We start from the raw sequence: 95,405 nt of genomic DNA, 5'->3' as shown, positions 1-95,405 counted from the left end.
AAGCAGCCGGCGCGGCGGCCGGAGCCGGAGCGGCAGCAGCCTTCGGAGCGGCCGCAGCGGCAGCGCCCGAAGCCGAGATGGTAGCGATGACCTGACCCGGGGTGACGGCAGCGCCGGATTCCACGTTGATGGTCAGCACGCCCGCTTCCGGAGCCGACACTTCGACAGCGACCTTGTCGGTTTCGATCTCGACCAGCAGCTCGTCCTTGGCGACGGTGTCGCCCGACTTCTTCAGCCAGTTGCCGACCGAACCCTCGGCGACGCTTTCGCCCATGGTCGGGACAGCGACATCAACCGAAGCGCCACCGGCAGCAGCAGCCGGAGCAGCCGCTGCGGCAGGGGCTTCAGCGGCCGGAGCCGACGCAGCCGCTGCGCCACCTTCAGAGACCTGCCCCAGAACGGTGCCCGGAACCACGGTGTCACCTTCACCGGCATTGATGGCGGCCAAGGTGCCGTCAGCCGGGGCCACAACTTCCAGAGAAACCTTGTCGGTTTCCAGTTCGACGAGGACTTCGTCCTTCTTCACCGCGTCGCCGACCTTTTTGGTCCACTTGGCGATGGTGGCTTCGGATACGGATTCACCGAGGGCGGGGGTCAGAATATCAGCCATTGCAGGGGCTCTTTTTCGTAACGGGTCTTTGAATACGTTCTAGTGCGACGACGGCGGTTAGGCCATGGCCTCGGCGAGGAAGGTCTCGAGTTCCTTCAGGTGGCGGCTCATCAGGCCCGCGGCGGTCGAGGCCGAAGCCGGACGACCGACGTAACGGGCGCGCTTGGCCTTCACGTCAAGTTTCTCGAGGGTCAGTTCGAGCCACGGATCCACGAAGGTCCAGCCGCCCATGTTCTTCGGCTCTTCCTGACACCATACCAGATCAGCGTTCGGGAAGCGGGCCAGTTCCGCCGAGATCGACTTGATCGGCCACGGATAGAACTGTTCCAGACGCAGGATGTAGATGTCGTTGATGCCAGCCTTTTCGCGGGCGTCGAGCAGGTCATAGTAAACCTTGCCCGAGCAGACGATGACCTTGCGGATGTCCTTGTCGGACTTCAGCGAGACACCGGCGACGGTCGGACGCAGCTCGGCATCGTCACGCAGCACGCGGTGGAAGGACGAACCCTCGGCCATGTCGGCCAGGGTCGAGACGGCCTTCTTGTGACGCAGCAGCGACTTCGGCGTCATCAGGATCAGCGGCTTGCGGAACTCGCGGTGCAGCTGGCGACGCAGGATGTGGAAGTAGTTGGCCGGCGTGGTGCAGTTGGCGACCTGCATATTGTTCTCGGCGCACTGCTGCAGGAAGCGCTCAAGGCGTGCCGAGGAGTGCTCGGGGCCCTGCCCTTCATAGCCATGCGGCAGCAGCATGGTCAGGCCCGACATACGCAGCCACTTGCGCTCACCCGAAGAGATGAACTGGTCGATCACGACCTGTGCACCGTTCACGAAGTCGCCGAACTGGCCTTCCCACAGGGTCAGGGTATTCGGATCGGCCAGCGAGTAGCCGTATTCGAACCCGAGCACGGCTTCTTCCGACAGGGCCGAGTCGATGACTTCGAAATGGCCCTGGCCTTCGCGCAGATTGTTCAGCGGGAAGTAGCGCTCTTCGGTGGTCTGGTCGGTGATGCCCGAGTGACGTTGCGAGAAAGTGCCGCGCACCGAGTCCTGACCGGACAGACGCACGTTGAAACCTTCATCGACCAGCGACGCGAAAGCGAGGCTTTCAGCCGTGGCCCAGTCGATGCCTTCGCCGGTGGCGACAGCTTCGCGGCGGGCGTCGATGACGCGCTTCAGGGTCTTGTGAACGTCGACGCTGTTCGGGATCGAGGTCAGGCGAGCGCCGTAGTCTTGCAGCTTTGCAGCCGGAACCGCGGTCGAGCCACGCCATGCGGCGTCCTCGGTCTTTTCAGCGCCCAGGCCCTTCCAGTTGCCGTCCAGCCAGTCAGCCTTTTCGGCCTTGAACGACTTGCCGGCTTCGAACTCGGCGTCGAGGAAGGCCTCGAACTTGGCGATCTGGGCGTCGACTTCGGCCTGGGAGATCACACCTTCGGCCACCAGACGCTGCGAATACAGTTCGCGCGTCGAGGGCTGGTTCTTGATCTTGGCGTACATCAGCGGCTGGGTGAACGTCGGGTCGTCGCCTTCGTTGTGGCCGAAGCGACGGTAGCAGAACATGTCCACCACCACGTCCTTGTGGAATTTCTGGCGGTACTCAGCAGCCACCTTGGCCGCGAACACCACAGCTTCCGGATCGTCACCGTTCACGTGGAAGATCGGGGCCTGCACCATCAGGGCCACATCCGACGGATACGGCGTCGAGCGCGAGTTGCGCGGGGCCGTCGTAAAGCCGATCTGGTTGTTGATGACGAAGTGCATGGTACCGCCGGTGCGGTAGCCCTTGAGACCCATCAGCGCGAAGCATTCAGCCACAACGCCCTGACCTGCGAAGGCGGCGTCACCGTGGATGAGCACCGGCATAACCTTGGAACGGTCCAGCGACCATTCGGTATCGGGCTTGCCCTTGTTCTCTTCGGCCTCACGGATGTCGAAGGCCTGCTTGGCGCGAGCCTTACCCAGCACGACCGGGTTGACGATCTCGAGGTGCGACGGGTTGGCGGTCAGCGACAGGTGGACCTTGTTGCCGTCGAACTCGCGGTCCGACGAAGCGCCCATGTGATATTTCACATCGCCCGAGCCTTCGATGTCCGAAGGCACGGTCGAACCACCCTGGAACTCGTGGAAGATGGCCTTGTACGGCTTGCCCATGACGGCAGCCAGCATGTTCAGGCGGCCACGGTGGGCCATGCCGAACACCATCTCGTCGACGCCCAGCGAGCCGCCGCGCTTGATGATCTGCTCCATGGCCGGAACCATGGCTTCACCACCATCAAGGCCGAAACGCTTGGTGCCCGGGAAACGCTTGTGCAGGAAGCGTTCGAAGCCCTCGGCCTCGATCAGCTTGTTAAGGATGGCCAGCTTGCCTTCCTTGGTGAAGGCGTTCTTCTCGAACTTGTCGGCACCTTCGATGCGCTCTTGCAGCCAGGCTTTTTCTTCCGGCTCGGAGATGTGCATGTACTGCACGCCGATGGTACCGGCGTAGGTGCGCTTCAGGATCTCCATCACTTCCTTGAGGGAAGCGGTTTGCAGACCCAGCACGCCGTCGAGGAAGATCTTGCGATCCATGTCGGCGGCGGTGAAGCCGTAGAATTCAGGGGTCAGTTCCGGATTGTTGACCGGCTTCTCGATGCCCAGCGGGTCGAGGTTCGCGGCCAGATGGCCGTTCACGCGGAAGGCGCGGATCAGCATCAGGGCGCGGATGGAGTCGTGAGCAGCGGCGCGGACGTGATCTTCGGTCAGCGAGCCATTGGCAGCTGCCGCCGGCTGTGCAGGGCGGGCACCCGGCTTGCCACCCTTGGGGTCAGCCCTGGGCGCGGGCCAGCGGCCGTCAAACACGGCGGTCTCTTCGGTCGGATCGTCGCCGCCATTGCGGCCCCACGAACCGGCACCGGCCGACTGCTTGACCAGATCAGCATTGTCTTTCAGCTGATCAAAGAAGCTGCGCCATTCCGCCGACACCGAGGACGGGTCATTGGCCCATTTCTCGTGCAGGTCTTCAATGAAGGCCGCGTTGGCACCGTAAAGGAAAGAGGTCTCGGCAAAGACCTGGTTCAGCCGACCCGCATCGTCCGCCATTTTATCTCACACATCCTTTTCAACCGCCCTCTCAATCGGAGATGGGCGGGCGAGGCTCATATAGGCCCACTTTCCTTACTGGTCATGACCGAAGAGAGGCCAAACGGGTGTAATTTCGTCGAATCCGGAAGAAAAAACGCCTTCCAGTGACGGGTGAGGCTTTCGAAACACTCACCTCGCGCGAAATTTCTCCCGTTCACCCTGCGTCAACGCTCACTCACACGTCGTAGGCGAGTTTCATTTCATTATTCCTTAACGCGAAAAAGGCGGCAGGGTCTCCCCTGCCGCCTTCTGCTTTGGTCTTAGAAACCGAAGTCGGGACTTAGCCCTTGAGCACTTCGACCAGGGTCTTGCCCAGACGTGCCGGCGACGGCGAGACACGGATGCCAGCGGCTTCCATGGCAGCGATCTTGGATTCTGCATCGCCCTTGCCGCCCGAGACCACAGCACCGGCGTGGCCCATGGTGCGGCCCTTCGGCGCGGTACGGCCCGCGATGAAGCCAGCCATCGGCTTCTTACGGCCCTTCTTGGCTTCGTCGATCAGGAACTGGGCGGCGTCTTCTTCGGCCGAGCCGCCGATTTCGCCGATCATGATGATCGATTGGGTTTCTTCGTCGGCCAGGAACATTTCCAGCACGTCGATGAACTCGGTGCCCTTGACCGGGTCACCACCGATGCCGACAGCCGTGGTCTGGCCCAGACCTTCGTTGGTGGTCTGGAACACGGCTTCATAGGTCAGGGTGCCCGAACGCGAGACGATACCCACGTTGCCCTTCTTGAAGATCGAGCCCGGCATGATGCCGATCTTGCACTCGTCCGGGGTCATGATACCCGGGCAGTTCGGACCCAGCAGGCGCGAGTTCGAACGGTCCAGGCGAGCCTTGACGCGCACCATGTCCTGCACCGGAATACCTTCGGTGATGCAGGTGATGAACGGGATCTCGGCGTCGATGGCTTCGATGATGGCGTCGGCAGCACCTGCCGGCGGAACGTAGATCACCGAGGCGTCAGCGCCGGTGGCGTCACGGGCTTCGGCAACCGAAGCGTAGATCGGCAGGGTTTCACCGTGCGAACCGGTCCAGTTGGTGCCGCCCTTGGTCGGGTGCACGCCGGCAACCATCTGGGTGCCGTGGTAGGCCAGAGCCTGTTCGGTGTGGAAGCCGCCGGTCTTGCCGGTCAGGCCCTGCACGATGATCTTGGTGTCTTTATTGACGAGGATGGACATGTGTCTGTTCTCTGAATTCTGGTGTGCAGGGCTTAGGCGACAGCGGCGACGATCTTCTGGGCGGCGTCGTCCAGATCGTCAGCAGCGGTGATGGCCAGACCCGACTCGTTCAGGATCTTCTTGCCCAGTTCGACATTGGTGCCTTCCAGACGCACCACCAGCGGAACCTTCAGGCCGACTTCCTGCACAGCAGCGACAACGCCTTCGGCGATGACGTCGCACTTCATGATGCCGCCGAAGATGTTGACGAGGATGCCCTCGACCTTCGGGTCAGCGGTGATGATCTTGAAGGCTGCAGCGACCTTTTCCTTACCGGCACCGCCGCCGACGTCACAGAAGTTGGCCGGCTCTTTGCCGTACAGCTTGATGATGTCCATGGTGGCCATGGCCAGGCCAGCGCCGTTCACCATGCAGCCGATGTTGCCGTCGAGGGCCACGTAAGCGAGATCCCACTTCGAGGCTTCGATTTCCTTGGCGTCTTCTTCGGTTTCATCGCGCAGGGCGCGGATGTCTTCGTGGCGGTACAGGGCGTTGCCGTCGAACGAGACCTTGGCGTCCAGAACGCGCAGGTGACCGTTTTCCATGACGATCAGCGGGTTGATCTCGAGCATGTCCATGTCCTTCTCGACGAAGGCCTTGTACAGGATCGGGAACAGCGACTTGCCGTCTTCGGCAGCCTGACCGGTCAGTTCCAGAGCGGCGTTGATGGCAGCGACGTTCTCGTCGGTGACGCCGGCTTCCGGATTGATGGCGATGGTGTGGATTCTTTCCGGAGTGGCGTGAGCCACTTCTTCGATATCCATGCCGCCTTCGGTCGAGACGACGAATGCGGTTTGGCCGACCGAACGGTCAACCAGCAGCGAGCAGTACAGTTCGCGGGCGATGTCGGCCCCGTCTTCGATGTACAGACGGTTCACTTGCTTGCCAGCTTCGCCGGTTTGGGCGGTGACGAGCGTGTTGCCCAGCATTTCCTTGGCGTGGGCGACGGCTTCTTCGATCGAGAAGGCCAGACGGACGCCGCCCTTGGCATCAGCGCCCAGTTCCTTGAACTTGCCCTTGCCGCGGCCACCAGCGTGGATCTGCGACTTCACGACGTAAAGCGGGCCAGGCAGTTGCTTGGCGGCAGCTTCAGCCTGATCAGCCGAGGTGATAGCGACGCCTTCGGCGACCGGTGCGCCGTAGGCCTTGAGGACCTGTTTGGCCTGATATTCGTGAATGTTCATATTAGATCCGCGCCATTGGAGAGGTTTGGGGAAACTTTGGTCGGGCTTATAGGCGTTGCGGCTTCCGCAGTGCAACAGTCTGTCGCTAACTGAGGCACAAGAAGAGTTACAATGCACAAAGGCCGTCCGCGTCTGCGAACGGCCTTTGGCAGTTAAATGGCTGAGGTTTAAAGCCTTACTCGGTCCAGTCCTTGGTCAGGGTGCGCGATGCACTGAACAGCAGAACCGACGCCAGCAAATAAAAGCCCATGCCGGTATAGATGGCCCAGCGCAAACTCTCGTCGCCGAATGTCGGACGAAGAAGATCGCTCATCCACCCAAAGTAGAAGAAGCCAACCGCCAACCCGAGCAGGTTGTTGATCAGCAAGAAGATGGCCGAGGCGGTCGAGCGCATCGGAGCCGGTGCCAGATGCTGGACGGCTGCCGTGACTGGACCCAGCCAGGCCAGATTAAGCCCCGTCGGGATCAAAAAGATCAGGAAGGCCAGCAGCAGCGCCATGCCATGGCTACCGCCGCCCGGCAGCATGCCGATCAGCCACGGCGAGTTCATCGCCAGAATGAAGCACGGGGCCGAAATCAGGAAGCAAATCGCCGGAACCAGCGGGTAGGCCGCCTTGGAGCGCTTGGCCATTTTGTCGGCAACGGCCCCCCCCATCCAGATGCCCAGCAGACCGCCGATCAGGGCGATGCCAGCATAGTACCAGCTGACCTGCGACAAGGTCAGGTCGAAGCTGCGCATGAAGAACAGAGGCAACCAGCCCGCGACGCCATAACCACAAACCGAGGACGAAGCCGCCCCCAGCGACAGAAGCCAGAAGCTCTTTTTGCGCATGATCACATCGCCCGTGGACTTTGCGATCCACAAAGAGATGCCGATGACGGTGAACAGACCTGCGCCAAAGAAGGGGATGACAGGATTTTGCACGCCCACGCCCATCAGGCTAAGCGCACCCAGACCCGCAAACACGCCGGCAATGCCGAAAGAAGCCAGTGCGACCTTGCGTCCCAGACCGGTAGAGACCGCCGGCGACGGGGTCTGAGGTACAGGCGCAACCGCCGGTGCTGCCTGCGCGGCAGCCGCATCCGTGCCGCCGCGCTTGGGATCACGGACCGTCAGGCGAAGCACAGGCGCGACCAGCACACCCAGCACGCCCACCACGATGAAGGCGGTTCGCCAGCCGTACTCTGCCGCCAGCAGCCCCCCGACCAATGTGCCGCCTGCAGTGCCCAGCGGAATACCGAAAGCAAAAGCCGCCAGAGCGCGGGCGCGCTGGTTCGGCGGGAAATAGTCCGCGATCAGCGAATAGGCCGGAGCCACGCCCCCAGCCTCGCCGACACCCACGCCCATGCGGAACAGGAACAACTGACCGAACGAGCCCGCTACGCCGCACAGCGCCGTAAAGCCTGACCAGACAGTCAGGGCACCGGTCATGATCCACACGCGGCTGGACCGGTCGGCCAGCCACGCCAGAGGGATGGCCAGCGTCGAATAGACAGAGGCAAAGGCGATGCCGCCCAACAGACCAAACTGGCTGTCCGACAGATCAAACTCTTGCTTCAGAGGAGCCGCCAGAATCCCGATGATCTGCCGATCCACGAAATTCAGCATGTAAACAAAGACCAGGATGGCCAGCACATAGTAGCGATACGCCGGAGAAAACTCTTTCTCCCCGGGCACAGCAGCCTCGTTGGCGGACATCAGCACCTCCCCTTAGTTCTTTCCCGTTACGCTAGAACGAGAGAACAGAGTTTGGAAACAAAAAGGGGCAGCGGCTCAGCGCCGCCGCCCCGTACTCTTGGCTCAAACCACCATTAATATTTGGCGGTGAGTTTGATCATCCACGTACGCGGCGCACCGAAATAGGCCGTGCGGATGTTACCGATCGAGGAGAACTCCTGAGCGTCGGTCTTGTAGACTTCGTCAGAAAGGTTCTGGCCGTACACACCGATGCTGTAGCGATCCGACGCGTCCGACCACACGACGCGGGCGTCGTACAGCCAGTAGGCATCCTGATACATGCCCGGAATCTCGGCATCGCTGTTTTCATAGGTATTGTCGACAGCCAGAGCCATGCGCGAACGGTATTTGGCTGCGCCGCCGACCGTCAGGGCCGATCCGTTGGCCAGCGACCATTCATACTGGCCCCCGAAGCGCAGCGTCCACTTGGGCGAGAAGGCCGGATCCTGGAACGCGCGCGAACCATTGAAGCCGACGTAACGCTCGTCGTTGAACTCCTTGTAGTCCGCTTCGAGGAAGCCGACCTGGGCGTCCAGCGTCAGGCCCGACACCGGCACCAGAACGCCTTCCAGCTCAAAGCCGAAAATGTCCAGTTGACCCGCGTTCAGCACCGAAAGCACCGGCGAAGGCAAGCCGGTAGCCGGATCGGTGTCCAGACCGGCAACGCGGGCCTGGAAGTCTTCATACTGGGTCATGAAGGCCGCAGCATTCAGACGGAAACGGCGGTCCCAGAAAGTGGTCTTGGCACCGACTTCGAAGGTGTCAGCGGTTTCCGGTTGGTACTCGGTCGCCTCGGTCGCCGAGTTCGCGCGACCGTTGAAGCCGCCCGACTTGAAGCCCTGCGCATAGCGGGCATAGACCATGGCGTCGTCAGACAGCTGGTAGTCGGCCGACACCATGATCGAGGTGTCGTCATATTCACCGGTATCCGGCGCAAAAGTATAGGCGGAGTTGAACGCCGGCAGCAGGTTGTACTCGGCCGTGGTGTGGCGCCAGTAGTCCTTCTCTTCTTCGGTATAACGCACGCCGGCCGACAGGCGCAGCTTGTCCGTCACGTCATACGAAAGGTTGCCGTAAACCGCCTTGGAGGTGGTCTCCAGCGTATCGTCGATCAGGCGCAGGAAGCCCGAGTTGCCGAATGCCGGCCCCAGCAGGGCGTCGTTGTAGCTCTCTTGGTGAGAAGCGACTTCTTCCTTGAGATAGTAGAGGCCCGCGACCGCATTCAGGCGGTTGCCCGAATAGGTCAGTTGCAGCTCTTGGCTGACCTGGCTCTGGTCAACGGCCACGAGCGAGTCAGCGATTTCAAGCTCGGTCGCGTCGAAATCGATGTAGTCGTCGGTTGCCAGTTCACGATAGCTGGTGATCGACTTCAGGCTCAGGGTGTCCGAAACATCCCAGGTAGCACGCAGCGCGGTACCCCAGGTTTCCAGACGGGTCTCATTCGGCAGGCCCGGCGTGGTGCGGGTCTTGAAATCGTACTCGGCAGTCGGCGTGGCGACCGGATACAGAACCACCGACTTCAGCAGATCGGTCAGATCGTTCTGGGCCTGACCAACCGTGAGACCGGCATCGTCCTTCGAGTAATCGGCGCTGAGATCGATACGGAAATTTGCTGCAGGGTCCCAGGCCAGGCTACCGCGGATCGCTTGGGTGTGTTTGTCGTTATATTCCGCGCCGGTGACCGGATCGGTGACGTAACCCCCGCGCTCGGAGTGCAGGACCGACAGGCCCAGAGCCAGGTTTTCGGTCACCGGACCAGACACCGCACCTTGGGCTTCGATCAGGTCATAATCGCCGTAGGCGACCGAACCGCGCGCACGGAATTCCTGGTCCGGACGACGCGAGACCAGCTTCATGGCACCGCCGATGGTGTTCTTGCCGTAAAGCGTGCCTTGCGGGCCGCGCAGGATTTCGATCCGCTCCAGATCGAGCAGGTCGAACTGGGTGCCACGGATGCGCGAGTAATAGACGTCATCCACATAGACACCGACAGCCGGGTCGAAGGTCTGAAGGCTATCGGGCTGACCCACGCCACGGATGTAGATATTGGTGGAGTTCGACGAACCGCGGCCTTGAACAAGGTTCAGGTTCGGAACGGCACCTTGCAGATCGGTGACCTGCTGGGCACCGGCACGTTCCAGCGACTGTCCCGAAAATGCGGTCAGCGCCAGAGGCGTCTTTTGCGCGGACTCTTCGGTACGGCGGGCGGTGACGATGATGTCTTCCACGGCGGTGGTGTCTTGCGCCGACTGGGCGTGAGCTGCCGTGCCGATCGCGCTCAGGGCTGCGCCTGCCAACAAGGCGCACTTCACCATACGATTCATTTGAGTCCCTCTGTTTCCAACCTGATCGACGCTTTTATTCAGCGTTCAATGATTTTTCTTAGCTGTGACGGTTAAAGCCCGACCTGTCAAACGCCAAGATTGCCGTTAGGCTAAGTTGCACCGCACCGTGTGGCGCCGTTGCACACCGGGGCCAGACACGGGTAGCTTGACCAGATGAGTGCCAAATCTTTGCCCCCGATGGCCGACAATCACGCCGTTCCCCCTACACCCTCGGCCACGACGGTGCGCAAGCCACGCGCGGCCAGCGGAACGGCGGCCAAGCGCGGCCGCCCGCGCAAGTCTACGGCGGAAGCCAACGGCGACACACGCGAAGCCATTCTGAATGCCGCCGAGGACCTGTTCTCCAAACACGGCTTCTATGGCGTGACCATCCGCGAGGTGGCCTCGGAGGCAGGCGTCGATACGGCCCTGATCCACTATTATTTCGGGGCCAAGAAGGAGCTGTTCGACGCGGTGTTCAACCGCCGCGCCGAGGTCTGGAACAACGAGCGCGTCGCCGCCATCAACCGCTATGCCGAGGCGGCGGGCAACGACATGACGCTGGAGGGGCTGTTCGAAGCCTTCCTGCGTCCGCCCTTCCAATGGTCTCTGAAAGGCGGTCCCGGCTGGAAACACTATGCGGCGCTGGTGGCCCAGACCAATGCCAATCCGGCCTTTGGCGGTGAAACCATGGCCCGCTATTTCGACCCCGCCATCAAACGCCTGCTGGAACTGGTGAAACAGATTTTGCCGGATGCACAGGACGAACAGGTGTTCTGGGCCTGGCACAACCTGTCCGGCTCGCTGACCCTGACCCTAGGCGAGACCGGTCGTCTTGACCGACTGTCGGGCGGTCTGTGCAAGTCCGGCGATCTGGATACGGCCTGCGATCACATGGTGAAGTTCGCCGCTGCCGGTTTCCGCGCTGTCTGCGCCTAGGGCTTATGGCCACATCAGGGGGCGGACATTGACCCATGACCTTGCCCCGTGGCGCGCAGGCACGTAAGTCGTCCTTTCATGACCCAGCGCACCGCTCCCCTGATCTGCCCGTCCATCCTCGCCAGCGACTTTTCCAAACTGGGCGAGGAAATCCGCGCTCTGGAAACGGCGGGGGCGGACTGGATCCACGTCGATGTCATGGACGGCCATTTCGTGCCCAATCTGACCATTGGTCCGGATGTGGTGAAGGCACTGCGCCCCCACACCAGCCTGCCGTTCGACGTGCACCTGATGGTCGCCCCGGTCGATAACTGGCTGGAAGCCTACCGCGTCGCCGGTGCCGACATCCTGAGCGTGCATCCTGAAAGCGGCCCGCATGTCCATCGGACTCTGGGCCAAATCCGCCATCTGGGGGCCAAGGCCGGTCTGGCGTTCAACCCCGGGACGCCGCTGTCGATCCTCGAAGAATGCGTCGATCTGGTCGATCTGGTGCTGATCATGTCGGTCAATCCGGGCTTTGGCGGCCAGAAATTCATCGACAGCTCGCTGCGCAAGATCGAGCGCGCCCGCGCCATTCTGGACGCTGCAGGCTCGCCTGCACACCTTCAGGTTGATGGCGGCGTGGTCGCCACAAATGCAGGGGCCTGTGTGGCTGCGGGTGCCGATGCCCTTGTCGCCGGTTCATTTGTGTTCAAGGGTGGTCCGGACGCTTACGCCCCTAATATCGAGGCCCTAAAAGCCGCATGAAGTCTCTCGGACCCTTCGCCCCCCGCGATAGCGAAACCGCGCTGTCGGAAGGTCACATCCCCGGACTTCGCGGCGCACCGGTGCGCACACCGCTGGCAGCACGCACCACCCAAAGAACAAGCCCCGCCCTGTTCGGCTCCATCGCAAAGGCGCTGACGGCCCGCCAGCTCTGGATCGAACTGTATGGTCTGCCCGGTTATGCCCTGACGCTGGGCAAGGCCAAGGATGCGGCCTTCACGATTTCGCCGCGCGATTTCCGCCCCTTGCCCAGCGAGGCCCCGCGCCCGCTGCTGGGGGGCAAGCTGACGCTGGCCGGTCTGTCGCTGGAAGCCGACAATCCGCAGGACCTGTGGACCCAGCCGACGCCCAGCCGCACCTATGCGGTCGAACTACACAGCTTCAACTGGCTGCCGCTGATGATGGCGCAAGGCAAGCGCGGCGTGCGCGATGCGCTGGAGATGGTGCTGGCGTGGCACGATGTGTTTGCCGACTGGTCGCCGTTTTCGTGGTCGCCCGCCATCCTGTCGCGGCGCGTCTATAATCTATCGGTGGCCGCACGGCGTCTGGCGCAGACGGCACCGGCCGCCAGCCAGCAAAAACTGGCCGACAGCCTGCTGCGACAAGCACGCCAGCTGCTGCGTCCGCCCAGCACTATTGTCGGACGTGCCGATCGCCTGATCGCCGCCGCCATTGCGGGTATGACCCTGTCCGGCCCCGCCGCCGACAAAATCCGTGACAAGGCACTGGCCCGCCTGCCGCGCGCGCTTGAAGAAACCGTGCGCGAAGACGGCTCGCACGCCTCGCGCGCACCAGAACAGGCGATGGAGCTGTTGCTCGATCTGCTGACGCTGGACGACGCCCTGTCCCAGACTTCGCAGGCGACGCCACCCGCAGTGGCAGAAGCCATCTCGCGCCTGACCATCGGACTGCGCAGCATGGTGCAGCCCGATGGCCGTCTGGCTGTGTTTCAAGGTGGTGGCCCCTCGACCAAGGCCCGCGTGGCTGCCGCCCGCGCCCACGACGACCAGCCTGCCGCGCCCACAGCCAGCATGGTTGGCGGCATTGTGCGCGTCAGCAGTCCGCAGATCACCATCATGCTGGACGTCGATGGCCCCGCCATGGGTCCGTGGTCCGTCAGCGCCTGCGGCCAGCCCGCCGCTTTGGAAATCTCGTGCGGTAAAGACCGCCTTTTCACCTCCGCCGGTTGGACGCCCAAGGCCGCCGAGCGCCACGCGCTGCGCCTGACGACCGGTGCCTCGACCCTGACACTGGGCGAGCGCCCGATGGGAGAGCCTCTGTTCGGCTGGCAGGCCGACCTGTTGGGTCCACGCCTGATCTCCGATCCCATCCACCTGACCCGCGACCACCAGCAGAACGACGAAGCCGTCTGGCTGGAAGTTCAGCATGATGGCTGGATCGGCATGTACGGCCTGCTGCATCAGCGCCGCATCTATCTAGATCAGATCCACGACGAACTGCGCGCCGAAGAGCGCCTTTATCCGCCGTCAAATCGCGAGGCACCCGGCCGCATCGCCGCGCCCTACGCCCTGCGCTTCCATCTGGAACCGGGCGTGCAGGCGTCTCTGGCACGCGACCGCCGCAGCATCCTGTTGCGCGGCCCGTCCGGCAAGGGCTGGTGGTTCCGTAGCGACGGCCCCGATGTGGCCATCGAACCGGCGGTCCACATAGAGGAAGGCCTGACCCGTCGTACCTTGCAGATCGTGGTGCGCGGCTCGGCCCGCACGGACGCTGAAACCAAGGTGCGCTGGAAACTGTCGCCCGCCAGCGAGGACTGAGCGCAGTTTCTTCACCGGCAAGGCCGTAAAGCGCCTCGCGAGGGGTGACGCCGCCGCATACCGGTGCTAGAGCGCGCGCCATCTCCTGCTCCCAGCTGTAACGGACGTCGCCATGCCCGCCGCTCCCGATTTTCCCCCCGCCCCTAACGCGGTTGCGCCTGCGCGCGCCCTGATCTCCCTGTCCGACAAGACCGGACTGGAAGAGGTGGCCCGCACCCTGCACGACCTCGGCGTCGAACTGGTTTCGACCGGCGGCACCAAGGCGGCCATCGCGGGCTTTGGCCTGCCGGTGAAGGATGTGGCGGACCTGACCGGTTTCCCGGAAATGATGGACGGCCGCGTCAAGACCCTGCACCCGATCGTGCACGGTGGCCTGTTGGGCGTGCGTAACGCCCCGACCCACGCTGCGGCCATGACCGAGCACAATATCGGTGCCATCGATATCGTCTGGATCGACCTCTATCCGTTCGAAAAAACCGTCGAGAGCAGCGGTGGCTTTGAAGCCGCCATCGAGAACATCGACATCGGCGGCCCCGCCATGATCCGTTCGGGCTCCAAGAACCACGGCCACGTCGCGGTCGCAGTTGACGCCGAGAGCATCAACATGATCGTCGAGGCCCTGAAGGCCGACGGCTCGACCTCGCTGGACCTGCGCAAGAAACTGGCCGCCCGCGCCTTCGCCCGCACCGCCGCCTATGACGCCGCCGTGTCGTCGTGGTTCGCTGGTCAGCTTGAAGATGCCGCTCCGGCCCGCAAGTCGATTGCTGGCGAACTGGCCCAGACCCTGCGTTACGGCGAGAACCCGCACCAGACCGGCAGCTTCTACCGCACCGGCGAAAAGCGTCCGGGTGTCGCCTATGCCGAACAGATCCAGGGCAAGGAACTGGGCTATAACAACATCGCCGATGCCGACGCCGCCTATGAGCTGGTCGCCGAGTTTTCGGAACCGGCCTGCGTCATCGTCAAGCACGCCAACCCGTGCGGCGTGGCCGTCGGCAAGGACCTTGCCGAAGCCTATGCCCGCGCTCTGGAATGCGACGCCGTCTCAGCTTTCGGTGGCGTTATCGCCGTCAACCGTCCGCTGACCGAAGACGCCGCCAAGGCCATCACCGAAATCTTCACCGAAGTGGTCATCGCACCGGGTGCTGACGATGCGGCCAAGGCCGTGTTTGCGGCCAAGAAGAACCTGCGTCTGCTGATCACCGACGGCCTGCCTGATCCGCACGCCGAAGGTAACGTCTTCCGCTCGGTCGCCGGTGGCTTCCTCGTGCAGTCACGCGACCAGTCGAACCTGACGGCTGCCGACCTGAAGGTCGTGACCAAGCGCCAGCCGACCGAGAAGGAAATCGAGGACATGCTCTTCGCCTTCACCGTCGCCAAGCACGTGAAGTCGAACGCCATCGTCTATGCCAAGGACGGCCAGACCGCCGGCATCGGCGCAGGCCAGATGAACCGCCGCGACAGCGCCCGTATCGCCGCCATCCGCGCCAAGGAAGCCGGCGAAGCCAAGGGCCTCGACGTCTCGCTGGCCGAAGGCTCGGCCTGCGCTTCGGAAGCCTTCTTCCCGTTCGCCGACGGCCTGCTGGAAGCGGTTGCCGCCGGTGCCACCTGCGTCATCCAACCGGGTGGCTCGATGCGCGACGAGGAAGTCATCAAGGCTGCCGACGAAAAGGGCATCGCCATGGTCTTCACGGGAACTCGTGTCTTTAGACACTAACACCCGATTTCTGAGTGGGCCGCGGACGTTGGCCCTTCGGGACCTCCCGACCCGACGCGGCCTAGTCTGTGGCCGGGGTTAGAAGGCTTCGCCTTCTCGACCCGTCGGGGATTAGTTCGTTGCTCAAGTAGCGAGCCCCCGCGGGGCGAGCGATAGCAACAAAAAGAAAGGCGCGGTGCGTTAGATGCCGTGCCTTTTTCTTTGGGTGGTCTCTGCTTATGTCAGCGTCATGGATACGCTAGCCAGCCGTTGGGCCGCTCTTGAGCCGCATGTGATCGTTGTCGGACCGGACGACGACCTGCCCCGTCCGGCAGTGCTGCTGTTCCACGGTTGCGGCGGTTTGCGCAGCCATCTGCCGCGCTATGCGGAGGTGGCCAAGGCGGCGGGGTGGCGCGCCTTTATCATCGACAGCTATGGTCCGCGCGGCTGGGGGCGGATGCGTACCCTGATGACCGTGTGCACCAATCTGATGTTTCGCGGTATCGACCGTGCGGGCGACCTTCTGGCTGCGTGGCACGGGGTTGCGGCGCGGCCTGACGTGCGGCCTGACAAGGTGGTTCTGGGGGGCTGGTCGCACGGCGGATGGTCCATCATGGAGCTGATGGTGGCCACGCTGGAAGACGGCGCACTGGGTCTAAAGGATGCCGGTCGGCACGGCCTTTCGCCTCCCGTGGGCGTCTGGTTGGCTTATGCCTATGTCGGGCCGCTGGCCCCGCACCGGATGCAGCGCTGGAACTTTAAATCAGACGTCTATGCCGTGACGTGTAGCCGCGATCACCTGACCACGGTGCGCAATGCCGAAAAGGTCAATGACGCCATTCGCGCCAATGGCTCGACCGTGGAAAGCTGGGTCGCCGAGGGCACCCATGCCTTTGACGAGCCGACCAGCAACGGGCCGATGAAACACAACCCCGAACGCACCGAAGACATGCTGGAGCGTTTTAGCCGCTTCCTGCGCAAACTGGCCTAGATCGTTACCAAGGTGCGCATATTCATGGGTGCCCGCACGCTGAACCCCAGCCCCTCGTACAGGCTGATGGCACGCGTATTGTAGTCGTAGGAATGCAGGAAGGCCGTCTCGCCGCGCGCCAGAATGTCCTCGATCACATGTCGCATCAAAGCCGCCGCATAACCACGCCCTTGGGCGTCGGGACGGACACAAACGCCCGACACCTCGGTAAAACCATCCGGCTTCATCCGCTCACCGGCCATCGCCAACAGCCGCCCGCCTTCCTTGACCCCGTAGAAGGCACCCAACAGGTGGGTCTTGTCGAAGAAGGGGCCCGGTTCCGTCAGCCGCGCCAGTTCCAACATCTGCGGCGCATCGGCGTCCGTCAGACGCTCCATAGGCACCTCGCGCGTCTTTCCAGCCCTGAGCGCGGTCAGCGTCATTTGCAAGAGAGTGGCCTGCTTCTCCAACCCAAAACCGGCGGGCAAGTCCTGAGGCTCAGCCTCCACCGTGACCAGCTTGCCTTCGGATATCGGCAGTCGGGCCATGTCGCCAAGCTGTGAGGGGTGAAGCGCGGCCGCAAACACCCCGTAGCCCGGGGCCATCCGCACGGCACCGCCCTCCTGTACGGCCAGATGCGACTGGCGCGACGAGGTCAGGGCGCTTAGCACCACACGATCGAGCGGGTGAAAGGACATATTGGAGACTAACCTTCGACCCTCACCGTCGCACGCAGGGAGTTGGCGATGTAGCAGGCTTCATGGGCGCGGTGATGCAGATCGGCCAGTTGCGCCTCATCGGGAACCTGCCCGTCCCATTGAATGCGCGGGCGCAGGACAATATCGATCAGGCTGATCTTGCCGCGCTCGTCCTTGCCCATGGTGCCGACGGCCTGATCTTCGTAGCAGCCAACGCCAAAGCCAGCCTTGGCGGCAAAACTGAGGAAGAACAGCATGTGGCAACTGCTGGTTGCCGCCACCACAGCCTCTTCGGGATCGACGGCCGACGCGTCGGAATAGGGCAAGGGTACGGAGGACGGAGCCGACGAGGCCACCACTTCGGCCCCGCCGTCGAAACGCCACAGATGGCGTCGGCTGTAGCGGTTATCGGTGAAGGTCGGGCCCTCACGTTCCCACACTACGGTCGCGACATACTGTGACATCGGTCGTCCTCCGGTTCAGATCATCCCTGCCAGAAGCCGACGATCTTCTTGACCTCTTCGACCACGGGCTGGGCCACTTCGCGGGCCTGAGCCGCACCCTTGGCCAGAACGCGGTCGATCTCGGCCGGTTCGTTCAGAAGGTGACGCATGCGCTCGGTGACCGGAGCCATGGATTCCACGGCCAGTTCCGACAGCTTGGGTTTAAAGGCCCCGAAACCCTGACCGCCGAACTCGGCCAGAACGGCCTCGCGCGAGGTCCCCGCCAGAGCCGCATAGATGGCCACAAGGTTCTTGGCTTCCGGGCGACCTTCCAGACCATCGACCTCGGACGGCAGCACATCCATGTCGGACTTGGCCTTCTTGATCTTGTTGGCGATGGTGTCGGCATCATCGGTCAGGTTGATGCGCGACAGGTCCGACGGGTCGGACTTGGACATCTTGGCCGAACCGTCTCGAAGGCTCATGACGCGCGTGGCCGGCCCCTGAATGAGCGGTTCCGGCTGCGGGAAGAAGTTCGGTACGCCAAAGTCGTTGTTGAACTTGGCGGCGATGTCGCGGGTCAGTTCGAGGTGCTGTTTCTGGTCTTCGCCGACCGGCACGCCGGTCGCCTTGTAGAGCAGGATGTCCGCCGCCTGCAGCACCGGATAGGTGTAGAGACCGACCGAGGAGCGCTCTTTGTGCTTGCCGGACTTTTCCTTGAACTGGGTCATGCGGTCGAGCCAGCCAAGGCGGGCGACGCAGTTGAAAATCCACGCCAGTTCGGCATGTGCCGGCACAGCCGATTGCGGGAAGATGACCGACTTTTCCGGATCAAGGCCCGCCGCCAGATAGGCCGCGGCAATCTCGCGCGTCTGGGCGGTCAGCTTGGCCGGATCCTGCCACACGGTGATGGCGTGCATGTCGGCTACGAACAGGTAGCAGGGCTCGCCCTGATCCTGCATTTCGACAAAGCGTTTCAGGGCACCCAGATAGTTGCCAAGGTGCAGGGCACCGGAAGCCTGGATACCGGACAGAATACGGCGCGGGCCGGTGTAGGGAGCCGGGGTCTGGTCAGTCATAAAATGAACTCTGGAAGAGTGGTCGTCTGGGACATCGCGTCGCAAAGAGGCGAACGCACAGGTGTAAGGGCCGCTGAAACATCAGCTGCGCCATCGTCCTGTCTGTGTGCGCAATCCCAAGATCATGGCGAAGGCTTATCGCGTCCTCGGCACAAGGGCAACCGCCCGACAGATGAGGGCCGGTTGTCAAAAATTGACGGTTCCTCAAACATCTGTCTGGAAAACCTTGGCTGTTATTTGCGAACTGTGTTACGTGAAGTACCTTATTCGCCGTACCCCCACGGTCACTGATGGATGATTTCGAAGTCGCCCCTCTGGAAAACTTTGCACCTCGCGAGGCGCTGGAGCGGATGCTTGTCCTTTTGTTGGCGCTGTTCGACGACATATCCGATCATAAACGGTCGCTGTTGGTGAACGCGGATCTGGACGCGATTTACTACCATCTTGAAGAGGCCTATCCCCCTGCGCTGGCATTGGCGCGGGAGGATATTCGCGCACTGATCAACACGCTTCAGACCGTCGACTTTTCTCTGGAAGAGAAAGAACACCTGCGGATGAACGGGCCGATGCTGCGGCTGAATATGATGGCGATCAAAGCCGCCTTTGCCGAAGCGCGCGGCGTCCATCCTGTGAGCGGCTATTCCGACAGGCGCGGTTGGGCTCTTTATAACCGCGCCCTGACCAACCTGTTCGACCTGATGGACGAGCCCTTGCGCACCCTGACCCATACGACCGATGGGCCGCACGGGGCACTGATGTTCAAAGCGACGCTAAGGGCCTTGCTCAACCAGAAATCAGTTGCGCCTTAAGAGCCGTTTCAAGTCGCGCACCGTGACGGCGCGCGTGGCAAAGGCCAGCGCCAGATAAGCCAGACCGCCAAGGCCTACGACCAGCAACATGGCCAGCTCCTTGCCGCCACGGTCGGTGCCGATCTGTGCCAGGACCTGGGCGATAGGGTCTTGGATATAGTCCCGCCCCCACGAACACAGGGCTACAAACACGCCCATACCGGCGCTGGCCATCAGGATGCGCGCCAGACGGCTGAGGGTGGTCTGGCTGGGGCGGTAATGGCCGCGACGCCACAAGGTGAGGCCCAGCAACAGGGCGTTACTCCATGCCGCCGCACTAACCGCAGCGGCAATGCCCGGCACGCCCATTCCCCCGAAGAAAAGGGCCACCGCGACGGCGGCGTTCACCGCCACTGAAATCAACGCAAACCGCATCGGCGTGCGCGTGTCTCCGCGTGCATAAAAGCCGGGGGCCAGAATGCGGATCAGCACAAAGGCCGGCACGCCCCAGCCGAACTGCAACAGGGCCTTGGCCGTGTTCATGGCGTCAATCGTCAGGAACTCGCCGCGGGTGAACAGCCCATCGATCAACAGGAAAGGCATGCCCATCAATGCTGCGGCTGCCGGAAGGGTCAGGGCCATGGAGATGATCATGGCCTCATCCATCGAGGACTGCTGCATCTGTCGGTCGCCACTCGCCACTGCCGAGGAAAGGCGCGGCAACAGGGCAATACCGATCGCCACACCGACCAGCCCCAGAGGCAGCTGATACAGGCGGTCAGCCGTCGCCAGCCAGGTACGGCCACCGTTCACGAAACTGGACAGGTTGCCGGACAGGAAGACGTTGATCTGGGTGGCGCTGTTGCCGATGGCCGCCGGAATGGCGGTGATGATGATGGCTTTGACCTCGGGACTCAGGCGCGGCAGGCGAATGCGCACATTGGCTCCGGCCTTGCGCACGCCCCACCAGCACAGGCCCGCCTGCGCCACGCCAGAAACCAGCACAGACCAGCTGGCGGCCGTGGCGGCGGCAATAGGGCCGTCATCCTTCGTCGTGTAAACGGCCACCAACATGATGACGTTCATCAGGATCGGATAGGCCCCCGAGACGATGAAGCGGTTACGCGCATTCAGCACGCCGCTGAGCAGGGCCGCGATCGCCATACACGGCAGATAGGGCATGGTGATCTGCGTCAGGACCACAGCCAGTTTGAAGCGGGCCGGATCGTCCAGAAAGCCGATGTTGATGACCGTCATCAGCCACGGCATGGCCAGTTGGGCGATCAGGGTCAGAGCTAGCGTCACCACCGCGATGACGGCCAGAGCGTCGGTCGCCACCTGATCGGCGGCGGCTTCGCCATCCGTTTTCAGCTTACGGGCATAGGCAGGCACAAAGGCGGCGGCAAAGGCCCCCTCGGCAAAGATGCGGCGGAACAGATTGGGGAAGTTCAGGGCCGTATAATAGGCATCGGCGGCGGGGCCAGCCGAGGCCCCCAGCGCTGCCGTCACCACCAGATCGCGCGCAAAGCCGGCCAGACGGCTGAGCAGGGTCATGCCCCCGAAAATAGCCGATGACTTGGCCACGCCGCTGCTTTTCTGGGCTGGCGCGTCCGGCTCGACCTGACCCGTCAGGGACTTTTCGGCCTCGGTTTCGGCGACAGATTTCAGGGCTTGATCGGTTTTATCGTTCACGGACGGCTCCTCGTCGCCAAGCGCTTAGCGCGCCTGATCGCTCTTGGATACGGGTGAGGTGGCCGCCGGTGCCGTGCCGATCACCGACACGTCGCGCGTACTGGCCCGAACGGGCGTGATACGGCGGCCTTCAGGTCCCTTTGGCCGCTTGTCCAAGACCACCAACAAACTGGCGTGAAGGGCTTCAAGCCGCGCCTTGTCGACAGGTTTAGAGCCATCCAGTTCGGTCAGATAAAAGGCATCCACCGCCCGCTCGCCAAACGAGGCGATGTGGGCCGAGCGTACGGAATAGTCGTGCTGTGAGAAGGTACGCGCCAGATCGACCAACAAACCCGGACGGTCGATGCCTGACACCTCCACGACCACGGCGCTGCGGCCCGTCTGGGTGTCGATCCGCACCACGGGACGCACGTCGAACACGGCATGGCGGGCACTGACCCGCTCGCTGCCCAGCGCCGAGCTGCGCGCGCCTTTTAGTGCGGCCCGCTCCAAAGACTTGGCCAGAATGTTCAGACGGCGCGGCTCGCGGCGGCCATAGGGCTCGCCCGCCCCGTCCTGAATCTCGAACACCTCCAGCGCCATGCTGTCATCGCCTGTGGCCAGACGCGCACCCACAACATCAGCCCCCGCAAAGGAGAGCGTGGCGGTCATATCGGCAAACAGGCCACGGCGGTCAGGCGTCGCGACGACCACGCGGGAGGTGGATTCCAGCGGCCCGTCAGGGAGTTGCGTCTCGACCGCCACGCCCGCAAAGCGCGCTTTCTCGACCAGAGCCGAAAACTCGTCCTGAACGTCCTCGCGTTCAATCTCCCCGCCCCTGAACAGAGCTTCGGTAGCGTCAAACAGGGCCCGCATCAGCTGCCCCTTCCAGCCGTTCCATACCCCCGGCCCCACGGCGCGAATATCCGCCACCGTCAGCACCATCAGCATGCGCAGGCGTTCCAGATCGCCCACGACCTCGGCAAAGGCGCGCACGGTCGACGGGTCGGACACATCGCGCTTTTGCGCATAGTCGCTCATCAGCAGGTGACTGCGCACCAGCCAGACCACCAGTTCGATCCGGCGCGGATCAAGACCCAGCCGCTCGCAGGCACGTCGTGCAGCGATGGCCCCGTCTTCCAACTGTCCACGGTCCCCGCCCTTGCCGACATCGTGCAACAGCATGGCCAGCATCAGACATTCAGGATCGACGATGTTGTGTATGATACGCGAGGCCGCAGGGTGGTCGGCTTCCAGCTTGCCCTTCTTGATATCATCAATGATACCAATGGCTTGCAATGTATGCTCGTCCACGGTGAAGGCGTGGTACATATTGAACTGGGTCTGGCCGACGATCCGCCCCCATTCGGGCAGGAACCGCCCCAACAGCCCCGTCTCGTTCATCATCGACAGGATGCGATAGGGCCGCCGACCGCGCGCCAGTATCCTCAACAAGGCCTGTGCCGCGCGCGGATCACGGCGCAACTGCGGGCTGATCAGCGACAGCGACCGAATGACGGCAGCAAAGGCGTCGGGGTGCAAGTCCACGTCCAGCCGGTCGGCCTCAACGAACAGCAGCAACAGCCGCACAGGGTCTTTGGCAAAGATATTCGGATGGGTGACCGTCAGGCGCCCGCCCTCAAGCTCTAACCCGTCAAAAGCCAGCTTTACACGACGGCGGCTCAGCAGCCGCGACAGGCCGCGATGCAGGCCCTCGGCGCGTTTTTGCTGTCTGGCTTCCAGCTGGGCCGAGACGGCGCGGGTCAGGGCTCCCACCTGGGCCGCCACCTGAAAATAGCGGCGCATAAACCGCTCGACCGCCAATTCGTCACCGCGCCCGCGCCACCCCATGCGGCGGGCGATCTCGGGCTGGAAATCGAAGGTCAGCTTTTCCTCGGCACGGCCTGCGATCAGATGCAGATGGATGCGCACCTGCCATAAAAAGCCGATGGATTCGCGAAAGCGGCGCATTTCCTGAGCGGACAACAAGCCCTGCAACGCGGCCTTGCCCCGTTCGCTGTCGGGGGCCAGAGACAGGGCGATCCAGAACAGGGTGTTCAGGTCGCGCAAGCCGCCCTTGCCGTCCTTGATGTGGGGCTCGACCCGATAGCGGACAGCACCCGATTTTTGCAAGCGGGCATCGCGTTCGGTCATCTTGGCGGCGATGAAGGGGCGCGGGTCGGCCTGTATGACCATGGCCCGAAAGCGTTTGATCAGGCCCTCGCCCAACTCGGCATCGCCCGCCAATACGCGCGCTTCCAGCAAAGTGGTGCGCACGGTCATGTCACTGTCGGCCAGCTCCAGCGCCTCGCCCAGCGACCGGAAGGCCGAGCCGACCTTCAGCCCCAAGTCCCACAGCACATAGTGGACGAACTCGACCACCTGTTCGGAGCGTTTGGACGCCGCGCGCGGGCGACGCAGGAACAGCAGATCAAGGTCTGAATAGGGTGCCAACACGCCGCGGCCGTAACCCCCGACAGCCACAAGCGTCAGCTTGTCCGACGGCTGCGGGTACAGCACCTGGGTGGTGAAATCCCACAGATTGACCAGCATCCGGTCAGCGGCCTTGGCATATAGCCGCGCCACATCGGCCCCGTCTCCACCCGCTTCCAGACGACGCCGCGCGCGGTCGCGGTCGGCATCCAGATCTTCGCGCAATATCCGGGCGACAGCCCCGCGCACATCGTCGGCCTTGGCGGCGTCGATCAGGCGCGGGTCGATCATCAGGCTTTGTCCGTGGCCAGCGCCTTGAGGCGGTACAATGCCTCCAACGCCTCGCGCGGCGAAAGGTCATCGGGCGAGATGTCCGCCAGTGCCAGATCGACCGGCGACGGCCCCGCCGGTTCTGGCTCGGGCTGGGCGGCAGCAAACAAAGGCAGGTCGTTCAGGCTGGCCGAAGAGGTCTTTTCCTTCTCCAGCTTTTCCAGCACCGACTTGGCGCGGGCCACCACCTTGGGCGGCACACCCGCCAGACGCGCGACCTGAACACCGTAAGAGCGGTCCGCCGCCCCCACCACCGCCTCGTGCAGGAAGACGAGGTCGCCGTTCCATTCCTTGGCCGCCATGGACAGGTTTGAGACGTAGTCCAGACGCTCCTCCAGCTGCGCCAGCTCGTGATAGTGGGTGGCGAACAAGGTGCGCGCGCGGTTGGTTTCGTGCAGGGCCTCGGCGGTGGCCCATGCGATGGCCAGACCATCATAGGTGGCCGTGCCGCGTCCGATCTCGTCCAGCACAACAAAGCTGCGTGGCGTGGCTTGCGACAGGATAGCAGCGGTCTCCACCATCTCCATCATGAAGGTGGAGCGCCCACGCGCCAGATCGTCGCCCGCGCCCACGCGGCTGAACAGGCGATCGACCACGCCCAGATGCATGGTGCGCGCGGGCACGAAGGCACCGGCTTGAGCCAGTATCACCAGCAAGGCGTTCTGGCGCAGGAAGGTCGACTTACCGGCCATGTTCGGGCCGGTCACAATCGACAGGCGCGAGCCGCCCTGACCATCGCCCGACAGGCGGCAGTCATTGGGGGTATAGGGATTGCCCTGCGCCTTCACAGCGGCCTCGACGACCGGATGGCGACCACCCTCGACGAAGAAGCACAGGCCGTCATCAACCACCGGACGGGTAGCCCCGACCTCCTCGGCCCATTCGGCCAAACCGGCATGGGCATCCAGTTCGGCAATGGCTTCGGCCACGCGCTGAAGACGAGGAGCCAAAGCCGCCACCTCGCGGCGCCAGCTTTCGAAAGTCTCGGTTTCGATAGCGAGGGCGCGGTGCCCCGCCTGACTGATCTTGGCGTCCAGTTCCGACAGTTCGACCGTGGTGAAACGCACCTGATTGGCCAAAGTCTGACGGTGGATGAAAGGGCTGTCCGGCCCCGCGCGCATCAAAGGTTCTGCGGCCTTGGCGGTGGCTTCGAGGAAATAGCCCAGCACGGCATTGTGGCGCACCTTGAAGGCGACACCGCTTTCCTCGATAGCGCGCGCTTCCAGTTCGGCGATCACGCGGCGGCTGTCGTCCCGCAGGGCACGGGCCGCGTCGAGTTCGGGGCGATGGCCCGGCTGAACAAAGCCGCCGTCGCGCACCAGATGGCTCGGCTCATCGGCCAAGCCTTCGCGCAGATCGGCCAGCAGGTTCGCTAGATCGGCATCCAGCGTCAGATCGGCCAGCGCGGATTGCAGACGAGCGGGCGGTCCGGTCAGCGGATCATTGCGGCTGGCGGCAAACAGCGCGCCGATCGCTTCGGCGGACAGAAGACCCGAGCGGATAGCCGCCAGATCGCGCGGCCCGCCACGGCCCAGCGCCAGACGCGAGGTCGCCCGCGCCACATCCGACGAAGCCTTTAGAATATCGCGCAGATCACGGCGCAGCGGACGGTTCTCGACCATCCAGCCCACGGCATCCAGATTGGCATTGATCAGGGCCGGATCGCACAGCGGACGGGCGATCCGCTCGGCTAAAGCCCGCGCCCCGCCCGAGGTGACAGTGCGGTCGATACAGTGCAGCAGCGATCCATCGCGCTCGCCGCGCTGGGTGCGGTCGATTTCAAGACTGTGGCGGGTGGACGGATCAATGGCCAGATGGCCGACCTCGCCCGTGCGGCGCGGCGGGGCCAAAGCCGGAATCTTGCCCGCCTGTGTGGTCTCCAGATAGGCCGCGATCAGGCCGAGCGCCGAAACCTCGGCCTCTTCAAAATGGCCAAAGCCATCGAGGGCCGAGACGCCATAAAGGCGTTGGACCCGATCCCGCGCTCCGGTCGGCTCACCCAAGGCCGAGGGGATGGCCTGAACCACACCGCCCGAGCCATCCAGCGCCGCCTTCAACGTCTCATCCCCGAACAGACGGTCCGGCACCAGCACTTCCGAGGGACGGAAGGCCGCCAGCACAGAGGCCAGATCGCCCAGATCACAGGCCACGGAATCCACCGCCCCTGCCGACAGTTCGACCACTGCCACAGCGGCCTTGCCCTTGCGTACCGACACGGCAGCCAGACGGTTGGCCCCGCGCGCATCCAGCAGGCTGTCTTCTGTCAGGGTGCCGGGGGTGACGACGCGCACCACATCACGGCGCACCACCGCCTTGGAGCCACGCTTTTTCGCTTCCGACGGGTCTTCCATCTGTTCGCAGACGGCGACCTTGAAGCCCTGACGGATCAGACGGGCCAGATAGCCGTCCATGGCGTGCACCGGCACGCCCGCCATCGGAATATCCTCGCCCTTGTGCTTGCCACGCTTGGTCAGGGCGATGCCCAGAGCCGCCGCCGCCTTTTCGGCATCATCAAAGAACAGCTCGTAAAAGTCGCCCATGCGGAAAAACAGCATGGCATCGGGGTGGCTGGCCTTGGCCGTCAGGAATTGCGCCATGACCGGGGTGGTTCCGGCATCAGGCGTCAGGTCAACTTTGGGCGGATGGGCAATCGGGGCGTTCATATGAGCCCCAAGGTGGCGGATCAGAGCAGGTGTCTCAAGGGACAGCGTTCAACTGATCCCCAAAATCGCCAAACGTATGGGGAGGAAATGCCCGCCGGTCAGGCAGCGACCACGCCAAACCGGCTGGAGACGGCATTGGCTTCCAGCGACAGCGCCTTCCAGTCCATATCGGGGCATGGCGCGTGCGAGGCCGCGATGATGGCACGCAGTTGGGCCGCCGAATGCACCTTGGCAATCACGCACTCAACGCCCTCTTGGCGCAGGGTATAGGACAGGGCGGCCTGCATAGGATCCACTCGCGCCTCGGCCAGTCGGCGACGGATGCGCGACAGTTGCGGCACCATCCGGCCCATTTCCGGCGGCAGGGTTTCCATGGCGCTGAACAAAAGCCCCTTGGCGAAGACCGACGACAGATGAACCGCCACATCCTGCTCTGCCAACTGGTCCAGAATGCCGGTGCTGACCGCGCGCTGGTCCAGCACATTGCACGGCAGTTGCACCACGTCGGGGCGGAAGCGGCGGGCCAGAACGGCAGGACTGTCTTCGATGGAGGCGATGAAGCCTATACGGCGGAACAGGCCACGATCCTTTAAGCCCTGAAGGCGCGCCCACAGGGCACGGCCATCCTCGCCGACCAGATCGGTCGCCGCCTGCACCAGCACAGTATCGCCGCGCGGCAGGCCCATGTGTTCCAGAGAGCGACGGGCGCGAGCCTCGGCGCGATCGACGCCGTCATTGACAGGCACAGTCCGCACCGAAACGCGGAACGGCGAGGGAAACGGCCAGCCCAGTCCCAAAAGACGCTCGCCATCGCCTTCCGGCTTGGTGGCCACGCGCGACACGCCCGCATCCGCCGCAGTTTGCAGGATTTGGCGCACGGCCTCCTCCCTCTGCAACTGCGGCATAGGGCGTTGGCGGTCTGCCTCCACGCCCACAGCTAGGGCCAGGCGCTCCACTGGATTTTGGGCGTCAAAGAATCTCACAACACCGATTTTTACCGATGAAGGTTTACGCGAGATTGATCAGCGATCCCTAAAGAGGGTGAAGCGTAAATTTACCCTGAAATCGCTCCGTCCACCCGCCCTTAATCGGCGTCGGGCTGCTGGTCCGGATGAGCGACCTGAAACGCCGGATGGGCCTGCGCCTTTTCCTCTATCGCCAGCAAATGCGGATAGGGCGTCAGATCGGCATTGAACCGTTTGGCGGAATAGATCTGCGGGACCAGATAACAGTCCGCCAAGGTCGGTTGATCGCCATAGCACCAGCCCCGACCATGACGCGCCACCAGAGCCTCCAAGGCCGCAAAGCCTTCGGCAATCCATTGACGGGCCCATTGGTCGCTGGCGTCCTGATCGGCACCCAGGGCCTTAATCGCCTTAAGCACACGCAGATTATTGAGCGGATGCACATCACAGCCGATCAGCGCTGACATGGCCCGCACCACAGCGCGGCCCGCCGCATCCTTGGGCAGCAGGGCCGGTTCGGGATGGGTTTCCTCCAGCCATTCCAAAATGGCAGGCGATTGGGTCAGCACCTGCCCGTCCACCTCTAAAGCCGGCACCAGACCTTGTGGATTCAGCGCCAGATAGGAATCCGACTTTTGCGCGCCGGTGCGCAGGTCAATCGGGGCCTGCCGATAGTCGAGGCCCTTGAGGTTCAGGGCGATCCGCGTGCGATAGCTGGTGCCCGAGCGCCAATAGCCGTGCAGGATCATGCGCGAACCACGAACGACAGCGGCGGCAGGCCGTCGATGACAGCCTCGACCCGATCACCGGGGCTCAGAGGGCCAACGCCTTCGGGAGTACCGGTAAAGATGATATCGCCCGCCGACAGCTTCCACAGAGTGCCAGCCTTGGCGACAATACCATCCACGTCCCAGATCATGTCGGACAGGCGGCTGGACTGGCGGACCTCGCCATTGACGCTGAGGCGGATAGCGGCATCCGGCGCAGGCGGTTTCAGGCTCAGCGCGCCGCACGGGGCCGATTGGTCGAAGCCCTTGGCCGCATCCCATGGACGCCCCTTGGTCTTGGCGGCGCTTTGCAGGTCGCGGCGGGTCAGATCGACGCCGACCGCCCAGCCGACCGGTTGACCGGTCTCGCCGATAGCCACCACCAGTTCGACCTCATAGTGCAGATTGGACGTAGACGGCGGATAGGTCGGATCGGCACCGTCAACCACCAGAGCATCGGCGGGTTTGGTGAAGAAGAAGGGATCGGGCTTGTCTGCATCCGCGCCCATTTCACGGGCATGCGCCGCATAGTTCTGGCCCACACAATAGATGCGGCGAACGGCGAAACGACGGGCATCGTCGGCAATGGCCAAAGACGCAGCGGGCGGTGGAGCGATCAACCAGTCTGTCATGAGCCAATATCTAAGCCTGAACGCTCGGACCGACCAGCACTATTCGACAAGCTTTACCTTTGAAGACCGAGGCTTATTCGCGTATCTATGTCACCTGACGTTGTGTCGCACGGGGAACTTCGACCATTCTGTGACGTTCGGTTCCTGAGCTCATATTTTACAGCTAAGCTATTTACGGAGACGACGCACCATGGCTACGTCGCAAACCCGCGAGACTCTCAAGAACGATCTCAAGACCCTCAAGGAAGACACTGTGACCCTGACGGACGATGCAAAGACCGCTGCCCGCGCCGAAGCGGCTGCTCTGAAAGAAAAGGCCGCCCAGAAGGCCGCCAAGGCTGAAGCCCTTGTGCGCGAAAAGGCCGAGCAAGCCACCGAGAAGGCCAAGGAAGTCTACGGTCAGGCACGTGAAAAGGGTCGCGAATACTACGACGACGCTCAGGAACGTCTGGACGAAGCTCAACGCTATGTGACCGAGCGCGTGCAAGAGCGCCCGCTGCAATCGACCGCCATCGCCCTCGGCGTCGGTGTGGTCATCGGTCTGCTGCTCGCCGGTCGTCGCAACTGATGATCCGCGGCCTGATCAATCGCGTCGTTGCCGGCGCCGTCGCTGCGGCCGCCGCCTTTGTGGCCATCATCGCTCTGGGCGCAACCGTTTTTTACGGCCTGTGCCTGGTTCTGGTTCCACTGGGCGCAGCGGCAGCCACGGCGGGCATTTTCGCCGTGATCGCCGGTATCGCCTATATGACCTTCTCCAAGAAGGCCGACGGTGACGACGACAGCGACGTTGAAGATGAAGACGAGCCGGATTCCATGGTCGGCCGCGTGCTGCACATGGTGCAACAACGCCCGGTGATCGCCATCGTGGCGGCTTTGGGTGCAGGCGCTGTGCTTCTGAGAAAGCCCGGTCTGGCGGCGCTGGCTCTGACGGCCTTCAATGAATCAGGCCACAAAGACAGCCGCTCCGGCAAGCGTCGTCACGGCAGCAGCCGCAGACGTCGCCGCTAAGACATCAAGCGTTATACGCATACAAAACGGCACCCTTTCGGGTGCCGTTTTTCATTTGGTACCAACATTTAACACTAGGCGGAACAGCAACCCCACCGGCACGTTAGTTTTGCGACGCCACTCACTTGGCCTCTACTTTCAAAAATAATCCCCCGGAGGAACCTATGCTGCGTTGGGCCATCATCTTTTTCATTATCGCTCTAGTCGCGTCGCTTCTCGGCTTTGGCGGTATCGCCGGCACCTCGATGGAAATCGCGAAATTCGTGGCCATCATTGCCGTTATTCTGTTTGTCGTGTCGCTGGTTGTAGGCGGGATACGTGGACGCGGTCCTCGCGTCTAACGTGTCCTTCAGACGATAGTACGTCTCGCGTGCGGGGCCGCCTTCGAGCGGCCCCGTTTGCGTTTCGGGGCACAGGCTGGCAGGGTCCGGCCAATGTCCGAAGCTCCGCTTTTTGCCCCGACCGCTCCGCCGCCCCGCCCTGTTTCGGGTGGATTCTATCTGGTGGCCACACCGATCGGAAACCTGCGCGACATCACGCTCAGGGCGCTGGATGTTCTGGCGGCAGCTGATCTGGTGCTGGCCGAAGACACCCGCGTGACAGCCAAATTACTGACCGCCTACGGTTTGAAGGCCAAGCTTGAACGCTGCGACGATCATACGTCCCAGCGCGCGGCAGAAGTGGCCATGCAGTATCTGCGCGAAGACAAGGTCGTCGCCCTTGTTTCGGATGCGGGTACCCCCATGGTGTCGGACCCCGGTTTTGTCGTCGCCCGCGCCGCTATTGCCGAAGACATCAAGGTTCACCCGATCCCCGGCCCGTCCAGCGCTCTGGCCGCCCTGTGCGTCGCCGGCCTGCCCGCCGACCGGTTCACCTTCGCTGGGTTTCTGCCCCCCAAATCCGCCGCCCGTAAAACAGCACTCGAGGCCCTGCGCACCAGTCTGCACACCTTGATCTTTTTCGAGAGCGGCCCGCGCCTTCAGGACAGCCTGAAAGACATGGCCGAAGTGCTCGGCGATCGCCCTGCCGCTGTGGCGCGCGAGCTGACCAAACTCTATGAGGAATGCGTCCGTGGCAGCCTTTCGGAACTGGCCAATGACCCGCGCTGCGACGCCCCCAAGGGCGAAATCGTGGTCGTAGTCGGCCCCGGTGCGGAGACTGCCGCATCGGAAACCGATATCGACGCCGCCTTGGCCGAAGCCCTGACCCGCCTGCCGCCGGGCGAAGCTGCCTCCGAGGTGTCCAAGGCGCTGAACCTGCCACGCAAGATGCTCTACAAACGCGCATTGGACCTAAAAGGCCACTGATCGCATGCGCTGCCCGCCTGACCACCTGCCGGAACCCCGCGCCGCACAACGCGCCGCGCGCTCTCGCAACGGTTTGAACGCCCGCAAGCAGGGCCACCAAGGCGAATGGCTGGCGGCGCTCTATCTGATGGCCAAGGGCTATCAAATCCTGGGCTTCCGGTTGAAGACCCCGCAAGCAGAAATCGATTTGCTTGCGCGCAAAGGCAGTATACTGGCGGTTGTAGAGGTCAAACGCCGACAGTCGCCCGAGTTGGCCCTGATGGCGCTGAGTTCCGATCAGCAGGAGCGGCTACTTAACGCCGGAAATCGAATTGTTCGGACCCGTCCTTCGTTACAGAAACTTGAGCCGCGGCTGGACCTGATTGCTCTGTCACCGGGACGATTGCCGCGCCATCTCAAAGGACTGACGACTACGCAAGGAACCGCGTTTTGACCGCGCAAGAGGCCATTAACACTCTTGAGGACGCCGGAAAGGCCGATGACGCCTGCTTTCCCTTGTTGGAGGCGGCCATCGCCTGCGCACTTCACGATCAGCCGCGCCGCGATGCGTCGGTCGTGCGTCGTCTGGTGGAAGACGCGGCCAAGCGTCTGCGAGAGCGGGTCGAGGAAGAAACACCGGACGATGCGCTGACCGAGACACTGGCGGGCGATTTTCGTCTGAACGGGGATTTGCTCGACGCCGCCTCCGAGCATGCAGCCGACATCATAACCATCTCCGAGACGCGACGGGGATGGTCGGCTGCCTTGGTCATCCTCTATCTGGAAGCTGCCCGCCGCGCCGGTCTCGAAGCCGCCGCCGTGGATTTTCCCGGTCACGTGCTGCTGAGAGTGGAAACGCCCGATGGTCCTGTGGCCCTTGATCCGTTCAGTCAGGGCCGTCTGGTTCTGCCCAGTGAACTGACCCGCCGAGCTCTGCACGCGGGCCTGACCCCCCATGTGGCCGATCGCCTGGACCTGCTGATGGCACCGATCAGCGAGCGGCAAGCCCTGCTGCGTTTGCAGAACCTGATTTTCGCCTATGCCATCCAGCGCGGAGATTATGCTCAGGCCGAGCGCTCGGCGCTGCGCCGTGCCCTTCTGGACCCGACCGACCACCGTCCATGGCTGGACGTGGCAACGGCGCGTGAAAAGCAGGGCGCTCTTCAAGGGGCCATGGCAGCCCTTAGCCAAGCGCGCGATATGAACGCCGAAACCGAGCTGGCCTCGGCGTTCAACCTGCATAAGCTGCGGCTGCGCCTCAACTAAATCGGTCTTTTTAGGCCGCCCGTCCTTGCACACGGGCGGTGGCGTCGCCAAACATTCAGATGGCCGCTTTTGGCCATCCCATGCGCCCAGCCGAGGAAGAGTATGCTCAAGGTCGCCATCCAGATGGACCCGCTCGAGAACGTCAACGTCGAGTCGGACACCACCTTCCTCATGGCGCTGACCGCGCAGGTCCGTGGTCACAAGTTGTGGGTCTATGACTTCCGCACCCTGTCGCTGGACGAAGGCCGCCTGTACTGCCGCGCCCGTCCGGTCACCGTGCAAAAGGTTCAGGGTCGGCACGCCGATTTCGGCCCCGAACAAAAGCTCGACCTCGAGAATGACATCGACGTCATCCTGATGCGTCAGGACCCGCCGTTCGACATGGCCTATGTGACGGCCACCTATCTGTTGGAGCGCATCCATCCCAAGACCCTGGTGGTGAATGATCCGGCGGAAGTGCGCTCGGCGCCTGAGAAACTGGTGGCGACCCTGTGGCCGCAACTGCAACCGCCGACCCTGATCTCGTCGGATCCGGTCGCTTTGGTCGACTTCCACAAGCGCCACGGCGATGTGGTGCTGAAGCCGCTGCACGGGGCCGCTGGATCGGGCGTGGTTCGCCTCAAGGCCGATGATCCAAACCTCGAAGCCCTGATCGAAATCCATGCCAGCGCCTCGCGCGATCCGCTGGTCATCCAGAAATTCATTCCGGCTGTCTCAGCCGGTGATAAGCGCATCCTTCTGGTGGATGGCGAGCCAGTCGGGGCTATCAACCGCATTCCGGCCAAGGACCAGGTGCGCTCGAACCTGCGCGTCGGCGGCACGGCCGCTCCGGTTGAACTGACCGAACGCGACAAGGAAATCTGCGCTACGATCGGCGGCTATCTCAAAGAGCGCGGCCTGATCTTCGTTGGCATCGATGTGATCGGTGACTATCTGACCGAGATCAACGTCACCTCCCCTACCGGTGCCCAGCAGCTGCTGAACTTTGCCGGTATCGATGCCACCGCCGCCATGTGGGACGTGATCGAACGCAAACGCGTCGCGGCATAACATCGGTATTGCAAAGCCTATAAGTTCGTGATTTGTTCACGCCCGTAACAGGGCGGGGAACAGGTGATGGTCGCGCGGGTGGTGACGGTGGCGTTCGACGGTGTCGAAGCCAGACGGGTGGATGTCGAAGTCCAGCAGGTCGCCACGCCGCAAGGGGCTTTTGCTATTGTCGGCCTGCCGGACAAGGCCGTCGCCGAAAGCCGCGAGCGCGTGCGCGGGGCCTTTGCCGGTATCGGTCTGGCCCTGCCACCCAAAAAGGTCATCGCCAATCTGGCTCCGGCAGACCTGCCCAAGGAAGGCAGCCATTTCGACCTGCCTATCGCCTTGGCGCTGCTAGCCTCGATGGGCGTGATCGGTCAGGACGCACTGGATGGTTGGGCCGCCATCGGCGAGTTGGGGCTGGACGGCCAGATCGCGCGCGTGGGCGGAGCCCTGCCTGCCGCCGTCGCCGCAAATGCTATGGGTTTGGGCCTGATCTGCCCCGAAGCCAATGGGCCTGAAGCCGCATGGGCGGGTGAGGCGCGTATTTTGGCCCCGCGCTCACTCATTGGTCTGATCAACCATTTTCGCGGCCAGCAAACCCTGTCTGCGCCCGTGCCCGGAGCCTTGCGAGAAGAAGCGCTCGGGCCAGATTTGCGTGACGTCAAAGGGCAAGAAGGGGCCAAGCGCGCCCTGGAGATTGCCGCGGCCGGTGGTCACAACATCCTGTTTATCGGTCAGCCGGGGTCGGGAAAATCCATGCTGGCCCAGCGGCTACCGGGTCTGTTGCCGCCGTTGATGCCGGAAGAACTGCTGGAAACCTCCATGGTCTGGTCGGTGGCGGGCCTCATCGAACGCGGAGCCCTGACACGGGCGCGCCCGTTTCGCGCCCCGCACCATTCCGCCTCCATGGCCGCTCTGACCGGCGGCGGGCACCGTGCCAAGCCGGGCGAGGCCTCCTTGGCCCACAACGGTGTGCTGTTTCTCGATGAGCTACCCGAATACTCGCCTCAAGCGCTGGATTCCCTGCGCCAGCCTCTGGAGACCGGAGAGATCATGGTGGCGCGCGCCNNGCTGCGCTATCCAGCCCGGTTTCAACTGGTGGCGGCGATGAACCCGTGCCGCTGTGGGCTTGGAGGTCCGGGCAAGGGGGCGTGTGGCAAGGCTCCGCGTTGTCAACGCGACTACCAAAACCGCATTTCAGGCCCTCTGTTTGACCGCATTGACCTGACCGTCGAAACGCCGCAGGTCACGGCTGCCGACATGTCCTTGCCACCCCCCGCCGAAGGCACCGCCGAGGCCGCCGCCCGCGTGAGGATTGCCCGCGAGCGCCAAAGCCGACGCGGGGCGCAGCTGGGTCTGTCGCCTGCCGACAGTCTGAATGCCCGCTTGGCAGGCGAAGCGCTGGAGCAGTTCGCGACGCCCGATCAAGGCGGCAAGGACCTGCTGATCAAGGCGGGCGAAGCTGGCGGCCTGACCGCGCGCGGCTGGACCCGCACCGTGCGACTGGCCCGTACCATCGCCGATCTGGAGGGCGGTGATGCCGTCCTGCACCGCCACGTCGCCGAGGCTTTGATGTACCGCCGCGCCACCTTGGGTGCCGCTGACAGCTTTGACCGCCAGCATGCGAAATCTGCCTTTCATGCCTAACGAAGTTCGCTAGACCTTAAGATTTGACAGTCAGACTGACACCATGGATCAGCCTGTTCGTGCCAAGTCTAAACCGTCTGCAAGAGCGCCTGCCGTGGCCAAGCCCGACAGCGCTGCGCCGGAGCAGCAGTTTCTGCGTCTGATGAGCCATGAGATGCGCACGCCTCTGAACGGGGTGATTGGCATGCTTGGCCTGTTGTCGCGCACCCGTCTGGACGGGGCCCAGCGCGCCTATGCCGAGGCGGCACAGAAATCGGCTGAACACCTGCTGGGTCTGGTCAATGACCTGCTGGACTATGCCCGTTTGGAGGCAGGCGCGCTGGAGTTCGATCTGACTCCGGTGGACCTTGAAACCCTGACCCGCAGCGTCGCCGAATTGCTCAGCCCCCGCGCCCATGATCGCGGGCTGGAGATTGCATGGTCTGTCGCGGCGGACGTGCCCTTTGTAATGGCCGACGAGGGGCGCCTGCGCCAGATTCTGTTCAATCTGGCGGGCAATGCAGTCAAATTCACTGACGAAGGTGGCGTCCACATTCAGGTGGTGCGTGTCGGCGGGTCCGATGAAAAGCCCAAGCTGGACTTTATCGTCGACGATAGCGGCCCGGGCGTCCCCAAAGAGGCCCGCCAGCGGATTTTCGACGAGTTCGGCCATGCCGACTATTCCGACGCCGTGCGCCATGACGGGGCAGGACTGGGTCTGGCCGTGGTGCGCCGTCTGGCCGTCGCCATGGGCGGAAAGGTCTGCGTCGAGGATCGCCCCAAGGCCCAAGGGGCCCGTTTCCGTTTCACCGCCAGCTTTACCCGTGCCGAAACGCCGGAGCGTTTGCGTACCCTGAACGCGCAACCGGTCAATGTGCTGACCCCCTGCCGCTTCACCGAAGCCGCGGTCCGTGCCCAGTTGGAAGCCAGCGGCGGTGCCCTCAGCCCCGACGCCAAGGTCACCCTGATCGATCATGCCTTGGCCGATGAAGGACAGCGCGTGATGCGCCCGCAGGAGGGCCAGTCCATCATCCTTCTGCGCCCGTCCGAGCGCGATCTGATCTCGGCCTATAAGCGCGATGGCTTTCACGGGTACCTGATCAAACCCTTGCGCCGTGAATCTCTGGTCGAGCGGGTTCTGGTTGCCAGCCCGCGCCCCGACAACACCGCCCCCATCATCCGCCATATTGAAGACGACCGTCTGGCCGAGGGCAGTTTCAAGGGCGTTCGGGTGCTTCTGGTCGAGGACAATCCGGTCGGCCAGCTTTTGGCCAAGACGCTGCTGCGCCGCGAGGGCTGTATGGTGCAAACCGCCGCCGACGGGCAGGAAGCACTGGATGCGGCGCGCTCGCACCTGTTCGACATCATCTTTATGGACATGCGCATGCCACGTCTGGACGGCGTTTCGGCCACGCGCACCTTGCGCGCCCAAGGGTACATCACGCCCATCATTGCCCTGACCGCCAATGCCTATTCCGAAGACCGCGCCGCCTGCCTTGAGGCAGGAATGGATGACCATCTGACCAAGCCGTTGGAGGTCGACAGCCTCAGAACCGCACTGGCCCGCTGGACGAACAGCACCAACCGCGCCAAGGTCACCACGCAAACGCGAGACTAAAGGCCGGTGACGCTCCGGCCCCTTGTCGGAGTGAGAATGAGCCAGCCTGAAGATACCGCCCACGCGAACGCCGCTCCGGCCAAGGCCAAACGGTTCGCGGGACTTGCGGTCTATTTCGAACGTCGCCCCTTCACCATGCTGCTGCTCGGCTTCTCGTCGGGCCTGCCGTTCCTGCTGATCTACGACACCCTTTCGGCATGGCTGCGCAGTTCGGGCATTTCGCTGGAAATGATCGGCTTCTTCGCACTGGCGACACTGGTCTATGCGTTGAAATTTGTCTGGGCACCGCTGCTGGACCGGACCAATATTCCCTTGCTGTCCAAATGGTTGGGCCATCGCCGGTCTTGGATGCTGGCCACCCAAGGCGTGATTATCGCGGGCCTTTGGATGATTTCCGGCTCCAACCCGCAAGACAATCTTGGAATGGTCGCCGCCTTCGCCGTGATGGTCGGCTTCTTCGGGGCCACTCAGGATATCGCTATCGATGCCTGGCGGATCGAGGCCGTAGATGACAGTCGCCAAGGGGCCATGGCCGCCGCCTATCAACTGGGCTATCGCGTCGCACAGATTATTGCCGGTTTCGTGCCTCTGGCACTGGCCGAATTCTACAGCTGGAACCTGTCCTATGCGGTGATGGCCGCCCTGATGGGCATTGGCGTCGCGGGCGTCCTGCTGGCCCCGCGCGAGAAGGCCCATGTGGTGCGGCCCATTCCGGTCTCCGACATTCCGTCCCATCCAATCGCGGAAAAGATTGAATGGATTGTGCGTCTGGCGCTGATTTTCCTCGCCGCCATCCTGATCGGCACGGGCCTGACCGACAAGTTGGCCGCGTTCGAATGGGCGACGGGCTGGGCCCTGCCCCAAGGCCTGATCAACGGTCTGAATGCCGGCATGGAAACCGGCGGCGGACTGGGTGTGCTGATCCAGTTCGTGTGGATCATCTGTGGCTTTGGCCTGCTGTTTGCTGCCTGCTCGCCCATCCCCGGCTATCGTACGCGACCCGGGGCCTATCTGGCCGCCTCGTTCGGTGCACCGGTGAAGGATTTCTTTGTCCGCTTCGGCAAGCTGGCTGGTCCGATTCTCGCGCTGATCTGCCTTTATCGCCTGTCGGACTTTGTGCTGAACATCATGAACCCCTTCTATCTGGATCTGGGGTTCAGCCTGCTGGAAATCGGCGAGGTGCGTAAGATTTTCGGCGTGGTCGCTATCTCGATCGGCGTCTTTCTCGGCGGCGTGTTGGTGGCGCGTTTGGGCCTGATCCGCGCCATGGTGATCGGGGCTTTTATGAGCCCCGTCTCCAACCTGCTGTTCGCCTGGCTGGCAACCCAGGGCCATGACATCACAGCCCTTTTCATTGCCATCTGCGCCGACAACGTCGCTACCGGCATCGCGGGCACGGCCCTGATCGCCTATATGTCCAGCCTGACTTCGGTGGGCTTTACCGCCACCCAATATGCGCTGTTCAGCTCGCTTTATGCCCTGCCCGGCAAGCTGGTCGCATCCCAGTCAGGCAAGATCGTCGAAACCTCGGCGCGCGTCGCCGACAGCGGCGGATTTACCGCCCCGCTCAAGGGCTTTTTCAACAATCTGCCCGAAGGCTCTCTGGTCGAAGGGGCCGCCAAGAGCGGCGTCTCCGTCGCAGGTCTGGGCGCGGGCTATATGACCTTCTTCTTCTACTCCACCCTGATCGGCATCTTCGCCATCGTGCTGGCCTTCTACGTGGCCAAGCGCCAAATCCGGTTGCAGGCCCAACAGGCGCAGTAGGCCGCACAAGAGCGCCAAGAAAAAGGGCGGCCCGGGTAACCCGGTCCGCCCTCTTTTTATCCAGCCAACTCTTTGACAGATCAGGCCTTGTCGTCAGCGCCATAGGCAGCAAACGTCGCCGCATTGATGATTTCGCTGACCGAGGCGCCCAGACGCACGATCTGCACCGACTTCTCCAGACCGACTAGCAGCGGGCCAACCACCGTCGCCCCGCCCAGAGACTGGACCAGACGGGTCGAGATCGCGGCTGAATGAATGGCCGGCATCACCAGCACATTGGCATCCCCCGTCAGGCGCATGAACGGATAGTTGGCGCGGGCATCGGGGTTGAGCGCCAGTTCCGGCGGCATTTCGCCTTCATATTCGAAATCGACATCCATGCCGTCGAGGATGCGGATCGCCTCGCGCACCTTTTCGCCACGGTCACCGGGCGGGTCACCAAAGGTGGAGTACGACAGGAAGGCCACCCGCGGCGTGCGGCCCAGGCTCCGCACCGTGGCGGCGGCCTTGATGGCGATTTCGGCCAGTTCCTCGGCGTTCGGCAGTTCGTGGATCGAGGTATCGGCCACAAACAGGGTGCGACCCTTGGCCAGCAGGATCGACAGGCCGATCATGCGGTCCGTCACGTCCAGAACGCGGCGGACCTCTTTCAGGGCCATGTTGAAGTTACGGGTCACGCCGGTGACCATGCAGTCCGCCTCGCCACGGGCCACCATAGCAGCACCGAAATAGTTGCGGTCCTGATTGATCATGCGCTGCACGTCACGGCGCAGATAGCCACGACGTTGCAGGCGATTGTACAGCCAGTCGACGTATTCAGCGTTACGCTCCGACACGCGGGCGTTCATCACGCGGATGCCCAGTTCGTCGAAGTTGAAGCCGGCTTCGGCTGCGTTCTGGCGGATCAGTTCTTCGCGGCCGACCAGAATGGGTTCGCCCAGTTCGGCCTGTTTGAAGGCCCATGCGGCGCGGATGACCGATGTCTCTTCACCCTCGGCAAAGACGACGCGCTTGGTCGGACCCATGCGCACCGCCGAGGAGATCTTCTGCATCAGGGCCGCCGACGGATCGACGCGCTGGCGCAGGGCGATGCGGTAGGCATCCATGTCCTCGATCGGGGTACGGGCCACGCCGGAATCCATGGCGGCCTGCGCCACAAACGGCGGGATGTACCAGACCAGACGCGGGTCGAACGGCGACGGAATGATATATTCGGCACCGAATTTCAGCTTGCGGCCACGGTAGGCGGCGGCCACTTCGTCCGGCACGTCTTCCCGCGCCAGAGCGGCCAGAGCCTCGGCGCAAGCGACCTTCATCTCGTGGTTGATACGGCGGGCGCGAACGTCCAGCGAACCACGGAACAGATACGGGAAGGCCAGAACGTTGTTGACCTGGTTCGGGTAGTCAGAGCGGCCGGTGGCGATGATGGCGTCGTTGCGGACTTCCTTGACCTCTTCCGGCGTGATTTCCGGATCGGGGTTGGCCATGGCGAAGATGATCGGGCGCGGCCCCATGGACGCGACCATCTCCTTGCTGATGGCCCCCTTGGCCGACAGACCGATCACCACATCGGCCCCGACCATGGCTTCGGCCAGAGTACGGTGCGGGGTGTCGGTCGCGTGGGCAGCCTTCCACTGGTCCATACCGCCCGGGCGGCCTTTGTAGACCACGCCATCGCGGTCACAGATGACAGTGTTCTCGGCCTTGACCCCTGCGGCCTTCATCAGGGCGATGGTCGACAGGCCTGCAGCGCCCGCTCCCGACAGAACAACCTTCAGGTCTTCCAGCTTCTTGCCCGCAATGTGGGCCGCGTTGATCAGACCGGCCGTAGCGATAATGGCCGTGCCGTGCTGGTCATCGTGGAAGACGGGAATGTCGAGCAGGTCCTGCAGCTGAGCCTCGATCTCGAAACATTCCGGAGACTTGATGTCCTCAAGGTTGATGCCGCCCCATGTGTCGCCGATGTTTTTGACGACGGTGACAAACTCGTCCGGATCGGTCGTCTTCACTTCCACGTCGAAGCTGTCGACGTCGGCAAAGCGTTTGAACAGGACCGACTTGCCTTCCATCACCGGCTTCGAAGCCATGTGACCGAGGTTGCCCAGACCCAGAATGGCGGTGCCGTTCGAGATCACGGCGACCAGATTGCCCTTGGAAGTATAGTCATAGGCTTTGTCGGGATCTTCGGCGATGGCACGGACCGGAACAGCCACACCCGGCGAATAAGCCAGCGACAGATCGCGTTGCGTCGCCATGGGCTTGGTTGGAGCCATGGAAATCTTGCCCGGCGTCGGGACGCGGTGGAAATCCAGGGCGTCTTCGTCGGTGAAAGTCTGTTTATCAGTCAAATCAGGCATCTAAATCTCAACCAAGGGCGTCTGCAGCGCGTTGTTCCTAGAGCGCCGATCCCGCAGGAACAACAAGCGAGGCGGTCAAACTCCATTACAACACGGAATGAAGCTGTCCTGTCCCCTCAATTTCGACAGGTCCGGTCATAAAAACGCGGTTGGAAGCTTCGTCCCACTCGATGAACAGCTCCCCGCCGTCCAAAATCATGCGCGCCGCGCGATCAATCAGGCCGCGGCGGCTGGCAGCCACCATGGCTCCGCAGGCACCGGTGCCACAGGCCAGCGTCAGGCCTGCCCCGCGCTCCCACACCCGCAGGCGAATGGTGTTGCGGTCCAGCACATGGGCAAAGCCGACATTGACCCCCTCGGGAAACAGCGGGTGGTGCTCGATCAGCGAGCCGGTCCCGCGCACAAAGGCATCGTCCTGACGGTCGGTGAAAAACACCACGTGCGGATTGCCCATGGACACGGCTCCGGGCGTATGCACCACCGGATTATCGATCGGCCCGACCTGCAGCTCGATGCCGCGTGTGTCCATTTCCTCGGCCAGCGGGATCTGTTGCCACTCCAGACGTGGCTGACCCATGTCGACCCGCACCCGCAGGTCGCCCGCGCGGCTGGCGCGGGTCAGACCACCCAGCGTATCCACCGAAACCTCGGGCTTTTCGAACTCTTCCAGCATCAGCCAGCCGACACAGCGCAGTGCGTTGCCGCAGGTCTCAACCATGGAGCCGTCGGCATTCCACACCCGCATAAAGCCGTCCGCGTCCTGCGAGCGCTCGACCGAGATCAGCTGATCAAAGCCCCCCAACCCCGCTTCGGGTGACGCCAAGCGGCGCACTTCATCCTCGGACGGGCGAAACGGCTGGTCAAAAGCATCCACCACGATGAAGGCATTGCCTGCACCGTTCATGCGGACATAGTCCCACTGGCCCATTCTGGTGTCGGTCATGCCGATCATCTCTGGGAATTCCCCATAACTCATGTATCGCTGATGAAATGACCACCAGCGGTGAACCTGTCCCCCAAACGCCCAAGACCGAAGGCCTGCGTCTGCGGGCGCGCCTGCGCTATCTGTATCACGGCACCCAGCCGACTGCGGTGAAATTCCGCCTGATGGTCATCGTGATTGATCTGGCCATTATCGCCTTCTTTATCGCTGCGCCGATTTTGAAAGAGGCCGGATGGGTCTTCTATGCCGTCGACTATCTGGTGGCTCTGATCCTGGGTCTGGATTTGGCGGCGCGGGCCTATGCCTATCACTCGATCAAGGACTGGTTGAAACGTCCGATTGTCTGGGTGGATCTGTTCGTGTTGGCCACCCTGCTGTTTCCGGCGTGGCTGGCCAATTTCGGCTTCCTGCGACTTTTGCGGTTCTGGAGCCTGCTGAACAGCGAGCTGTTCTGGCGCACGGTCGGGCACAGGTTCGATGACACCCGCGTTGAGGAGGTCACACGGGCAGCCGCGGCGCTGATTACCTTTATCTTTGTGACCACCGGCTTTGTGTATGCCTATTTCGGGCGCACCGAGGGCATCTATGGCTATCTGGACGCGCTGTATTTCACCGTCACCACCCTGACCACCACCGGTTTTGGTGACATCACCCTGCCTGGCAATTGGGGCCGCGTCATTTCCATTGTCATTATGCTGGTGGGCATCACCCTGTTCCTGCGCCTCGCCCAGACCCTGATCCGGCCCAATAAGGTGCGTTTCCCTTGCCCCACCTGCGGCCTGCAGAAACACGATCCGGATGCGGTCCATTGCAAGGCGTGCGGCGAACTGTTGAACATTCCCGACGAAGGCCATTGAACGGCTAAGCCACGGATTTTGCGGCCAAGGTGCGATGTGTCACCTTGTGATGGGTTCACCTTCGCGACAAAGTGCGGCCACAAAAATAATCGCCCGCAAGGCCCCCTTCCTGAAGGACGACGATGAAACGCCCCGCCTCCACCCGTACTCTTGTTGCCGCAGCGGCCTTGGCCATGGCCTGCGGGATTGCTCCGGTTGCCATGTCACAAACAGCTTCTAACGCTCCCGCCGCCTTTGCCACCACGGACGCCACCGACCCCTATCTGTGGCTGGAAGAGATCGAAAGCCCGCGCGTGGATGCCTGGGTGGCGGAAAAGAACGCCCATTCGCTGGGCACATTACAGGCCGATCCCGTTTATGACGGCCTGCATCAGCAGGCGCTGGAAATCCTGCAATCGCGCGACCGTATCCCCTATGGGTCGATCAAGCGCGGCGGCTTTGTCGAAAACTTCTGGCAGGACGCAGACCATGTGCGCGGCATCTGGCGCCGCACCACCTTGCAGTCCTACGGCACGGACAATCCCCAGTGGGAGACCATCCTCGACATCGACGCCCTGTCGGCGTCCGAGGGGGCAAACTGGGTCTATAAGGGCGCGACCTGCCTGCCGCCCGAGGACCGCTATTGCCTGATTTCCCTGTCGGATGGCGGCAAGGATGCCACCACCGTCCGCGAGTTCGACAAACAGACCCGCCAGTTCGTCGAGGGCGGCTTCAACCTGCCTGAATCGAAATCGGGCGTGACATGGATCGACCGCGACACCCTGTTGATCTCCTACGCCTATGACCCATCGACGGTCACCAACTCCGGCTATGCCCGCTCGGTGCGTATCCTGAAGCGTGGCCAGACACTGGATCAGGCCCGAGAAGTCTACGCCGGTGACGTTACCGATATGGCGGTCAACGGCTATAATCTGCGCGATGCCGACGGCGTGCTGAAGGCGACCCTGATCCAGCGCGCGGTCGATTTCTACAGCAGCGACAAATACCTGCTGAAGGCCGATGGCTCGGTCGAAGCCCTGCCGCTGCCCAGGAAGGGCGGTATCAATGCCTTGGTGGCGGGCAAGCTGGTCATCTCCACCGATGAGGACTGGACGGCTCCGTCGGGCCAGACCTTCAAGACCGGCGACATCTTTGCCTATGATTTCGAGGCATGGATGGCTGACAAGTCGGTTCAGGCCGAACTGATCCTCAACCCGGGCGAGCGCGAGGCCGTCGAAGGCATTACCGCCACCCGCAACCGTCTGGTGGTCGCGCTTTACGAGAACGTTCGCGGTTCTATCTATGTCTACGATCCGGCCAACTGGTCGCGTAACCGTCTGGACCTGCCGGAAAACGTTACCGTCGGCCTTGGCTCGACCTCGAGCGAAAACGACCAGATGTTCGTCAATGTCAGCGGCTATCTGACCCCGTCGAGCCTCTATTTCGCCGATGCTGCCACCGGAACGGCCACCGTGGCCAAGTCCCTGCCCGAAAAGTTCGACACCACCGGCCTGATCGTCGAACAGAACGAGGCTGTCAGCAAAGACGGCACCCGCGTCCCCTATTTCGTGGTCCGCCGCGAAAACGCGCCGATGGATGGCTCGAACCCGACCCTGCTTTACGGCTATGGCGGTTTCCAGTCGTCGCTGCTGCCCGGCTATTCCGGCACCACTGGCAAGCTGTGGCTGGAGCGCGGCGGCGTTTATGTGATTGCCAACACGCGTGGCGGTGGCGAGTTCGGCCCGCGCTGGCATCAGGCCGCGCTGCAACAGAACCGTCAGCGCGCACACGAGGATTTTCAAGCCGTGGCCGAGGACCTGATCCGTCGCGGCATTACCAGCCAGCCCCATCTGGGCATTATGGGTGGCTCGCAAGGCGGCCTGTTCATGGGGGCCATGCTGACCCAACGTCCGGACCTGATCAACGCCGCGGTCATTCAGGTGCCCCTGTTTGACATGCTGCGCTTCCACAAGCTGCTGGCCGGTGACTCCTGGAAAGGTGAATACGGCGATCCGGACATTCCGGAACAACGCACATGGATTGCCGAATATTCACCCTATCAGCGCCTGTCGGCCGATGCGCCCTATCCGCAGGTCTTCATCCATACCTCGACCAAGGACGACCGCGTCCACCCGGGCCATGCCCGCAAGGCGGCGGCCCGTCTGGAAGAGCTGGGCCATGATGTCCTGTTCTACGAAAACACTGACGGCGGTCACGCCGCCGGTGCCAATCTGCGCGAGACGGCCCGCCGTGTAGCGCTGGAATACACCTATCTTACGCGTCGCCTGATGCGCGACACCTCGGGGGAAAACCAATGATGCGTTCGCTTTTGCTGACGGCAGCCTTGCCGGTGCTGATGCTGGGGGCCTGTGCCACCACGGATACAGGTTCGACAGCCGCAGATCAGGCGGGCGTCAGCGCCTCGTCCCTGCCGCCGCATTTCCCGCGCGACCTGTCGCCCGCAGGTGTGGCAGCTGCCGATGACCATCTGGCGCTGGAACAGGTTCAGGGCACCGAGGCCATGGCCTTTGTGGCCCAGTCGAACGAGAAGGCGCTGGCGGCCCTGACCACCGATGCCCGCTATGAGCCGTTCCGCCAGCAGGCCGAGGCCATCCTGACCTCGACCGACCGGATCGCGGTGCCGCGCTTCCTCGGCGACCAGCTGTCGAACTTCTGGCAGGACCGCACCAATCCGAAAGGCCTGTGGCGCCGGACCTCGGTCCAGAGCTTTGCCACGGACGCACCGGTCTGGGAGACCCTGCTGGACATCGACGCTCTGGCCAAGGCCGAGGGTCGCGACTGGGTCTTTAAGGGCGCATCGTGCCTACCGCCGGCTGAAAACCGTTGCCTGATCTCCCTGTCCGACGGCGGCAAGGATGCGGTGACGATGCGCGAGTTCGACATAGCCACCAAATCCTTCGTCGAAGGTGGCTTTGTCATTCCCGAAGGCAAGCACCGCATCACGTGGCTGGACGCGGACACCCTGCTGGTGGCGACCGATTTCGGTACCGGCTCGCTGACCGAAAGCGGCTATCCGTTCATCGTCAAATCCCTGAAGCGCGGACAGAGCCTGTCTCAGGCCACCGAAGTCTATCGTGGTGAACAGGCCGATGGCGGCTATGGCGTCTCGCCGATCGTGCTGCGCGATGCCGAGGGTGCCGTCGAGGCTGTGCTGTTTAGCCGTCCACTCGACACCTTCCGCTCGCAAATCTGGGCACTGGGTGCCGATGGCAAGCCGTGGCAGCTGCAACTGCCCGAGCGCGTTGGCATTCAGGGCATGCTGGATGGCAAACTGGTCTTCTCGCTGGACGAAGACTGGACCTTCGACGGCCACGCCTACAAGGGCGGCGACCTGCTTTCGGTGCCGCTGAACCTGCTGAACGTGCAGCGCCCCCGCATTGCCTATCCGAAACAGGCTGCTCTGGTCTTCTCGCCTAACGCGCGTCAGTCGCTGCAAAACGTGCAGGTGATGAAAGACGGCATTCTGGCCGTGATCGCCGACAATGTGGTGGGCAAGCTGACCCGCTTTAACGCTGGTGCTGACGGCTGGACGTCGTCCGCAATGGACGTGCCGGCCAACTCGGCGGTCAGCCTTGGTTCGGCCTCGCGTTCATCGGGCCGTGTCTTCGTCTCGACGCAAGGTTTTCTCACCCCGCCGACGCTCAGCCTCGCTGACTTCAACACCGGCACCTTGACCACGATGAAGTCGGCGGCACCCAAGTTCGACGCCTCGACCCATGTGGTCGAGCAGTACGAGGCCACCTCCACCGACGGGACCAAGATTCCCTATTTCATCACCCGCCCGCGCGATCTGGCCATGGACGGCACCGCGCCGACCATCATGTTCGGCTATGGCGGTTTCCAGGCCAGCTTCCCGCCCGCCTACAAGCCGGAAATGGGCAAGCTGTGGCTGGAGAATGGCGGCGTCTTCGTTCAGGCCAACATCCGTGGCGGTGGCGAGTTCGGACCCGGCTGGCACCAGGCGGCCCTGCGCGAAAACCGCCAGCGCGCCTTTGACGACTTTGCCGCCGTGGGCCGTGACCTGATTGCACGCGGCATCACCTCGTCGCGCCATCTGGGCATCTATGGCCGTTCGAACGGCGGGGTGCTGACCTCGGTGTCGATCACCCAGAATCCGGAGCTGTTCAACGCGGCCGTTATTGAAAGCCCGCTGATCGACATGATGCGCTATCAGGAACTGCCTGCCGGTGCATCCTGGATCGGCGAATATGGCGATCCGCGCATTCCGGGCGATGCCGAGTTCATCTCCAAATACTCGGCCTATCAGCTGCTGCGTCCGGATGTGAAATACCCGCGCGTCTACATCACCACCAACACGCTGGATGACCGCGTCCACCCCGGCCACGCCCGCAAATTCGCGGCGCGTCTGGGCGATATGGGCCACGACCACCTCTATTATGAGGACACTGTGGGCGGTCACTCCAACGACGCCGATCCGGTCGCCAACGCCCGCCGCTGGGCCCGCCACTATGTCTATCTGGCCCAACAGCTGATGGACTAAAGGCCCGCGCGGCTGAAACACGGTTTGATCAAATGACGGGGGCGGCAGACGAAAGTTTGCCGCCCTCACGTTTTTATGACCCCCGCGCCCCTGACATATCGATAAAATCTACCGGTCAACAAAAGGCTCGCCCCCTTGAAACTCCGGTCTGCCCTGCCTGTTCTGGTCTGTGCTTTAGGCTTGGTTCTGCCTGCGTTGGCGGCCTCTGCACATGCGCGCGAAAGCCGACCTGTCGTGGTGGAATTGTTCACCGCCCAAGGGTGCGCCGCCTGCCCCGATGCCAACCAGCAAATTGTCCGACTGGCCGACGACCCTCAGGTCATCGTACTCACCTATGGCGTTAATTATTGGGACTATCTTGGCTGGGAAGACACCTTTGCCCAACCGGACTTTGTGGCGCGCCAACGGGCCTATCTTCAGGCTCAGGGGCAGCGAAATCTAATCACGCCCCAGATTATTATTCAGGGCAAGCAAGCCATGAGTGCGGCCTCGGTCATTGCCCTAGATCAGGTCGTGGAAGTGGGCCGCCAGACCGATCATCCCCCTCACATCGAGTTTCGCGAAACCGGAGATCGTGTCGGCGTCGGCAGTGGCCAAATGCCCCAGGGCGGTGCCGAAGTGGTCGCTGTTCGCTATACACCGGGCCTGCGTACGGTTCAGGTCAGGTCCGGAGACAACCGTGGCCGCGCCGTCAGCCACATCAATGTTGTGAGGAACGTCAAACGCTTAGGTGATTGGACGGGTCGTCCGGCCCTCTATGCTTTGCCTGTCGATGTGCGCGAGGCCACCGATAACGGCGACGCCATTCTGGTGATGTTACAATCGAAGGTTGATCGTCGCATTCTGGCCTCTGCCCCCCTTCAGGAACCACGTCGCGATTGAATCGCTCTCGGAAAGGGTCTAAAGGCCCGCCGCTCTTGATGGGCGCGCCCCTTGCGCAGCCCGGAGGATTTGCATGGTCGGGGAACACCCGCGCGACGACCAGTCGGCCGCCGCAAACACGAACAGTCACGACCCCCTTTCGCCTGAACACCCGCAAAGCAAGGCTGCCCAGCGCGCCCTGCTGATCGGGGCTATCGGCGTGGTGTTCGGGGATATCGGCACCAGCCCCATCTATGCCTTGCGCGAGGCGACCCGCCACGCACAGGCACTGGGTGACCCGCGTCTGGCCGTTATGGGCGTCGTATCGTTGGCGTTCTGGGCGCTGATGGTGGTGGTGACGTTCAAATACGTCCTGTTCCTGATGCGCGCCGATAACCGTGGCGAAGGCGGGGCCCTGTCGCTGATGGCGCTGGCGCAAAACGCCCTGGGCCGTCGCAGCGCCCTGCTGTTTATTCTGGGTGTGTGCGGTGCCGCGCTGTTCTACGCGGACGGTGTGATCACCCCCGCCATTTCCGTGCTGTCTGCCATCGAGGGTATTCAGGGCGCGCCGGGCGTCGGCAGCGCCATCAATCCCTTTATCGTGCCGATTGCTGCCGTCATCCTGATCGGCGTCTTTATGGTGCAGTCCCATGGCACCGCCGGTCTGGCCAAGTTTTTTGGCCCGATCACCCTGGTGTGGTTTCTGTCGCTGGGCGTGCTGGGCATCTTCCATATCTTTGACGATCTCTCGATCATCACCGCCCTGTCGCCGCACTATGCGCTGATGCTGCTCGCTGCCAATCCCGTACTGGGCTTTGTCATTCTGGGCAGTGTCTTTCTGGCCGTTACCGGTGCCGAAGCGCTGTACGCCGATATGGGTCACTTCGGTAAGTCGCCCATCCGCAAGGGCTGGCTGTTTATCGTCCTGCCGTGTCTGACGCTGAACTATCTGGGGCAGGGTGCCTTTTTGCTGGCCCATCCTACAGCCATCGACAATCCGTTCTGGAACATGGTGCCGCAGTTGATCTACTGGCCGCTGCTGCTGCTGGCGACAGCGGCGACCGTCATCGCCTCTCAGGCCGTGATCACCGGTGCCTTCTCGGTCACCCAGCAGGCGGTGCAGCTGGGACTTCTGCCGCGTCTCGACATCCGCAACACCTCGGAAACCCAGGCTGGCCAGATCTATGTGCCGGCTGTCAACGGCCTGCTGATGGTGGGCGTACTGTTCCTGCTGGTCACCTTCCAGAACACCCACAACCTGACCGCCGCCTATGGTGTGGCCGTGACGGGCGTCATGTTCGTCAACACCCTGATGGCCTTCACCGTGGCCCGCCACAAATGGAAGTGGCCGCTGTGGGGTGTGCTGGCTGTGCTGATCCCCATGGGCTTCGTGGACCTGATCTTCCTCAGCTCCAACCTGCTGAAGCTGCCTGACGGTGCGTGGATGCCACTGCTGCTGGGGGCGCTGATCGTGGTGATCATGTGGACCTGGGTGCGCGGCACGCAGATTCTGGGCGAGAAGACCCGTCGCGACAGCCTGCCCCTGTCCGATTTGATTGAAATGCTGACAGCGCGCCCGCCGCACCGCGCGCAGGGTACGGCCATCTTCCTGACGTCGGACCCCACGGTCGCGCCGGTGGCGATGATGCACAACCTCAAGCACAACAAGGTGCTGCACGAGAAGAACATCATCATGACGGTCCACACCTCGCACAAACCACGTGTGAGAGAGGAAAGTCGCATTGCCATTGAAGACATCTCTGACGATTTCAAGCGCGTTACGCTGACGTTCGGTTATATGGAGACACCGAACGTGCCCAAGGCGCTGGCCCAGTGCCGCCGTCAGGGTCTGAAGTTCGACATCATGTCGACCAGCTTCTTCCTGGGCCGACGCTCCGTTATTCCAACCGCCCAGCAGGGCATGCCCCTGTGGCAGGACAAGCTTTTCATCTTCCTGATGCGTAACGCCGCCAACCCGACCGACTTCTTCCGCATTCCACCCGGTCGCGTGGTCGAGCTTGGCACGCAGGTGTCCGTGTGAGCCGCCCGCCTGAAAAGACCGTCCGTAACAAGGACGGCCACGTTCGCCCGATGAAGCGCGGCAAGCTGGCCAACCGGACGAACAACCGCCCAAGCTCGGGCGGCAACAAGGCTCCGCGCCCGCAAGGCGAGGACCGTTTCCCGGAGGTGGGCGTTCAGGCTCGTCTGGTGGCCGGTTTGCTGCTGAATGCGGCACTGGAAAAGCGTACCGGTCTGGATGATGAACTGGCCAAGAGCCCGGCCAAAGACCTGTCGCCTGCCGACCGCGCCTTTGCCCGCGCCTGCGCCATGGGGGCCCTGCGCCGTCTGGGCGAGATCGATCAGATTCTCGGCAAGCGTCTGAAGACCATGCCGGGTCTGCCGACCCTGACCATTTTGCGCATTGCTGTGGCGCAGATGCTGGTTCTGGAGACGCCCGCATTCGCCGCTGTGTCGACAGCCGTGAAACTGGCCGAGCGGGACAATAAGACCCGCCCGTACAAGAATCTGATCAATGCCGTACTGCGCGGCATCGACCGCGACGGCTTCGGCGTGACCAAGCCCGAAGCCAACCTGCCCGAATGGCTGGCCGCCCGCTGGCAGGCCACCTATGGCGACGAGGCGTTCAAAGGTCTGGCCGAGGCCACCCGTTTCGAACCCGCCACTGACATTTCGGTCAAGGTCAAGGCTGATGCCTCCGCCATCGCCGAGGCACTAGACGCCACCGTGCTGCCGGGCGGCACGCTGCGGACCGAGCGTCGCGGCGATGTGGCCCAATGGCCAGGCTTTGACGACGGTGACTGGTGGGTGCAGGACGCCGCCGCCGCCATTCCCGCCCGTCTTTTGAACGTCAAGGCCGGCGAGACCGCCCTTGATCTGTGCGCCGCCCCCGGTGGCAAGACCCTGCAACTGGCCGATGCCGGTGCCGAGGTTGTGGCTCTGGACCGTTCGGAAAGCCGTCTGAAGCGCCTGCGCCAGAACTTCCAGCGCATGAAGCTGGAGGCCGAGGTGGTCGCCATTCCGGCGGAAGACTGGGAAGACGATCGCCAGTTCGACGCCGTACTGCTGGATGCGCCGTGCTCGGCCACCGGCACCTATCGCCGTAACCCCGAAGCCCTGCGCGCCGTACGTCCGGCCGACATCGCCAAACTGGCCGATGTACAGCACCGCCTGCTGGACGTAGCTGCCACCAAGGTGAAGTCTGGTGGCCGTCTGGTCTATTGCGTCTGCTCGCTGGAACGCGAGGAGGGCGAGACCCAGATGCTGGCATTCCTGCGCCGCAACAGCGCCTTCAAGACGGTTTCGGTGGATACCGACGCCGTAGGTGCCCCTTCTGAGGCCCTGACCAAGGAAGGCTGGCTGCGCGTCATGCCGGGTCAATGGGCCGATAAGGGCAGCCTTGATGGCTTCTTCATCGCCTGCCTTCAGCGCGACTGATCAGCCATAGATCGCCGCATACCAGCCGTCGCGGGTTTCGACCCGCGCGGCAATGCCGAAAAGATCTGACAGACGCGCGTCTGTCAGCATCTGGCTCTTGGGCCCGTCCGCGAGCAGGCAACCCGCCTTCATCAACACCACACGATCGATCTCCGGCAGGATTTCATCGATGTGGTGGGTGACAACGATCAGGGTCACATCCGGCCCGATCACCTGACGCAAATCCTGTAAAAAGGCGCGCCGCGCGGCGGGGTCCAGTCCGGCACAGGCTTCGTCCAGCAGCAGGGCCTTAGGTCGATGCACCAAGGCCCGCGCGATCAGCACCCTGCGCGCCTCGCCGGTGGACAGGGTGTCCATGGTCCGCCCGATCAGATGGTCGGCAGACGACCGCGCTAACGCCTCATGCGCTTGGGTCCGCATGGCGTCCGTGACCTGCTGGTGCCACAGCCCGCGCGCCGCAAAAAAGGCCGAGACAACCGCCTCCATCACCTCCAGCGGCTCTTCACCGGCCAGATCACCCTGAAGGGCGGGCGAGACATAGCCCAGCTGGCGGCGCAGCTCGAACAAGTCCCAATGCTCTCGCCCCCACAGAGCTACACGACCCCCAAACAGGGGCCTGATCTGCTGCATCACCAGATTAACCAGCGTAGACTTGCCCGAGCCATTGGGGCCGAGAATGGCCACATGCTGGCCCGCCCGCACCGACAGGTTCAGCCCGTCTACCAATTGCCTCTGTCCGCGCTGGACCGTGGCGTCAGCAATATCCAGAAAGGGCAGGGGATCGCTCACGGTCCTAGTCCGCCGCGTCTTCGATGGCGTGGATCTGGTCGTCGTCCAGCCCCATGTGATGGCCCAGTTCGTGGATCAGCACATGGGAGATGATCTCGTACAGGCCCACATCCGCGCGCTCGCACCACTCATCCAGAATGGGGCGGCGATAGAGAAAGACGCGTGACGGCTCCGGTGCCGGACCCAGTCCGTCGCGCTCGCCCACATGGGCCCCGACATAGAGGCCGGTCAGCTCGAACGGGTCTTCAATCTCCAGATCGCGCAGCGTGTCTTCATCGGCGAAATCATCGACGCGGATCACCACATCGGCGCTGATCTGGCGGAACAGGTCCGGCAGTTCTTCAAAGGCCTGCTGGGCCAGTCGGGCAAAGTCGTCCAGAGACGGGGCGCACTGGTCATTCCACGCATTTTCCATGGGTCTGATATTGCGTGGACCGCCCCGTGGCGCAATGCGGCATCAAGCGTCGCCGAAAAGCCCTGCTCGGGTTATGGTAAACGCGAATCAACCTTCTTCGCCGCCGGAGCGTGCATGGCCGAGGCCGATATCGCCGCAGACATTGCCTATGTCGCCACTGCCGGTGCGGCGGGTCTGGCGCTGGCTGTCAGCGCCTGGGCTGCGCGTCTGCACCGTGGCCTGCGTCGCCGGGAGGCCGAGGTGGAAGCCACCGCCAGCCAGGCCCAGATCCAGTCCGCCGCCTGTGCCGGCGCACTGAATGCTTTCGACGATCTGCGACTGGCCCTCAGCCCCGATGGCCGCGTGCAGGCCGTCTATGGGCCCCAAGACGCCCTGTTCCAGCTGACCGACCATGAGGGCCTTGCTGGTGCGGCCTCGGCCAAGGAAGCCAATGCAGCGGCCCAAGGCCTGATCGAGCGGCTGCAAACCATTCATCCCGCCCGAATGACCGCCCTGCTGCAAGAGGGCGAGGGGTTCGAGACCCTAATGGAGACGGGCGAGGGGGCATGGGCCGTCGAAGGACGCGCACTGGGCGGCGGCGCATGGGTGCGCCTGTCGCGCATGGCTGCGGGTCTGGGTGTAGAGGCCAGCCCCGGCCTGCTGGCCGACCAGTTCCCGTCGCCCACGTGGGTGGTGGATGGCGCGGGCAAGCTGGTCTGGGCCAATGCCGCATGGCTTCATGAAACCCGCGCCGAGAGCCTTGAGCAGGCTCGCGAGCAGGGCGTGACCTTTGATCGGGGGGCCGACGCGCTGGTGTCAGAGGCCCTGCGTCTGAATGCCCATCAGGAAGGCTTCCGCTGGATTTCATCGGACGGTCGCCGCCGCGCCTGGAAAATCCTTGCCGAGCCATTGGTAGGCGGACGCGGGGCGGTCATCGCCTTTGCGCTGGACATGACCGAGGCCGAAGAGACGCGCGACACCCTGCGTCGTCACGTCGAGGCCCATGATGAGACGCTGAACCACCTTGCCGACGCCGTGGCCATCTTTGGTCCGGCCAAGCGTCTGGCCTTCCACAACACCGCCTTTCAGCAGCTGTTCAATATCGATGCGGCGTGGCTGGACGAGCGTCCGACCCATGGCGAACTGCTGGACCGTCTGCGTCAGCGCCGCCTGCTGCCCGAAGTGGTGGACTATGCGGGTTGGAAATCGAACGAGCTGGAGTTCTACGGCGCCTCCAAGGCGGCACCTGACGACACCTGGCGACTGCCCGATGGCCGCACCTTGCGCGTGGTGCGTCAGCCGCACCCGCTGGGCGGCATCCTGCTGATCTTCTCCGACATCACCGACGAGCTGAACCTGCGTAGCCGCTATAACGCACAAATTCAGGTGCAGATGGCGACGCTGGACAAGCTGTCGGACGCGGTGGCTGTGTTCGGCTCCGACAGCCGCCTGCGTCTGTGCAACGAGGCGTTCGAGCGGTTCTGGAACCTTTCGCACGAGGCGCTGCATCAGGCCGATTTCGACGCTATCGCCAATCTGTGCCGCCCGCTGCTGCCGGAACAGGCAGTGTGGATGGGCCTTAAGGCGCGCGTGGCCGATCCAGACCCCGAAAGCCGTGTGCCGATCACCGGCGAGGGCCGGATGCAGGATGGCCGCGTCGTCGTCTGGCGCACCCGCCCGCTGCCCGATGGCGCGACACTGGTGGCCTTCTCGGACGAGACCGCCCGTCGCGCCTTGGAACAGGCGCTGGCCGAAAAGGAGGCCGCTCTGGCCGAGAGCCAGGCCCTGAAGCGCGAGTTCGTCGGCAGCGTGTCCTATGAGCTGCGCACCCCGCTTACGACCATCGTCGGCTATTCCGAACTGCTGGAAGCCATGGGCGATCTGCCCGAGCGGAGCCGGCAGCATGCGGGGGCCATCCGCGTGGCCGCCAGCCATCTGGCGCGCAGCATCGACGACGTGTTGGACATGGCCCAGATCGATGCCGGCGAGATGGAGTTGGTGCTGGGCGATGTACGTCTGCAAGACGCACTGACGGATGTTGCCGAAGGCCTGCGGGTCAAGGTCGAAGGGCGCGGCGCGACCCTGAGTATCGATATCCCCGACGATCTGCTGCCGGTGCGTGCCGACGAAAAGCGCATCACCCAAGCCGTTGAACATCTTCTGGAAAATGCCACCCGTGCTGTCTCCGAAGGCGGGGATGTCGAGCTGAAGGTCGAGCGCGGCGAGGCCGAGGTTCGCATCCGCGTGTCCGACACGGGCCGTGGCATTCCCTATCATTTGCAGGCTCATGTGTTCGACCGCTTCGTGCGTCGCGAACGCGGTGGACCGGGCGTGGCGCTGGCACTGGTCAAGGCGCTGGTGGAACTTCACGGCGGCTGGGCCGAAGTGGAGTCCTCACCCGGAAGCGGGGCGACCTTCATCCTGCATCTGCCGACAGAGGCCCGCTCTGATGCTGCGCCGCCTGAACTGATTTTGACCTAATCCCGTGCTAAGGGTCGGGTCCAAGACGTTCAGGACTATTCGCCCCCATGGCAGCTAACAAACCCCTCAAAACGGCCCTCATCTATGATTTCGACGGCACTCTGGCCCGCGGAAACATGCAGGAGGTCAGTTTCATCCCGTCCGTGGGGATGGACATCGGGGCCTTCTGGGCCGAGGCCGAGGCCCTGACCAAGGGTGCCGATGCGGACGGCATCCTGATGTACATGCAGCTGATGCTGCAGCACGCCCGCGCCAAGGGCATCTCTATCACCAAGGAGATGCTCAGCGATCACGGCAAGGACGTCGCCCTGTTTGAAGGCCTGCGGGACCTGTCGTGGTTCGACCGCATCAATGCCTTCGGGGCCAAATACAATCTCGAGATCGAGCACTACATCATCTCTGCCGGTCTGGAAGAGATGATCGACGGCACGCCTATCCGTCCGGCGCTGAACCACGTGTTCGCCAGCCATTATGTCTATGACGACAAGGGCGAGGCGGCGTGGCCCGCTGTAGGCGTGAACTACACCACCAAGACCCAGTATCTGTTCCGCATCAACAAGGGCGTGAAGAACCACTGGGAGCACGAGCGGGTGAACCACTTCATCCCCGACGATGACCGTCCGATCCCGTTCGACCGCATGATCTTCCTTGGCGACGGTGACACCGACGTGCCGACCATGAAGATGATGCATACCAAGGGCGGCTTCTCCATCGCCGTCTACGATCCGCGTTCGAACGAGAAGGACCAGAAGAAGGTCTATTCGCTGATTTCGGAAGACCGCGTGAACTTTGTGGCGGCGGCCGACTACACCGAAGGCTCGGCGCTGGACCTGATTGTCAAAGGCCTGATCGGCCGTATCGCCATCAACTCCGGCACCATGCCGGAAGGCCTTTAAGAACGCTTCCAGAGGTCCCGCGCGCGCGACAGCCGCGCGGGCACCAGACCACGCAGATCATGGCTGCGGCTGACATCCAGGGTCAGTTCCTGCCCCTTGGAAGACCCTATCGTGGCATCGAACGCCAAGCCGCGTTTATGATCCACAACGATGGTGGCCCCCGAAAGACTGCGTCCGCGATCCAGTGTCACGATCAGGGTCTGGGCGGAAGCTTTGCGAATAACGCACGGAAACTCGACCCCGTTGTTGCACAGGGTCCCGCGGCCATTCACCGTCTCCAACTTTGACGCCCCTTGGGCGGACCGACCAAACAACCCAAACACTACAAACGCCTTGGCTATCGACCGGAGATAGACCTCCCGCCGGATATGGCAAGTGGTCGCCGCTGATCGTCCAGCGAGACGACAACATCTGCCGCGATCCCGCCGTTCAACATCCAGCGGGTCAGTCGTTCAAAATAGGCGATGAAGTCACCGATTTCGCGACGACGCTCTGGTTTAAGGGTCGAGACGCCCAACAGTTCCGCTTCCTGCTGACAGCGCCAGTCCAGCACCCGCTCGAACGACGGGGCTTGCAAAAATACCAAGCCGTCCAGACGCGCGTAAAGATCGGCATAGTCCGCCGTCAGCGCCTCGTTGATCGCGCCACGCCAGTGACCGTGGGGGTCATGTGTGACCTCCAGTGCGTTCACCGGTGTCGCCAGCGCTTCATCCGGCTGTGGCTGCACCCCCATGCACCATCCCTCCAATAGGATGAAAGGCGGGCGGCCCTGATAGAGTGGCCAGTCTTCGCGCGGTCTGCGATCATCGGCCAGCTTGTCGAAGGCGGGCAGGGGCGTGACATCGTCTTCAGTCGCCTGTGACAGCGCCTCCAACGTGCGCGTCAGCAGTCTCAGATCGTGCGTCAGAGGCGGGCCGCGCGTGACAAGCAAGGGGTGCAGGCCGCGCGCCTGCGCCTGCCGCTCGGCCTTGGTCAGATAGACATCGTCCAGAGACAGGGTCACGCCGCCCAGCTCGTCAGCCAGCACGCGCGACAGGGTCGACTTGCCCGAGCCTTGGGACCCCGCCAGACCGATCAGCGCCGTCCGGTCGGGGTTCAGGCGCGACAAAAGAAAATCCCCGACCGCTTGGCGCAATCGGGGATCAATCATCTTAGTGCTGGTTTTCCGGCAGCCGGACAATCAGGCCGTCCAGATCATCGGAAACCCTGATCTGGCAGGACAGGCGGCTGTTGGGCTGTACGTTCTCGGCAAAGTCGAGCATGGACTCCTCCATCGCCGACGGACGGCCCGTCACATCCAGAAAGTCCTCATCGACATAGACGTGGCAGGTGGCGCAAGCGCAGGCCCCGCCGCAGTCGGCATCGATGCCGGGGATGTTGTTGCGCACCGCGCCTTCCATCACCGACAGACCGTTCTTGACCTCGATCTCATGCTCGCGGCCGTCGAACTCGATGTATTTGATCTTCGCCAAAGGGGAGGGCGAGACGCCCGCTTACGCGGACGCCTTCTCCTTCTTACGCGACGGCGAAACCATCAGCTTCTTGGTTTCGGCGATCGCCTTGGCCGGGTTCAGACCCTTCGGGCAGACCTGCGCACAGTTCATGATGGTGTGGCAACGGTACAGCTTGAACGGGTCTTCCAGATCGTCGAGGCGCTTCTGGGTCGCGTCGTCACGGCTGTCCGAGATCCAGCGGTAGGCACCCAGCAGGGCTGCCGGGCCGAGGTACTCTTCCTGGTTCCACCAGTAGCTCGGGCACGAGGTCGAGCAGCAGGCGCACAGGATGCACTCGTACAGGCCGTCGAGCTTTTCGCGCTCTTCCGGCGTTTGCAGACGTTCTTTTTCCGGATCCGGAATGTCCGACTGCAGGTAGGGCTGGATCGAGTCGTACTGGGCGTAGAACAGCGACAGGTCAGTCACCAGATCCTTCACGACCGGCTGGTGCGGCAGCGGAGCAATGGTGATGTTGTGCGACTTGCACTCGTCCCAGCCCTTGGTGCAGGCGAGGGTGTTCGAGCCGTCGATGTTCATCGAGCACGAACCGCAGATGCCTTCACGGCACGAACGGCGGAACGACAGGGTTGGGTCGATCGTGTTCTTGATGTGGATCAGGGCGTCCAGCAGCATCGGGCCGTGGTCGTCCGACGACACTTCATAGACGTCCCAACGCGGATCGGCGTCGGTTTCCGGATCATAGCGATAGACCTTGTACGACTTGACGTTCTTGGTGCCAGCCGGAGCCTTGTGGACCTTGCCGGTGGTCGGCTTGGAGCCGCGCGGGAGGTTGAGTTGAACCATGTTTCAAATCCTCCTTAGTACACGCGGGCCTTGGGCTCGATATACGAGACCTCGTCCGACATGGTGTAGTTGTGAACCGGACGGTAGTCGATCTGGACGCCTTCGCCCGGACGCTTCCACGCCAGAGTGTGCTTCATCCAGTTCTGGTCGTCACGATCCGGGAAGTCCTCACGGGCGTGTGCGCCGCGCGACTCGGTACGGTTGGCTGCGCCCTCGATGGTGACCATGGCCTGAGCGATCAGGTTGTCATACTCGAGGGTTTCCATCAGGTCGGTGTTCCAGATCAGGCCACGGTCGGTGGTCTTGATGTCCGAACCCGCTGCGTCGATGGCGCGCAGCTTCTGCACGCCTTCTTCCAGCGTCTTGCCGGTACGGAACACGGCAGCGTCCGACTGCATGGCGCGCTGCATCGACAGACGCAGTTCCGACGTCGGGGTCGAGCCCGAGGCGTAACGGAAGCGGTCGAAGCGGGCCATGTGGGCGTCGATCTGCGACTTCGGCGCGTCTTGGACCGGAGCGTTCTTGTCGACGACTTCGCCGCAACGCAGGCCGACAGCACGGCCGAAAACCACGAGGTCGGTCAGCGAGTTGGAGCCCAGACGGTTGGCACCGTGCACCGAAACGCAGGCGGCTTCACCCACCGCCATCAGACCCGGAACAACGCTGTCCGGATTGCCATCACGCAGGGTCAGAACCTCGCCGTGATAGTTGGTCGGGATACCGCCCATGTTGTAGTGAACGGTCGGCAGAACCGGGATCGGCTCCTTGGTCACGTCCACGCCGGCAAAGATCTTGGCCGATTCCGAAATACCCGGCAGGCGAGCATGCAGGATGGCCGGATCCAGGTGATCCAGATGCAGGAAGATGTGGTCCTTGTTCGGGCCCACGCCGCGACCTTCGCGGATTTCGATGGTCATCGAGCGCGAGACCATGTCACGCGGAGCCAAGTCCTTCACGGTCGGCGCATAGCGCTCCATGAAGCGCTCGCCTTCGGAGTTGGTCAGGTAACCCCCTTCACCACGAGCACCTTCGGTGATCAGGCAGCCGGCACCGTAGATGCCGGTCGGGTGGAACTGGACGAACTCCATGTCCTGCAGCGGTAGACCGGCGCGCAGAACCATGGCGTTACCGTCGCCGGTGCAGGTGTGGGCCGAGGTGGCCGAGAAGTAGGCGCGGCCGTAACCGCCGGTGGCCAGAACGACCATCTTGGCGCGGAACTGGTGCATCTGGCCGTTGTCGAGCTGCAGGGCGGTGACGCCGGTGCAGGTGCCGTCTTGCATGATCAGGTCGAGAGCGAAGTATTCGACGAAGAACTCGACCTCGCGACGGACCGACTGGCCGTACAGGGTGTGCAGGATGGCGTGGCCGGTACGGTCGGCGGCGGCGCAGGTGCGCTGCACAGGACCTTCACCGAAGTTGCGGGTCATGCCGCCGAAGGCGCGCTGGTAGATCTTGCCTTCCTCGGTACGCGAGAACGGCACACCCCAGTGTTCCAGCTCGTAAACGGCCTGCGGCGCGTTACGGACCAGATATTCGATAGCGTCCTGGTCACCCAGCCAGTCCGACCCCTTGACGGTGTCGTACATGTGCCATTGCCAGCTGTCTTCGCCCATATTGCCCAGCGAAGCCGAGATGCCGCCTTGAGCGGCCACGGTGTGCGAGCGGGTCGGGAAGACCTTGGTGACGCAGGCGACCTTCAGGCCCTGCTGGGCGGCGCCGAGTGCAGCGCGCAGGCCCGAGCCACCCGCGCCAACGACGACGACGTCGTATTCGTGATCGATAAGCTCGTAAGCAGCCATGGTCGATTAAACTCCTGCGGACAGCGCCGAGGCTGCACGCACGATGAAGAAGATGCTGGCCAGCGCCAGCAGAACAAAGACGATCAGAGCCACTAGGCTCAGCGACTTACGCGACGAGGGGTTCGGCACGTAGTCTTCGATGATCACCTTCCAGGCGAGGTTGGCGAAGCCGAAGAACACCAGTGCGGTCGCAACCGACAGCACCACGTTCAGCTTGTTGGCGAACCATGCGCCCAGAGCCGCAGCATCGGCACCGGCCAGGGTAAAGGCCGAAGAGGCCACCCACAGCGACAGCGGCATGAGGATCAGCAGAAGCGCTTTTTCCAGCTTCCATTCACCGGCACCGTGACGCTCGGAGATCTTCACATTGTTCTTGAACTTAGGTGCAGCGCTCACAGCGAAACCTTTCCGGTTGCGAACAGGGCGACCCAGAACAGCACGGCCAGAACCACCGGACCGTACACAGCGATACGGGACAGCAGGTTGGCCGACTTGACCGTCAGGCCAAGGCCGAAGTCGTTGATCAGGTGGCGGGCACCGTTCAGGAAGAAGGAGAACAGCACCAGCGTCAGGCCGAAGCCGACGATCAGACCCAGCGGCGAGGCGAGGCACTGTGCCAGCGCGTTATAGGCCTCTGCGCCATTGGCGGCAGTAGCCAGCCAGCCCAGCATCAGAATGGCACCGACCGTGGCCGCGCCAATCGTCACGCGGAAGAGGATCGAGGCCACCATAGTGATGTGCCAGCGCCAGATCGAAGTGAAAGGCGACATCGGCGTGACGTGCCCGTTGGGGTGGCGGACATAACGGCCGGTGCGGTCGCCGTTAGCCCCACCCGCTGCCTGATGGTGCGACATGCGAATGATTCTCAAAAAACCTGTGGAAATTCAGGGTCAGACTGTTGCATTGGCTTTTGTGCCGTGCAGCAGGCGATGTCAACGAAGCCACGCCCTAAGTCGGACTATTAAGTGTCCCGCTTACCTAAATCGTGATCACGAACGGCCTTAATGCGGGCCTTTAACGTATCGTCATCGCAAGGTTTTGCTCCGGCGCGCCCCCACACAGGATCGGGCCAGAGGTCATCGTCTTTGCGTCGCCCCAGAATGTGGACGTGCAGTTGGCGCGTGACATTGCCCAGCGCAGCGGTGTTGATCTTATCGATCGGCCGGCCTTCAGCAGCGGCCATAGCCGCCACCAGTTCTCCCGCGCTGACCATTTCCTCCATCAGCGTTGCGCGCTGATCAGGTGACAGGTCCGACAGTTCGACCGCATGCTCCACGCGCGGCAACAGGATCACCCAGCAATAGCGGGCATCGTTCTGGATCCTGACGTGGCAAAGGGGCCAGTCCGCCGCAAAAACAGAGGCGGCCTCGAAGGCAGGGTCGGCGTGGAAGTCAGCAGTCATGTCGCGTCCGGCTCGTTAAACCAGCGCAAGCGATAGGCCTGAACCGCTGTATAGGCCAGATGGTTCGTCAGACGCCAATTGGCGACCGCCCCCACCGGCGCGCCGACCACCGGCAGTAGCTGCAACAGCTTGGCCAGATCGATGTAGTCGCGATACTCCAACTGGAACTGACGCCAGTCGATGTCTACGGCGGGTCCGTCCGTTTCCGGAATGCTGGCCTCGAGCGCTTCCAGAGCCGCGGGACGCTGGCGCGCGCTGGAAAATGCCACATGGAAGATGCGTAGCATGAACAGGCGTTCGGCCGGATCACGGCTGTCGTGGCCGTAAAGGGCGCATATCTCGAACAGCAGCTTGATCTTGATCGCCATCAGGGCCGGAAGATCAGCCGCCGCCAGCACAAAGCCCCCGGCACCGGCCACGCCGCCCTCGACGCTGGCTGTGCGCCGATAAAAGACCAGACGCTCGCGGACGGCCGCTTCGCGCTCTTCCAACGAGCCCTCAATCCTAGGCTGTCCGGAAATCCAGCCCGATCCCGTCATAATCGCCTGCGTGATGCCCTTCATCGCCGAAGTCACCACCTTGTGAACGGGCTCGGGAATGATGTTGTTGATGCGATCCTGCGTCGCGCGGGTGGTTCGATCCCACATGCCCGGACGCTTCTTCTGGCGGGTGCGCCAGCTCAGGCTCTGTGCCAAAGCTTTGTTTTCATAAGGCGTTAGGTCGGACTGGGGGCTCATAGACATACCTGACCGGCGCAAAGGCCGCACATTGATTACTAAAGCCGAAACGCGGGAGGCTTGCTCCCGCTCCCGCGCGGGTCTAGACCGCCCGCCATCGAATAGTGTTTCGCACACGCAACATCGACTGGAGAGACCTTAAATGGCTCGCGCAAAGATTGCCCTTATCGGCGCCGGTATGATCGGCGGCACCCTGGCCCACATCGCAGCCCGCGAAGCTCTGGGCGACGTCGTCCTGTTCGACATCGCTGAAGGCACCCCGCAGGGTAAGGGTCTGGACATCGCCGAAGCCTCGGCTGTCTTCGGTCAAGACGTGGCCCTGAAGGGCGCCAACGACTACGCCGCCATCGAAGGCGCAGACGTCTGCATCGTCACCGCCGGTGTGCCGCGCAAGCCGGGCATGAGCCGCGATGACCTGATCGGCATCAACCTGAAGGTCATGAAGGCCGTGGGTGAAGGCATCAAGCAATACGCTCCGAACGCCTTTGTGATCTGCATCACCAACCCGCTGGACGCCATGGTTTGGGCTCTGCAGAAATTCTCGGGCCTGCCGAAGGAAAAGGTCGTCGGCATGGCTGGCGTTCTGGACTCGGCTCGTTTCGCCTACTTCCTGGCTGAAAAGACCGGCGTGTCGATCCAGGACATCCACGCCTGGACCCTGGGCGGTCACGGCGACGACATGGTCCCGATGGTCCGTCACTCGACCGTGGGCGGCCTGCCGCTGCCGGACGCTGTGGCTGCTGGCTTCCTGTCGCAAGCTGATCTGGACGCTATCGTCGAGCGCACCCGCAAGGGCGGCGGCGAGATCGTAGCCCTGCTGAAGACCGGCTCGGCCTTCTACGCTCCGGCTGAATCGGCCATCGCCATGGCCCGTTCGTACCTGCTGGACCAAAAGCGCGTCCTGCCGTCGGCTGTTTACGTGAACGGCGAATACGGCCTGAACGACCTGTACGTCGGCGTGCCGGCCATGATCGGTGCCGCTGGCGTCGAGAAGATCGTCGAGTTCACCACCAACGACGAAGAAAAAGAGATGCTGGCCAAGTCGGTCGCATCGGTCCAAGGCCTGATCGAAGCCTGTAAGGTTGCTGATCCGAGCCTCGCCTAAGAGGGCAGGCCCGCTCTTTGAGCGGGCCACGCCATTTCCCTAACGCTCGCGACGCGGTCGCTCGCTGCTTGAGGAAAATGGCTCCGGGATAAAGAAAGGGCCGCTCCAGTCTCTGGGGCGGCCCTTTCTTTATGTCGCTTAGTGGGCCTTCACCGCCTCTGGCTCGTGCTCCAGCCAGCTTTGACTGCGCATCTCGTTCAGGCGCGAGACGGTGCGTTCAAACTCGAAGGCCCCGTCGCCTTCGGGATAGAGGACTTCGGGTTCGGCCTCGGCCAGAACCACCAGACGGGTCTTGGCTTCGTACAGGGCGTCGATCAGCGTCACGAGGCGGCGGGCCTCTTGACGATTGTTCGGTCCCAAGCGCGGGACGTTTTCCAGAAAAACAGTATGAAAGCGTTTGGCGATAGCCAGATAGTCCTGCGGACCAAGCGGCTTGCCGCACAGATCATCAAAGGTGGCGCGTGCCATACCGCCGACCGTCCGCTCGATCCTGACCTCGCGGCCCAGTACCGGAAGCGCCGTCGGTTCTTCGGGCTCGCCGCCCTTCAGGTCCGACCACAACAGCTCGAAGGCGGCCACACTGCCCTCGGCTCCGGTCGAGAACCAGACCTTGTCGCCCGACAGACGGTCGAGGCGGAAATCCTTGGCCCCTGCGGTCTCGACCACCACAGTCTTTTCGCGCAGAACATCGATGAAGGGCACGAAGAGCTGGCGATTGATGCCGTTCTTGTACAGGTCCTCGGGTGCGCGGTTCGAGGTAATGGCCAGAACCACCTTCTTCTCGAACAGGGCATCGAACAGACGCCCTAGGATCATGGCGTCGGCGATATCGGTGACCTGAAGTTCGTCAAAGCACAGCAGGCGCGCTTCGGAGGCGATCAGGCTGGCGACTGGCGGGATAGGATCATCGCCGCGATGCTGGCCAAACACGGCCTTGCGATCCGCGCGGCTGCCCTCGCGCCACTGACGCACCAGATCATGCACCCGCGCCATAAAGGCGTGAAAGTGGGCGCGCACCTTTTTCTGTTCGGGCGTAGAGGCATAGAACAGGTCCATCAGCATGGACTTACCGCGCCCCGGCGGGCCCCATATATAGATGCCACGCACATCGGGCACCGAACCGAACAGGCCCTTCTTCGCCAGATCGGTTTCCAGACGTTCCAGCTCGGCAATCAGCCCTTCCTGAGCCGGATCCGGCGTCAGTACGCCTTCTTCGATACGGATGTCGTAAGCACTACGGATGCGCGAGGTCATGCCCCTCCGCATAGTCCCAGAGCCCTGCCTTTGAAAGCCACACTATGTTGAAAGCGGGAGATTGGATTATTTTGGTTGCTTCGCACGTGCGAAACCACCACATGCAAAGCTGCTTCTTCCACACACCCATATAGAAGGTTGATTTCACCATGGGCTATCGCGTCGCCATCGTAGGCGCCACCGGCAATGTCGGTCGGGAAATGCTGGCCATTTTCGAGGAACTGAACTTCCCCGTCGAGAAAATGCACGCGATTGCTTCACGAAAATCGAAAGGCATGGACGTCGCCTGGGGTGACAAGACCATCAAGTGCGAAGACATCGAAGCCTTTGACTTCTCGCAGGTCGACATCGTGCTGATGTCCGCCGGTGGCGACGTCTCGCGCGCCTGGTCGGAAAAGATCGGCAAGATGGGCCCGATCGTAATCGACAACTCCTCGGCCTTCCGTAAGGACCCCGACGTGCCGCTGATCGTGCCGGAAGTGAATCCGGATGCGGTCAAGGACGCCAAGAAGAAAAACATCATTGCCAACCCGAACTGCTCGACCGCCCAGCTGGTCGTGGCACTGAAGCCGTTGCACGACGCCGCCAAGATCAAACGCGCGGTCGTCTCGACCTATCAGTCGGTGTCGGGTGCCGGTAAGGAAGGCATGGACGAGCTGTGGAACCAGACCAAGGCCGTCTACGGCCTGGGCGACACCACGCCGAAGAAATTCCCCAAGCAGATCGCCTTCAACGTCATCCCCTTCATCGGTTCGTTCCGCGACGACGGCTATACCGACGAAGAAGCGAAGATGTGGGACGAGACCCACAAGATGCTGGACCCGAACATCAAGCTGACCGTCACCTGCGTGCGCGTGCCGGTGTTTGTAGGCCACTCCGAAACCGTCACGGTCGAGTTTGACCGCCCGATCGAGCCGGACGAGGCCCGCGAAATCCTGCGCGAAGCCCCCGGCGTGCTGGTCGTCGACAAGCTGGAGCACGATGGCTACGTCACGCCGGTCGACGTGGCTGGCGAACATCCGGTCTATGTCTCGCGCATTCGCAAAGACCCGACCGTCGAGAATGGCATCACCTTCTGGTGCGTGGGCGACAACCTGCGTAAGGGCGCAGCCCTGAACGCGGTGCAGATCGCCCAACTTTTGGATGAGACGGGAACCATCACGCCGAAGTCCGGCGTTCGAACCCTGATTGTCTAAAGCCTTCCTCAAACGCCCCGCAGCCCACGCCGCGGGGCGTTTTTTACTTCAGTTCATTCTGGTCGCGTCTCTGGCCATTCTACAGGTGATCCGTGAGCGTCTCTCCCCTGTCGCCCGCCCCGAACGAAGCCCGTAATGCCGTCATAGCCGGTGTGGTCTGTTATCTGATGTGGGGCTTCATCCCGCTGGCCTTCCAGCAGATGGCAGCCCATGGCGCGACCCCTTGGGAGATTCTGGCCCACCGCGCCGTCTGGGGCGTGCCCATGGCCGTTCTTTTGGTGGCTATGGCCCGCCAGTGGGACAAGGTCATCGCCACCTTGCGCGACAAACGCACCATGGGCTGGCTGGTGCTGTCATCGTTGTTCATCGCCGTGAACTGGATCACCTATATTTCGGCGGTCAACAGCGGGCGGGCCCTTGAAACCTCGCTGGGCTATTATCTCAACCCGCTGTTGAACATGGCGGCGGGTGCCTGGCTGTTCAAAGAACGCCTCAGCGGGCCGGGCAAGATCGCCGTGGTTCTGGCCGGCATTGGCGTGGTCATTCAGGCCATCGCTCTGGGCCACATGCCGTGGGTGTCCCTGATACTGGCTACCAGCTTTGCCACCTATGGCATCATCCGCAAACGCATCACCGCCGATGCACAGACCGGTTTGCTGGTCGAATGTCTGGTGCTGTCCCTGCCGGGTCTGGCCTTTGTCATTTGGGGTATGACCCACGGCCAGAGCCACTTCCTGAACTCGCCGGCCACCACGGCATGGCTGCTGTTTGCAGGGCCGCTGACAGTGGTGCCGTTGGCCCTGTTTGCGTGGGCCGCGCGCCGCATGCCGCTGTCGACCATGGGCTTTTTGCAGTATCTGGCTCCAACGATCGTTTTCGTGATTGGCACGCTTCAGGGTGAGCCGCTGGGCCTGATCCGTATCATTTCCTTCGGCTTTATCTGGGCGGCTGTGACCGTGTTTGTAATCGGTGCCGTGCGTACCTCGCGCCGCAAACCCCATGCCCCGATTGTTAGCGAACCCGAGCCCGGTCTGGTGGAGCCCGCCGACGAAGGCGCATCGGTGGATCGCCCCCGCTAAGCTAACGCGCCTATTTGGCCGCGTTGATGTTTGGACCCATTCAGGACTAAGACAGCCTTATGACCCCTAATCGTCTCCTGTCCGCGCTGGCCCTTTCGACCCTCGTTCTGGCAGGGGCTCCGGCCTGTGCCTCGGCTCAGGACGTGGTTCGCACCGCCCGTGCCGAACCGGCCGTGACCGAAGCGCGCGCCCAGACGGCGCTAACGCCCGCTGCGGCCTCGGCAGCAGCCTTTGACCAGATCAGCGACACATTGGACCGTGCCGCTGCTGCGTGGTCCGAAGGTACTGTCGAGGACGTGATGGGCTTTTACGATCAGGACCAGCCGCTGCTGGTGCTGATGGGAGACCTGCCGCTGAAGGGCCCAGAGCCGGTTCGTGAACAGCTGACCCGCATGGCCGCGCGCCAAGGCGGGCTGGGCGTGATGAACTATGAGTGGTTCGAGACCATGCAGCTGGACGCCCACACCGCCGTAGTCAGCGGCCGGATGGTGGTCAGCCGCAACGGCGTCCACCATCGCGGCCTGTTCACCCGTGTGCTGCGCCGTACTGCCGACGGCTGGCGCATTCTTCACGATCAGATGGCGATCCCGTCAGACGCCTGACGCTTGGCGCCTGAAGCGGTCCTCAGAGCGCCTGATAGAAGGCGTTGACCAAAGCCGTGGCGCGCGGATCACCCAGCAGGTGCGGTGACTGGCGGTTCATGACATAGCCCCCCGACACACGGGCCTTGGCATCGGCCCATACCAGCGAGCCGCCCCAGCCACAGTGGCCCAGCGCGTCAGGGTTAGGCCCGAAGATATCCAAGCCTTCATTGCGCATCAGACCCGCCGCCCATGACAGGTCGAACGGCAGGATCTTGTCCGGCCCGTGGATACGCTCGCGCGACATCTCGGCGATGGTGTCCTCGGACAGGATGTTGGCACCGTTATAGCGGCCCTGATTGGCGATGATGGACAGGATGCGGGCCATGTCGGCACCCGACGCATGCATGTTGGCTGAAGGGATTTCTGCCTGACGCCACTCCGCCGAGCCACGCCCGCCCGGTGCCGCACCACGATTGACGAAGGCAGCCATTTTCAGCTCGTCCAGCTTGCCCAGATTGGGCAGTGCGCTGGGGCGTTTCATCTCGGCGGCGCGGTCATGCTCGCTGGGCGGGGTACCGATCCACAGATCAAAACCAAAGCGCTCGCAGAAATCCTCGCGCAGGGCCGCGCCCATGCTGCGACCATCCACCAGACGGAACAGTTCGCCCGCCATCAGGCCGATGGAGATGGGGTGATAGCCCGACGCTGTGCCCGGCTCCCACATCGGTTTTTGCGCGGCCAGACGTTTCAGAACCGCAGGCGGATCGTACCAGATGGACGGCTCGACCGCCTCGTCAAAGCCGGGCAGGCCCGACTGGTGGCTCATCAGCTGGCCGACCGTCAAATCGCCTTTACCGTGAGCCCCAAACTCCGGCCAATGATGCGCAACCTTGTCCTCATAGGACAGCAGGCCACGCTCCACGCAGGTAGCGATCAGCAGCGCCATCACCGCCTTGCCGCTGGAAAAAATCGGCACCAGCGTGGCTTGGGTGAAGGGCTTCTCGCCCGCCACATCGGCAGTGCCACCCCACAGGTCGATCACCGTCTCGCCCTCGACCGTAACCGAAAACCGCGCGCCGACCTCGTTCAGCCCCTCGGGGGCTTCGGTGAAGTTGGCGGCAAAGGCGTCTTTGACGGCGGCAAACTGTTCGGGACAGGTCCCGTGGATATCGACTGTCTGGGTCATGGCATCAGGTCTAGCGCGGGGCGGGGACAAGGTCACCACTCCATAGGGGATCAGCGACGGCGGTCGTCACTTTGCTTGCGGATAGCCTCGAACTCGGCACCCGCCGTCCACTGCGGCCAGTCGCGGCTGTCGGCCAGTGTACGACCGGAATCATACAGCAGCTGAACATCGGCAGCGGCACCTTCCATGGTCCACTCTGGCGTCCATTCATCCGTAGGCTGATGATACCGGTTCTGGACATAGTCCTTGCTGGCGTCATTGTGGCCGGTAAAGCCCGCCGCAGCGAACAGGGCCGGTACACCGGCGCGGGCCAACGGGAAGTGGTCAGAGCGATAGAAGGCCCCGGCTTGCGGTGCCGGATCGGGGATCAGTTCGCGGCCTTCGCGCTGGGCCAGCGCCTTCAGCCGGTCGTCCAGATCGGACTTGCCGGGGCCGATGACCACGATCTGCGGGTCGATCTCCTTACCCGGCAGCAGGCTGTCCATATTGATATTGGCAACCGTGGTCTCCAGCGGCCACAGCGGATTGGCCGCATAGTATTCCGCACCCAGCAGACCGGTTTCCTCTGCCGCCCATGCGATGAAACCGACCGAGCGCTGCGGGGCAGGCTCTTCGGCGTATAGGCGCGCCAGTTCCAACAGGGCCGCAACCCCCGTCGCGTTATCGACGGCGCCGTTATAGATGTCGTCGCCATTCTTGGGTGTGGCGCGGCCATAGGCATCCCAGTGGGCACCATACAGAACGGTTTCATCCGGTCGTTGGCTGCCTTTGACACGGGCGACCACATTGCGGGTCTGGACGCGATCGGCCTTCTGGCGGAAGTCGACGGTCATCTGCACCCCGTCCAGCTCCACAGGACGGAAGTCGGCGTTGCGCGCCGCCTCGCGCAGGGCCGTCAGGTCTTGGCCCGCCATGGCCAGCAGCTGCTCGGCGGCGTCATTGTGGATCCAGCCCTGAGCGGCCACGCGCTCTTTTTCCGGATCGGCGCGCACGATGTCGAAGTCCGGTGCCGTGGATGAAGCCTCCAGCGTCGACCACGGATAGCCTGCGCCCGCCGTGTCGTGGATCACCAGAACGCCAGCAGCTCCTTGGGCGGCGGCCTCCTGAAACTTGTACGGCCAGCGGCCGTAAAATGTCATGGCGCGGCCATCGAACTTGTCCGCTACCGGATGGCCTTCGGGGGCGTTGAAATCGGGATCGTTGACGATGACGAGGATCAGCTTGCCGCGCACATCCACGTCCTTGAAATCGTCCCAGCCGCGCTCGGGTGCGCTGACGCCATAGCCGGCAAACACCACGGGCACATTGTCGAGCTGGATATGGGTGACGGGGCGGTCAGAGCCGACGATGATCTGGCTGCCGCGCTCGAAGGTCACGCGATTGTCGCCTGCCTGGGCGACCAGAGTGGCCGGTCCATCCTGAGAAGTCCGGCTGACATCGGCGGTCTGGAAGAAGGTGCCGTTCTCGCCTGCCGGTTCTAGCCCCAGAGCGGCGAACTGTTCCGCAATCCACGCCACGGTGCGCTCTTCGCCCGGCGTAGCGGGGCCACGGCCTTCGAATTCGTCAGAGGCCAGTACGCGGGTGAGTTCGTTCAGGCGCTCCGGATCGATCTTTTGCGCACCACTCTGGGCCAGTGCAGAGGTGGAAGAGAGCAGCAAGGCCGCCAGTCCGATCGAAGCCAGTTTGCGCGCGCGATAGACCATCATCCTGTTTCCCTTCACAAATCCGAAGGCAAACCCTCACGCGTTTTCACGGACTTGTCGAGTTTTGTTCGGTCACATCTTGGCCAGCCAGCGGGCGATACCGCCTGCCGCGCGCACGCCCGAGGCGAAACAGGCCTGCAGCAGATAGCCGCCGGTCGGCGCCTCCCAGTCCAGCATTTCGCCACAGGCAAACACGCCGGGCAGGGCGGTCAGCATCAGGTCGTCGTCCAGTTGATCCAGACGGATGCCGCCTGCCGACGAAATGGCCCGCTCCAGCCCCTGCATGGCGGTCAGCGTCAGCGGCACGGCCTTGATGAGGGTGGCCAGAGCCTCGGGATCGGTCGGTAAGGGGCCCGTTTCGCGCAGCAGGGCGACAGCGGCGGCATCCAGTCCTGCCGCCTTGCGCAGGTGGTTCGATAGGCTGTTCTTGCCGCGCGGAGCCGACAGCTTGCGCGCCAGGGCCTCGACGCTTTGATCAGGCCGCAGATCGATCAACAGGTCCGCCTTGCCGTCTGCCTCAATGGCGCGGCGCAAACCGGCAGACAAGGCATAGATGGCCCCGCCTTCCAAGCCATAGGCCGCGATCATGACCTCTCCACGCACGGTCCGGTCCGCATGGGTGACGGCGACATTTTTCAGCGGCGTTCCGGCAAAGCGGTCCTTCATCACCTCGGACCAGTCGAGGTTAAAGCCCGCATTGGCAGGCCGAAGGCGCTCGATAGCCACGCCCTTTTCAGCCAGCCACGGCACCCACGCAGCATCGGACCCCAGCTTGGGCCAGCTGGCCCCGCCCAGCGCCAGAAGCACGGCATCGGCCCTGATCGCGGTCTCACCTGATGGCGAGCGGAACAGCCATGCTTCGTCCCGCCATCCCACCCATTCACTCCGGGTGATGATCTGGGCTCCCAGACCTTCCAGCCTCGACAACCACGCGCGCAGCAGGGGCGAGGCCTTCATCGCCTTGGGAAACACTCGACGAGAACTGCCGACAAACAACGGCTGCCCCAGTCCTTCGGCCCACGCTATCAGTTGTGCCGCGTCATAGCCATCCAACCATGCCCCGATACGATCCGCCGCCGCGCCATAGCGGGCATCAAAAGCGGGGCGGGGTTCGGTGTGGGTTAGGTTCAGCCCACCGCGTCCCGCCATCAGGAATTTGCGGGCCACGGACGGCATCTTTTCATGAACCTGAACGCTGACCCCCTTCGTCGCCAAGACTTCGGCGGCCATCAGACCGGCAGGGCCAGCACCGATGATCAGCACTTCCACATGGGAAGACACAGGGATTTTCGCGGAGGCGGGGGTAGGCGCGTTCATAACGCCTTTCCTAGACCGGAACGCCGCTAGAGGGCATAGGCTTGTGCCATGAGCGTTGCCTTTACCCGCGAAGAAGACCTTGAAGCGACCGCCGCCGATCTGGTTGACCGCCCGATCTCGCCACACCCCAATCTGGTGACGGCGCAGGGGCTGGCCCTGATCGACGAGGCGCTGGCCGCCGCCAAGGCGGCCTATGCCGAGGCGCAGGTGTCGGGCTCTATCGAGAGTGACCGCACCGCCATGGCGCGCGCTACGCGGGACCTGCGCTATTGGTCGGCACGGCGGGCGTCGGCCCAGCTGGTGGAAATGCCGGCTGACGGCCGTGTGCGCTTTGGCGGCAGCTTCACCATCGAGCGCGAGGATGGGCGCACCCAGACGTGGAAGATCGTCGGCGAGGACGAAGCCGATCCGGCCAATGGCACTATCAGCCATGTCTCGCCACTGGCCCGCGCCTTTATGGGCAAACGCGTCGATGACGAGGCCGAGGTGGCCGGACAGACCATCACAGTGGTCGCTGTCGACGGCGAATAAAAAAGGCCCCCGACCTGATAGCGGGGGCCTTCTTCATTTCAGGGGCGAGACTTAGTAGCCGCCGGTGCCTTTTTCCTGAGCCACCGGCTGGAAGTCGCGCACGAACTGTTCCAGCAGGCGCACCGACCAACCAGCCGAGCCCGCCGGTTTCACATCATTGCCGCCGCCATAAGCGACATTGGCCATGTCGATGTGGGCCCACGGGGTTTCAGGGCGGATAAAATTGCCGATGAACTGGGCACCGTTACCGGCACCTGGCCCCGGCTCGCCGCCATTGCGCATGTCGGCAATCGGCGAGGCCAGACGGGCGGCATAGGCCGGGTTCAGCGGCAATTGCCAAACCGTCTCGCCCGAGGCCTGACCCGCAGCAGCGATCTGGCTGGCCAGTGCATCGTGACGCGAGAACAGGCCTGCATAGTCCGGCCCCAGCGCCCCGCCGACGGCCCCCGTCAGGGTCGCCACATCGACAATCGCCGCCGGATTGAAGGTGATGTCGGCCCAGTGGACAGCATCTGCCAGCACCAGACGGCCTTCAGCGTCGGTGGACATGATCTCGATGGTCTTGCCGTTCATGGCCGTCAGCACGTCACCCGGACGAATGGCACCGCCGTCAGGCATGTTTTCGGCCACGGCGGCCACGGCCACCACGTCGACCGGAGCGCCAGCCTTGGCCAGAGCCATCACGGCACCGACCACGCCAGCGGCACCGGACATGTCCATCTTCATATTGCCCATATTGGCGCTGGGCTTGATGGAGATACCGCCGGAGTCAAAGGTGATGCCCTTGCCGACCAGAGCCACCGGCGCACCGGTCGCGCCGTCACCGCGATAGCGCACGGCCACCATGGCGGGCGGGCGCTGCGAGCCACGGCCCACGCCCAAAATGGCCCCCATGCCCAGACGCTCCATGGCGGCAACGTCCAGCACTTCAACGGTCACGCCCGGCACGCCGGCAAAGGCTTCGCGGGTGCGTTGGGCGAACACGTCCGGATAGACGATGTTGGCCGGCTCGTTCGAGATGTTACGGGTCCAGTAGACCGCATCGACGATGTGCTGGCCGCGCGAGGCATAGTGGTCTGCCGCGTGCACGTCGTCCGATACGACCGTAATCGCGCCCGGCATGACCGTGGCGCGCGGAGCGGTGTTGTAGAAGTCGACGCGGTACTGGCCGATACCAAGGCCGGTGGCGATCTCCGACACGACCGGCGTGTGCATGCCCTTGGCCGCTACCGTCAGTGCACCCGGCTCGGACATCAGGGCGCGACCGGCGATGGTCCCTGCAGTCTGGATGTCGGCGGGCTTGGCGTCGGCGGCAATACCCTGCACGAAGACACGGTCCCAACCGGCCACGCCGTACAGACTGATGTTCTTACGCGCGCCATAGGTGAAGCGGGCGGCGGTCAGACCGGCCTTGACGGCCTCCAGCGTCGCGGCGTCCAGACCGCGCGCCGCCAGATCGTCTTCCGAGGCGGCGAAAACCCCCAGAACACCCGAGGCCGCTGGCAGGCTGGTCGCGAAGTTCACTTCGCGCGGCGTGGCATAGCGGGCAGGCGCGGCGTGGGCCACGCGCTTATTGGCCGCCGGTGCCGCGCGGCGCGACTGGGCATCGGCGGGGGCAGCCACGCTGAAGCCCGCGGCTACCATGACGGCCGCCAAAGCCAGTCCGGTGTTACGGTAGGATTGTCGCATCAGTCAGACCCCTCATTAATGACTAAGGCTGGTGTTATGGAGTGCGCCGCGGGGCAGGGGCAACCGTTACACAGCGCTCAGCGAACTCGGCGCGGCGTCGTGTCGCGCTCGCCACAGACAAGCTTGGGGGCTCAACTCCCTCAATATTGCAAAGAAAAGGGCGGGACCTTTCGGTCCCTCCCCCCCCACTGGGTTTTGCCGGGGAGAAGGAAATAGAAAACCCTGCCCCCCCGGCTNNCCATGCCACCCATACCGCCCATGCCGCCCATGTCCGGAGCACCGCCAGCAGCGGCCTTCTTCGGAGCATCAGCGATAGCGGCTTCGGTGGTGATCAGGATACCGGCAACCGAGGCAGCCGACTTCAGAGCCGAACGCACAACCTTGGCCGGATCGATCACGCCCATCTGGACGAGGTCGCCGTACTCTTCGGTCTGGGCGTTGAAGCCGAAGTTGGCTTCGGTAGCTTCCAGAACCTTGCCGACCACGATCGAGCCTTCGACGCCCGAGTTTTCCGAGATCTGACGGATCGGAGCCTGCAGGGCGCGACGGACGATGTTGATACCAGCCTTCTGGTCGGCGTTGGCGCCTTCCAGGTTGGCCAGAACCTTCGAGGCCTTCAGCAGGGCCACGCCGCCGCCCGGGACGATACCTTCGTCAGCAGCCGCACGGGTTGCGTTCAGGGCGTCGTCAACGCGGTCTTTCTTTTCCTTCACTTCGACTTCGGTCTCGCCGCCGACGCGCAGGACTGCAACGCCACCGGCCAGCTTGGCCAGACGCTCTTGCAGCTTCTCGCGGTCGTAGTCCGACGAGGTCTCTTCGATCTGGCGCTTGATCTGGCCGACGCGGGCTTCGATCTTGTCCTTCTCGCCGACACCTTCAACGATGGTGGTGTCTTCCTTGGTGATGACGACCTTCTTGGCCTTACCCAGCATGTCCAGGGTAACGGTTTCCAGCTTGATGCCGAGGTCTTCCGAGATGACTTCGCCGCCCGTCAGGATGGCGATGTCTTCCAGCATGGCCTTGCGGCGGTCACCGAAGCCCGGAGCCTTGACGGCAGCGACGCGCAGGCCGCCACGCAGCTTGTTGACGACCAGGGTGGCCAGAGCCTCGCCTTCGATGTCTTCGGCGATGATCAGCAGCGGACGACCAGCTTGAACCACGGCTTCCAGGATCGGCAGCATCGGTTGCAGCGAGGTCAGCTTCTTCTCGTGGAGCAGGATCAGCGGCTCTTCGAGGACAGCTTCCATCTTGTCGGCGTTGGTGATGAAGTACGGCGACAGGTAGCCGCGGTCGAACTGCATGCCTTCGACGATGTCGACCGAGGTTTCAGCCGTCTTGGCTTCTTCCACGGTGATCACGCCTTCGTTGCCGACCTTGGCCATGGCTTCAGCGATCAGACCGCCGATTTCTTCGTCGCCGTTGGCCGAGATGGTGCCGACCTGGGCGATTTCCGAGTTGTTGGAAACCGGCTTGGAGATGGTCTTCACTTCGTCCAGAACCGCGTCGACAGCCTTGTCGATGCCGCGCTTCAGGTCCATCGGGTTCATGCCGGCGGCAACGGCCTTCAGGCCTTCTTGCACGATGGCTTGAGCCAGAACGGTTGCGGTGGTGGTGCCGTCACCCGCCTTGTCGTTCGCCTTCGAAGCGACTTCGCGGATCATCTGGGCGCCCATGTTCTCGAAGGCGTCTTCCAGCTCGATCTCTTTGGCGACCGAAACGCCATCCTTGGTCGAGCGCGGAGCGCCAAACGACTTCTGGATCACGACGTTGCGGCCCTTCGGACCGAGGGTCACCTTGACGGCGTTGGCGAGGATGTTGACGCCCTTGAGCATCTTGTCGCGGGCATCGGTGTTGAACTGTACGACTTTAGCAGCCATGAGTTCTGCTCCTATATAACTGGTTTAAATCAGGAATTCAGACGATCGGGTGCTTAAGCCAGCACGCCCAGGATGTCCGATTCCTTCATGATGATCAGGTCGTCGCCTTCGATCTTCACTTCGGTGCCCGACCATTTGCCGAACAGAATGCGGTCGCCGACCTTGACGTCCATAGCAATGTGCTTGCCGTCTTCATCGCGGGCACCAGGGCCAACCGCGATCACTTCGCCTTCCTGCGGCTTTTCCTTGGCCGTATCCGGGATGATGATCCCGCCCTTGGTCTTGGATTCTTCTTCAACGCGCTTGACCAGCACGCGGTCGCCGAGAGGACGAAACGCCATCTGATGATCTCCAGTAAGAAATGTTGGGAAGCCCTGTCGGGTATCTGAGACTTTTAGCAGTCCCACCCCTCGAGTGCTAACTGCGTTGAGGTAGGCAGGAGGCCAGAGGGGGTCAAGGGCGCGTTTGCAGAAATTTTTGCGAAAATTGCACCGCGCACGTCGCAGCAACATGAAGCGAAAATGAACAGCCACCCCCGAGGTCGTTCAGGTTCGGTCAGCTAGAACCATCCTCAGAGTTCAAACACCGGCTTTGAAAGGAGCCCGCCATGAAGACCCTGTCGAAAATCGGCGTCGCGGCTATCGCCCCGGCTCTTGCCCTGACCCTGCTGGCCTCGCCTGCCTCGGCCCAACGCTATTATGACCGTGATCGCGGTAACGATAGCGCTAAGGATGCCGTGATCGGTGCCGTCGTGGGCGGTCTGGCCGGTGCCATCATCGGCAATGGCGATGGACGCTATGTGGCCGGTGGCGCACTGGCCGGTGCTGCCGTCGGTGCCGTGTCGTCGGACAACCGCAACGACTGTAACTACTACCGCGGTGGCCGCTGCTACCGCAATCAAGGTCACTGGGAACGCGAACACGGCATCAACAGCCGCGACTATCGCTATGACCGCCGTGACCGCGGCTATCGTGACGGTCGCTATTACAACCGTCGCGACTACCGCTACGACCGTCGCTGGTGATCCTGACTCCGGCTCCCTCGCGGGGATCCCAGCGTTTCCCGGGAAAGGTCCGACCGTCTGGTCGGACCTTTTTCATTGCGCGGGCTTTGCCGATCAGACCTAGATGGGTGTTGTGGAAGCTGTCAGGCGATTTGAGGCCATAGCCCAGCACGCGGTCAAAACCGATGTGCGCCAGCCAGACCAAAGACAGCGCCATTAGAAGGCCGTGCCCCAAAAAGAGGGCGGTCACACCGAGCAGCAAGGGCCCCGTCAGCGCATGGCCCAGATTATAGCCCAGCGCCCCCCAGCGCGGTCCTGCCAGATAGGCCAGCATACTGAGGTCGGGCACCAGAAACAGCCCGGCGAAAAGCCAGTAGCTATGGCCTGTGTAGCCATAGGCCACCGTGGCGGCCATCAGTAGGGCCAGCCCCTCCAGCCGCTGCCATCCCCCCGCGATCGTCATGTCGAAAGTGCCAGCCTCCCCAGCAAGGCCACCGTCGACGGATCAAGGATTTCATCTCCGCCGTTGGCCGCGCTCATCACCGAGCGCGTCATGGTCTTGCCCAGTTCGACGCCCCATTGGTCGAAGCTGTTGATGTCCCAGATCACGCCCTCGACAAAGGTTTTGTGCTCATACAGCGCCAGCAGAGCCCCCAGAGCCTGCGGCGTCACCTGATCGACCACCACCGAAGTGGACGGGCGATTGCCGGGGAAGGTCTTATGCGGCGCAAGGCGCGAGGCTTCCTCCTCGCTGAGGCCAGAGGCCACCATTTCCTGCCACGCCTCGAACGATGATTTGCCGATCATCAGGGCGCGCGATTGCGCCAGGGCATTGGCCCACAGCTGCTGTTCAGGGCCATCGTCGTGGGTTTGCCGCACGACGATAAACTCGGTTGGCACCACCTCGGGGCCTTGGTGAAGCTGTTGGAAGAAGGCGTGCTGGCCGTTCGAGCCGACTTCGCCGAAGATGACCGGACAGGTCATGCGGTCAATCGGCTGGCCGTCGCGGGTGACGCGCTTGCCGTTAGATTCCATCTCCAGCTGCTGGAGATAGGCGGGAAGGCGGCGCAGCACATAGGCATAGGGGGCTACCGACCGCGCGGTACGGCCCAAGCCGTCGACATTATAGATTTGCGCCAAGGCCATCAGCACCGGCGCATTGCGCTCCAGCGGGGCCTCGACGAAATGACGGTCCATAGCCTCGGCACCTTGCAGCAGCCCTTCGAACACGTCCCAGCCCAGACCGATCGCGCACGACAGGCTGACAGGCGACCAAAGAGAAAAACGACCGCCCACCCAGTCCGCAAAAGAAAAAGTGCGCGAACAGCCGAAGGCCTCGGCCTTTTTCGGATCGGCCGTCACGCCGATAATGTGCGGTGTCAGATCAGCACCCGACGGCAGGCCTGCCTCCAGCCATTCACGCACAGCCTTGGCATTGGCCAAGGTTTCCAGCGTGGTGAAGGTCTTGGAGACGATGATAACCAGAGTGGTTTCAGGATCCAGCCCCGCCAAAGCTTCCTGACGATCCGCCGGATCGATATTGGCGACAAAACGCACCAGGAACTCGGGCAGACGGGGTCGCAAACCCTCCCACACCACCCGCGGGCCAAGGTCCGAGCCACCGATGCCGATGTGGACTACGGCGCGAAACGGCTTTCCCGTTGTGCCGCAAAGGCGTCCCTCGCGCACGTCGTCAACGAAGGATTTTAGCGACGCGCGCTGCGCTTCGACACCTTCGGATACCGGCTCGCCCATGGCGCTGAACCGAAGGCCTTTGGAAGCCCGCAAGGCGGGGTGAAGTACCGCGCGACGCTCGGTGCTGTTGATAGCCTCGCCCGCAAACATGGCGTCACGCGCGGCCTCAACCTTTTGAGCGCGGGCCAGATTTAGCGCCGCCGCAATGCCGCGTGAGGTCCAGCTTTGTTTCGACAGGTCAATGAACAGGCCTGCCGCCTCGACGCTCAGGCGGGAAATACGGTCAGGGTCTTCGGCAAACTGGTCCAGAATTCGCGCATCGCGGTCAGCCTCTGCGACCGAAACCAACTGCGACCAGGCATCGTCCGACGAAAGATAAAACTCCGAAGACGGCAAAGGTTTTTAATCCTCGTTTACGGGCGATACGTAGAACACTAATCGTCAAGCTTAAGAGCCACAACTTGGGCCGGGTTGCCGATCCATAATGCAATGCCAGAAAGTGTCCATTGATGAACTGTAGTCTAGCGATTGCGTCGGTGCTGATTACGGCCCCAGCCGCGGAAGTGCAAACCCCTGCGAGGGTTGAGGCGTCCGTTTCTTCTACGGCGACTTCCACACAGTTTGATGAAGTGATCGCCCAGGCGCGCGGGCTGAAGGCCACTGTCGACCTTTGGGTCTCCAGTCAGGACTATCGTGCTTCAGGTTTTATCGGCGGGGAGGATTTTGCCCGCTTCGGTGCCCGCATCGGCCAGTTAGCCGAACTAAACATGGCGCATCATCATCGCCTGCGGACAGCAGGGACCGATGGCGATCTGACCTGTATTCTGCGCGGTATCGGCGAGGAACTGCCCAAAAAGCTGGAAGCCATCCAGGCCGCGCCCGATGACGACGAGCGCGCATTGGCCCTGACCGAGATGGCCTATCTGCTCAATGACAATGTCGAGGTCATTCTGGCCCCGCCGCCGAACCCCTGATCGGTCCGGCAGCGGGTACCACGGGGCTTAGCCCTCTGCCTTCACCGTTTCCGGATATTTGATGGCGCAACCATAGGGCTGGGCGAAGGTGGTGGCGACCGGCTGGCCAGCAGCCATCTGGTCCAGAGCGGCCTTCACATAGTTGTTCGCACCTTCAAGGTCCTCCACCTTGTTGGTGGGGCGGTCGTCGATACCACCGACAAAGGTCAGGCGACCTTCCGCGTCGATCACGCGCATATCCGGCGTGGTCTTGGCGTCATAGAGCTTGCCCACTTCACCGGTCGGGTCGAGCAGCAGGTGGGTGAAGCTGGCGTTGTATTTGGCCTTCCACGCCTTGGCCTCTTCGCCCTCGACATAGCCTTGGGTGCCCGGCGAGGAGGAAATGATCGTCAACCAGATCACGCCCTTTTCGGTGGCTTCGCGCTGCAGCGCCTGCATGGCACCGGTGTAGTGCTTCTTCACATAGGGGCAGCCCTCGTTGGTCCATTCCAGAACCACCGTCTTGCCGCGATAATCGGACAGTTTGCGGCTGACACCCTCTGCATCCACCAAGGTGAAGTCAGGGGCCATGTCGCCCGGACCGGCGATGGCGCTCTGCGCTTGCGCCGTTTCGGTCGGGGCCGGATTGGCTGGAGCTTCGGCTTGCTGACAGGCCGCCAGCAGAGCTGCGGCGGCGGAAATCATCATCAGTTTACGGATCATTGTTTTTCCCTTCCCATGGAACCATGATCTTTAACGGTGTCAGCGACGCGTTTCCGTCAGCGCGTTGACGACCAATCCTTCGGTCAGAAGTTGCGGCAGGATGCGCGGCTCGGTCTGACCGGGCGTATAGAGCAGATAAAGCGGCACACCCGAGCGGCCATGACGCTCCAGCTCAGCCGCAATGGCGGCATCGCGGCTGGTCCAGTCTCCAACCAGATAAAGCGTATTGGTTTCCTGCAGGGCCTTGGCCGTGCCCGCGCGAGACAGGGCCGCGCGCTCGTTCAGCTTGCAGGTCACGCACCAGTCGGCGGTAAAGTTAACCAGTACCGGACGGCCTTCCTTCAAAGCCGCCTGCACGGCGTCCGGCGACCACGGCTGTGAGGAAAGGGTCTGGTTTTCCTGCGACGTTACCCCTGCCAGAACGGGCGGAGCCTTCAGGGCAAAGACCACCGCAGGCCCCGTCAATGCGGCAAAGATCAGCGTCGCCACCAACCACGACTTGCCGCCCAGCAGCTGATAGCGGCCCAGCATCCAAAGTGTCAGCGCTACCAGCAGAGCGGCGACGAACAACAGACCCAAGGCTTCTCCCGTCTGGCCGGCAAATACCCATGCCAGCCACAAGGCCGCGCCATACATGGGGAAGGCCAGCAGATTGCGGAACGTCTCCATCCAGCCGCCCGGCTTGGGCAGGCGAGACAGCAAACGCGGCGAGAAACTGATCAAAACATAGGGCAGCGCCAGCCCCAGCCCCAGCATGGCAAACACAGCCAGCGCCAGCGGCCACGGCAGAACCAGTGCGGTGCCGATGGCCAAGGCCATAAAGGGCGCCGTGCACGGGGCTGCCACCACCACCGCCAGAACACCGGTAAAGAAAGCCCCGGCCACGCCGCCCTTGCCCGCCGTCAGACCACTACCGATCCCCTGCAGACGGCCCCCCACATGGAACAGGCCCGACATGTTCAGACCCACGGCCAGCATCAACAAGGCCAGGCCCGCCGTCATCGCCGGAGACTGCAATTGGAATCCCCAGCCGATGGCTTCGCCGCCTACACGCAGGGCCAGCAATAAACCCGCCAGCCCCACAAAGGTGATCAACACCCCCGCCAAAAAGGCCAGCCCGTCGGCGCGCGCCTCGGCAGGGTGATGGGCTGAACGGCTAAGCGCCGCGGCCTTCATTGCCAGCACAGGGAAGACGCACGGCATCAGATTGAGGATCAGGCCGCCGATAAGTGCAAACAGGGCCGCCTTCCAGAAGCCCGCAGCTATGGGCGCGGCCTCTGCCGCCTCTTCGCCATCGCCCAGTACCTTGCCCGTCGTATCGGCAAACGGCTCGCCCGCCTCGGCCGTGATGTCCCATGCCCCTTGGTCGGTCGACAACACACCCGCCAGTTCAGCACCAAGTCCGTTGGCCAACAGGGCGCGCCCCGGTTTCAGCGTCAGGCGCAGCCCGCCTTGACCCAGCTCGACCTTCTGTACCGCTGCATGGTCGATCACCCCGCCAACGAACGGATAGAAATAGGCCCATTTCAAAGCATCGCCGTCCAGCGGACCACCACGCGCGGTCAGCACCAGCTGGCCATCCATCACGGCGGCTCGGGCCGCAATATCGGCAGGGCGCGGGGCCGTCTCGATAATTTTCTGGATCGCCGCACCGTGTGTCGCATCCAGCGGCGGCTGGCCTTCACCCACGGTAAGATCGACAGCCAGAGACATTTCGTCCGGCACGCACATCTGGTCCGAGCACACCATAAACAGCACGTCGGCGCGCACACGAACACGCTCGCCCACCTTGGCCGAGGCTGGCACTTCAATCGGCACCGGCAAATAGACGGTGTCGCTAAAGCCATAGTTCATCAGGCTTTGCAGGCGTTGGCGCTCGGGCAGGGGCCAGATTATCTCGCCGGCCTGATATCCGGCAGGCAGGTGCCAGGTGGCCTCGGTCGGCCCGCCGCTGTCGCCGGGGTTACGCCAATAGGTATGCCAACCCTGCGCAATATTCTGTCGAATGGCGATAATGGCGGTAGAGCCGGGCACGGCCCACTGCTGCATCGGTACCAGTTCGGCTTCGATCCGCTCGCTGGATTTCGGACCTGTCGTCGCCGCACCGGCCGCCAATGCCTCGGCCACATCCCGCGCACTTGGGGTTGGCGCGGCAAGGGTCGGGCTGGCACCGCCCCACAACAAGGCCAAAGCCAGTAAAGTAATGGACAGAAATCGTACCAAGGTCGCGCCCTCGTTCATTCGGGCGCGACATTAGCGATAAAGAACGGTCCGCGTACAGCCTGCGCGACGGCAGGCCGCACCACGGTCAAGCCGGATCAATCAGCGACGCGGCGCAGCGTCTACCACCACCTCGGTACGACGACGCAAGGGCTCAGAAACATTGCCCGCGCGGGCGCCTTCATCACCCACAGCCTGTACATCGAACACCGGCACCGGCCAGCCCGCGGTGGACATGGCTTCGCTCACCGCCTGTGCCCTTTGCTCGGAAAGGTTAAGGTTCGCCGCCGACGTGCCCGTCGCAGACGACAGCCCCGTCACGGCCACGCTACGGATATGGCACCCCTGAAGGCGCTGTGCCGTCATGGAAATCGCTTGCATCGCTGCTGGCGTCAGCGTCGAGCGCCCTTCGGTAAAATAGACTTCGAAACGCTGCGGCATGCAGTTCACCGAGGTGACCAGATCTTCGCGCGTTTTAATAGCATTGCCCGGCGCACAGGCCGCCATGGCCAGCATCGAGGCACACAGCCCCGCGCCCATGATCTTCGGCGAGATACTCATTACAGCCCTCATTGTTGTCCCAACCCTGAATGAGAAAAGGAGCGACCCGCGCTGGGGCCGCTCCTTTGTCACCGACCGAATACGGGCGGTTAAAATGGCAGCGTCAGCGACCTATTAGTAACGGCGTTGGCCGTTCTCCCAATAGCATTCCGTCTGACGGTTGTCGTAGCAGTAGTAATAACGGCCTTGATTGTCGCGGTAGCGTTGCTGGTTATTGCGGTCTTGCGACGAGCCGCGGATGGCACCGGCGGCACCACCCAGCGCGGCACCGATGGCGGCACCGCGACCGGCGTTGCCGCTGCCGGTGTTGTTACCGATGATCGCACCGGCGATACCGCCCAGCGCAGCGCCCGCTGCGCCCTGACGCACAGCCTGGCTGTTGGTGTTGATGCCGCCACCACCGTAATACGGATCACTTGCGCAGGCCGAAGCCAGCAGACCGGCACCGGCGATCGCGATAAGAGCCTTGTTCATGGGGGAAATCCTCTCCGATTAGTATTGGGCAGCCCCGATAGATTGACCAACGAACCGGACGCTCGGTGGTTCCCCTTTCAGCGGGCAGTGTCACGCTATCGACAGGAACCTAGACAGACGATGAACATTCTCCGCTCATGACCGAAACCGCCCCCCAGCTGAGCGTGCCTCTTTCCGTAAATGGCCCAGCCGCGGAACTCGAACCTGCCTACGACCGTAAGGCGCTGACTTCCAAGGTAAAAATTGGGAAGATCATCATGCTGATCAATCCTATGTCGGGCGGCGTCGACGGTAATGCCGAGACACAGGCTCGCGCTATCCTCAATGAATACGAGGTCGAAGCGGACGTTTATCTGCTTGAGGGCGACGGTTTTCAGCAGACGATTGACGAAGCGATTGCGGCCAAGCCCGACGCGCTGCTGGTGCTGGCTGGAGATGGCACGGCTCGCTCTGTGGCCACTTTGGCGGGAGACCACGATATTCTTGTCGCGCCGCTTCCGGGTGGCACCATGAATATGTTGCCCAAGGCGCTTTATGGCACAGGCGACTGGAAAAAAGCCCTGCGCCGCGCGCTGGAGCAGGGCGAGCCGCGCCCCGTCGCCGGTGGTGCGATCGGCGAAGAGCATTTCTATTGCGCCGCCATCATGGGGGCTCCGGCACTGTGGGCTCCGGCGCGCGAAGCCATCCGCTCGGGGAAAATCGGCAAGGCCTGGTCGCAGGCGCGGTTGGCTTTCCGCCGCGCATTCTCGGGACGCATCCGCTTTTCGCTGGATAAGCGCCAGGAGCAAAAGGCCGAGGCGCTGGTGCTGGTCACCCCGCTGATCTCCAAGGCCTTCAATGAAAATGACCCCGGTCTGGAAGCGGCGGCCATGAAGACGTCCGATGCCGGTCAGGCCCTGCGCTTGGCGGCCAATGCCCTGTTTACCGACTGGCGCAACGACGACGCCGTCGAGACGACCCGCACCCGCGAGGTGAAGGTGTGGGGCCGTTCGCGCATTCCGGCTGTGATCGACGGCGAGACCATTCCGGTGGGCCGCGAAGCCACCATCCGCTTCGAGCCGCACGCCTTTACTGCCTTGGCCCTGCCCGCCGATACCGTGGACGACGTCAGCTGATGGGCGTCATCCTCCAGTTTTCCGACATTCACTTCGGGGTCGAGCACAAGGCGGCGGTGGACGAGGCCATGGCCTATGCCCACGCCTATCAGGCCGACCTGAACCTGATCACCGGCGACATCACCCAAAGCGGTCGCACCCGCGAGTTCGAAGCCGCTGCCGAATGGATCAATGCCTTGCCCGAACCTGTGTTCGTCACAGTGGGCAACCATGACGTACCCTATTGGGATGTGTTTTCGCGCCTGTTCAATCCATGGCGCGCGTTCGAAACTGCCACTGGCCATCCGGCGCATGACCACGAGTTTTCACGCCCTGGCCTGATGGTCCGCGGCGTCACCACCGCGCGCGGTTGGCAGGCGCGTTTGAACTGGTCCAAGGGCGTGATCGATCTGGAGCAGACCGCGCGCGCGGCAGAGGCTCTGCGCCAGACGCCGCCTGACACCTTGCGGATTCTTGCCTGCCACCATCCGTTGGTGGAGATGATCGATGCGCCAATGAGCGGCGATGTGAAGCGCGGCGATCGCGCGGCACGTATCTTTGCCGAGGCGGGCGTTGACCTGATCACCACCGGCCACGTGCATGTGCCCTTTGCCCTGCCTATCGATATGTCGGAACGCCGTTGCTACGCCATTGGCTGCGGTACCCTGTCGGTGCGGGAGCGGGACGGCTATCCCCCCAGCTTCAACCGCATCGAGTGGGATGCCAGGACTATCACCGTCACAGTGGTGAAGTGGGACGGTCTGGGCTTTGTGGACGGCGAAAGCTGGTCCCTAAAGCGTCGTCAGGATACGCGTCACGACGAGACCGCACCTGATCCCGACGTGCCGGGCAAACTCGAACAGGATGTGCGTGAGGCCAGCACGCTGGCCTGAGCCAGCGTTAGGTCAGCAGCATCCGCAGTACCCCGTCCAGAACAGGGCGCCCCTTGGAGGTCGCGCGGATGCGGGGCCCCCAGTGTTCGACGAAGCCGTCCTGCAACAGGTCGGACAGGGCCTCGCTGTCCGACGACCAGCCCAGCCGTTCCAGCACTTGCAAAGGCACGCCCTCTACGGTTCGCAGTCCCAGAAGAACACGCTCTTCGTCCGCTTCCTGCGCGCTTAGATCCTGCTGCTCGCTCCACGGCTTTTGCGCAGCCACACCGTCCACATAGGTTTTGATCTGGCGGTGGGCGACCGTGGCGGTACGCACCGCGTCCCGCGTCAGGCGGCCATGGGCACCGGGGCCTGCGCCGATATAGTCACCGCCGCGCCAGACATGCAGATTGTGGGCCGAGCGCGCCGCCACGCCCCTGGCATGGTTCGACACCTCGTAGGGCTCGAAGCCGTGCGCCTCCAAAACGTCTTGCGTCGTTTCATAAAGGGCGGCGGACAGGTCTTCATCCGGCGGCGTCAGCGTGCCGCGCGCAAAGGCGCGGCCAAAGGCAGTGGTCGGCTCTATCGTCAGTTGATAGGGCGAAATGTGCTCGAACCCCAGATCAAAGGCGGTGGCCAGCTCGGCTTTCCAGTCCGCCACGCTCTGGTCGGGACGGGCGTAGATCAGATCGATCGACAGGCGCGGAAAACTCCTGGCGGCAATGTCTGCTGCCCGTCTGGCCGAGGCCGCAGAATGGTCGCGGCCCAGGAAGCGCAACGCCTCGTCATCAAAAGACTGGATGCCCATGGACAGTCGTGTGACGCCAGCATCTGCCAAGGCGGCATAGCGCGCGCTTTCCGCATCGGTCGGATTGGCCTCCAGCGAGACCTCCATCTGGTCGACCGGCGCAAACAGGCCTTGGGTCTCTTCCAGAATGCGGGCCACGGCGTCGGGGGCCAGCAGGGATGGCGTACCCCCGCCAAAGAAGACAGAGGCCAGACGGCGTGGGCCGATCATTTCGGCCTGATGATGGATGTCCGCAATGATGGCGTCCACCAGACGCGCCTGTTCCTCGCTGCACCCGCGATCGCGCACGACGTTGAAGTCGCAATAGGGGCAGATGCGCGCGCAGTAGGGCCAGTGGACATAGAGGGCCACCAGACCCTCTGTGTCCGGGACCGGATCAATCAATCAGGGCCGCCTTCAGGCTGACAAAGGCGCGGGCGCGGTGGCTGATGGCATCTTTTTCCTCGGGGCTCATCTCGCCGAAGGTCTGCTCATAGCCATCGGGCAGGAAGATCGGGTCGTAACCAAAACCACGATCGCCGCGCGGCGGGAAGACCAGCTGCCCGTCGATGCGGCCTTCGACCACCACACAGGTGCCATCGGGCCAAGCCACGGCCAGTGCCGAGGTAAACCATGCCGAGCGATCGGTGGCCGCGATCTCTTCCAGTCGCTGCTCGACCTTTTGCATGGCCATGGAGAAGTCTTTTTCCGGACCGGCCCAGCGCGCGGAATAAATGCCCGGAGCTCCTTCCAGCGCGGCAACGGACAGTCCGCTGTCATCGGCCAGACAGACCTCGCCCGACAGGGTCGCAGCATGGCGCGCCTTGAGCATGGCATTGCCCACAAAGGTGCTCTCGGTCTCCTCCGGCTCGGGTAAATTCAGCGAGCCAGCGGTGACAATCTCGTAATTTCCGTCCAGCAGCGCCTCGATCTCGCGTGCCTTGCCCGGATTGTGGGTCGCGGCCACCAGCCGCATCCCTTTGATAAGACGGAGTTTCATGAGGTCTTTCTAGACGGTCTTTGAACCTTGCGAAAGTTTAATATCGTTAAACGATATGTAACGTGCAATTCGACACCGCACGGTTCATCTTCAATCTCAAGAACGGCGATCAAAACCGATCCCGATCTACCGCTCAGGAAGGGACATTGATCCACGAATGAGCAAATCACAACACGAAACATCTAACTTTGGAGATTGACTGATGACCTCGATGAAAGCTTCCCAGTTCATGGACAACCTTGGCTATGCCTTCCTGAACACCATCATGATTGCCGCCATGCCGGTGGCGGCTCTGGCGACCATTCTTCAAGCCCTGTGATACAGGCTTTGACGAAGGTGCCGAAGATCGCAAAAACTAGCGCTGTGTCCTGAGCCCCTCCAAAGGGCACAGCGCAGATCTTCAATCCCTTCGAACACGCGGTCACAGATATGATCATGGGCCTGAAAACCTTTTCCGACCGCAAGCATCACGTACCGCTTACCGCCCATGCGCCCGGATCGGGGCTGCTGGCCCGTATTCTCAAGACGACCGTCGATGTGGCCTATTGGGTCATGGCGACAGCGACCCTGATCGCAGCCATCGCCTTTGTCGCCGCGATCTTTGTGCCCCTTTCCCAGCTCAGTGTGACCATCGACACTGGCGCCGAGGCGCGCCAGATGCCCCTGTCACGCAGCCTGCTGCTGTTCGCCATCGGCCTGTCTGTGGCCTATTTCGCGGGCTTTTTTATTATTCTGCGCCAGTTGCGGCGCATTTTTGCCAGCCTGCTGATGGGCGACCCCTTCCAGCCCAAAAACGTGTCGCGTCTGCAGCGCATCGGTATAGCGCTGACGCTCGTCGCTATAGGAGGCTGGATCGCGCAGACCGTGGCTGCGCGCCATCTGGCTCCCGGTGCTATCGAAGCCCCCGGCATCAGCGAGCTTTTCACCCCCGGTTTCGCGGTCATTATCGTTTTCGTGCTTTCGGAAGTTTTCCGCGAAGGCACCCGCCTGCGACGCGAATCCGAACTGACGATCTGATCTAAAACCGCTAAAGCATGACTCATGGCCATTCGCGTCCAACTCGACAGACTCCTTGCCGAACGGCGCATGTCCCTCACGGAACTCGCCGACAGGGTCGGCGTGACCGTCGCCAATCTGTCTATCCTGAAGACCGGCAAGGCTCGCGCCGTGCGCTTTTCGACGCTGGATGCCCTGTGCCGCGAACTGAACTGTCAGCCGGGCGACATCCTCACCCACGTTCCGGGACCGGCTGCCTTCGACCCTGACGACAAAGTCTGAGTGGGTGGCCCGCCGCCCGCCGCGTCCCAGTGAAGATGACCGTCGCCTGTGGAAACGGGTGACGCGCACCGTCACGCCACAAGCGCCGACCAAGTCGGCCTATGTGGCACCCGACGATGTGGAGGCGGCACTGGCAGAAATGGCCACCTATCTGGGTGAAGAACCGCCTGCGACGCCTAAAGCCAAGGCCAAACCGAAAGCCAAAGCCCGCACGCCCAAGGCCCAGCCTACGGGCGTCACGCCCACGGCCACACCGACGACCCAAGCCTCGCTGACCGCCGAGGCCGCAGGCACAGCCGCCCTGATCGCGGGTATGTTGCAGGCGGAACGACAGCGCACCCACGGCCCTCGCTCCGCTCCTGAAGAGCTGGAGCCGCGCCGGCAGCGCCGCCTGTCGCGGGAGCGCGATCCGATCGAGGCCCGCATCGATCTGCACGGTTTTGGCCGCTTTGAGGCCGAAGACCAGCTACGGGCGTTTTTGATGGGCAGTCAGGCAAGAGGCCTGCGCTCGGTTCTGGTCATCACCGGACAGGGCAGACGGGGCGGGGGCGTTATTCGCGCCTCTCTGGTGGAATGGCTATCCAGCCCGCACCTGCGCCACATAGTGTCCGGTTTTGCCAGTGCCCACCGGCGCCACGGCGGCGACGGCGCCTTCTATGTCACCATCCGCCAGCGCTGATTACTTACGACTGGGCGTTGCGCACCGCTGCGGCACCGGCCAGCGGAGCGATGACCATAGCAAAAAGCACATAGGCCCCCAGTAGCGCCAAGGCTGATCCGACCGGCACTCCCATGGCCGCGCGCGTCAAAGCGCCTGCGCCAAACACGACCGGCGGGATGAACAGCGGCAAGACGATTACCGCGATCAACAGCCCTCCGCGACGCGACCCCAGCGCCAAGGCCGCGCCCAAGGCACCGGTAAAGGCAAAACCCAGCCCGCCCAGCAGTGCTGAAATACCCGTCAGCACAATCAACTCCGCCGGTTGCCCCAGCACCAGCGCCGACAAAGGTGCCATCACCGCTAGCGGCAAGCCTGTTGCCAGCCACTGGGCCACAGCCTTGATCGCCACTACCGCCTCCAGCGGCAGGGGCCCCATGGCCAGAATATCCAAAGAGCCGTCCTCGAAATCGCGCTCGAACATCCGCTCCAGTGACAACAGGGATGCGACCGCCAGCGCCATCCACGCCATGCCCGAGGCCGTAGGTGCCAGAACTTGCGGATCGCCCCCCGCCGCCAGAGGCAGCATGGCCGTCAGACACACCATGAAGCCGCAGGCCAGCAGCGGACCGCCTCCGCCACCCCACGCCAGCGAGACCTCGCGGCGAAACAGAGCCGACACCGCCCCCATCACAACGCCCCCAGATCAAGCGACAGACAGGGCAAGGGCAACGGATCATGCACTGCGGCGATAATCATCCCGCCGCCGTCCATGTGCTCCTGCATCAGCACGGCCATCTCGGCCCGCCACGTCTCGTCCAGCGGGGCCAAGGGTTCGTCCAGCAGCCACAGGGCGCGCGGCGCCCCCAACAGGCGCGCAAAGCTGAGGCGGCGTTTTTGCCCCGCCGACAGCCTGCGCGTTTCCAGATCCAGTAGAGGTGTCAGACGCAAGCGCGTGATCGCCGTCTCGGCGCGCGCGCTGTCTCCACCCAGATACCGTGTCTGGAACATCAGTTCCTGCCGCGCCGTGCGGGTGGGTTTCAGCCCCTCCAGATGGCCCAGCAGATGCACATCCTCGCGCCGCGCCGTCTCGGCCTCTTTTTCCGATCCGTCCCGCATGAAGCGCACCACACCGTCATCGGGCGCAATAAAGCCCGCAATGGCCCGCAGCAGGCTGGTCTTGCCCGCGCCATTGGCCCCCGTCAGCGCCAGCGCCTGACCGGCGGACAGCGCCAGATCAAGCCCGCTGAACAGCCGCCGCTCACCGCGCGTCAGAGACAGGGATTGGATCGTCAAAGCGTCCAAAACTTGCGAACCTTTCTCAATATCCACGACAGCGTTGTGGATTCATGGACGTGTCCGCCCAGCGTGCTTATATGCCCCTTGCAGCCGCAGCGGGCTTTCGCCGCGCGCGCAAGGGACCTGTGTGCCCTGGCGTCCAGCGCGCGAAGGCGCAACCGAATTGTCGGGCGGCTTTAGTCAGAGGACCACCATATGCCGTCGATTGACAGCCTCAAGACTCGCCAAGACCTCACCGTCGGACGCAAGAAATACGCCTATTACAGCCTTCCGGCCGCAGAGGAAGCCGGTCTGACCGGTATCTCGCGCCTTCCGCGCTCGATGAAGGTGCTGCTGGAGAACCTTCTGCGCAACGAAGACGGCGTTTCCGTCACCGAAGCCGACCTCAAGGCCGTCGCTGCCTGGATCGAGAACAAGGGTGCCGTCGAGCACGAGATCGCCTTCCGTCCGGCCCGCGTGCTGATGCAGGACTTTACCGGCGTTCCGGCGGTGGTGGACCTTGCCGCCATGCGCGACGCCATGGCCAAGCTGGGTGCCGACCCGGCCAAGATCAATCCGCTGAACCCTGTCGATCTGGTCATCGACCACTCGGTGATGGTGGACCACTTCGGCAACCCGCAAGCCTTCGACCAGAATGTGAAGCGCGAATATGAGCGCAACATCGAGCGCTATAACTTCCTGCGCTGGGGCTCGTCGGCCTTCAATAATTTCCGCGTCGTTCCTCCGGGCACCGGCATCTGCCACCAGGTCAACCTCGAACACCTGGCTCAGACCGTCTGGACCGGTGAAGAAGGCAAGAAGACCGTCGCCTATCCGGACACCGTCGTCGGCACCGACAGCCACACCACCATGATCAACGGTCTGGCCGTTCTGGGCTGGGGCGTGGGCGGCATCGAGGCCGAGGCCGCCATGCTGGGCCAGCCGATCCCGATGCTGATCCCGGAAGTCATCGGCTTCAAACTGACCGGCAAGCTGCCGGAAGGCGCCACCGCGACCGATCTGGTGCTGACCGTCACCCAGATGCTGCGCAAGAAGGGCGTGGTCGGCAAGTTCGTCGAGTTCTTCGGTGACGCCCTGACCGCCATGACCATCGAGGATCAGGCCACCATCGCCAACATGGCGCCGGAATACGGTGCCACCTGCGGCTTCTTCCCGGTTTCGCAAGCCACCCTCGACTATCTGGCCGCCACCGGCCGCGAAAAGGCCCGCGTCGCTCTGGTCGAAGCCTATGCCAAGGCCCAGGGCCTGTGGATCGACGAAACCTCGGAAGATCCGGTGTTCACCGACGTTCTGGAACTGGACATCTCGACGGTCGTGCCGTCGCTGGCCGGTCCGAAGCGTCCGCAAGACCGCGTCGAGCTGACCACCGCCGCGCCCGAGTTCGAACAGCACCTGACCGGCACCTTCAACCGTCCGGCTGACGCCCCGCGCGGCGTTGTCGAAGGCCAAGACTTCACCGTCGGCGACGGCGATGTGGTCATTGCCGCCATCACCTCGTGCACCAACACCTCGAACCCGAGCGTGCTGATCGCCGCCGGTCTCGTGGCCCGCAAGGCCAAGGCTCTGGGCCTGTCGCCCAAGCCGTGGGTCAAGACATCGCTGGCTCCGGGCTCTCAGGTCGTCACCGACTATCTGACCGACGCTGGCCTGCAGGCTGACCTCGACGCCATGGGCTTCAACCTGGTCGGCTATGGCTGCACTACCTGCATCGGTAACTCCGGCCCGCTGGATCCGGCCATCTCCAAGACGATCAACGACAACGATCTGGTCGCCGTCTCGGTGCTGTCGGGTAACCGTAACTTCGAAGGCCGCGTGAACCCTGATGTTCAGGCCAACTATCTGGCCTCGCCGCCGCTGGTGGTCGCCTATTCGATCGCCGGTTCGATGCGCATCGACATCACCAACGACCCGATCGCGCAGGACAAGGACGGCAAGGACGTCTTCCTGAAGGACATCTGGCCGACCTCGCAAGAGATCGCCGCCATCCAGAAGAAGTCTGTCACGCCCAAGATGTTCGCCAAACGCTACGCCGACGTCTTCAAGGGCGACGAGCACTGGCAGGCCATCGAGATCACCGGCGGTCAGACCTATGAGTGGGACGACAACTCCACCTACGTCCAGAACCCGCCGTACTTCGAGGGTCTGTCGATGGAGCCGACCCCGATCGAAGACATCGTCGAGGCCCGCATTCTGGGTATCTTCGGTGACTCGATCACGACCGACCACATCTCGCCCGCCGGTGCGATCAAGAAGGCCTCGCCTGCGGGTGCCTATCTGACCGGCCACGGCGTCGATACGCTGGACTTCAACTCCTACGGCGCGCGCCGTGGCAACCACGAAGTCATGATGCGCGGCACCTTTGCCAACATCCGCATCAAGAACCGCATCACTCCGGAAATCGAGGGCGGTGTGACCAAGCACTTCCCGTCCAAGGACGTGATGTCGATCTACGACGCCGCCATGCGTTACCAAGCCGAAGGCCGCCCGCTGGTGGTGTTCGCCGGTAAGGAATACGGCACCGGCTCCTCGCGTGACTGGGCGGCCAAGGGCACCCGTCTGCTGGGCGTTCGCGCCGTCATTGCCGAGAGCTTCGAGCGTATCCACCGCTCGAACCTGGTCGGCATGGGCGTCGTTCCGCTGCAGTTCAAGGAAGACGGCTGGCAGAAGCTGAACCTGACCGGCGAAGAGATCGTCACCATCCGTGGCCTGACCGACGCCAACATCGGCAAGCTGAAGCCGCGCCAAGACCTGTGGGTCGAGCTGTTCCGTCCGGCGGACGGCAAGATGGCCCGCTTCCCGGTCCGTTGCCGCATCGATAACCAGACCGAGCTGGACTACTTCAAGGCGGGCGGTGTGATGCCGTACGTGCTGCGCAATCTGGCCAGCGGCAAGTAAGTCCGGACCTTTGGGTTCGAATGCAAAGGGCGGCTCGAAAGAGCCGCCCTTTTTCATTGTTTTAAATTATTCGCGCGCGGCCGCGCTTGTTCGCAACAGGTACGGTTCCAATATCAACTGACGTAGATATTTGATGATCGCATAAAGGCTCCCCCCATGCCCCAAGACACTACCAAAGACACGCTTTTCCAGCCCCTGAAAGTCGGCGCGGTCACCCTCAAAAACCGCATCGTCATGGCCCCTATGACCCGCTCGCGCGCCGACAATCCTGAAAAGGCCGCCACCAATCTGACCGCGACCTATTATGGACAGCGCGCCAGTGCGGGCCTGATCATCACCGAGGGCACGCAGGTGTCCGAGGGCGGGCAGGGCTATCTCTATACGCCGGGCATCTATTCTGAACCGCAAACCGAGGCGTGGAAAAAGGTGACGGACGCCGTCCACGCCAAGGGCGGGCTGATCGCGGCCCAGCTGTGGCATGTGGGCCGTATCTCGCACTCGTCCGTCCTGCCCAAGGGCCTGCCGCCTGTTGCGCCGTCGGCCATCCGCGCCAACGCCACCACCTTTGCGCTGGACGAGAACGGCACCCCCGGTCAGGTGCCGACCGATACGCCCTATGAACTCAGCGCCTATCGCGGCATCCCGACCGTGGTGTTCGAGTTCGCACAGGCCGCGCGTAACGCCATCGAAGCCGGCTTTGACATGGTCGAGCTGCACGGTGCCAATGGCTATCTGCTGGCCCAGTTCCTGTCGCCGCAGACCAATACCCGCACCGACCAGTACGGTGGCTCGATGGAGAACCGCGCCCGCTTCGTGCTGGAGGTGATCGATGCCGTCGCCGCCGCTATCGGGCCGGACCGTGTGGGCATCCGCCTGTCGCCATGGGCGCCGCAGTTCATCAATGACATCGACGGCACCATCGAGGCCGAGGAGATGACCCTCTATCTGGCCGCCGAGCTCGAGAAGCGCGGCATCGCCTATCTGCACATGGCCGAGTGGGGCGAGAACATCTATCCCGACGGCTTCCGCCAGCGCCTTCGCGATACCTATAAGGGCACGATCCTCTATGCCGGTGGCTATACTCAAGCCAAGGCCGAGGCCCTGCTGGAAACCGGCACCGCCGACGCCGTCGCCTTCGGTGCTCCCTTCATCGCCAACCCCGACCTAGCCGAACGCTTCCGCGAAGGCAGCGAGATCGCCGTGCCGGACAAAGCCACCTTCTACGGCGGCGGCGCTGAGGGCTATACGGACTATCCGGACAGGAACGGGAACGCCGTCTAAATCAGGCCGCGTCGGGTCGAGAAGGCGGAGCCTTATGACCGTGGCCCACTAAGAATGCGAAACCCGCATAACGGAAAGGCCCAAGGAGTTGTCCTTGGGCCTTTCTGAAAATTACAATACCGTGAATATCTAAAGTCGAGATTGAAGGGGGCTTCACTGATGGCATTCACATTTTGCGTGACAAGAAACAAAAATCGTGTATGTACAACCTTAATACGGCCGGCCCCTCTTCATCCTAGGATGTACGGGTCGGTTTTCAATTGGGGCGTCCTTTAATGGATTTGATCCCCTACAATAAGGCTCACTTAGCGATAGATCAGCAGATTATTTTGCTGAAAGATCGTGGCCTTATAATTACAGATGACCTAGCCGCTAAACATCTTCTTGACCGAGTCGGATACTATCGTCTCAGCGGATACTGGTATCCAATGAGACAAGTTGTAGAGGCGGAAGGCCATAACGGTAAGCCGATTTTTAAGGCGCTCGATCCGTTCAAACCAAACTCACATCTTGAGCACGTAGCCCAACTCTACGTCTTTGACAAAAAACTGCGGCTACTAATTGCTGACGCTATTGAGCGCATAGAGGTCGCAGTACGAGTTCATATTGCTCATACTCTGTCCGTACGTAGCTCAATAGCACACCGCGAACCTAGCGAGTTAAGCGGCCATTTTACCACTAAGCTGAACCCAAAGACCCGCGGAACCGGCCATCAAGAATGGCTACACCGACTTGATCACAACGAACACCGTTCAAGAGACGAATTCGTAAAACATTACAATAGTAAGTATCTCCCTCCGATGCCTCTATGGATGTCCATAGAGCTCTGGGATTTTGGAACGCTGTCATTTTTCCTTAGTGGCTTAAAACACGGCGACAAATCCAAACTAGGCTCAGGACCCATTGATT

General features: G+C 62.9%; 83 protein-coding genes and 1 pseudogene. 39 read left to right on the top strand and 45 right to left on the bottom strand.

Annotated elements, in window-relative coordinates:
* The 6 genes from B3B04_RS03865 to B3B04_RS03840 form a co-directional block, all read right to left on the bottom strand.
* On the bottom strand, positions 1–610 hold a 610-nt coding region (locus B3B04_RS03865; RefSeq protein WP_292040049.1), incomplete at its 3' end, for a biotin/lipoyl-containing protein.
* Between the two features lie 57 nt (positions 611–667).
* Positions 668–3,685, bottom strand: coding sequence for a 2-oxoglutarate dehydrogenase E1 component (locus B3B04_RS03860; protein WP_292040047.1), 3,018 nt, complete (start codon positions 3,683–3,685; stop codon positions 668–670).
* 322 nt (positions 3,686–4,007) lie between these two features.
* On the bottom strand, positions 4,008–4,910 hold the full coding sequence (sucD, locus tag B3B04_RS03855) for a succinate--CoA ligase subunit alpha (RefSeq protein WP_292040046.1): 903 nt from the start codon (positions 4,908–4,910) through the stop codon (positions 4,008–4,010).
* Positions 4,911–4,942: 32 nt separating this feature from the next.
* Positions 4,943–6,133 (bottom strand): ADP-forming succinate--CoA ligase subunit beta, encoded by a 1,191-nt coding sequence (gene sucC / locus B3B04_RS03850; protein ID WP_292040045.1) that lies wholly within the window; start codon positions 6,131–6,133, stop codon positions 4,943–4,945.
* Positions 6,134–6,308: 175 nt separating this feature from the next.
* Positions 6,309–7,832, bottom strand: coding sequence for a spinster family MFS transporter (locus tag B3B04_RS03845; RefSeq protein ID WP_292040043.1), 1,524 nt, complete (start codon positions 7,830–7,832; stop codon positions 6,309–6,311).
* A gap of 113 nt (positions 7,833–7,945) precedes the next feature.
* Positions 7,946–10,195, bottom strand: a complete 2,250-nt coding sequence (locus B3B04_RS03840) for a TonB-dependent receptor (protein ID WP_292040041.1) — start codon at positions 10,193–10,195, stop codon at positions 7,946–7,948.
* Positions 10,196–10,369: 174 nt separating this feature from the next.
* On the opposite strand from B3B04_RS03840, the gene B3B04_RS03835 reads away from it, so the two are divergent.
* The 5 genes from B3B04_RS03835 (at position 10,370) to B3B04_RS03815 (ending at position 16,364) form a co-directional block, all read left to right on the top strand.
* Entirely contained in the window at positions 10,370–11,134 is a 765-nt protein-coding gene (locus B3B04_RS03835; protein WP_292040040.1) for a TetR/AcrR family transcriptional regulator, read from the top strand.
* 78 nt (positions 11,135–11,212) lie between these two features.
* Complete coding sequence (gene rpe / locus B3B04_RS03830) at positions 11,213–11,881, top strand: ribulose-phosphate 3-epimerase (protein WP_292040039.1); 669 nt, start codon at positions 11,213–11,215, stop codon at positions 11,879–11,881.
* Positions 11,878–13,677 (top strand): heparinase II/III family protein, encoded by a 1,800-nt coding sequence (locus tag B3B04_RS03825; protein ID WP_292040038.1) that lies wholly within the window; start codon positions 11,878–11,880, stop codon positions 13,675–13,677. Before rpe ends, B3B04_RS03825 begins: the two co-directional genes overlap by 4 nt.
* Positions 13,678–13,789: 112 nt before the next feature.
* The gene (gene purH, locus B3B04_RS03820) at positions 13,790–15,394 is read left to right on the top strand and encodes a bifunctional phosphoribosylaminoimidazolecarboxamide formyltransferase/IMP cyclohydrolase (protein WP_292040036.1); all 1,605 of its coding nucleotides are present in this window, start codon (positions 13,790–13,792) and stop codon (positions 15,392–15,394) included.
* 229 nt (positions 15,395–15,623) lie between these two features.
* Positions 15,624–16,364: a dienelactone hydrolase family protein gene (locus tag B3B04_RS03815; RefSeq protein WP_292040035.1), complete on the top strand. Its 741-nt coding sequence runs from the start codon at positions 15,624–15,626 to the stop codon at positions 16,362–16,364.
* Here the strand turns inward: B3B04_RS03815 and B3B04_RS03810 are convergent.
* Genes B3B04_RS03810 through trpS form a run of 3 tightly spaced genes read right to left on the bottom strand, consistent with a single transcriptional unit; the run spans position 16,361 to position 18,563 of the window.
* Positions 16,361–17,041, bottom strand: a complete 681-nt coding sequence (locus tag B3B04_RS03810) for a GNAT family N-acetyltransferase (RefSeq protein WP_292040034.1) — start codon at positions 17,039–17,041, stop codon at positions 16,361–16,363. The two genes, B3B04_RS03815 and B3B04_RS03810, sit on opposite strands and share 4 nt — an antisense overlap.
* Before the next feature lie 8 nt (positions 17,042–17,049).
* Entirely contained in the window at positions 17,050–17,505 is a 456-nt protein-coding gene (locus tag B3B04_RS03805) for an OsmC family protein (protein WP_292040033.1), read from the bottom strand.
* A 20-nt stretch (positions 17,506–17,525) separates the two neighbouring features.
* Complete coding sequence (gene trpS, locus B3B04_RS03800) at positions 17,526–18,563, bottom strand: tryptophan--tRNA ligase (protein WP_292040031.1); 1,038 nt, start codon at positions 18,561–18,563, stop codon at positions 17,526–17,528.
* A 290-nt stretch (positions 18,564–18,853) separates the two neighbouring features.
* Between trpS and B3B04_RS03795 the strand changes: the two genes are divergently transcribed.
* Positions 18,854–19,372, top strand: a complete 519-nt coding sequence (locus tag B3B04_RS03795; protein WP_292040029.1) for a hypothetical protein — start codon at positions 18,854–18,856, stop codon at positions 19,370–19,372.
* Here B3B04_RS03795 and murJ read toward each other — a convergent pair.
* The 6 genes from murJ to B3B04_RS03765 form a co-directional block, all read right to left on the bottom strand.
* Positions 19,358–21,043, bottom strand: a complete 1,686-nt coding sequence (gene murJ, locus B3B04_RS03790) for a murein biosynthesis integral membrane protein MurJ (RefSeq protein WP_409516056.1) — start codon at positions 21,041–21,043, stop codon at positions 19,358–19,360. The genes B3B04_RS03795 and murJ overlap by 15 nt on opposite strands.
* 24 nt (positions 21,044–21,067) lie before the next feature.
* Positions 21,068–23,746, bottom strand: coding sequence for a [protein-PII] uridylyltransferase (glnD, locus tag B3B04_RS03785; RefSeq protein ID WP_292040027.1), 2,679 nt, complete (start codon positions 23,744–23,746; stop codon positions 21,068–21,070).
* Positions 23,746–26,448 carry a DNA mismatch repair protein MutS gene (gene mutS / locus B3B04_RS03780; RefSeq protein ID WP_292040025.1) on the bottom strand — a complete coding sequence of 901 codons (2,703 nt, stop codon included), beginning with the start codon at positions 26,446–26,448 and terminating at the stop codon, positions 23,746–23,748. The genes glnD and mutS overlap by 1 nt, the downstream gene beginning before the upstream one ends.
* A gap of 98 nt (positions 26,449–26,546) precedes the next feature.
* The gene (locus tag B3B04_RS03775; protein ID WP_292040052.1) at positions 26,547–27,404 is read right to left on the bottom strand and encodes an aldo/keto reductase; all 858 of its coding nucleotides are present in this window, start codon (positions 27,402–27,404) and stop codon (positions 26,547–26,549) included.
* Positions 27,405–27,532: 128 nt separating this feature from the next.
* Entirely contained in the window at positions 27,533–28,162 is a 630-nt protein-coding gene (gene maiA, locus B3B04_RS03770; RefSeq protein ID WP_292040023.1) for a maleylacetoacetate isomerase, read from the bottom strand.
* Entirely contained in the window at positions 28,159–28,812 is a 654-nt protein-coding gene (locus B3B04_RS03765) for a fumarylacetoacetate hydrolase family protein (protein WP_292040017.1), read from the bottom strand. Before B3B04_RS03765 ends, maiA begins: the two co-directional genes overlap by 4 nt.
* 190 nt (positions 28,813–29,002) lie before the next feature.
* Between B3B04_RS03765 and B3B04_RS03760 the strand changes: the two genes are divergently transcribed.
* From B3B04_RS03760 to B3B04_RS03715, 10 genes are all read left to right on the top strand, one after another.
* Positions 29,003–29,380: a DUF883 family protein gene (locus tag B3B04_RS03760; protein WP_292040015.1), complete on the top strand. Its 378-nt coding sequence runs from the start codon at positions 29,003–29,005 to the stop codon at positions 29,378–29,380.
* The gene (locus tag B3B04_RS03755; RefSeq protein WP_292040013.1) at positions 29,380–29,820 is read left to right on the top strand and encodes a hypothetical protein; all 441 of its coding nucleotides are present in this window, start codon (positions 29,380–29,382) and stop codon (positions 29,818–29,820) included. The genes B3B04_RS03760 and B3B04_RS03755 overlap by 1 nt, the downstream gene beginning before the upstream one ends.
* A gap of 164 nt (positions 29,821–29,984) precedes the next feature.
* Positions 29,985–30,161: a DUF1328 domain-containing protein gene (locus tag B3B04_RS03750; protein WP_292040012.1), complete on the top strand. Its 177-nt coding sequence runs from the start codon at positions 29,985–29,987 to the stop codon at positions 30,159–30,161.
* A gap of 93 nt (positions 30,162–30,254) precedes the next feature.
* On the top strand, positions 30,255–31,127 hold the full coding sequence (gene rsmI / locus B3B04_RS03745; protein ID WP_292040011.1) for a 16S rRNA (cytidine(1402)-2'-O)-methyltransferase: 873 nt from the start codon (positions 30,255–30,257) through the stop codon (positions 31,125–31,127).
* Positions 31,128–31,131: 4 nt separating this feature from the next.
* Positions 31,132–31,560 carry a YraN family protein gene (locus B3B04_RS03740; RefSeq protein WP_292040009.1) on the top strand — a complete coding sequence of 143 codons (429 nt, stop codon included), beginning with the start codon at positions 31,132–31,134 and terminating at the stop codon, positions 31,558–31,560.
* Complete coding sequence (locus tag B3B04_RS03735; RefSeq protein ID WP_292040007.1) at positions 31,557–32,372, top strand: transglutaminase family protein; 816 nt, start codon at positions 31,557–31,559, stop codon at positions 32,370–32,372. Before B3B04_RS03740 ends, B3B04_RS03735 begins: the two co-directional genes overlap by 4 nt.
* A gap of 102 nt (positions 32,373–32,474) precedes the next feature.
* Complete coding sequence (gshB, locus tag B3B04_RS03730) at positions 32,475–33,422, top strand: glutathione synthase (protein WP_292040005.1); 948 nt, start codon at positions 32,475–32,477, stop codon at positions 33,420–33,422.
* A gap of 66 nt (positions 33,423–33,488) precedes the next feature.
* Positions 33,489–35,051 carry a YifB family Mg chelatase-like AAA ATPase gene (locus B3B04_RS03725; protein ID WP_292040001.1) on the top strand — a complete coding sequence of 521 codons (1,563 nt, stop codon included), beginning with the start codon at positions 33,489–33,491 and terminating at the stop codon, positions 35,049–35,051.
* A gap of 43 nt (positions 35,052–35,094) precedes the next feature.
* Positions 35,095–36,648 (top strand): response regulator, encoded by a 1,554-nt coding sequence (locus B3B04_RS03720; RefSeq protein ID WP_292039998.1) that lies wholly within the window; start codon positions 35,095–35,097, stop codon positions 36,646–36,648.
* A gap of 36 nt (positions 36,649–36,684) precedes the next feature.
* On the top strand, positions 36,685–38,412 hold the full coding sequence (locus tag B3B04_RS03715) for an AmpG family muropeptide MFS transporter (protein ID WP_292039997.1): 1,728 nt from the start codon (positions 36,685–36,687) through the stop codon (positions 38,410–38,412).
* A gap of 80 nt (positions 38,413–38,492) precedes the next feature.
* Here the strand turns inward: B3B04_RS03715 and B3B04_RS03710 are convergent, their stop codons facing one another.
* Complete coding sequence (locus tag B3B04_RS03710) at positions 38,493–40,769, bottom strand: NADP-dependent malic enzyme (protein ID WP_292039994.1); 2,277 nt, start codon at positions 40,767–40,769, stop codon at positions 38,493–38,495.
* An 85-nt stretch (positions 40,770–40,854) separates the two neighbouring features.
* Positions 40,855–41,712, bottom strand: coding sequence for a diaminopimelate epimerase (gene dapF, locus B3B04_RS03705; protein WP_409516057.1), 858 nt, complete (start codon positions 41,710–41,712; stop codon positions 40,855–40,857).
* Positions 41,713–41,759: 47 nt separating this feature from the next.
* Between dapF and B3B04_RS03700 the strand changes: the two genes are divergently transcribed.
* The 6 genes from B3B04_RS03700 to B3B04_RS03675 all read left to right on the top strand — a co-directional run bounded on the left by B3B04_RS03700 (position 41,760) and on the right by B3B04_RS03675 (position 51,387).
* Positions 41,760–42,569, top strand: a complete 810-nt coding sequence (locus tag B3B04_RS03700) for a potassium channel family protein (RefSeq protein ID WP_292039992.1) — start codon at positions 41,760–41,762, stop codon at positions 42,567–42,569.
* A gap of 122 nt (positions 42,570–42,691) precedes the next feature.
* Positions 42,692–44,866: a prolyl oligopeptidase family serine peptidase gene (locus B3B04_RS03695; protein ID WP_292039989.1), complete on the top strand. Its 2,175-nt coding sequence runs from the start codon at positions 42,692–42,694 to the stop codon at positions 44,864–44,866.
* Positions 44,863–47,070: a prolyl oligopeptidase family serine peptidase gene (locus B3B04_RS03690; protein ID WP_292039987.1), complete on the top strand. Its 2,208-nt coding sequence runs from the start codon at positions 44,863–44,865 to the stop codon at positions 47,068–47,070. The genes B3B04_RS03695 and B3B04_RS03690 overlap by 4 nt, the downstream gene beginning before the upstream one ends.
* Before the next feature lie 135 nt (positions 47,071–47,205).
* The gene (locus tag B3B04_RS03685; protein ID WP_292039984.1) at positions 47,206–47,952 is read left to right on the top strand and encodes a DUF1223 domain-containing protein; all 747 of its coding nucleotides are present in this window, start codon (positions 47,206–47,208) and stop codon (positions 47,950–47,952) included.
* 73 nt (positions 47,953–48,025) lie between these two features.
* On the top strand, positions 48,026–49,972 hold the full coding sequence (locus tag B3B04_RS03680) for a potassium transporter Kup (RefSeq protein WP_292039982.1): 1,947 nt from the start codon (positions 48,026–48,028) through the stop codon (positions 49,970–49,972).
* Complete coding sequence (locus B3B04_RS03675; RefSeq protein WP_292039980.1) at positions 49,969–51,387, top strand: RsmB/NOP family class I SAM-dependent RNA methyltransferase; 1,419 nt, start codon at positions 49,969–49,971, stop codon at positions 51,385–51,387. Before B3B04_RS03680 ends, B3B04_RS03675 begins: the two co-directional genes overlap by 4 nt.
* Here the strand turns inward: B3B04_RS03675 and B3B04_RS03670 are convergent, their stop codons facing one another.
* Positions 51,388–52,176 (bottom strand): ABC transporter ATP-binding protein, encoded by a 789-nt coding sequence (locus B3B04_RS03670; protein WP_292039978.1) that lies wholly within the window; start codon positions 52,174–52,176, stop codon positions 51,388–51,390.
* Between the two features lie 4 nt (positions 52,177–52,180).
* Positions 52,181–52,591 carry a metallopeptidase family protein gene (locus B3B04_RS03665; protein WP_292039976.1) on the bottom strand — a complete coding sequence of 137 codons (411 nt, stop codon included), beginning with the start codon at positions 52,589–52,591 and terminating at the stop codon, positions 52,181–52,183.
* 114 nt (positions 52,592–52,705) lie between these two features.
* On the opposite strand from B3B04_RS03665, the gene B3B04_RS03660 reads away from it, so the two are divergent.
* Both B3B04_RS03660 and B3B04_RS03655 read left to right on the top strand, forming a co-directional pair.
* Positions 52,706–55,051, top strand: a complete 2,346-nt coding sequence (locus B3B04_RS03660; protein WP_292039974.1) for a sensor histidine kinase — start codon at positions 52,706–52,708, stop codon at positions 55,049–55,051.
* A 47-nt stretch (positions 55,052–55,098) separates the two neighbouring features.
* Positions 55,099–55,947, top strand: coding sequence for a haloacid dehalogenase-like hydrolase (locus tag B3B04_RS03655; RefSeq protein WP_292039972.1), 849 nt, complete (start codon positions 55,099–55,101; stop codon positions 55,945–55,947).
* Here B3B04_RS03655 and B3B04_RS03650 read toward each other — a convergent pair.
* The 9 genes from B3B04_RS03650 to B3B04_RS03610 form a co-directional block, all read right to left on the bottom strand.
* Entirely contained in the window at positions 55,944–56,228 is a 285-nt protein-coding gene (locus B3B04_RS03650) for a PilZ domain-containing protein (protein WP_292039969.1), read from the bottom strand. The two genes, B3B04_RS03655 and B3B04_RS03650, sit on opposite strands and share 4 nt — an antisense overlap.
* 56 nt (positions 56,229–56,284) lie before the next feature.
* Positions 56,285–57,055, bottom strand: a complete 771-nt coding sequence (locus B3B04_RS03645; protein WP_292039968.1) for a kinase — start codon at positions 57,053–57,055, stop codon at positions 56,285–56,287.
* Positions 57,056–57,098: 43 nt separating this feature from the next.
* Complete coding sequence (locus B3B04_RS03640) at positions 57,099–57,419, bottom strand: 2Fe-2S iron-sulfur cluster-binding protein (RefSeq protein ID WP_292039965.1); 321 nt, start codon at positions 57,417–57,419, stop codon at positions 57,099–57,101.
* A gap of 21 nt (positions 57,420–57,440) precedes the next feature.
* Positions 57,441–58,244, bottom strand: coding sequence for a succinate dehydrogenase iron-sulfur subunit (locus tag B3B04_RS03635; protein ID WP_292039963.1), 804 nt, complete (start codon positions 58,242–58,244; stop codon positions 57,441–57,443).
* A 14-nt stretch (positions 58,245–58,258) separates the two neighbouring features.
* Positions 58,259–60,043, bottom strand: coding sequence for a succinate dehydrogenase flavoprotein subunit (gene sdhA / locus B3B04_RS03630; RefSeq protein ID WP_292039961.1), 1,785 nt, complete (start codon positions 60,041–60,043; stop codon positions 58,259–58,261).
* 6 nt (positions 60,044–60,049) lie between these two features.
* Positions 60,050–60,439, bottom strand: a complete 390-nt coding sequence (locus B3B04_RS03625; RefSeq protein WP_292039960.1) for a succinate dehydrogenase — start codon at positions 60,437–60,439, stop codon at positions 60,050–60,052.
* Complete coding sequence (gene sdhC, locus B3B04_RS03620; RefSeq protein ID WP_292039958.1) at positions 60,436–60,897, bottom strand: succinate dehydrogenase, cytochrome b556 subunit; 462 nt, start codon at positions 60,895–60,897, stop codon at positions 60,436–60,438. The genes B3B04_RS03625 and sdhC overlap by 4 nt, the downstream gene beginning before the upstream one ends.
* 107 nt (positions 60,898–61,004) lie before the next feature.
* Positions 61,005–61,445 carry an HIT domain-containing protein gene (locus B3B04_RS03615; protein ID WP_292039956.1) on the bottom strand — a complete coding sequence of 147 codons (441 nt, stop codon included), beginning with the start codon at positions 61,443–61,445 and terminating at the stop codon, positions 61,005–61,007.
* Positions 61,442–62,182 carry an EcsC family protein gene (locus tag B3B04_RS03610; protein WP_292039953.1) on the bottom strand — a complete coding sequence of 247 codons (741 nt, stop codon included), beginning with the start codon at positions 62,180–62,182 and terminating at the stop codon, positions 61,442–61,444. The genes B3B04_RS03615 and B3B04_RS03610 overlap by 4 nt, the downstream gene beginning before the upstream one ends.
* A 142-nt stretch (positions 62,183–62,324) precedes the next feature.
* On the opposite strand from B3B04_RS03610, the gene mdh reads away from it, so the two are divergent.
* Positions 62,325–63,287, top strand: a complete 963-nt coding sequence (gene mdh, locus B3B04_RS03605; protein ID WP_292039951.1) for a malate dehydrogenase — start codon at positions 62,325–62,327, stop codon at positions 63,285–63,287.
* Between the two features lie 138 nt (positions 63,288–63,425).
* Here mdh and zapE read toward each other — a convergent pair whose 3' ends face one another.
* The gene (gene zapE, locus B3B04_RS03600; RefSeq protein ID WP_292039948.1) at positions 63,426–64,541 is read right to left on the bottom strand and encodes a cell division protein ZapE; all 1,116 of its coding nucleotides are present in this window, start codon (positions 64,539–64,541) and stop codon (positions 63,426–63,428) included.
* A 149-nt stretch (positions 64,542–64,690) separates the two neighbouring features.
* On the opposite strand from zapE, the gene B3B04_RS03595 reads away from it, so the two are divergent.
* The 3 genes from B3B04_RS03595 to B3B04_RS03585 all read left to right on the top strand — a co-directional run bounded on the left by B3B04_RS03595 (position 64,691) and on the right by B3B04_RS03585 (position 67,418).
* Entirely contained in the window at positions 64,691–65,737 is a 1,047-nt protein-coding gene (locus B3B04_RS03595) for an aspartate-semialdehyde dehydrogenase (RefSeq protein ID WP_292039945.1), read from the top strand.
* 92 nt (positions 65,738–65,829) lie between these two features.
* On the top strand, positions 65,830–66,816 hold the full coding sequence (rarD, locus tag B3B04_RS03590) for an EamA family transporter RarD (RefSeq protein ID WP_292039943.1): 987 nt from the start codon (positions 65,830–65,832) through the stop codon (positions 66,814–66,816).
* 59 nt (positions 66,817–66,875) lie between these two features.
* Positions 66,876–67,418, top strand: coding sequence for a YybH family protein (locus B3B04_RS03585; protein WP_292039940.1), 543 nt, complete (start codon positions 66,876–66,878; stop codon positions 67,416–67,418).
* A gap of 22 nt (positions 67,419–67,440) precedes the next feature.
* On the opposite strand, the gene B3B04_RS03580 is transcribed toward B3B04_RS03585, so the two are convergent.
* The 3 genes from B3B04_RS03580 to B3B04_RS03570 form a co-directional block, all read right to left on the bottom strand.
* Positions 67,441–68,586 carry a serine hydrolase domain-containing protein gene (locus B3B04_RS03580; protein WP_292039939.1) on the bottom strand — a complete coding sequence of 382 codons (1,146 nt, stop codon included), beginning with the start codon at positions 68,584–68,586 and terminating at the stop codon, positions 67,441–67,443.
* Between the two features lie 50 nt (positions 68,587–68,636).
* Positions 68,637–70,292, bottom strand: coding sequence for a M20/M25/M40 family metallo-hydrolase (locus B3B04_RS03575; protein WP_292039937.1), 1,656 nt, complete (start codon positions 70,290–70,292; stop codon positions 68,637–68,639).
* A 69-nt stretch (positions 70,293–70,361) separates the two neighbouring features.
* Positions 70,362–71,606, bottom strand: coding sequence for a TIGR03862 family flavoprotein (locus B3B04_RS03570; RefSeq protein ID WP_292039934.1), 1,245 nt, complete (start codon positions 71,604–71,606; stop codon positions 70,362–70,364).
* A 48-nt stretch (positions 71,607–71,654) separates the two neighbouring features.
* On the opposite strand from B3B04_RS03570, the gene greA reads away from it, so the two are divergent.
* A complete protein-coding gene (gene greA, locus B3B04_RS03565; RefSeq protein ID WP_292039932.1) occupies positions 71,655–72,137 on the top strand; it encodes a transcription elongation factor GreA in 483 nt (160 codons plus the stop codon).
* A gap of 51 nt (positions 72,138–72,188) precedes the next feature.
* Here the strand turns inward: greA and B3B04_RS03560 are convergent, their stop codons facing one another.
* From B3B04_RS03560 to groES, 3 genes and pseudogenes are all read right to left on the bottom strand, one after another.
* The gene (locus B3B04_RS03560; RefSeq protein ID WP_292039930.1) at positions 72,189–73,826 is read right to left on the bottom strand and encodes a leucyl aminopeptidase family protein; all 1,638 of its coding nucleotides are present in this window, start codon (positions 73,824–73,826) and stop codon (positions 72,189–72,191) included.
* Positions 73,827–74,065: 239 nt separating this feature from the next.
* Positions 74,066–75,703: pseudogene (gene groL / locus B3B04_RS03555) on the bottom strand (chaperonin GroEL); the annotation flags it as partial.
* Between the two features lie 53 nt (positions 75,704–75,756).
* On the bottom strand, positions 75,757–76,044 hold the full coding sequence (groES, locus tag B3B04_RS03550; protein ID WP_292039929.1) for a co-chaperone GroES: 288 nt from the start codon (positions 76,042–76,044) through the stop codon (positions 75,757–75,759).
* Positions 76,045–76,310: 266 nt separating this feature from the next.
* Here groES and B3B04_RS03545 point away from each other — a divergent pair, with 266 nt between their 5' ends.
* Positions 76,311–76,727, top strand: a complete 417-nt coding sequence (locus B3B04_RS03545; RefSeq protein WP_292039927.1) for a hypothetical protein — start codon at positions 76,311–76,313, stop codon at positions 76,725–76,727.
* Here the strand turns inward: B3B04_RS03545 and B3B04_RS03540 are convergent.
* Together B3B04_RS03540 and pgi are read right to left on the bottom strand one after the other, a co-directional pair.
* Positions 76,630–77,169 carry a DUF4260 domain-containing protein gene (locus tag B3B04_RS03540; protein ID WP_292039925.1) on the bottom strand — a complete coding sequence of 180 codons (540 nt, stop codon included), beginning with the start codon at positions 77,167–77,169 and terminating at the stop codon, positions 76,630–76,632. The genes B3B04_RS03545 and B3B04_RS03540 overlap by 98 nt on opposite strands.
* A complete protein-coding gene (pgi, locus tag B3B04_RS03535; protein ID WP_292039923.1) occupies positions 77,166–78,797 on the bottom strand; it encodes a glucose-6-phosphate isomerase in 1,632 nt (543 codons plus the stop codon). Before pgi ends, B3B04_RS03540 begins: the two co-directional genes overlap by 4 nt.
* A 113-nt stretch (positions 78,798–78,910) precedes the next feature.
* On the opposite strand from pgi, the gene B3B04_RS03530 reads away from it, so the two are divergent.
* Positions 78,911–79,375 (top strand): hypothetical protein, encoded by a 465-nt coding sequence (locus tag B3B04_RS03530; RefSeq protein WP_292039922.1) that lies wholly within the window; start codon positions 78,911–78,913, stop codon positions 79,373–79,375.
* Positions 79,376–79,402: 27 nt separating this feature from the next.
* Here the strand turns inward: B3B04_RS03530 and B3B04_RS03525 are convergent, their stop codons facing one another.
* The 4 genes from B3B04_RS03525 to B3B04_RS03510 form a co-directional block, all read right to left on the bottom strand.
* Positions 79,403–80,077, bottom strand: a complete 675-nt coding sequence (locus B3B04_RS03525; RefSeq protein WP_292039921.1) for a thioredoxin family protein — start codon at positions 80,075–80,077, stop codon at positions 79,403–79,405.
* Positions 80,078–80,116: 39 nt separating this feature from the next.
* Entirely contained in the window at positions 80,117–82,300 is a 2,184-nt protein-coding gene (locus B3B04_RS03520; RefSeq protein ID WP_292039920.1) for a protein-disulfide reductase DsbD family protein, read from the bottom strand.
* Between the two features lie 99 nt (positions 82,301–82,399).
* The gene (locus B3B04_RS03515) at positions 82,400–82,858 is read right to left on the bottom strand and encodes an OmpA family protein (protein WP_292039918.1); all 459 of its coding nucleotides are present in this window, start codon (positions 82,856–82,858) and stop codon (positions 82,400–82,402) included.
* 114 nt (positions 82,859–82,972) lie between these two features.
* Positions 82,973–83,332, bottom strand: coding sequence for a YMGG-like glycine zipper-containing protein (locus tag B3B04_RS03510; RefSeq protein ID WP_292039916.1), 360 nt, complete (start codon positions 83,330–83,332; stop codon positions 82,973–82,975).
* 257 nt (positions 83,333–83,589) lie between these two features.
* Between B3B04_RS03510 and B3B04_RS03505 the strand changes: the two genes are divergently transcribed.
* Together B3B04_RS03505 and B3B04_RS03500 are read left to right on the top strand one after the other, a co-directional pair.
* Positions 83,590–84,447, top strand: a complete 858-nt coding sequence (locus B3B04_RS03505; protein WP_292039914.1) for a diacylglycerol/lipid kinase family protein — start codon at positions 83,590–83,592, stop codon at positions 84,445–84,447.
* Positions 84,447–85,319, top strand: coding sequence for a metallophosphoesterase family protein (locus tag B3B04_RS03500; protein ID WP_292039912.1), 873 nt, complete (start codon positions 84,447–84,449; stop codon positions 85,317–85,319). Before B3B04_RS03505 ends, B3B04_RS03500 begins: the two co-directional genes overlap by 1 nt.
* Before the next feature lie 7 nt (positions 85,320–85,326).
* Here the strand turns inward: B3B04_RS03500 and hemW are convergent, their stop codons facing one another.
* Positions 85,327–86,490, bottom strand: coding sequence for a radical SAM family heme chaperone HemW (hemW, locus tag B3B04_RS03495; RefSeq protein WP_292039909.1), 1,164 nt, complete (start codon positions 86,488–86,490; stop codon positions 85,327–85,329).
* Positions 86,483–87,085 (bottom strand): RdgB/HAM1 family non-canonical purine NTP pyrophosphatase, encoded by a 603-nt coding sequence (gene rdgB / locus B3B04_RS03490; protein WP_292039907.1) that lies wholly within the window; start codon positions 87,083–87,085, stop codon positions 86,483–86,485. The genes hemW and rdgB overlap by 8 nt, the downstream gene beginning before the upstream one ends.
* 435 nt (positions 87,086–87,520) lie before the next feature.
* Here rdgB and B3B04_RS03485 point away from each other — a divergent pair, with 435 nt between their 5' ends.
* The 3 genes from B3B04_RS03485 to B3B04_RS03475 are packed head-to-tail and all read left to right on the top strand — an operon-like array spanning position 87,521 to position 89,042.
* Positions 87,521–88,102: a DUF2975 domain-containing protein gene (locus B3B04_RS03485; RefSeq protein WP_292039905.1), complete on the top strand. Its 582-nt coding sequence runs from the start codon at positions 87,521–87,523 to the stop codon at positions 88,100–88,102.
* A 24-nt stretch (positions 88,103–88,126) separates the two neighbouring features.
* Positions 88,127–88,363, top strand: coding sequence for a helix-turn-helix domain-containing protein (locus tag B3B04_RS03480; RefSeq protein ID WP_292039903.1), 237 nt, complete (start codon positions 88,127–88,129; stop codon positions 88,361–88,363).
* A gap of 4 nt (positions 88,364–88,367) precedes the next feature.
* Positions 88,368–89,042 carry a Smr/MutS family protein gene (locus tag B3B04_RS03475; RefSeq protein WP_292039901.1) on the top strand — a complete coding sequence of 225 codons (675 nt, stop codon included), beginning with the start codon at positions 88,368–88,370 and terminating at the stop codon, positions 89,040–89,042.
* Positions 89,043–89,046: 4 nt separating this feature from the next.
* Here the strand turns inward: B3B04_RS03475 and ccmB are convergent, their stop codons facing one another.
* Positions 89,047–89,712 (bottom strand): heme exporter protein CcmB, encoded by a 666-nt coding sequence (gene ccmB, locus B3B04_RS03470; RefSeq protein ID WP_292039899.1) that lies wholly within the window; start codon positions 89,710–89,712, stop codon positions 89,047–89,049.
* Entirely contained in the window at positions 89,712–90,353 is a 642-nt protein-coding gene (gene ccmA / locus B3B04_RS03465; RefSeq protein ID WP_292039897.1) for a heme ABC exporter ATP-binding protein CcmA, read from the bottom strand. Before ccmA ends, ccmB begins: the two co-directional genes overlap by 1 nt.
* Positions 90,354–90,515: 162 nt before the next feature.
* Between ccmA and acnA the strand changes: the two genes are divergently transcribed.
* From acnA to B3B04_RS03450, 3 genes are all read left to right on the top strand, one after another.
* On the top strand, positions 90,516–93,215 hold the full coding sequence (gene acnA / locus B3B04_RS03460; RefSeq protein WP_292039896.1) for an aconitate hydratase AcnA: 2,700 nt from the start codon (positions 90,516–90,518) through the stop codon (positions 93,213–93,215).
* A gap of 156 nt (positions 93,216–93,371) precedes the next feature.
* Positions 93,372–94,496 carry an alkene reductase gene (locus tag B3B04_RS03455; protein WP_292039894.1) on the top strand — a complete coding sequence of 375 codons (1,125 nt, stop codon included), beginning with the start codon at positions 93,372–93,374 and terminating at the stop codon, positions 94,494–94,496.
* Between the two features lie 275 nt (positions 94,497–94,771).
* A partial coding sequence (locus B3B04_RS03450; protein ID WP_292039893.1) for an Abi family protein occupies positions 94,772–95,405 on the top strand: 634 nt, incomplete at its 3' end.

Origin of the sequence: Brevundimonas sp. UBA5713 (genome assembly GCF_002419815.1) — a bacterium.
Classification (GTDB): Bacteria; Pseudomonadota; Alphaproteobacteria; order Caulobacterales; family Caulobacteraceae; genus Brevundimonas.
The sequence above is the reverse complement of the archived record's forward strand: the minus strand, read 5'-3'. Positions and strand labels throughout refer to the sequence as shown.

Bases quoted from the DNA above. Each gene is read 5' to 3' on its own strand.
- B3B04_RS03860 (WP_292040047.1), bottom strand. From the start codon at position 3,685: ATGGCGGACGATGCGGGTCGGCTGAACCAGGTCTTTGCCGAGACCTCT.
- sucD (WP_292040046.1), bottom strand. From the start codon at position 4,910: ATGTCCATCCTCGTCAATAAAGACACCAAGATCATCGTGCAGGGCCTG.
- sucC (WP_292040045.1), bottom strand. From the start codon at position 6,133: ATGAACATTCACGAATATCAGGCCAAACAGGTCCTCAAGGCCTACGGC.
- B3B04_RS03845 (WP_292040043.1), bottom strand. From the start codon at position 7,832: ATGTCCGCCAACGAGGCTGCTGTGCCCGGGGAGAAAGAGTTTTCTCCG.
- B3B04_RS03840 (WP_292040041.1), bottom strand. From the start codon at position 10,195: ATGAATCGTATGGTGAAGTGCGCCTTGTTGGCAGGCGCAGCCCTGAGC.
- B3B04_RS03835 (WP_292040040.1), top strand. From the start codon at position 10,370: ATGAGTGCCAAATCTTTGCCCCCGATGGCCGACAATCACGCCGTTCCC.
- rpe (WP_292040039.1), top strand. From the start codon at position 11,213: ATGACCCAGCGCACCGCTCCCCTGATCTGCCCGTCCATCCTCGCCAGC.
- B3B04_RS03825 (WP_292040038.1), top strand. From the start codon at position 11,878: ATGAAGTCTCTCGGACCCTTCGCCCCCCGCGATAGCGAAACCGCGCTG.
- purH (WP_292040036.1), top strand. From the start codon at position 13,790: ATGCCCGCCGCTCCCGATTTTCCCCCCGCCCCTAACGCGGTTGCGCCT.
- B3B04_RS03815 (WP_292040035.1), top strand. From the start codon at position 15,624: ATGGATACGCTAGCCAGCCGTTGGGCCGCTCTTGAGCCGCATGTGATC.
- B3B04_RS03810 (WP_292040034.1), bottom strand. From the start codon at position 17,041: ATGTCCTTTCACCCGCTCGATCGTGTGGTGCTAAGCGCCCTGACCTCG.
- B3B04_RS03805 (WP_292040033.1), bottom strand. From the start codon at position 17,505: ATGTCACAGTATGTCGCGACCGTAGTGTGGGAACGTGAGGGCCCGACC.
- trpS (WP_292040031.1), bottom strand. From the start codon at position 18,563: ATGACTGACCAGACCCCGGCTCCCTACACCGGCCCGCGCCGTATTCTG.
- B3B04_RS03795 (WP_292040029.1), top strand. From the start codon at position 18,854: ATGGATGATTTCGAAGTCGCCCCTCTGGAAAACTTTGCACCTCGCGAG.
- glnD (WP_292040027.1), bottom strand. From the start codon at position 23,746: ATGATCGACCCGCGCCTGATCGACGCCGCCAAGGCCGACGATGTGCGC.
- mutS (WP_292040025.1), bottom strand. From the start codon at position 26,448: ATGAACGCCCCGATTGCCCATCCGCCCAAAGTTGACCTGACGCCTGAT.
- maiA (WP_292040023.1), bottom strand. From the start codon at position 28,162: ATGATCCTGCACGGCTATTGGCGCTCGGGCACCAGCTATCGCACGCGG.
- B3B04_RS03765 (WP_292040017.1), bottom strand. From the start codon at position 28,812: ATGACAGACTGGTTGATCGCTCCACCGCCCGCTGCGTCTTTGGCCATT.
- B3B04_RS03760 (WP_292040015.1), top strand. From the start codon at position 29,003: ATGGCTACGTCGCAAACCCGCGAGACTCTCAAGAACGATCTCAAGACC.
- B3B04_RS03755 (WP_292040013.1), top strand. From the start codon at position 29,380: ATGATCCGCGGCCTGATCAATCGCGTCGTTGCCGGCGCCGTCGCTGCG.
- B3B04_RS03750 (WP_292040012.1), top strand. From the start codon at position 29,985: ATGCTGCGTTGGGCCATCATCTTTTTCATTATCGCTCTAGTCGCGTCG.
- rsmI (WP_292040011.1), top strand. From the start codon at position 30,255: ATGTCCGAAGCTCCGCTTTTTGCCCCGACCGCTCCGCCGCCCCGCCCT.
- B3B04_RS03740 (WP_292040009.1), top strand. From the start codon at position 31,132: ATGCGCTGCCCGCCTGACCACCTGCCGGAACCCCGCGCCGCACAACGC.
- gshB (WP_292040005.1), top strand. From the start codon at position 32,475: ATGCTCAAGGTCGCCATCCAGATGGACCCGCTCGAGAACGTCAACGTC.
- B3B04_RS03720 (WP_292039998.1), top strand. From the start codon at position 35,095: ATGGATCAGCCTGTTCGTGCCAAGTCTAAACCGTCTGCAAGAGCGCCT.
- B3B04_RS03715 (WP_292039997.1), top strand. From the start codon at position 36,685: ATGAGCCAGCCTGAAGATACCGCCCACGCGAACGCCGCTCCGGCCAAG.
- B3B04_RS03710 (WP_292039994.1), bottom strand. From the start codon at position 40,769: ATGCCTGATTTGACTGATAAACAGACTTTCACCGACGAAGACGCCCTG.
- dapF (WP_409516057.1), bottom strand. From the start codon at position 41,712: ATGACCGACACCAGAATGGGCCAGTGGGACTATGTCCGCATGAACGGT.
- B3B04_RS03700 (WP_292039992.1), top strand. From the start codon at position 41,760: ATGACCACCAGCGGTGAACCTGTCCCCCAAACGCCCAAGACCGAAGGC.
- B3B04_RS03695 (WP_292039989.1), top strand. From the start codon at position 42,692: ATGAAACGCCCCGCCTCCACCCGTACTCTTGTTGCCGCAGCGGCCTTG.
- B3B04_RS03690 (WP_292039987.1), top strand. From the start codon at position 44,863: ATGATGCGTTCGCTTTTGCTGACGGCAGCCTTGCCGGTGCTGATGCTG.
- B3B04_RS03680 (WP_292039982.1), top strand. From the start codon at position 48,026: ATGGTCGGGGAACACCCGCGCGACGACCAGTCGGCCGCCGCAAACACG.
- B3B04_RS03665 (WP_292039976.1), bottom strand. From the start codon at position 52,591: ATGGAAAATGCGTGGAATGACCAGTGCGCCCCGTCTCTGGACGACTTT.
- B3B04_RS03660 (WP_292039974.1), top strand. From the start codon at position 52,706: ATGGCCGAGGCCGATATCGCCGCAGACATTGCCTATGTCGCCACTGCC.
- B3B04_RS03655 (WP_292039972.1), top strand. From the start codon at position 55,099: ATGGCAGCTAACAAACCCCTCAAAACGGCCCTCATCTATGATTTCGAC.
- B3B04_RS03635 (WP_292039963.1), bottom strand. From the start codon at position 58,244: ATGGTTCAACTCAACCTCCCGCGCGGCTCCAAGCCGACCACCGGCAAG.
- sdhA (WP_292039961.1), bottom strand. From the start codon at position 60,043: ATGGCTGCTTACGAGCTTATCGATCACGAATACGACGTCGTCGTCGTT.
- sdhC (WP_292039958.1), bottom strand. From the start codon at position 60,897: ATGTCGCACCATCAGGCAGCGGGTGGGGCTAACGGCGACCGCACCGGC.
- B3B04_RS03615 (WP_292039956.1), bottom strand. From the start codon at position 61,445: ATGACTGCTGACTTCCACGCCGACCCTGCCTTCGAGGCCGCCTCTGTT.
- B3B04_RS03610 (WP_292039953.1), bottom strand. From the start codon at position 62,182: ATGAGCCCCCAGTCCGACCTAACGCCTTATGAAAACAAAGCTTTGGCA.
- mdh (WP_292039951.1), top strand. From the start codon at position 62,325: ATGGCTCGCGCAAAGATTGCCCTTATCGGCGCCGGTATGATCGGCGGC.
- zapE (WP_292039948.1), bottom strand. From the start codon at position 64,541: ATGACCTCGCGCATCCGTAGTGCTTACGACATCCGTATCGAAGAAGGC.
- B3B04_RS03595 (WP_292039945.1), top strand. From the start codon at position 64,691: ATGGGCTATCGCGTCGCCATCGTAGGCGCCACCGGCAATGTCGGTCGG.
- B3B04_RS03585 (WP_292039940.1), top strand. From the start codon at position 66,876: ATGACCCCTAATCGTCTCCTGTCCGCGCTGGCCCTTTCGACCCTCGTT.
- B3B04_RS03580 (WP_292039939.1), bottom strand. From the start codon at position 68,586: ATGACCCAGACAGTCGATATCCACGGGACCTGTCCCGAACAGTTTGCC.
- B3B04_RS03575 (WP_292039937.1), bottom strand. From the start codon at position 70,292: ATGATGGTCTATCGCGCGCGCAAACTGGCTTCGATCGGACTGGCGGCC.
- B3B04_RS03570 (WP_292039934.1), bottom strand. From the start codon at position 71,606: ATGAACGCGCCTACCCCCGCCTCCGCGAAAATCCCTGTGTCTTCCCAT.
- greA (WP_292039932.1), top strand. From the start codon at position 71,655: ATGAGCGTTGCCTTTACCCGCGAAGAAGACCTTGAAGCGACCGCCGCC.
- B3B04_RS03560 (WP_292039930.1), bottom strand. From the start codon at position 73,826: ATGCGACAATCCTACCGTAACACCGGACTGGCTTTGGCGGCCGTCATG.
- groES (WP_292039929.1), bottom strand. From the start codon at position 76,044: ATGGCGTTTCGTCCTCTCGGCGACCGCGTGCTGGTCAAGCGCGTTGAA.
- B3B04_RS03545 (WP_292039927.1), top strand. From the start codon at position 76,311: ATGAAGACCCTGTCGAAAATCGGCGTCGCGGCTATCGCCCCGGCTCTT.
- B3B04_RS03540 (WP_292039925.1), bottom strand. From the start codon at position 77,169: ATGACGATCGCGGGGGGATGGCAGCGGCTGGAGGGGCTGGCCCTACTG.
- B3B04_RS03530 (WP_292039922.1), top strand. From the start codon at position 78,911: ATGAACTGTAGTCTAGCGATTGCGTCGGTGCTGATTACGGCCCCAGCC.
- B3B04_RS03525 (WP_292039921.1), bottom strand. From the start codon at position 80,077: ATGATCCGTAAACTGATGATGATTTCCGCCGCCGCAGCTCTGCTGGCG.
- B3B04_RS03515 (WP_292039918.1), bottom strand. From the start codon at position 82,858: ATGAGTATCTCGCCGAAGATCATGGGCGCGGGGCTGTGTGCCTCGATG.
- B3B04_RS03510 (WP_292039916.1), bottom strand. From the start codon at position 83,332: ATGAACAAGGCTCTTATCGCGATCGCCGGTGCCGGTCTGCTGGCTTCG.
- B3B04_RS03505 (WP_292039914.1), top strand. From the start codon at position 83,590: ATGCTGATCAATCCTATGTCGGGCGGCGTCGACGGTAATGCCGAGACA.
- B3B04_RS03500 (WP_292039912.1), top strand. From the start codon at position 84,447: ATGGGCGTCATCCTCCAGTTTTCCGACATTCACTTCGGGGTCGAGCAC.
- rdgB (WP_292039907.1), bottom strand. From the start codon at position 87,085: ATGAAACTCCGTCTTATCAAAGGGATGCGGCTGGTGGCCGCGACCCAC.
- B3B04_RS03485 (WP_292039905.1), top strand. From the start codon at position 87,521: ATGGGCCTGAAAACCTTTTCCGACCGCAAGCATCACGTACCGCTTACC.
- B3B04_RS03480 (WP_292039903.1), top strand. From the start codon at position 88,127: ATGGCCATTCGCGTCCAACTCGACAGACTCCTTGCCGAACGGCGCATG.
- ccmB (WP_292039899.1), bottom strand. From the start codon at position 89,712: ATGGGGGCGGTGTCGGCTCTGTTTCGCCGCGAGGTCTCGCTGGCGTGG.
- acnA (WP_292039896.1), top strand. From the start codon at position 90,516: ATGCCGTCGATTGACAGCCTCAAGACTCGCCAAGACCTCACCGTCGGA.
- B3B04_RS03455 (WP_292039894.1), top strand. From the start codon at position 93,372: ATGCCCCAAGACACTACCAAAGACACGCTTTTCCAGCCCCTGAAAGTC.